Origin of the sequence: Leisingera sp. JC1, from assembly GCF_001679925.1 — a bacterium.
Classification (GTDB): Bacteria; Pseudomonadota; Alphaproteobacteria; order Rhodobacterales; family Rhodobacteraceae; genus Leisingera.
On the sequence record NZ_LYUZ01000001.1, the window covers coordinates 276,948 to 387,392 of the forward strand.

A 110,445-nucleotide genomic window follows, 5' to 3' on the forward strand; every position below is an offset into this window, starting at 1 on the left:
GGCTGACCCCGCCGCCGCTCAGCAATGACTGCTTCGCCCTGCCTGCGGGCGTCGACTGGACCCCGGTCGATGACGCGCTGGCTTTGCTCAGGGACAGGCTGGGTCCGGTTACCGGAGCCGAAACTGTGCAGCTGGCAGAGGCGCTGGGCCGGGTGCTGGCGGAAGACGCTGTGGCCAAACGCTCCAACCCGCCGCTGCCGAATACCGCGGTGGACGGCTACGGATTTGCCGGCGGTCGGGCCGCGGGGCCGCAGGTGCTGCCGCTGGTGCAGGGCCGCGCCGCCGCCGGAGTTCCCTTTGACGGCACCGTGCCCGAAGGCAGCGCCATCCGCGTCCTGACCGGCGCCGCGCTGCCAGATGGCGTGGACACGGTGATCCTGGAGGAAGACGTCAACACCGACGGCACCCGGATCGCCTTCAACGGCCCCCTGAAACAGGGCGCCAACACCCGTAAAGCGGGCGAGGATGTCTGCGCAGGTGGGGTCATCCTGCCCGCAGGACGGGTCATCACCCCAGCCGATCTGGCGCTGGCCTCTGCCACCGGGCTGGCAGAGCTTACAGTTCGACTGCCGCTGCGCGTGGGTGTGCTCTCCACCGGTGATGAGCTGGTTGAGGCCGGGGAACCCGCAGGCAAGGGCCAGATTTTCGATGCCAACCGGCCAATGCTGCTGGCGCTGGTCCGCCAGTTGGGCTTTGTGCCGGTGGATCTGGGCAAGGCGCAGGACGACCGTGCGGCGCTGCGCGCACATCTGGACAGCGCAGCGGCAAAAACGGATGTGATCCTGACCTCCGGCGGGGCCTCTGCCGGGGATGAGGACCACATGTCTGCCCTGCTGCGTGAAGCAGGTGCAATGCAGGAATGGCGCATCGCGCTGAAGCCGGGGCGCCCGCTGGCGCTGGGCATGTGGAACGGCACACCGGTCTTCGGGCTGCCCGGAAACCCGGTGGCGGCGCTGGTTTGCACCCTGATCTTTGCCCGCCCCGCAATGGGGCTGATGGCGGGTACAGGCTGGCAGGCGCCGCAGGCGTTTGAGGTTCCAGCAGGTTTTGAAAAGCGCAAGAAACCCGGACGCCGTGAATACCTGCGCGCGCGGGTGCGGGACGGCAAGGCAGAAGTGTTCAAGTCCGAAGGTTCCGGGCGCATCAGCGGTCTCAGCTGGGCAGAAGGCCTGGTGGAACTCGGCGACGGCGCCGCGGAGATCAAGGCGGGTGATATGGTCCGCTTCATCCCCTACGGCAGTTTTGCTATGTGAAAGGCGCGCTCCCGCCCGCGGTCCGGGGCATCAAAGATGCCTGCCCGCCGTTGGGCCGGGCGCAGCGCTGGCGCGCGGCGCGGCTGCTCTCCATTTTTCACCTTTTGAAAATACTCGCGTCCCGCTGCCCGGCAGGCAGCACCTGAAAGGCGCGTTCTTTCTAGTCAAAGGTCCCGGCAACCCGGCCCACCAGCATGAAGGCGCGGGCAGTGCGGGTGTTGCCAAGGGCCGAAATCTCGCCGTCGGTCGCCTCGGCCTCGAAATCGGCAAACATCTGGTCGAACCGGCGCAGGAAGTGGTGCGCCGCATCCCGGAAGATCGGGTCCTGCTTCATACGTGCTGCGGTCAGCGCCAGGGAGGTCCGGTCGCGCACTCCGCCAAGCGCGGCCACCGCACGCCCGCGCGCGCCTTGTGCAAACTGGCGCCAGATCTCGGGCCGGGCCATGTCCGGGCGCAGGTCGTCCATGTAGATGCCGTCCTGGCTGAGCAGCGTCAGCACATCCTGCGCTGCCTGGATCACCTGCGCCGCCTTGCGGTCCTTGAGTGCCGCGCGCAGGGCGGCAAAGCCTTCGGTGTCCTCGGCGGTTTCCGGGAAATTCAGGGCCCGGATGAACTGCTCGGCAGGCAAGGGCGGCGCGGTGTCTGCGGCCTGGGTGCCAAGCGCCAGCGAGCCCTGCTCGGCGGCGGTCATCTCTGCCGCCTCTGCCGGGATGGCCGGGCGCAGCGGATTGGCGCGGCGGCTGGTCTGGAAGGTCGCCAATGCGGTTTCGGTCTTGCGGGTGGCCTCGGCGATTTCCTCCAGCCGCTTGGCAACTGAGGTTTCCGCCACCGCCGCATGCTGCTGCGCCTGCGCCAGGTAGCTTTGGCGCAGCCCGTCGATGGCGGCCTGCAGCTGCTCGCTCTCTTCCCGCATCACCCGGGCCGAGCGCGCGGCAGAGGCCGCAACCCACAGCATCGCCAGGGGCAGCACCACTGCCAGCACGCTGATGATCAAATCCGCCCACTGCGAAAGCCCGGCATCTTCGGGCGCCAGCACAAACGCTCCGGTCACCACCAGCAGCCACAGTGCGCCCAGCCCGATGGCCGCCAGTTCCGCACCGCCCAGGCCGTTGGCCGCTGTGGGGCCGTCAAGGCGGCGCAGCGGCTGGCTGCCGCCTGGTTTCTGGCCGGAACCCGGACTGCTGCTGGAGCCTGTCATGACCTTGCGGCCTCCCGGATCAGGAATAGACGATCTTGAGAATCTCGTAGGCGCGCTCGCCGCCGGGCGTGCGCACTTCCACACTGTCGCCTTCGTCCTTGCCGATCAAGGCGCGTGCAATCGGGGATTTGATGTTCAAAAGACCCGCTTCGATATTGGCCTCATGCTCGCCCACGATCTGCCAGGTCTTTTCTTCGTCGGTGTCCTCGTCCACCACGGTCACCTTGGCGCCGAACTTGATGGCGCCGGACAGCTTGGCCGGGTTGATCACATCGGCCAGCGACAGGATGCCTTCCAGCTCCTTGATTCGGCCCTCGATGAAGGACTGCTTTTCGCGGGCGGAGTGGTATTCGGCATTCTCCGACAGGTCGCCCAGCTCGCGCGCTTCGGCAATCGCCTGGATGATGGCCGGGCGTTCGACGGATTTCAGGTTCTTCAGTTCGCTTTCCAGCGCGGCGTGACCCGTGGGGGTCATCGGGATCTTTTCCATGTGGTTGGTCCAGGTCGCTCTATTGTTCTTGTCAGTATGAAAACCGCAGCCCCGCAGCATCTGCCGCGGGGCCTCCGGTCCGGTTGACATTTACCTGACCCAATCCTGCGCCCGAATTCAAGTGGCCGCAGGGCTTTGCCGCACGCAATTCCGCCTAACGCGGCAGATTGTGCGGCTTTTCCACAGGTTTGCGCGGAAAAATACCGCGGGCAGGGGGCGCAGACCCCGCCGCCAGCCACAGCAGATCAATCATATTGCACCGCCTCGTATTCGATGCCGTTCTCATCATGGAAGTAGAACCGGCGGCCCGGCTCATAATCGCCATGGTTCATCGGGGTGAAGCCGGCGGCCTTAACCGCGGCCTCAGTGGCGTCCAGATCCTCAACGATCACCGCCAGATGGTTCAGCCCGCCAATGATGCCATAGCTTTCCGGCGCTTTGCCTGCCGCAGTGCGCGGCGTGTAAAGCGCGAGGTAGCTGTTTTCCCCGCCCACATGCACGGTGTAGCCGCCGTTTTTCGCCTCGCCCTCCCAGCGCACATGCCAGCCAAAGATCTTTTCCATCCAGGCGGCGGTGCCATTGGGGTCCGCCACGGTGACATTCGCATGTTCCAAAACTGCGCTCATCGTAAATCTCCTTCTGCTCTGAGCAAACCTGTTGATGCGACTCACCGTAATTCCTAAACCTAACTTTAGCTCAAGGAATTTCTTCAGGGAGTTTGCCATGCCCCGATCCGCAGGTATTTCCATCGGCTATCTGGCCGAACGCACCGGCCTCGCCGTCTCGGCCATCCGCTACTATGAGGCGCAAGGTTTGGTGGAGCCCTGGCGCAACGCTGGCGGCCAGCGCCGCTTCCACCGGGCCGACATCCGGCGGATGAGCTTCATCATGATTGCGCAGCAATTCGGTTTTTCGCTTCCGGAAATCCGCGGGTTCCTGCGCAGCCTGCCAGGTGGCCGCACACCGACCAAGGAAGACTGGGCCTGCATTTCGGACAGCTTCCGCAGCCACCTGGATCAGCGAATCGAAACCCTCGTCAAACTGCGCGACAATCTGGATGGCTGCATAGGCTGCGGCTGTCTTTCGCTTCCGAATTGCAAACTTTACAACCCCGAAGACCGGGCGGCACAGAAGGGGCAGGGACCCCGTTACCTGATGGGAGACCGCCCTGAGACAGAGGCTGCGGCGGAAAATGATCCTTGAGTGACGAAAATGGACGCACTTTTTGTCTCAGTTGCCTGTTTTACAGGTGTTTGACGCGGAGTTTGGATTGACCCAAGGGGGCGCCAAACGCTAAGCAGCCGCGAAAGAAAATTGCGCCCGCATGACCCTGTGGGGCCGGTAGCGAACAGAAAGCCAAGGAGCGCCGCAAATGGCCGAGATTGAACGCGAAGCGATGGAATACGACGTGGTGATCGTCGGGGCCGGCCCTGCCGGTCTGTCTGCGGCCATCCGCCTGAAACAACTGGACGCCGACCTGCAGGTTGTTGTCCTGGAAAAAGGCTCCGAGGTCGGCGCGCATATCCTGTCCGGCGCGGTGCTGGACCCTTGCGGCCTGAACGCGCTGATCCCCGACTGGAAGGAAAAAGGCGCACCGCTGAACGTGGAAGTCAAGGAAGACAACTTCCTGATGCTGGGCGAGGCCGGCCAGGTCCGCATCCCCAACTTCCCGATGCCGCCGCTGATGAACAACCACGGCAACTACATCGTCTCCATGGGCAACGTCTGCCGCTGGATGGCAGAGCAGGCCGAGGAAATGGGTGTCGAGATCTTCCCGGGCATGGCGTGCTCTGAGCTGGTCTACGGCGACAATGGCGAAGTCAAAGGCGTGGTTGCCGGCGAGTTCGGCAAGAACCCTGACGGCACCCCCGGCCCGTCTTACGAGCCCGGCATGGAACTGCACGGCAAATACGTCTTCCTCTCCGAAGGCGTGCGCGGCTCGCTGTCCAAGGAAGTGATTGCCAAATACGGCCTCTCCGACGGCAAAGAGCCGCAGAAATACGGCGTCGGCATGAAGGAGATCTGGGAGATCGACCCAGCCAAGCACAAGGAAGGCACCGTCACCCACACCATGGGCTGGCCGCTGGGCTCCAACGCGGGCGGCGGCTCGTTCATCTACCACCTGGACAACAACCAGGTTTACGTGGGCTTCGTGGTGCACCTGAACTACAAGAACCCGCACCTGTTCCCCTACATGGAATTCCAGCGCTTCAAACACCACCCGGTGGTTGCTGATCTGCTGAAGGGCGGTAAGCGCGTTGCCTACGGCGCCCGCGCCATCACCGAAGGCGGCTGGCAGTCGATGCCGAAACTGGTCGCACCGGGCGTGGCGCTCTTGGGCTGCTCCGCGGGCATGGTCAACGTGCCGCGCATCAAGGGCAACCACAACGCGATGCTGTCGGGCAAGGCCGCGGCCGAAGCCGCCTTTGACGCGATCAAGGCTGAGCGTTCCGGCGACGAGCTGACCGCCTATGAGGCCGACGTGCGCGAAGGCGCTATCGGCAAGGACCTCAAGATGGTCCGCAACGTCAAGCCGATGTGGTCCAAGTGGGGCCTCACCGCGTCGCTGGCACTGGGCGGCCTGGACATGTGGACCAACAACCTCTTTGGCTTCTCCTTCTTCGGCACCCTGGGCCACGGCAAGAACGACGCCCAGTCGACCGAGGAAGCCTCCAAGCACAAGCCCATCGATTACCCCAAGCCCGATGGCGTGCTGTCGTTTGACCGCCTGACCAACGTCAGCTTCTCGATGACCAACCACGAGGAAAGCCAGCCCTGCCACCTGCGCCTGGGCAATGAGGACACTCCGATCTCGGTCAACCTGCCGAAATTTGCGGAACCGGCGCAGCGCTACTGCCCGGCCGGTGTTTACGAGGTGGTCGAAAAGGACGGCAAGCCTGAGTTCGTGGTGAACTTCCAGAACTGCGTCCACTGCAAGACCTGCGACATCAAGGACCCGTCCCAGAACATCACCTGGACCACGCCGCAGGGCGGCGACGGCCCGAACTACCCGAACATGTAACGGGAACGTTAGCATTTCGGCGTGGTTTCGCCGGATTTTATGGGGCGGTCCTTGGACCGCCCCATTGCGTGTTGACGGGCACCGCACTACGCTTTCTTAGAAGAGCAAAGAGCAGTAAACCGTAAGGGGGTCCCCAGTGCCCGTATCCATTCTTCGCACCCTGTCCTGTGCGGCCCTGATGGCCGCAACCGCCGCACCTTCCGTGCAGGCCGAGGGACTGGCAGGATCCTACCTGGCCGGCCGGGCCGCGACCTACGGCAGCGACTTTGCTGCCGCCGCGCTCTATTACACCCAGGCGCTTGCGCGCGACCCGCAGAACCCGCTCTTGATGGAAAACGTCGTGTTTGCGCAGCTGGCGATGGGCAAGGCGGACCTCGCCGTGCCGGTGGCCGAACGGCTGCGCCAGACCGGCGCCCGCAGCCAGGTGGCGAACATCGTTCTGGCGGGCGGTCTTGCAGCCAAAGGCGACTACCAGGCGATCCTGGACCGCGACTTGGAGCGGGAAGCGATCCACCCGCTGGTGGACGGTCTGCTGCAAGGCTGGGCCTATGTCGGCGCGGGGTCTGTCTCCAGCGCGCTGGAAACCTTTGACCGGCTTGCCAAGGACGGCAGCCTGAAACCCTTCGTGCTCTATCACCGCGCCCTGGCGCTGGCCTCGGCCGGCGACTACGGCGGGGCGGAAGCGCTGTTTGCCGCCGAGGATGGCCGCCTCGCCACCCTCAGCCGCCGCGCCGCGGTGGCGCGGGTGCAGATCCTGTCGCAGCTGAACCGCAACGACGACGCCCGCGAGGCGCTGGCCGCCGCTTTCGGCAACAGCCTCGACCCGGGCCTGGAGGCGCTGGACGCGCAGCTCGCTGCCGGTGAAACTCTTGCCTACACCATCGCGCCCAGCCCGCAGGAGGGCATTGCCGAGGTGTTCTTCACTCTCGGTGCGGCGCTGAACGGCGATACCGCCAATGACTATGTGCTGATGTATGCCCGAATGGCAGCCTCGCTGCGCCCGGACCATGTGGATGCCATCCTGCTCAGCGCGGGCCTCTTGGACCAGCTGGGCCGTTATGAGCTGTCGGTTGCCACTTACAAGCAGGTGCCCGCCACCCATCCGGACTACCACGCCGCCGAAATGGGCCGGGCCGAGGCGCTGCGCCGTGCTGCCAAGCCGGACGCCGCGATTGAGGTGCTGGAGAAACTGGCCCGCGACTTCCCCGATCAGCCCAGCGTGAACATCAGCCTCGGCGACCTGCTGCGCCAGCAGGAAGACTATGCCGCCGCTGCCCGTGCCTATGACAAGGCGCTGGACAAGACGCCGGAGGACTCCTCCAGCCGCTGGTTCCTGTTCTATGCCCGCGGCATCTGCCACGAACGTCTGGACCAGTGGCCGCAGGCTGAGGCCGACTTCCGCGCCTCGCTGGAACTGGACCCGAACCGGCCGCAGGTGCTGAACTACCTTGGCTATTCCCTGGTCGAGAAAAGCAGCAAGCTGGATGAGGCGCTGGATATGATCGAACGCGCCGTTGCCGCGCGGCCCGACTCCGGCTTCATCGTCGACTCGTTGGGCTGGGTGCTCTACCGCATGGGCAAGTTCGAAGAGGCCGTCGCGCATATGGAGCGTGCAGTGGAGCTGATGCCGGTCGATCCGGTGGTCAACGACCACCTCGGTGACGTCTACTGGGCCGTGGGCCGCGCGCGCGAGGCGGAGTTCCAGTGGAAGCGGGCGCTCTCCTTCATCGACCCGGAGGACACCGACGGCGAAGCCGACCCCGAGCGCATCCGCCGCAAGCTGGAAGTGGGCCTCGATGCGGTTCTGGCCGAGGAAGGAGCCCAGCCCCTGAAGGTGGCCAATGGCGGCTGAGGTCGCAGCGCCCGCCAAGATCAACCTGACCCTGCATGTGACCGGCCGCCGCGAGGACGGCTACCACCTGCTGGATTCGCTGGTGGTCTTTGCGGATACCGGCGACCGGCTGCAGCTTGAGCCGGGCCCGGAGTTGTCGCTGCAGGTTTCCGGCCTGTTTGCAGAGGGGGTGCCTGCCGATCATCGTAACCTGGTGTGGAAAGCCGCCGAGGGTGCCGGCTGGACCGGACAAATCAGTCTCGACAAGCAGCTGCCGCACGGCGCTGGTATCGGCGGCGGGTCATCGGATGCCGCTGCGGTATTGCGCACGCTGGCGGGGCAGGGCGCCGGCGTCCCCGCAGACCTGCCGCTGACCCTTGGCGCCGACGTCCCGGTCTGCATGGCGGCCCGCGCATCCCGGATGCAGGGCATCGGAGAGCAGATAACGCCGGTGGAACTGCCCGAACTTCACGCTCTATTGGTCAATCCCGGCGCGCATGTTCCGACAGGCCCGGTGTTTTCCGCGCTTGCCTCACGCAGCAACCCGCCAATGCCGCAGGAGATCCCCGGCTTCGCATCCGCCGAAGACTGCGCCGCCTGGCTGGCCGAACAGCGCAACGACCTGGAAGGTCCGGCCATCACTGTCGCTCCGGAGGTGGAGCGGGTTCTTTCAGACCTGCGCGGTTCCCGCCAGGCCTTGCTGGCCCGCATGTCCGGCTCCGGCGCCACCTGCTTTGCGCTCTATCCCACGAAAAAGGCCGCCCTTATGGCGGCTTATGAGATCGGGGCGGAACATCCCGAGTGGTGGTGCAGCGCGGTTACCCTGACCTGAACCGATTAATTGCACACAGGGGGCTCCCGCCCGCGGAGCAGCGCATCAAAGATGCTTGCCCGCCGTTGGGGGGGGGCGCCGCGCTGGCGCGCGGCGCGGCACCGCTTGCCAGCAGATTCATCGTTGCAAAAATATTCTGGGGTGAGCGCCGCAGGCGCGAGGGGCAAAGCCCCTCCCGCGCATCAGTTCAGCCGCGAGACCACGTAGTCGGCCAGGTCGCTCAGCATGGTGCGGATTTCGTGATCGGGCAGCACCTCCAGCGCCGCCCGCGCCTTGGCGGCCCAGCCCAGGGCATCCTGGCGGGTGGCCTCGAGCGTCTGGTATTTCGCCATCAGCGCCAGCGCCTGCTCCAGGTCGCCGTCCTGCTGCTTGCCCTTCTCGATGGTCCGGGTCCAGAACGCACGCTCCTCGTCCGTTGCCTGCGCCACTGCCTTGATCACCGGCAGTGTCAGCTTGCGCTCGCGGAAATCGTCGCCGACGTTCTTGCCGGTCGCCTTGCTGTCGCCCTGATAATCCAGCAGGTCATCGGCAATCTGGAAGGCAATCCCCAGCGCGTCGCCGTAGTCGAACAGCGCCTTCACCTGCGCCTCGGATGCGCCGGCAATCACCCCGCCGACCTCGGTTGCGGCCGAGAACAGCGCCGCGGTCTTGCCGCGCACCACCTGCAGATAGACGTCTTCATCGGTTTTCAGGTTCGAGGCGGCGGTCATCTGCAGAACCTCGCCCTCGGCAATGGTGGCCGATGCGTTCGCCAGAATGTCCAGCACCCGCAGGCTTCCGGTCTCCACCATCAGCTGGAAACTGCGGGCAAACAGGTAGTCGCCCACCAGAACGGAACTCTTGTTGTCCCACAGAAGGTTCGCCGTGGGCCGCCCGCGCCGCTGGCCGCTTTCGTCGACCACATCGTCATGCAGAAGGGTGGCGGTGTGGATGAACTCCACCGTCGCCGCCAGTTTCAGGTGATGGTCGCCCTCGTAGCCGCAGAGCCGGGCTGCTGCCAGCGTCAGCATCGGCCGCAGCCGCTTGCCGCCTGCCTCGACCAGATGCGCGGTCACCTCGGGGATGCGGGGCGCGTGCTTGGAGGCCATCCGGGTGCGGATCAGCGTGTTCACCGCGTCCAGCTCCTGGCTCAGCGTTGCGGCCAGCATCTCATGCGGTTTCCTGGTCATCACTTGGTCCATCACTTTCCCGCTCGCAAGTCTCGACAACGCCTCTGCCTTGCCCTTAGATCCATCCCCATGAAAGAGCTTCTGCGCAGCACCGATCCGACGATCATGGCCTTTGCCTCGGCCCTCCTTGAGGGAGAGGATATAGACTGCTTTCAAATGGACGTAAATATGAGCATCCTGGAAGGCGGGATCGGAATTTTCCCGCGCCGTCTGATGGTTCACGAGGATGACTATGACGCTGCCGTGATTGTGATGCGCGACAATGAAATTCCGCTTGGCCGGTGAGGCCCGTACGATGACAGCCTTTTCCGATGATGAGCTGACCCGCAATGGCTTCCTCGGCGGCAGGGTGCGGCTGTGGCAGCCGGCGCGCGGCTACCGTGCCGGGGTAGACCCGGTTTTGCTGGCAGCCGCCGTTCCCGCGCGGGCCGGAGAAGCGGTGCTGGAGCTTGGCTGCGGCGCAGGTCAGGCGCTCCTGTGCCTGGGCTGCCGGGTGCCGGGGCTGTCGCTGGCGGGGGTGGAGCTGCAGGCGCCTTACGCGGATCTGGCCCGCCGCAACGCCCAGGCCAACGGCCAGGATGCCGAGGTCTTCGAGGCCGACCTTTCCGCCCTCCCGGAGCCGCTGAAACAGCGCCAGTTCCACCAGGTCATTGCCAATCCGCCTTATTACAGGGCGGGTGCCCACAGCCAGGCCCGCGACGACGGCCGCAAGGTGGCGCTAGGAGAGGGCACACCGCTGGCGGACTGGATCGCCGCTGCGGCCCGCCGCCTCGCGCCCAAGGGGTACCTGCACATGATCCAGCGCGCCGACCGGCTGCCTGACATGCTGGCGGGCTGCGCCAGTGTCCTGGGATCGGTTGAGGTGTTGCCGCTGGCACCGCGCGAGGCCCGCGCGGCAGAGCTGGTGATCCTGCGCGCGCGCAAGGGCGGGCGGGCGGATTTCCGTCTGCACGCGCCGCTGATTCTGCATGAAGGCAGCCGTCATGAGCGTGATGGAGAGAGCTACCGCCCCGATATCCGCGCCATCCTGCGCGATGGCGCCGCCTTGCCCTGGCCCGCCTGAGGCGCTTTCAGCAGCCGCGCCAATGTAGGAATGCCGCCTGAGCGTTTCAACCTCAGACGAATCCGTTCATGCGGTTTTCTGCAAAAACGCGCTATGCCCTGCGGCAAAATGCGCGGGGCATAGCCGATATGAAAATTTCATGACAAAAATCGTGCGGCTGCAGCGTGACAGACGCGAAAACATATGCTCCACTCTTTCTGTCAAACACATCTAGCTCAAAGAAGGAGGGTTACCATGAGCCTCAGCTCGCATCTGACCGAACTTAAGAAGAAGCACGAGCATCTGAGCATGGAAGTGGAACAGGCCCAGCGATCGCCCAGTACCGACGATCTGGAAATCGCAGCAATGAAAAAGCAAAAGCTGAAGCTGAAGGAAGAGATCACACGCCTGACAGCTGAAGCCGTCTGAAGAGTTCCCGCCGGGGCATAGCCCGGCACAGTCAACAGGAGGGCCTGCCAGAGCGGCGGCCCTTCTTTCGTTTCAGGCCCTACTTGCTGGCGCTGGCCCGTGCCGCAATCAGCGCGCCGCCGGTAATCAGCGCCGCCGCCAGCGCCAGCCCCCAGGAGGCCGCGGCAATCCCTGCCAGCACCAGGATCAGCGTCGACAGCAGGGGCGCTGCATACGAGCTGGTGCCGAGCATCTGAATGTCGCCCTGTTTGACGCCGATATCCCAGACGTAAAACGCCAGCCCGACGGGGCCGAGACCCAAGAGCAGGGTTGAGACCCAGCCGAGCGTGCCTGCGGGCCACACTGTTTCCTCCAGCGCGAAATGCAGCCCCCAGGAGGCCACCGCGGTTGCCAGGCAGAACACCGCAACGGAACTGGTCGGCGCGCTGCCCACCAGCCGCGACAGCACCGAATAGCCGGACCATGTCAGCGCGCACAGCAGAGCCAGCCCGTAACCCGGCAGATACTGCGCCTGAAATCCTTCACCGCCACCGGAAATGATGGTGGCCGCCCCGGCAAAGCCCAGGCCTGCACCGATCAGATGCCCCGCCTTCAGCTTCTCGCCGGGCAGCAGGCCGGAAAACAGAACGATCAGCAGCGGCCACAGATAGGCGATCAGCCCGGCCTCCGCCGCCGGCGCCAGCCGCAGCGCTGAAAAATACAGCGCGTGATAGCCGAACAGGCCGATCGTGCCGAAGATATAGACCCGCACTGGCACATGGCGCAGCTGTCCCAGTTTCCCGCTGGCGGCGGTCCAGATGATCCCCAGCGTGCCGCCGATGGTGAAACACAGCGCATTCAGCAAGAGCGGCGGCGTGGGCTCCGACCCCACGGTCAACAGCGCCAGCAGCGCCCACAGCAAAACAGCGATGAAGCCAATGGCGGTCGCGCGGGTCTTGGTCATTGGGATTGCAGATCCTGAATCGGGATAATCTTGATATCGCCCCACATATGCGCGGTTTTCTCGATCTCCGCAAAGTACCACTCGCGGAAGGCCGCAATCTGGGGCCTGTCCTTAGCTTCTGGCAGGCACAGGAAACGGAACCGCGCGTCGGATTGAATGGCGATTTTGAAGGGCGCCACCAGCCGCCCCTCGCGCACGTCCTTGATGATCAGCGGCCGCCGCCCCAGTGCCACGCCCAGTCCCGCGCAGGCGGCGTCGATGGCATGATCGGGCGCGGAGAAATGCGTGCCGCTGGTGGGGCTGAAACCCACCCCTGCCGCCTGGAACCAGGTTGGCCAGTCGCAGCCCGGGGCCACCTTGCTGATGGAATCGTCAAAGATCAGCGGCGCGTTCATCAGCGCTTCAGGCGTGGGGAACTGTTCGTGCAGCTCCGGCGTCATCACCGGCGTCAGCCAGTCCGGCCTTGTGCCATAAGACGCAAGGCCCACATCGTCCGAGACGCCAAAGCGGATCGCCACATCCACATCGCCGCGGCGCAGATCCACCACCTTGAGAGAGGCCGACAGGCGCAGCTCGATCTCCGGATGGGTGCGGGCAAACTCGAACAGCCGCGGCGCCAGCCATTTTGCCGTCAGCGCAGGCCCGGCTGTGACCGTCAGCGTGGTTTCATCCAGCAGCCGCCGGGTGCTCTGCCAGGCCTGCCCCAAGGTGCGGAAGCCCTCTGCCGCACCGGGGGCCAGCGTCTCGCCTGCCTCGGTCAGCTCCACCGCCCGGTTCAGGCGGCGGAACAGCGGCTGGCCCAGATGCTCCTCCAGCGATTTGATCTGAAACGACAGCGCGGCAGGCGTCACGTTCAGCTCATCGGCCGCCTTGGCAAAAGACATGTGGCGGGCAGCGGCGTCAAAGGCGCGCAAAGCGGTGAGGGGCGGCAGGCGGTCAGTCATGTTCGCATAAGTATACCTTAACTGAAGACCTGCAAAGTCTCGTTTGTGCGTTTGACGGAACGTCCTCATATTGGATGCAGGTAAAGGATACTGACCTGAGAAGGAGGTCTGACATGCTGGAATATACTGCTGATGCCGCCGTCAAAGCCGCGATGGCCCGTGCCCACGCTGAGCGGGGCCAGGTGCTGAAACAGGCTTGGACCTGGCTGTTCGGCAAGAAGCCGGTGCCAGCCCTCCGCCCCAAGGTTTCCCGCTGGGCCTGAGCGCGCTCTTATTCGAGAAAAGGCACTTACGGGATAGGAAAAGGGCCGGTCCAGATGGACCGGCCCTTGCCGTTTCTGCTGATGAATTGGATCAGACGAAGAACTGCGCGCCGTTGGCGGAAATGGTCGAGCCGTTGATGAAGCCCGACTCGTCAGATGCCAGGAAGGCCACGCAGCGGGCGATCTCTTCCGGCTCACCCAGGCGGCCTGCCGGGATCTGGCCGATGATCGACTCGCGCACCTTCTCCGGAACCGCCATCACCATTTCGGTAGCGATATAACCGGGGCAGACCGCGTTGGCGGTGATACCGGCGCGGGCGCCTTCCTGGGCCAGCGATTTCACGATGCCCAGATCGCCTGCCTTGGTGGCGGCATAGTTCACCTGCGCGAACTGGCCCTTCTGGCCGTTGATCGAGGAGATCACGATGACGCGGCCGAACTTGCGCTCGCGCATGCCGGGCCAGACCGGGTGCACGGTGTTGAACACGCCGGTCAGGTTGGTGTCGATCACCTCCTGCCACTGCTGCGGCGTCATCTTGTGGAACGGCGCGTCGCGGGTGATGCCGGCGTTGGCCACGACGATGTCGATCGGGCCCACTTCCTCTTCGACCTTGGCGATGCCCGCAGCGCTGTCCTCATAGCTGCCGACGTTCCACTTGTAGGTCTTGATGCCGGTTTCCTCGGTGAATTTCGCCGCGGCTTCGTCATTGCCGGCATAGGTTGCGGCCACATTGCAGCCCTGCGCCTTCAGCGCCTGGGAAATTGCTGCGCCGATGCCGCGGGAGCCGCCGGTGACGAGTGCAGTACGTGCCATTAAAGAATCCTCCAGTCATAGTCTCTTGGTAATCTTGCTACAGATTCCATCGGGTGAGCGCAACAATATTGCTCAGCAGAATTCTGCGTTGCCGCGAGAAAATTGTCGCACCTGCAGTATAGACCTGCAGTGTAAAAGAAAAAGGACGCCACGGGGGCGTCCTTCTCATTTTACGGTTTGTTGCCGGTTTTATGGGCGCTCGACACACATGGCGACGCCCATGCCGCCGCCGATGCACAGAGTGGCAAGGCCTTTCTTGGCGCCGCGGCGCTTCATTTCGAACAGCAGTGTGTTCAGCACCCGGCAGCCGGAGGCGCCGATCGGGTGGCCGATGGCAATGGCGCCGCCGTTCACGTTCACGATCGACGGATCCCAGCCCATGTCCTTGTTCACGGCACAGGCCTGTGCGGCAAAGGCTTCGTTGGCTTCGACCAGATCCAGATCATTCACCGACCAGCCGGCCTTTTCCAGCGCCTTGCGGGAGGCATAGACCGGGCCGACGCCCATGATCGACGGGTCCAGACCGGCGGTGGCGTAAGACGCGATGCGGGCCAGCGGCTCGATGCCGCGGCGCTCTGCTTCATCGGCGCTCATCAGCAGGGTGGCGGCAGCGCCGTCATTCAGGCCGGAGGCGTTGGCCGCGGTGACAGAGCCGTCACGGGTGAAGGCCGGGCGCAGCTTCTGCATCGCTTCGATGGTGGCACCGTGGCGGATGTATTCGTCCTGATCCACAACGATGTCGCCCTTGCGGGTCTTCACAGTGAAGGCAGCGATTTCATCAGCGAACTTGCCAGCCTTCTGCGCCGCTTCCGCCTTGTTCTGGGAGGCAACGGCGAACTCGTCCTGCATATCACGGGAGATCTGCCATTGCTCGGCCACGTTCTCGGCGGTCTGGCCCATGTGGTAGCCATTGAAGGCATCCCACAGACCATCGCGGATCATGGTGTCGATATAGCTCATGTCGCCCATCTTCTGGCCGGCACGCAGATGCGCGGCATGGGGCGACAGGGTCATGTTTTCCTGGCCGCCGGCCGCCACGATGGAGGCATCGCCCAGCTGGATGTGCTGCGCCCCCAGTGCCACGGCGCGCAGGCCGGAACCGCAGACCTGGTTGATGCCCCAGGCGGCGCTTTCTTTGGGCAGGCCTGCATTGATGTGCGCCTGGCGGGCCGGGTTCTGGCCCTGCGCCGCGGTCAGCACCTGGCCCAGGATGGTCTCGGACACTTCGGATTTGTCCACGCCTGCGCGTTCCACCACGGCTTCCAGCACCGCGGCGCCCAGGTCGTGGGCGGGGGTGTTGGCGAACGAGCCGCCAAAGGAGCCGACGGCGGTGCGCGCGGCGGATGCGATTACAACATTGGTCATTGATTCTGGTCCTCTGCCATCAATTCAGGTCTTCCGGGAGAGCCTGGCGCCTGCAGTTCAGGCGGGCGCGCAAGAATCTTTCCCGATCACTCCGGGTACCGACATAATCTATTGCTGCACGTGCAGCAATTGACAGCGTGTCTCAGGGGGGGCGGCAAAGTCAACCGCAGGATACGTCCAGAACGGCAGGATTTCCGGCAGCAGGACGCCGTGATGCTGCAGGGCAGCAACGAAGCCCGGAGAGGCCCTGCGCCGGGCGGAATGGCAAAGCATTTGAAAAGACCGGAACAAATCGGGTGTCCCGGGTCAGAATACAATTGCGCCGGCCTGCGCCCGGGCAAAGGCCTGAGGGGGTTCCAGTCAGCCGGCTTCCTGCCGTTTCATGTCCTCTATCCAGGGCGGCGTGACGGACGGGGCGCCGAACAGGTAGCCCTGCAGGCAGTCGACGCCGTTGTCCACCAGGAACTCAGCATCCGCCTGGCTTTCGACTGATTCCGCAACGGTCAGCATGTCGAATTGCTTGGCAATGCCGATCAGGGCGCGGACCACGGCCTGGTTGTCATGGCTGGTGTGAATGCCGCGCACGAACTGGCCGTCGATCTTGACCGCGTCAAAGAAGAACTGGCGGAAGTTTCCGATCGAGGTGGTGCTGGCGCCGAAGTTGTCGAGCGCAAAGGCGATCCCGTGCGGCTGCATCCGGCCCATGAAATCGGTCACCAGTTCCGGCGCGGCCATGGCAGAGGCCTCGGTGATTTCCAGCACCAGCCGTTCGCCAAGCGTGCTGTCGCGTTTCAGGAACCGTTCCAGCACCTGCGTCCAGCGCTGGTATCCGATGGAGCGCGCAGACATGTTCACCGACAGGCGGACCTGGGGGTATTTCTCCAGCGCCTTCAGCCCGTGCTGCAGCGCCAGGCAATCCATTTCGCGGCCGATTTCCTTGTCCTCGACCACATGCATGAATTCGCGCGCCGGGATCACCCGGCCGGTCGGGTCCAGCACCCGGATGTAACCCTCGTAGAAGGCAACGCCATGCGGCGCCATCGCCTGCATGATGGGCTGATAGGCCAGCACAGTCTGATTGTGCCGCACGGCTTCTGCCACCATTTCCAGCGTGGAGCGGTCGCGCCCGGCCACAGCGGCATTCAGCGGGTTTTCAGCACCTTCCGGAATATCTGTGTTGCGTTTGCCCATCTGCTGTGCGGCCCCTGTTCGTGGTGAAGTTGGCGGTAATATCATCCACCGGGCAGCCTGCCGCAAAAGGGTTGAGGCAGGATTAAAGTTCAAATTTGAATGATCTGCCCGGGGCGCGGCAGGCGGTCATCCGCCGAAGCCGGGGGTGCCTGCGTCTTCCGGGTGGCGGGCCAGGTGCGCGGCCTTGATCCCGGCAGAGGTGTCGCGGCTGCCGTCATGGCTGTAGCCGGGCGGCGCAAAGGCATAAAGCAGCCGCTGCTTCAGGGTCAGGCCGGGCTGGGCCATGTCCTTGAAAATACCCGCCCATTCATGAAAGGCGACCCGCAGCGGGTTGAAGGTGGCGATGTTGTGGACCAGCCCGTAATCGGGGCGGTCGTGGTCCTGTTCCGGCACGAAACTTCGGAACATCTTGTCCCAGATGATGAAGACGCCGGCATAGTTGCAGTCCAGGTAGCGCGGATTGCGGCCATGGTGGGCGCGGTGATGGCTGGGGGTGTTCATCACCATCTCGAACCAGCGCGGCAGGCGGCTGACGGCCTCGGTGTGGATCCAGAACTGGTAGATCAGGTTCAGCCCGCCGCAAAACAGCACCAGCGCCGGGTGAAACCCCAGCAGCACCATCGGCGCCTTCACGATCATCATGAAGGTGAAGGTGCCGGTCCAGGTCTGCCGCAGCGCGGTGGTCAGGTTGTAGTGCTGGCTGGAGTGATGATTGACATGCGACGCCCAGACCCAGCGCACCCGGTGGCCGAAACGGTGCACCCAGTAATAGCGCAGATCGTCCAGCACAAAGCACGCCAGCACCGCCCAGACAGAAGTGCCCATATCCAGCGGTGTCAGCTCCCACAGGAACATGAACAGCGCCCAGGCAATGAACCCCAGCAAGAGCCCCTCAGCGACGCTGCCAGCACCCATGATGAGGGAGGTCACTGCATCGCGGGTTTCATACCTCCCGCCGCGGCGCTTGACCGCAATCCACAGGAATTCCGCCAGAATCGCGGCGATGAAGAACGGCACCGCCAGCTGGGTCACGTCGGGATAGGATATCTGTCCGGTCATGCGGCCTCCGCCGGGGTGCTGATCAGCGCCAGCCACTGCCGGCGTTCGCTTTCGGATAGGGGCAGGGAGAGGCCGGGGGCGGCGAAGTCGTTGAACTCAAAGCGCAGCCCGGTTGCGGTTTCGCGGGTATTGCTGCCGGCCAGATGGCGGCCCACGGTATCCGCGCCAAAGGCCCAGAGCAGCCCGGGCCCGCCGCTGGTCAGCACCAGCGCGGCCTGTCCGCTGGCAGCAGGCAGCACTTTGAGAACACTGTCCCCGGGGAAATGGCGCAGCCAGCCGGAGCGGGCGGTTTCAACGCCCAGCACAGCCTGCCGGGAGCGCCCGGTCAGATGCAGCAGAACGGCGATTCCCGATATTCCGCCCAGCACCAGGGCCAAGAGCAATTCCAGCGCCATACGCGACCTCCCGCGGGCAGACTGGCGGGCGGACGGAAGCCTGTCAAAGGTGGCGTGGGGTCAAGCCCGGGTGTCGCTATCCTGCCATTGCGGCACTGCGCGGGCGGGCCAGCACCTGCATCTGCACCACCCGCTCGACAAAGGGCACCAGCCCCTCGGAGCCGGAGGCCCGGTCTTTCAGATGGATGCAGACATCGGGCCGCAGGGCCGCAATGATGCCAATGAGGCCGCCGCGGACCTGATCATCCAGGCCCGCCCCCATGATCACGCATTCGATGCGCGGCTCTGTCTCCAACTGGCGCACCACCTCTGGCTGATCATGCGCGCCCAGCCAGTGGATCGGCAGATGGTCCAGCTCCTCCGCCACATTGCCGATCACATGCGGCAGCTTTCCGATCAGTAACACAACAGGTTTCATTTCACTCTCCACCCAACTCACTGGGGGGCGCCCCTTGCGGGCGTCCCTCTTTTAAAGGGTAGTGCGAAATGAGCGGCAATCACGTGGGGAAGGGCTGCAGAGTTAGAGCGATAGCTGCCGGGGCAGAAGCGTCAAGAAATGGAATGTAGTGGACATTCAATGCCGCTGGATGCTCTTTATCAGGAATGCAAACTTGATTTGAAGGATGGGTTTTTGCGCTTTTCTCAATTCAATTCCTCACAGGCGATCAAAGCTGCCTGTGTAGTGATCTCAGCTGCCTTGACGGCTTGCGCGCCATTACCAGCCCCTGAGCCTCCCGAGCCTGCTCCATTTGTTAGTGCTGAACGCCCCGCACCCAGAGGAACAGCAACGCGCCAAGTGGCCTTCCGGGCAGATGAAAAGATTCCCGGCTCTACTTTACCGGTTATTGCGTCGTGCAGGATCAAGGGCGCGGAGTTTCAGGCCCGTTTTAAGACCCCTGCGACTTTAGCGCTTCCAGTAGATGATGAGGGTCGGGCCGCCATTGAGCTGATCAGCTGTAAATACGGCAACACAGTAGCCGAATGGACTGGTATACCTGGCACTGAAACCCGCTGGGCTTCTGTCTGGTTTCCCGCCATTGCATCAAGTGACGGAAAAATTGAGAAAGGAGAGGCTATGTATTTATTTGGCGAAGATGAATACGTAGACTTTGTGGTGTCATACGGCGGATACTTGGGCGCCATCAACGGCAAAGAACCATAGAGCAGTCGAAGCCGCGAAAACAATTACGGTTTTTGGTCTTCAGATCACGTTGCCCTGCAAAATTAACGGATCCCAAAGATATTTGGGATCCGCGGAGCTCGGCGTCATCACCCCTCAGCCTCACCAATCATCGCACTGATAATCGCCTTGGCACTCTCGGAGTTCCACTCGGCATCGCCCAGGAGCCGCGCCACTTCCTTGCCGTCGCGGTCCAGCAGCACCGTGATCGGCAGCCCGATCACTGCCATTTCGCGGGCCAGCGCCTGTTTCGGGTCCTGGTGGCGGGGCAGGTTGCTGATACCGTTCTCGTCAAAGAACTTCTGGATGCCCGCGGGCGAATTGCGCCCGGTGGCGATGGTCAGCACCTCGAAGTCCTCACCGCCGAACTCCTCCTGCAGCTCCGCCAGCTGCGGCATCTCCTTGCGGCAGGGGGCGCACCAGGTGGCCCAGAAATTGAGCAGAATGATTTTGCCCTGGTAATCGCCCAGAGTCGCGGTGCCGGCGCCGTCGGCCAGATCAAAGGCGGCGGCGGACACATCGCGCGGCTCGGCATGCACGACCAGCTTTTTCATTGAGCCATCGCGCAAGCCCTCAAGCTGCGCGGGGTCCGCTGCAAAGGCGGCATTTGCACCCAAGGTCAGGGCCATATAAAGGGAAAGCTGACGAAACAGACGCATATTATCTCCGGGGTTCCACACCATGACAGATCAATCCTCGAACCAGATGTGGGGCGGCCGCTTTGCCGCTGGCCCGGACGCGATCATGGAGGCGATCAACGCCTCGATCGGGTTCGACAAGCGGATGGCAGCGCAGGACATTGCCGGCTCCAGGGCCCATGCGGCAATGCTCGCCGCCACAGGCGTCATTACCGATAATGATGCCGAGGCCATTCGGGAAGGGCTGCTCACCGTTTTGTCAGAGATCGAGGGCGGAACTTTCCAGTTTTCCACCGCTTTGGAAGACATCCACATGAACGTGGAGGCCCGCCTGAAGGAGATCATCGGCGAGCCTGCGGGCCGACTGCACACCGGCCGCTCGCGCAATGACCAGGTGGCAACCGACTTCAAACTCTGGGTGCGCGACCAGCTGGACGCGGCGGAATCGGGCCTGCTGGCCCTGATCCGCGCGCTTCTGTCGCAGGCCGAGGCCGGCGCCGATTGGGTGATGCCGGGCTTCACCCACCTGCAGACCGCGCAGCCGGTGACCTGGGGCCACCACATGATGGCTTACGTCGAGATGTTCGGCCGCGACCTCAGCCGCGTGCGCGACGCCCGCGCGCGGATGAACGAATCGCCGCTGGGTGCCGCGGCGCTGGCCGGCACCTCCTTCCCGATCGATCGGGAGATGACCGCAAAGGCGCTGGGCTTTGACCGCCCGGCAGCAAACTCGCTGGATGCGGTGTCCGACCGCGACTTCGCGCTGGAGTTCCTCAGCACTGCCTCGATCAGCGCTGTGCACCTGTCGCGCTTTGCCGAAGAACTGGTGATCTGGTCCTCCGCCCAGTTCCGCTTTGTGACGCTCAGCGACCGCTTCTCCACCGGCTCGTCGATCATGCCGCAGAAGAAGAACCCGGACGCCGCAGAGCTGATCCGCGCCAAGGTGGGCCGGATCTTTGGCGCCAACACCGCGCTGATGATGGTGATGAAAGGCCTGCCGCTGGCCTATTCCAAGGACATGCAGGAAGACAAGGAACAGGTCTTCGACGCCGCCGACAACTGGATGCTGGCGCTGGCGGCGATGGAAGGCATGGTCAAGGACATGAGTGCCAACCGCGAGAGCCTGGCCGCGGCTGCGGGCTCCGGCTTCTCCACCGCCACCGATCTGGCCGACTGGCTGGTGCGGGTGCTGAAGGTGCCGTTCCGTGATGCCCACCACGTGACCGGCACGCTTGTGGCGATGGCCGAACAGCGCGGCTGCGATCTGCCGGATCTGTCGCTTGCGGATATGCAGGGCGTTCACGAAGGCATCACCGAAGACATCTTCTCTGTGCTCGGCGTCGAAAACTCGGTAAACTCGCGCATGTCTTACGGCGGCACCGCGCCCGCCCAAGTGCGCGCGCAGGTGGCCCGCTGGACAGAGGTGCTGGCAGGCTGATCCCCGTAAGGGGCGGCTGCGGCAAGGAGGCAGACAATGCGCAACATGATCTTTGCTTTTCTGGGACTGGCCGTGCTGTCGGCCTGCGGTGCCGACGGCGAACCGGTGCAGCCGACCCTGAACGCTGGTGTCGGTGTCGGCAGCGGCGGTGTTCACGTCGGCGGCGCTGTGGGACTGCACAAGGGGCCGCTCAGCGTCTTTCTGGGATTCTAGCCACCTCGCGCCCTTGATGCGGCTCAGCAAAATAGCCATTTCGGAACCGCCCCGCCATACTGCCGGGGCGGTTTTGCGTTGAGGATATTGCAATGAAAGCAGCTCTTGTAGTTCTGGCCTTGCTGGGCCTGGTGGCCTGCGACACCGGCGCTCCGGCGTCCAGCCCGCCGCAAAAGCCCGAACCAGCGGCAACCGGAGTGAAAGTTTCCGGTTATGGCCGGGTTGGGGTCTCCACCACGTTCTGACGGACACGCGGGATGGCCGGTCCGGGGTCTGCGTCCCGTCCGGTTGCTGTCTGCTGTGGTGCGTTCCGTATCTGATATGCTGATCTTCAGCAGTTAAGGATGGCGGCGCCGCCAAGGGGCGGAGGCGGGACGGGAGAGTATCTCCCGCACGCGAAACGTCGTCTGTGCGTGCCCGTGCCAAGGGGCCCTGTTCCTGAACGCCGGGGGTGTCAGGCCCGGCAGTGACCGCGATCAGCAAGCATCATGGCACAGGGGGCTTAAAATGCCGTGACAGGGGCGTACGCCGGGTGCGCAACACCCCGGACCGGTGCCTATGCCGTGGCTGCCGCGCAGTGAGTATTTTTGGAAAGATGAAGAGGCTGGGTGCGCTTCTTCTTTGCCCAAATACTCAAATCCCGCCGTCAGCGCAGAGTGGAATGCGCACTGGTGCGCGTTGCACCCCGCCGCGCGTCAGCGCGGCGCTGGGCCCAACGGGCGCGGGCGCATCTTTGATGCGTCTGCGGCGGGCGGGAGAACGCCTTTGTGTCCGCCGGCGGGGCGAGGGCGGAATCATTTGATCCATCTGCCCCTTTTGCCCTAAACGCGGGGGCATGGACCATTTTCTCTACCGCGACGGCGCGCTCTACGCCGAAGACGTTCCCATCGCCGAGATCGCCGCGGCGGTGGGCACCCCGTTCTATGTCTATTCCACCGCCACCCTCTTGCGCCATTTCCGCCTGTTCGACGAGGCGCTGGAGGGCACCGACCATCTGGTCTGCTTTGCCATGAAGGCCGCCTCCAACCAGGCGATCCTCAAGACCCTGGCACAGGCCGGTGCCGGCATGGATGTGGTCAGCCAGGGCGAATACCTGCGCGCCAAGGCGGCAGGCGTGCCGGGGGACAGGATCGTCTTCTCCGGCGTCGGCAAGACGGCGGAGGAAATCCGTGTGGCCCTCACCGGCGGCATCCGCCAGTTCAACGTGGAATCCGAGCCGGAGATGGAAGTGATCAGCGCGGTGGCTGCGGAGCTGGGCACCAAGGCCCCGGTCACCATCCGCGTCAATCCGGATGTCGACGCCAAGACCCACGCCAAGATCGCCACCGGCAAATCCGAGAACAAGTTCGGCATCCCGATTGCCCGCGCCCGTGAGGTCTATGCCCGCGCCGCCGCGCTGCCGGGGCTGGAGGTGGTGGGGATCGACGTCCACATCGGCTCGCAGCTGACCGACTTGGAACCGTTCCGGCTTGCCTACCAGAAGGTGGCGGAGCTGACCGGAACCCTGCGCAACGATGGCCACGATATCCGCCGTCTGGACCTGGGCGGCGGTCTTGGCATTCCTTACGAGCGCTCCAACACTGCGCCGCCCTTGCCGGTGGAATACGGCCAGATGGTCAAGGAGACCCTGGGCCACCTTGGCTGCGAGATCGAGATCGAGCCGGGCCGGCTGATCGCGGGCAACGCGGGCCAGCTGGTCAGTAAGGTGATCTATGTGAAATCGGGCGAGGGGCGCGATTTCCTGATCCTGGACGCCGCGATGAACGACCTGATCCGCCCGGCGATGTATGAGGCGCATCACGACATTATCCCGGTCGAGGAAGCCGCAGCAGGCGTGGAGCCCCAGCCCTATGACATCGTCGGCCCGGTCTGCGAGACCGGCGATACCTTCGCCAAGCAGCGCGACCTGCCGCCGCTGGCTGCGGGCGATCTGGTCTCTTTCCGCAGTGCGGGCGCCTATGGCGCGGTGATGGCCAGCGAGTACAATTCCCGCCCGCTGATCCCCGAAGTGCTTGTGCACGGGGATCAATTCGCGGTTATTCGCCGGCGGCCGGACTATGAAGAGATGATAAACCGCGATACCATCCCGGAGTGGCTCTGAAGCGATCCGGGCGCGATCCGGCGCGGGCCATCCCAGACGCGAGGCCCGTATGCCCTTTGACAGCAGTGCCGACCCGGTCCTGAAACACCTGCGCTGGCCCCTCGGCCTGACGCGGGCCGGGCTGGTGGCAGAGCGGCTGTTGCGCAGCTTCTGGCCGCTGGCCTCGCTGCTGATGGCGGCGCTGGCGGCATTGATGCTGGGTCTGCACCAGATGCTGCCGGAACGGCTGATCTGGACCGGCGCGATTGCGGTGCTGATTGCCGCTGCTGCTGCCCTGGGCTGGGGGCTCTGGCGCTTCCGTTGGCCCAGCCGCGGGGAAGCGCTCGACCGCCTGGACCAGACCTTGCCGGGCCGCCCGGTTTCGGCTCTTCTGGATACTCAGGCCATTGGCGCAGAGGATGCCGCTTCTGCTGCGCTGTGGCAGGCGCACCAGCGCCGGATGGCCGCAGCGGCGGCCAAGGCCAAGGCGCCAGCGCCTGACCTGAACATTGCTTCCTCCGACGCCTACGGCCTGCGTTACATGGCCGGGCTGATGCTGGCGGTGGCAGTTCTGTTCGGCTCGATCTGGCAAGTGGCCACGGTCAAGGATCTGGGCGCTGGCGGCAGTGCGGCGCTGAACGGTCCGGCCTGGGAGGGCTGGGCGGAACCGCCTGCCTATACCCGCCTGCCGGTGCTCTATCTGAATGATCAGGACGCCGATGTTCTGAAACTGCCGGAAGGCAGCCGCGTGACCCTGCGGTTCTACGGCGAGGTGGGCGCGCTGGAACTGGCAGAAACTGTCTCCGGCCTGGACAGCAGCGAAGCGGAATCCCCCCAGACCGCCATGGAATTCGACGTCACCCGCAGCGGCAGCTTTGCCATCGAGGGCGATGGCGGGCGCAGCTGGCAGGTGGAAGTGATCCCGGACAACCCACCCATGGTGGCTGTCGCGGGTGAGCCCGAGCTGGAAAACGACGGCTACACCACCCTGGGATTTGCGGCGCAGGATGACTACGGGGTGGCGGCAGGCCAGGTGCGCATCGCGCTGGATCTGGCGGCGGTCGAGCGGCAGCACGGGCTGGCCGCGGAGCCTGACCCGCGGGAGGCGATTGTGCTGGATCTGCCGCTGCCCTTGTCCGGCTCGCGTAAGGACTTCACCGAAAAGCTGGTTGAGGATTTTGCCAAGCACCCCTGGGCCAACCTGCCGGTGGTCTTCACCTTCTCGGCAGTGGATGAGGCAGGCCAGTCGTCTGCCGCCGCGGGATATGGTGCTGAACTGCTGACCCGCCGTTTCTTTGATCCGCTGGCCGCGGCTGTGATCGAACAGCGCCGCGACCTGTTGTGGGCGCGCGCCAATGCGGTGCGGGTGGCGCAGGTGATCCGCACCCTGACGCACCGCCCCGAGGGGCTGTTCCGCGACTACGGCGATTACCTGCGGCTGCGCACCATTCTGCGGCGGCTGGAGAGCTATACTGTTGCCGGCACGATCTCTGAGCCGCGGCAGGAGGAGATCGCCACCGCGCTGTGGGATCTGGCGATCCAGCTGGAAGAGGGCGACGTGGGCGACGCGCTGGAGCGGATGCAGCGGGCGCAGGAGCGGCTGAGCCAGGCGATGCGCGACGGTGCCAGCGAGCAGGAGATTGCCCGGCTGATGCAGGAACTGCGCGAGGCCACCCAAGATTACATGCGCCAGCTCAGCCGTCAGGCAGAGGCGAACGGCGAGATGATGGACCCGGGTGATATGCCCGAGGACATGATGACGCTCAGCCAGGATGACCTGCAGGCGATGATGGACCGCATCCAGGAGCTGATGGAGCAGGGCCGCATGGCCGAGGCCGAACAGGCGCTGCGCGAGTTCCAGGAAATGATGGAGAACATGCAGATGACCCGCTCGCAGCAGGGGCAGGGTCAGGGCAACGAGGGCCGCGAGGCGATGGAGGGGCTGGCGGAGACCCTGCGCGAGCAGCAGGGCCTGTCGGATCAGGCCTTCCGCGATCTGCAGGAGCAGTTCAACCCCGGCGCCCGCAGCGGCGAGAACCAGGGCAATGAGGGCCGCGACGGCGGATTGGGCCGCGGTCAGAGCCATCAGGGCGGCCAGGGCGGCGACAGCGGTCAGGATGGCCAGGGCGGTGAAGGCGCAGAGAGCCGCAATCCGGACGGCCAGGGCGGCAACGGGCGTGAACAGCCGGGGCAGGGCGGCTCACTGGCCGACCGCCAGCAGGCGCTGCGCCAGCAGCTGCAGCAGCAGCGCGAAGGATTGCCCTATCTGGGCGGTGAGGCCGGCGACGCCGCACGCGAGGCGCTGGACCGTGCGGGCCGCGCAATGGAAGGCGCCGAGGAGGCGCTGCGCGGCGGCGACAACGCCGAGGCCATAGACCGCCAGTCGGATGCAATGGAGGCGCTGCGTGAAGGCATGCGCAGCCTGGGCGAGGCGCTGGCGCAGCAGCAGCAGCAGCCGGGGCAGCAGAACGGGCAGCAGCCCTCTGCCACCGCGCAGGGGGACCGGCTGGACCCGCTGGGCCGCAACAACGGCAGTATTGATGATGGCGGCAAGGTGGGGGAAGGCACGGCCTACCGCCGCGCCTGGGATCTGCTGGAGGACATCCGCCGCCGGGCCGGAGAGCGCGAGCGCAGCGACCGCGAGCGCAGCTATCTGCAGCGGCTGCTGGACCGGTTCTGACCCCGGCAGCACAGGGTGCTGCCGGTAGAGCCGCTGACCGGGATCTTCAGGGAAACTGTTATTACTGAGTGGCGGTGACGGACTTCACCTGGCTGTCCAGCCACAGCCGCGCCTGATCCACCCAGTCCACATAGCTGCTGAGCGCCGGGTCCGCCAGCGGCAGCTTCTCGGCAATCAGCGGCGCCTTGTCATAGATCATCACCAGGATCAGCGCCGCAATCACCGACACCGCAAAACCGCGGGCAAAGCCGCTCTTGCGCCGCACCGGCAGCTCTTCCGGGTCTGCCAGCGGTGCGGGGGCCGGGCTGCCGGCAGAGCGCAGGGTGGAGTTGATTTCCTCGATGTCCGGCAGCAATTCCTTGCGTGAGCCGCTTTCGGCAGCGGCCAGCTGGCGCGGGTCCTCGCCGCGCATCCGCGCCATTCGGTCGCGCGCCTGGCGGCTGCGGCGGGCGGCTTCGTCATCCTCCGCGGGTGCAGCACCCTCCAGCCCCAGATCGGGCTGGGTTTCCAGGCTCTGGGCCTCTGCCTTGCGCAGTTCGGCCTCGCGCGCAGCTTCCTCGCGCAGGATGTCGGACATTTCCGGGTCCAGCGTGCGTCCGCGTTGCGGCTGCGGTGCTTCTTCGGCGTGAAGGTCTTCGCCTTCGTCCTCGTCATGACTGCCGGACCGGTCATCGGCGTCTTCTTCAGAGGCCTCCTGCGGTGCGGCTGCGGCAGTTTCCGCCTCATCCGCAGGTTCCGGGCTGTCTTCTTGCGCGGTGTCTTCCGGCGTGCTGTCTTCCGCCTCAGGTTCAGGCTCTGGTTCAGCTTCCAGCTGCTGCCCGGCGTTCCGCTCGGCTTGCGCCGCTCTTTCCCGCTCTTCCTTCGCTTTCGCTGCGGCTTCCTGTTCGGCCTTTGCCGCCAGCTCCCGCTCTGCTTTCTCCCGTGCCTCGGCTTCTGCCGCGCGGGCAAAGGCTTCTTCGATGCCGATGTTTTCCAGCGCATCCTCTGCCCCGGCTTCAGCGGTGCCTGCTGCCGCCTGGAACCAGGTCTGGCCGCAGTTGGAGCACTGCACATCGCGCCCCTCAGTCGGGATCACGTCCTCGGGAACCTCATATTGGGCTGCACAATTCGGGCAGGTCAGGCGCATCATGCTCTCCTCGGCACCTTCCCGCCGCACTGGCCGGCGGCAGGTTGTTTTTCAAGGGATTATAGGCATCCGCCACAGGTGGTGAAAGTGGCAATTGCGGCAACGGTAAAGGCCCGTGTTTCCCTGCAACAGAGCCCCCATTGAAACTGCCCGCCCCTTGGGGCAAAACAGCCGGGCGCAAACAGCAGGCGCGTTCAGGGGGCAGCAGTGATCGAGCTGGAAAATGTGGGCTACAATTACGGCGGCGGCGAGCTGCTGAACGGTGTCTCGGTGCAGCTGGCGCCGGGCTCGTTCCATTTCCTGACCGGCCCGTCCGGCGCGGGCAAAACCACGCTGCTGAAACTCTGCTACGGGGCCTTGAACCCGACTGCAGGGCGGGTGCGCGCCTTCAACATGGACGTGCACGGGCTGGACCGCGACCAGATGGCCTATCTGCGCCGCCGGGTGGGCGTGGTGCATCAGGACTGCCGGTTCCTGGACCATTTGCCGGTGATCGAGAACATCGCGCTGCCGCTGCTGGTCTCGGGGCGCGAGCTGAGCCACGAAGAGGCCAACCTGCAGGAATTGCTGAACTGGGTCGGCCTCAGCGAGCGTGCCCATGCGCTGCCGCCGGAGCTGTCGGGCGGCGAACGCCAGCGGGCGGCGCTGGCCCGTTCCGTGATCCTGTCGCCGGATGTGATCATCGCCGATGAGCCGACAGGCAATGTCGATTGGGAAATGTCGCAGCGGCTGCTGCAGCTGCTGGTGGAGCTGAACCGGATGGGCAAGACCATCCTGGTCGCCACCCATGACCTGTCGCTGATCCGCGCTGCTAAGAACCAGGTGCAGGCGCGGGTGCTGCGGATTTCCAACCGGCAGCTGCAACTGGCGGGGGCGGACCTATGACCGAGGGCAGGCTGCGCAAGCTGATCCTGGGGGATGCCCAGGCTGACCGGGTGGTGCCGCCGAGCGGTTTTACCGCCCAGCTGACCCTGTTTGTCTCCGGCGCCATGGCGTTCCTCACGGTGTTTGCGCTGGCGCTGTCGATGGCCTCCGGCCGGCTGGCCGACCAATGGGCCGAGGAGCTGGCCCGCGCCGCCACCCTGCGCATCAACGCACCGGCAGAGCAGCGCGCGGCGCAGACCGAGGCAGCGCTGGAGATCCTGCGCCAGACCCCCGGTGTGGCCACCGCACGGGCGCTGACCGGCGCGGAGCAGGCGGCGCTGCTGGCGCCCTGGTTCGGGGCCGGGGTGCCGGTGGGGGACCTGCCGCTGCCGCAATTGATTGAGGTGACCGGTGACGATGCCGGCTATGACGCCCAGGGTTTGCGGTTGCGGCTGCAGGCCGAGGTGCCGGGCGCGGTGCTGGATGACCACACCCGCTGGCGGGCACCACTGGTGGATGCCGCACAGGCGCTGCGCCGTCTCGCCTGGGTGTCGATCCTGCTGATCGGCGGGGCCACTGCGGCGATGATCACTCTGGCCGCCAATGCCGCCCTGGCCGCAAACGCCCAGGTGATCGAGGTGCTGCGGCTGGTCGGCGCGCTTGACAGCTACATCGCCCAGGCCTTCATCCGCCGCTTCACCCTGCGGGCGCTGACCGGCACGGCCGTTGGCGTGGCAGCAGGCATGATCGGGGTTTTCCTGATGCCGGCAGCCTCCGCTGAGGGCGGTTTCCTGACCGGGCTCGGCTTTCAGGGCTTGGGCTGGCTGGCACCCTTGCTGATCCCGCCGCTGGGCGCGCTGGTGGCCTTTGCCGCCACCACCCGGGCGGCCACCAAACGTCTGGGGGAACTGTCGTGAAAAACCCGATCCAATGGCTGCGCTCGCTGGTCTTCATCACGCAGATGTATCTGGCGATGCTGGTGCTGGGCATCGTGTTTGCACCCTGGGCAATGGTGTCGCCCAAGGGTGCGCGCACGGCCTGCAAGACCTATGCCCGCTGGTCGCTGTGGACCGCCCGCTGGATGGTCGGCATCCGCTCCGAGGTGCGCGGGCAGGTGCCCGAGGGCGAGGTGATCGTCGCCGCCAAGCATCAGAGTTTCCTGGATATCCTGATCATCTTCAACGCGGTGCCCTCAGCCCGGTTCATCATGAAGAAAGAACTGATGTGGACGCCCGTTATAGGCGTCTACGCCAAGCGGCTGGGCTGCGTGCCGGTGAACCGCGGCAAGCGCGGTGCGGCGATTGCCAAGATGGTCAAGGATGTCGCCAAGGAAAGCACCGAGCCGGGCCAGCTGATCATTTATTCGCAGGGCACCCGCGTGGCGCCCGGTGCCAGGAAACCCTACAAGATCGGCACCGCGGTTCTCTATGACGGGCTGAACCAGCCCTGCGTGCCGGCTGCCACCAATGTCGGCGTGTTCTGGCCCCGCACCGGCATCTACCGCAAGCCGGGCCTGGCGGTGGTGGAATTCCTGGAGCCGATGCAGCCGGGCCTTGCCCGCGACGAGTTCATGGCGCAGCTGGAAGAGCGGGTCGAGAGCCGCTCAGACGCGCTGATGCGCGAAGCCGGTTTCAATCCCGACCAGTCAGCCGTTCAGGCCTGATCCGGCGGCCTGGCCGGCTGTTCCGGCTGCGCGCTGCAGGCCACGGCGCCAATTTGCCGGGGTGACGGTTCGCCCGAAACAGTCTAGCCTTGCCGCAAGAATGCGCAGCAGGCCGCTGCCCGGCGGCAGGGTCTGCCATGCGCGCAACAAGTGCCGATGGCAGGCAGTAAATGAGCGGGCAGTAAAAGAATGAGCGAATTCCTGGCTTCCTATCTGGCTTATGCCAGAGATGTTCTCCTGTATTTTCTCGACCCCGGGCAGCGCGTTTTCTACCTCTATATCGCGACCTCCGTTCTGGCGGCCTACGGGGTCTACCTGTTCCAGCGCAGGCAGAGCCGCAACGCCGCTGAGGGTTCCTTTCTGGCGTTTCTGTTTCCCAAGTCGGTGTGGTCGCATCCGTCAGCCTGGCTTGATGTGCGTTATTTCTTCTTCCACAAACTGCTGGCGCATTTCCTGCTGCTGGGGCTTTTTGCCGGTACTGCAGCCACGGTGTTCCGCTGGATCACCGGCCATGCGATCACCTCTCTGCCCGTCACTGCCGAAGGCGCCGCGGGCTGGGGGATCGTGATCGGCTACATGCTGGTCAGCACAATCGTGCTCGACCTGATCGGCTATACCGTGCACTACCTGCAGCACAAGGTGCCGATCCTGTGGGAGTTCCACAAGGTGCACCACAGCGCCGAGGTGATGCATCCGCTGTCCAACTACCGCGAGCACCCGGTGGACAACTTCTTCTATCTGCTGCTGATCGGCGCGGGCTACGGGGCGGTCGCCGGCGGTGTCTACCAGTATGCCGCGGTGGTGCCGAGCGTCCCCAGCATTCTGGGCGTGCCCATCCTGATGTTTGTCTTCAACATCCTGGCCTATAACCTGCGCCATTCCCACGTCTGGCTGCGCTGGCCCGGCATCTGGTCCAAGGTCTTCCCGTCGCCGGCTCATCACCATGTGCACCACAGCTGCCATCCGGACCATTTCGACAAGAACTTTGCCTTTATGTTTCCGGTCTGGGACGTGATTTTCGGCACCTATGAAATGCCGGAGGACAACCGCGATGTGAAATTCGGTGTCGCGGGCATGAAACCGATGGAGATGGACACCTGCTGGAAGCTCTATTCCATCCCCTTCGTCAAGGCCGCGCGCCGTCTGAAGCGGAGCGGCAAAACAGCAGGGCGCAGCAGCCGGACGGACGCCCGATAACCGCCTGCCCGGACCGCGGGGAGGGGCCGGCGCCCCGGTTGCGGGCGGTCAGCGGATCACGTCGCCGATCAGGATTTGCGGCTGCACATCGGTGAAATTCGGAATGTCCTCCAGCGCAGGCCCTGCGGCCTTCATTGCCGCATCCATCGCCGCCTGATCGGCAAAAACCAATGTGGCGATGGCAAAGAACGGCGGCGCGATGTCCGGCCCGCCTGCCAGCCCCTTGGTCACCACAGCCGACTGGATATGCGGCCCCATGTGCTGGTCCACGATCTGCATGTGGGTGTCAGCGTAGTAAGCGTAGTCGAAGGTTTTGCCTTCGGCAGCCGGGTAGATGACTTGCAATGAAACGGGCATGGGGATGTCTCCTGAAAGGGAATAGCTGCCCCAGTCATATGCTGATTTGCTTCCGTGCAAAACCAAAAGGGCAGCCCCGACGGGCTGCCCTGAACTTTCTGCCGGGGGGGCGCCGCTCAGCTGTGGATTGGCCCGTCGCCGCAGGCCAGCGCGGCTTCGCGCACGGCCTCAGAATAAGTCGGGTGGGCGTGGCAGGTCAGGGCCACGTCCTCCGCTGAGGCGCCGAATTCCATTGCCACGCAGAGCTCATGGATCATGTCGCCCGCTGCCGGACCGATGATAGCGGCGCCCAGGATGCGGTCGGTTTCCGCATCGGTGATGATCTTCACAAAACCGCCCTCAGCCTGGTTCACAGCCTTGGCGCGGGCGTTGCCCATGAACATGAACTTGCCCACCTTGACCTTCTTGCCTTCGGCCTTGAGCGCGTCCTCGGTCGCACCGACGGTGGCCACCTCGGGCGTGGTGTAGACGACGCCCGGAATGACGCCGTAGTTCACATGGCCGTGCTTGCCGGCAATCACCTCGGCAACCGCCATGCCTTCATCCTCGGCCTTATGGGCCAGCATCGGGCCTTCGATGACATCACCGATGGCGTAAATGCCGGGCAGGTTGGTGCGCCAGTGGTTGTCGGTGGCGATCTGGCCGCGCTCGGTCATCTTGATCCCCAGCGCATCCAGCCCCAGCCCTTCGGAGTAGGGTTTGCGGCCGGTCGCCACCAGAACCACATCGGCGTCCAGCGTGACCTCGTCGCCGCCCTTCTTGGGCTGGTATTTGACCTTGGCCTTGGTCTTGGAGGTTTCCACCCCCTGCACCGCGGCGCCCAGGATGATGTTGAGGCCCTGTTTCTCCAGGATCCGCTTGAAGGAACGCTGCACATCCTTGTCCATGCCGGGGCAGACTGCGTCCATGTATTCGACCACGGTCACTTCCGACCCGAGGCGGGCATAGACCGAGCCCAGTTCCAGACCGATGACGCCGGCGCCGATCACTGCCAGCTTTTTCGGGATCTTCGGCAGCTCCAGCGCGCCGGTGGAGGAAACCACGATCTTCTCGTCGATCTCGACACCCGGAATGGAGGCGGGCACCGAGCCGGAGGCGATCACGATGTTCTTGGCCTCATGCACCGCGTCGCCGACCTGCACCTTGCCGGCCGCCGGGATGGAGGCCCAGCCCTTGATCCAGTCGATCTTGTTCTTCTTGAACAGAAACTCGATGCCGCCGGTGTTCTGGCCGATCACCTCATCCTTGTAGGCCTTCATCTGGTCCCAGTCGACCGAGGGCGATTTTCCCTTGAGGCCCATATGGGCAAAGTTGTGCTCTGCCTCATGCAGCAGGTGGGTCGAGTGCAGCAGCGCCTTGGAGGGGATGCAGCCCACGTTCAGGCAGGTGCCGCCAAGGGTCTCGCGGCCCTCGACAACAGCTGTTTTCAGTCCCAGCTGGGCGCAGCGGATGGCGCAGACATAGCCGCCGGGGCCGGCGCCGATTACGATGACGTCATATTGGGACATAGGTCGGTTTTCCTCGTTTCTCCCCGGTTCCGTTTCTCGGAACACGCGTTAGGGGATTGTGGTGTTATGATCAGACCGGGGTCAACATCTTGATCGAGATATTGGTGACCCCGTCGCGTTCAAGGTGCATGGCAAGCTCTTCCGAGCCGAAAAAGGCGCGGGCCTTCTCCAGATCGGTGATAGCGAACAGCGCCACGGCGTGGTTCTTGCGGTCCGGATCGCTCCAGACGTTCAAATCGGTGATGCCCGCGGCCTGCCGGTTGCGCTTGTCCTGCCGGAACACGGTGAGCCAGGCGGTGAAATCGGCCACATCGGCCTGCCAGAGAACATGGGTTGCCATCGGGGTTACTCCTTTATCCGTATTGAGGGCAGGATGCCCCGGTAAGGGTAAGGAGCGCTTTGATTCCACTCAAGAAAGGCGTGTGCCGCAGAAGTTTCCGCAGAATAGCGGCGCTGCCCCCGGCTTGGGCGGAGCCAATTTGAGTATTTTCGGAAAGGTGAAAGCTCATGCGAGGAGCACCCCCGCGAGCATCGCGGCAAGGCCGCTGGTGGCAATCAGCCAGATGGCAGTGCGCAGATAAGGCACGCCGCTGAGGTAGGCAGGCAGGTAGAGGGCGCGGCCGGCGAGGTAAGTGTAGATGCCGCCGGTGATCAGTGCGCTGTGCAGGCCTGCCAGTTCTGAAACCAGCGCCAAGGCGATGAAGACCGGTGCAGTTTCCAGGAAATTGGTGAAGGCCCGCCGCGCCCGGCCCGCCAGCGCGCCGCGGCTGACGGATGTGTCGCGCGGGCCTGCGGTCCAGGCATTGCCCACCGAGAGCTTCAGCAGGAAGCTGTCGCAGCTCACGTGGATCAGGGCGAGGATCGAGAGGCAGACAAGGCCCCAGAGCGGGAGGGTCATTTGATTACTGCCTTAGCCGCAGGAGTGGCACGAACAAGGGAGGCAAAACAGGCATTACGAACCACCGGGGGTTTCATTGGTCCCGTTCCTTGCGCTGCTTGATCCATAGGAAAAAGGGATAAACCCAGCCGGTGACGGAAATCGCCAGTAGAGCTTTGTGACTGGGCCTCTGGAAGCCTTCGAAACCGGACATCAGCAATACCGGCAGTACTATTACTGCAGTCAGCAGCCAGGTCCGGAACCAGAATGCGGCCGGTCTCTGATTTTTGAATGAGACAAGCCGACGCTTCAAAGCGAAAAGCTTTGGAAGTTCCTGTTCCGTATCTGGCTCAGGCTGATAGCTCATCTAATTCTCGGACAGGAAATTACTTGTTGTCTTGGCAACCCCGGGCCGGTTTCGGGCCCGGGGCGCTTTGTGATGTGCTTACAGATCCATCAGCAAACGCCGCGGGTCTTCCAGCGCTTCCTTGACGCGGACCAGGAAGGTCACGGCGCCTTTGCCGTCGACAATACGGTGGTCATAGCTCAGCGCCAGATACATCATCGGGCGGATTTCCACCTTGCCATTGATCGCCATCGGGCGGTCCTGGATCTTGTGCATGCCGAGAATGCCGGACTGCGGCGGGTTCAGGATCGGCGAGGACATCAGCGAGCCGTAGACGCCGCCGTTGGAGATGGTGAAGGTGCCGCCCTGCATTTCCGCCATCGACAGTTTGCCGTCGCGGGCGCGGGCGCCTTTTTCGGCAATCGCCTTCTCGATGGAGGCAAAGGACATCGCGCCGGCGTCGCGGATCACCGGCACAACCAGGCCCGTGGGCGTGCCTGCGGCGATGCCCATGTGGACATAGTTCTTGTAGACGATGTCGGTGCCGTCGATCTCGGCGTTGACTTCGGGCACTTCCTTCAGCGCGTGGCAGCAGGCCTTGGTGAAGAAGGACATGAAGCCCAGTTTCACGCCGTGCTTCTTCAGGAACAGATCCTTGTACTCGTTGCGCAGCGCCATCACCTCGGTCATGTCGACCTCGTTGTAGGTGGTCAGCATGGCAGCGGTGTTCTGGCTGTCCTTCAGGCGCTTGGCGATGGTCTGGCGCAGGCGGGTCATCTTCACCCGCTCCTCGCGTGCGGCGTCATCGGCGGTGACGGGGCCGCGGACCTGGGCCGGTGCCGGGGCAGGCGCGGCGGCAGGGGCTGCCTTGGCGGCGGCCACGGCGGCGGCGACGTCTTCCTTCATGATGCGGCCGTCGCGGCCCGAGCCGGTGACCTGATCGGCGCTGATGCCGGCCTCCGCCATGGCTTTCTCCGCGGAGGGTGCGTTGGCGACGTCCTTGGAGCTGCCGGCAGCGGCGGCCGGGGCAGGGGCTGCGGCAGGTGCTGCTGCGGCACCGGCGGCGCCGGAGGCGATCACGCCCAGCTGCGAGGAGGCCTGCACGGTGGCGCCTTCCGCTGCCATGATCTCAGTCAGCACGCCAGCAGCCGGCGCGGGCACCTCGACGGAGACCTTATCGGTTTCCAGCTCGCACAGCATTTCATCCTGCGCGACGGTGTCGCCCACCTTCTTGAACCACGAGGAAACGGTCGCCTCGGAGACCGACTCGCCAAGTGCGGGAACCATGACCGGCACCGGGGCGCTGTCGTCGCCGGAGGGCGCAGCAGCAGGGGCCGGTGCGGCGGCAGCCGGGGCCGCGGCAGCGCCATTGGCCTCGGTCAGGGTGGCCAGCAGCGCATCAACGCCGACGGTGTCGCCTTCTGCGGCGACGATCTCGCCCAAGGTGCCGGCGGCGGGCGAGGGCACCTCAACCGTCACCTTGTCAGTTTCCAGCTCGCAGAGCATTTCATCGGCATTGACGCTGTCGCCGGGCTTCTTGAACCAGGTGGCCACGGTGGCCTCGGTCACGGATTCGCCCAGGGTGGGTACGCGGACTTCGGTTGTCATGTCTCTTTATCCTCAGATGCTCAGCGCTTCGTTCACGAGGGCTGCTTGTTGGGCTTTGTGTTCGCTGGCCAGGCCGGTTGCGGGCGAGGCCGAGGTGGCGCGGCCCGCATAGACCGGCCGGGTGTGCTTGGCGCCGATGCGGGTCAGCACCCATTCGATGTTGGGTTCGATGAAGGTCCAGGCGCCCTGGTTCTTGGGCTCTTCCTGGCACCAGACCATTTCCGCCTGCTTGAAGCGTTCCAGCTCTTTCACCATCGAGATGGCCGGGAACGGGTAGAACTGTTCCACCCGCATCAGGTAGACATCGGTGATGCCGCGGGCGTCGCGTTCTTCCAAGAGGTCGAAGTAGACCTTGCCAGAGCACATCACCACGCGCTTGATTTTGTCGTCCGCCACCAGCTGGGTGTCGGAGTTGCCGTGCTGCGCGTCGTCCCACAGCACCCGGTGGAAGCTGGAGCCGGTGGTGAATTCCTCTGCCTTGCTGACCGCGAGCTTGTGGCGCAGCAGGGATTTCGGGGTCATCATGATCAGCGGCTTGCGGAAGGTGCGGTGCAGCTGGCGGCGCAGGATGTGGAAGTAGTTTGCAGGCGTGGTGCAGTTGGCGACGATCCAGTTGTCCTGCCCGCACATCTGCAGGAAGCGCTCCAGCCGGGCGGAGGAGTGTTCCGGCCCCTGGCCCTCGAACCCGTGCGGCAGCAGGCAGACGAGGCCAGACATCCGCAGCCACTTCGATTCACCTGAGGAGATGAACTGGTCGAACATGATCTGGGCGCCGTTGGCAAAATCGCCGAACTGGGCTTCCCACAGGGTCAGCGCATTGGGTTCCGCCAGCGAGTAGCCGTATTCAAACCCCAGCACCGCGTATTCGGACAGCGCCGAGTCGATCACTTCGTATTGGGACTGGCCCGCGCGGATGTTGTTGAGCGGGTAGTAGCGCTCCTCGGTCTCCTGGTTGACGATGCCGGAATGGCGCTGCGAGAAGGTGCCGCGGGTGGCGTCCTGGCCGGCCAGGCGCACCGGGTAGCCTTCCAGCATCAGGGAGCCGAAGGCCATCGCCTCGCCGGTGGCCCAGTCAAAGCCCTCGCCGGTTTCGAACATCTTGCCGCGGGCGTCCAGGAACCGGCCGACGGTGCGGTGCAGCGGGAAGCCTTCGGGCACCTGGCTCAGCGCGCGGCCGATATCGGCCAGGGTGTCCGGCTCAATCGCGGTGCGGCCGCGCTGGTAGTCGGCGTCTTTCTTGTCCAGATGCGACCAGCGCCCGTCCAGCCAGTCGGCCTTGTTGGGCTTGTAGTTCTTGCCGGTCTCGAACTCTTCGTTCAGATGCGCCTGGAAGGCGGCCTTCATGTCCTCGATCTCGCCCTCGGGGATAAGCCCGTCCTTGACCAGCCGGTCGGTGTAGAGCGTGAGCGTGGTCTTGTGGCCCTTGATCTTCTTGTACATCAAGGGGTTGGTGAACATCGGCTCGTCGCCTTCGTTGTGACCGAAGCGGCGGTAGCAGAAGATGTCGATGACCACGTCCTTGTGGAACTTCTGGCGGAACTCGGTGGCCACTTTGGCCGCGTGCACCACCGCCTCCGGGTCGTCGCCGTTCACGTGGAAGATCGGCGCCTCAACCACCAGCGCGTTGTCAGTGGGGTAGGGGGAGGAGCGCGAGAAATGCGGTGCGGTAGTGAAGCCGATCTGGTTGTTCACCACGATGTGCATGGTGCCGCCGGCCTTGTGGCCGCGCAGGCCCGACAGCGCAAAGCATTCCGCCACCACGCCCTGGCCTGCAAAGGCCGCATCGCCATGCAGCAGGATCGGCAGAACCTGGCTGCGGTCGGTGTCGCCCAGCTGGTCCTGCTTGGCGCGGACCTTGCCCAGAACCACCGGGTTCACCGCCTCCAGGTGGGAGGGGTTGGCGGTCAGGCTGAGGTGCACGTTGTTGCCGTCAAACTCGCGGTCGGAGGACGCGCCGAGGTGGTATTTCACGTCGCCGGAGCCGTCCACGTCCTCGGGCTTGAAGCTGCCGCCCTGGAATTCGTTGAAGATCGCCCGGTAGGGCTTCTGCATCACATTGGCGAGGATATTGAGGCGGCCGCGGTGGGGCATGCCGATCACGATGTCGCGCACACCCAGGGCACCGCCGCGCTTGATGATCTGCTCCATTGCCGGAATGAGGCTTTCACCGCCGTCGAGGCCGAAGCGCTTGGTGCCGGTGTATTTGACGTGCAGGAATTTCTCGAAGCCCTCGGCCTCGACCATCTTGTTGAGGATCGCCTTGCGGCCCTCGCGGGTGAAGGTGATTTCCTTGTCGTAGCCCTCGATCCGCTCCTTCAGCCAGCTGGCCTGCTCCGGGTCGGAAATGTGCATGTATTGCAGGGCAAAGGTGCCGCAGTAGGTGCGTTTCACGATCTCCACGATCTGGCGCATGGTTGCGACCTGCAGGCCCAGAACATTGTCGAGGAAGATTGGCCGGTCCATGTCGGCATCGGTGAAGCCGTAGGATTTCGGATCCAGCTCCGGGTGGCTGGCGTTTGCGCGCATGCCCAGCGGGTCCAGATCAGCCGCCAGATGGCCGCGGATCCGGTAGGCGCGGATCAGCATCAGCGCGCGGATCGAGTCCAGCACCGCGCGCTGGATCTGATCGTCGGTGACCTCAACGCCCTTGGCGGCGGCCTTGTCCTTGATTTTCTTGCCTGCGCCCTTGGCCTCGGCGGGTGCCGGCCATTCGCCGGTCAGCGCGCCGGTCAGATCGTCATTGGGCGCCGGCGGCCAGTCGCCGCGCGCCCAGGAGGGGCCCTTGGCCTCTGCCTTCACGTCCAGTTCGGCGTCGCCCATCTGGCGGAAGAACTCGGCCCAGGCGGCATCCACCGCATTGGGGTCATTGGCGTAACGGGCATAAAGCTGCTCCAGATACTCCGCATTGTGCCCCTGCATGAAGGAGGAGGCGTGGAAAATGTCGTTGGGGCTTTGTTCGGTCATTGGGGGGCCTCGTTCAGCGTGAGCCTGTCCTGGGTTTCCGTTGTGGCGGTTCGCGGGKTCATCAGGTGACGTTTCTCGGTAGTGTTTCTATTGCGTGTCAGAGGCCGATACGGCCGGCGCTAAGAGGGGTCCTGGAACAGAAATTTCCGGCGCAGTTTTCGTTTGAGCCGTTGAAAGGCCGTAGGCCTTGTGTTGACCGGGATGAGGTCGCGCTTGGGAACCAGTATGTTCGCTTGCGGGATGTCCGCTGTGGAGTAGCCGAAGCGTTCGAAGTCTTTGGCATAGAATTCCGCTGCGATCTCTATGAACCGGTCCGGCAAAGGCCGTTTCTCAAATTCTTCAGAGGAAACCGATTGTTTTGCCTGGTTGATGTGGGCAATTTCGCGAGAGCCGCCTTCGCATCCTTCGAGTTGATCGAGGTGAGGAATGACGCTTTCGAGCCCGTCTTCCATCCGGAACACTGTCGCGTCCTCGGGCACCAGATCGTCTGCTGTGCGCAAATGGTTGTCATACTGGAAGTCGTTGCCCGGTTTTCGGGGGTCATTGCGGAGGAACCAGCCGACAATGTCTTCATGAGCAGGGATCTGCCGGTTGATTGTGCTGGCGAAGTTATAGGCGCTTACTATCCGGTCATAGGGGTTACGCACACATGCGAAGCTCGAACTGATCCAGTCCTTGGGCACTACAAGGCCGAGAGCTTGCTTTGTAACATGTTGCGGCGAGCTGCGGTTCCAGCGCTTTTCAGGCGGCAGCGCGTAGTAATGGTTGTCCAAAAAGGCGAGAGACCCGAAACGAGCTTCCAGATAGGATTCAATGGATTGTCCTGCGCATTTCGGGACATGCGCAAAAAAGTGGATTTCGCCATTGGATCTAAAAAGCGGCATTTCAGGTCTCTGTTTTTTCTTAGTTTACTTGCCGATCGCTTTCAGCACCGCTTCACCCAGGCCGGCGGGGCTTTCGGCGACCACGATGCCTGCGGATTTCATCGCTTCGATCTTGTCCTCGGCGCCGCCCTTGCCGCCGGCGACAATCGCGCCCGCGTGGCCCATGCGGCGGCCCGGAGGGGCGGTGCGGCCGGCGATGAAGCCCGCAACCGGCTTCTTGCGGCCCTTCTTGGCCTCATCGGCCAGGAACTGGGCGGCTTCTTCCTCGGCGGAGCCGCCGATTTCGCCGATCATGATGATGCTTTCGGTCTCGTCGTCGGCCAGGAACCATTCCAGCACGTCGATATGCTCGGTGCCCTTGATCGGGTCGCCACCGATGCCGACGCAGGTCGACTGGCCCAGGCCCACGTCGGTTGTCTGCTTCACCGCCTCATAGGTCAGGGTGCCGGAGCGGGACACCACGCCGACGGTGCCGCGCTTGTGGATGTGGCCGGGCATGATGCCGATCTTGCAGGCATCGGGGGTGATCACGCCGGGGCAGTTCGGGCCGATCAGGATGGAGGAGGAGTTCTCCAGCGCACGCTTCACCTTCATCATGTCGAGCACCGGGATGCCCTCGGTGATGGCCACGATCACTTCCATTTCGGCGTCGATGGCTTCGAGGATGGAATCCGCGGCAAACGGCGGCGGCACATAGATCACCGAGGCATTGGCCCCGGTCACATGCTTGGCTTCATGCACGGAGTTGAACACCGGCAGCTCCAGATGGGTCTGGCCGCCTTTGCCGGGGGTCACGCCGCCGACCATCTTGGTGCCATAAGCGATGGCCTGTTCGGAGTGGAATGTTCCTTGAGAGCCGGTAAAGCCCTGACAGATGACCTTGGTGTTTTCGTCGATGAGGACTGCCATGTTTCGGTTCCTTCAAGCGGTATGTGTGTGTTGGGTCTGCGGGGTGGCCAGGGAACGGCCGTCGAAGCGGATTTTTTCGAGGGTGGCCCGCCCCAGGACCACGCTGGGAAGTATTCGGAAACCGCCGCGGAACTCGTAAATCCCGCGCCGGAGTTTCTGGCGGAATAGCGGCCAGCCCTTGGGCCGGTGGCGCGGCGGGCCGACGCCCACCTCGCCCGGTGCCTCGTTGCCCTGTTCGGCCAAGGCGGGCTGAACCTGATAGACGGTGATGCCGCGTGCAGGCAGCGAGGCGTCAAAGTTGAACAGAAGATTGTCGAGCGTGATGGCGAAGGGCCGGCTGTCCAACAGGTGTTGCGCAGCCTTGCGCGAGATCACGTAAGCCGCACCGCCGGCGTGGCGGGACAGCATCCGGCGCACCTCGCGGCCCAGATGGGTAAAGCCATCCTTGCCGAGCGCCACCTGCAGTTTCCTGGCCCGCCAGCGCTCGAACTTGACGATGCCGGCATCTGCGGGCCACCAGGACAGGTCATCCAGCCAGGCGCCGGCGTCGGGGGACAGGAAAACGTCGTCCTCCAGGATCAGCGCGACATCGGCATCTGATTCCAGAAGCGCCTCCCAGGCCTTGGCATGGCTAAGGGTGCAGGCCATGTCCTTGGTCTGGAAATAGCCCCAATTGCCCTCAGACGCGCAGTGCTGCAGCATCTCGTCCCGGCTGACCTTGGTGCTGTCCAACGCATCGATGCGCGTGGCCGCGAGCCCGGCCTGATCCAGCTCCTGCTGCATCAGCGCGGCCCGGCCGGTGGCCTGCTGCAAGCCTATGAGGTAGACGGCGGCTTTCACCGGCTAAGACCTTGCGAGCATGGGGAAACTATCATTGGTACGGCTATTGGCCGTTCAATGAGCTTGCTGTTTCCACCGGATGAGAATTGCATCTAAAAGGCTCCTAAGGTGACTTGATCCAGGTTCTGCGAAATGGCGCTACCGGCCCTCGGTGATGTTCACTGAGATTGTCCAAGCGACTCTGGAGCCGGACAGGAACTGAGAAACCTGTAGTTGCCTGCTGCCATTGCTCCAAACGCCACCGCCGCTTTCTCTAAAGCCGGAGCTTGCTAGTGTTCCGCGCACTGACGAACTCACGTTTTCAGGGCTCTCATTGGTTGTGATCGTTAGGGAGCAATAGTTCTCCGAACGCCGCTGATTTGCGCGAAGCTCCAAAGCTGATGAACGGTAGGAGCCGTTCAGAGCTGCGGCTGTAGAGACAGGAAACTTCCGGTAGAACTTGCGGCGCGACTCTGAAGCACGCTGCACTTTGTAACCACGTTGAGCCAGACCATCAGCTCTCCCAAAGGCACCGGAAACAGACTGGAGACAGGTCTGTACAAGCAGTGGCACCTCTCCTGCAGGGCTGCTGGTAGGAGTGTAGGCAATGTTCTTCACTGGTGATGCCGGTGCCGCCAAGTTAGCTGCGGCCACAGATTCAGTCAGAATCGCTACCGCGGGAGCGGAGTTGGTGGTTGGAGAAGCACCTGCAGCACGATCGGTTGGAACAAAAGTATCGGTCTCAGGATCGTATCTGCCGCTCGCCGCTCGGATCGCGCTCGGATCTGGAGAAGTCTGTTCAAAACTTGCATCGTCCGCCTGTGCAACGGTCAGTTGAGATGTTCCAGTGGAGTAGCCACTGGAACAAGCCGCAACTGCAAAGCAGCAGCAAACTGCTTGAAATGATCTGAACCGCATGCCGCTCAGCCCTTGACCGCCTTCACGATCTTTTCGGCGCCGTCTTTCAGGTTGTCGGCGGCGATCACGTCGAGGCCGGAGGTGTTGATGATCTCCTTGCCCTTCTCGACGTTGGTGCCTTCCAGGCGGACCACCAGCGGCACTTTCAGGCCGACTTCCTTCACTGCGGCGACCACGCCCTCGGCGATCACGTCGCAGCGCATGATGCCGCCGAAGATGTTGACCAGGATGCCTTTGACCTGCGGGTCGGAGGTGATGATCTTGAATGCCTCGGTCACCTTCTCCTTGGTGGCGCCGCCGCCCACGTCGAGGAAGTTGGCAGGCTCGGCGCCGTAGAGCTTGATGATGTCCATGGTGGCCATCGCCAGGCCCGCACCGTTGACCATGCAGCCGATCTCGCCGTCCAGCGCGATGTAGTTCAGGTCGTACTTGGAGGCTTCCAGCTCTTTCGGGTCTTCCTCGGTGGTGTCGCGCAACTCGGCAACATCGGCGTGGCGGTAAACCGCATTGCCGTCAAAGCCGACCTTGGCATCCAGCACTTTCAGCGCGCCATCGTCACCGACGATCAGAGGGTTGATCTCCAGCATCTCCATGTCCTTCTCGACGAAGGCTTTGTAGAGCTGGCCCATCAGTTTCACGCACTGCTTGATCTGCGCGCCCTCAAGGCCGAGCGAAAACGCGATGCGGCGGCCGTGGTAGGCCTGGTAGCCGGTGGCCGGGTCGACGGAGAAGGACAGGATTTTTTCCGGGGTGGCCGCGGCCACTTCCTCGATGTCCATGCCGCCCTCGGTGGAGCAGACGAAGGAGATGCGCGAGGTCTGGCGGTCGACCAGCAGCGCCAGGTACAGCTCGGTCTGGATGCCGGAGCCGGCTTCAATGTAGATGCGGTTCACCTGCTTGCCCGCCGGGCCGGTCTGATGGGTGACCAGGGTGCGGCCCAGCATCTTCTTGGCTTCCTCGGCCGCTTCCTCCACCGATTTGGTCAGGCGCACGCCGCCTTTCTCGCCGGCGTCGGCTTCCTTGAAGGAGCCCTTGCCGCGGCCGCCTGCGTGGATCTGTGCCTTCACCACCCACAGCGGGCCGTCGAGTTCACCGGCGGCGGTTTTGGCTTCTTCGGCCCGCAGCACCACGCGTCCGTCGGACACCGGAGCACCGTAGCTGCGAAGGAGGGCTTTGGCCTGATATTCGTGGATGTTCATCTGAAACTGTCCCGTCTGGCTGCAATTGTCTGCTGTTCAATAGGCCGTCTTAAAGCCAAGTGTTAAAGGCTTTTTTGACAGGGGACGGGGAAATGCGGAAGATTTTCGGTTTTTGTGATCACGGGATTTGGGGGTGTGATCACAAATTAACGAGGGCTTGATGCGGGTGATTCGAGGCGGGACTGAAGCCTGCGCCCGCCGCATAATCGGCCAAAAACGGCAACGGCGGCCACGGGGTGCCGCCCCAAAAGAAAAGGCCCGCCGGAAGCGGGCCTTTCTGATATCCTGTATCGGCGGGCCTTAGGCCAGCGAGGCGTCGATGCCTTTGCAGGCCTCGACCAGGCCCTTCACCGCGTTGACCGAGTTGTCGAACATTGCCTGCTCTTCCTCGTTCAGCTGGATGTTCACAATCTTCTCGATGCCGCCGGCGCCGATCACGGTGGGCACGCCCACGTACATATCCTTGACGCCAAGCTCACCGTCGCAATAGGCGGCGCAGGGCAGCACGCGCTTCTGGTCTTTCAGGAAGGCCTCGGCCATTTCGATGGCGGAGGTGGCGGGCGCATAGAAGGCGGAGCCGGTTTTCAGCAGGCCAACGATTTCTGCGCCGCCGTCACGGGTGCGCTGCAGGATGGCGTCCAAGCGCTCCTGGGTGGTCCAGCCCATCTTGACCAGGTCGGGCAGCGGGATGCCTGCGACGGTGGAGTAGCGCACCGACGGCACCATGGTGTCGCCGTGGCCGCCCAGCACAAACGCGGTGACGTCTTTCATGGAGACGCCGAATTCCTCAGCCAGGAAGTGGCGGAAGCGGGCGGAGTCCAGAACGCCGGCCATGCCGCAGACCTTGTTGTGGGGCAGGCCGGAGAATTCGCGCAGCGCCCAAACCATCGCGTCCAGCGGGTTGGTGATGCAGATCACGAAGGCGTCCGGCGCGTGGTCGCGGATGCCTTCGCCAACGGATTTCATCACCTTGAGGTTGATGCCCAAGAGGTCGTCGCGGCTCATGCCCGGCTTGCGCGGCACACCGGCGGTGACGATGCAGACGTCAGCGCCTGCGATGTCCTCGTAGGACTGGGTGCCCTTCAGCGAGGCGTCGAAGCCCTCGGAGGGACCGGATTCTGCGATGTCCAGCGCTTTGCCTTCGGGGATGCCTTCGGCGATGTCGAAGAGAACAACGTCGCCCAGTTCCTTGAGGGCTGCGAGATGTGCGAGGGTGCCGCCGATCTGACCTGCGCCGATGAGGGCGATTTTGGGTCGTGCCATTGGAAAATGTCTCCGGTCCGGTTGAAATTTCCTGATGCCTACGGCGTAAAACCGTGCCGTGCAAGGGCTCTGCGCTGCGGCATTCGGTGCTGTATGCTTGTGTATACCGTGGTGATACCGCTAAACCGTCTGTAATCTGGGCATTTCGGAGGGCGGGTGATGGCGGCGTTTGATGCGATGTTTTTCGTTTTTGCCATCCCGGCGGTCGTTTTTGCGGGCGTGTCCAAGGGCGGTTTCGGGTCCGGCGCGGCATTTGCCTCGGCGTCGATTCTGGCGCTGGTGCTGGAGCCGGGCATGGCGCTGGCGCTGATGCTGCCGCTCTTGATGCTGATCGACGTTGCCAATCTGAAACCCTATTGGGGGCGCTGGAACCTGCGGGCATCGCTGCTGCTGATTGGCGGCGGCTTGCCCGGTGTGGCGCTGGGGGCCTGGCTTTATGCGGCGGTGGATGCGGATGCGATGCGGGTGCTGATCGGGCTGGTGTCTGTCGGCTTTGTGCTGTGGCAGCTGCGCGGGCGGCTGGGGCTGCGGCTGGCGGCCGATGCGCCGCTGCCGACGGGCGCCGGGGCGCTGGCCGGGCTGGCAGTAGGGTTCACCAGTTTTGTCAGCCACGCGGGCGGGCCGCCGGCCGCGGTCTATCTTCTCAGCCTCAAGTTGCGGAAGACCGAATACCAGGCCAGCACGGTGCTGATTTTCTGGGCCATCAACATCGCCAAGGCGGTGCCTTATGCCGGGCTGGGGATGTTCACACGTGAAACCCTGATGCTGGACCTGATGCTGGCGCCCTTTGCCCTCCTTGGGGCCTGGCTGGGGGTGAAGCTGCATCATTCGGTTCCGGAGCGCTGGTTCTTTGCGCTCACCTATGTTCTGCTCACGGTGACTGGCACCAAGCTGATCTGGGACGGGCTGGCATGATCGAAAATGCAAAGTGCCGCCTGCGGGTGGCAAATGAGCGGGATTACAGCGACGTTCTCTGCTTATACCGGGAACTGATGGGAGAGATTCCGGTCTTGTGCGGCTCAGAGGGGGCCGCGGAGTTCAACAGAATTCTTGCCTTGCCCGGCACATCTATTGCTGTGGCCGAGGCTGGCGGGCAAGTTGTTTCAGCAGCGACTTTGCACGTTCTGCCCAATCTTACGCACGGCGGGCGGCCGTATGCGCTGATTGAAAATGTTGTAACGCTGCGAGCGTTCCAAAGCCGCGGGTTCGGCCGGGCCGTCATGAACTTTGCACGGGACCGGGCCTGGGCAATGGACGCCTACAAGATCATGCTGCTGACTGGCAAAGCTGCCGGTGTGCGTGGCTTTTACGAGCGGCTGGGCTATACAGGTGATGACAAACACGCCATGACTCTGCGCCGCAGCCCGGCCCGGCAGCCGCAGCCTGGAAACCTGCCTCAATAACTGCTCAGGCGTCGCTGTCGGTGTTCGGCAGTGCTTCTGCGAGCACTTCATAGGACTGTCCGGACGCCACCAGGCAGGTCAGGCCGTTGGGGGTGGTTACCGTGATGGTCCAGCTGCCGGTTTCGTCCGAGGCAAAGGTTTCCATCACCATGCCCTGCTGGCCCATGCCGATGCTCTGGCGGCTTTCGCCGTATTTTTCGGCCAGCCTTTTCACCACCGCATCACGCGGGGCGCAGTTGCGGCTTTGGGCGGCGGCTGGTGCGGCGGCCATGGTCACCGCGGCCAGCGCCAGCGGCAGTGCGAAGATTGAGTTTTTCATCTCGTTTTACCCTTTCCGGAACGGCCGGACAGAGCAGGGTGCCTGACGGCAGCCCCCGGTGTCCCTGTTCGGGCCGGTGTGTGACGCAATTCGAAATGCAGGCCCCATGCCTGCCGGCATCAGGTGCGGCCTGGTGCGGCGGCGGTGTCCTGTGCCTTGGTACCTTTCAGTGTGCCGGTCAGGTGCTGATAAGTGGTTAACTATGCGCGCGCTGAAAATTCACACTTGTTATCAGATGTTTGCTGCAAATGCGCGAAGGGTTACGCTGCGCTGCGGCGGAATTGTACTTGAAAGTATACAATCGAATCTGTACCGCTTTACGCAACAAAATAACTTTTGGAGAGGCATCATGGACCCGCGCACGCGCCCCTACCGCTCGGTTTTGTACATTCCCGGATCCAACGCGCGTGCGCTGGAGAAGGCCAAAACCCTGCCGGTGGACGCGGTGATCTTTGATTTGGAGGACGCGGTCTCTGCCGATGAAAAAACCAATGCCCGCGAGACCTTGGCCCAGGCGCTGAAGGGCGGCGGCTATGGCACGCGGATGAAGATCGTGCGGATCAACGGGCTGGATACCCCTTGGGGCCGTGGCGACGCGGTGGCGGCGGCGCGGATGAACCCCGACGCGATTCTGCTGCCCAAGGTGAATGCGCCGGAAGATCTGGACGCGCTGGCAGAAATCACCGGGGATATCCCGCTGTGGGCGATGATGGAAACCCCGCGCGGCATGCTGAATGCCACTGCGATTGCGGCGCACCCCAGGCTGCAGGGCATGGTGATGGGCACCAACGACCTGGCCAAGGAACTGCAGACCCGCTACCGCCCCGACCGGATGCCCATGATGGCAGGGCTGGGCCTGTGCCTGCTGGCGGCCAAGGCCGAGGGGCTGGTGATCGTCGATGGTGTCTACAATGCATTCAAGGACGTGGAGGGCCTGGCGGCGGAATGCGCGCAAGGCCGTGACATGGGCTTTGACGGCAAGACCCTGATCCACCCGGCGCAGGTGGAGACCGCCAATGCCGCCTTTGCCCCGACAGAGCGCGAGATCGACACCTCCCGCCGCCAGATTGCCGCATTTGAAGAGGCGCAGGCCGCAGGGCAGGGTGTTGCCGTGGTCGATGGCAAGATAGTCGAGAACCTGCATGTCGCAACGGCGCGTGAAATTCTGGCAAAAGCGGATGCAATCGCTGCGGTTTCCGCGTAGGTGTTAATCAGCTTAACATCTAAGAGGGGCTGAAATGGCACTGTTGATCCTGGGACTTCTGCTGTGGTGGGGCGGCCACCTGTTCAAACGGCTGGCACCGGAGATGCGTGCCTCCATGGGCAGTGGCGGACGCGGTGTGGTGGCGCTGGTGCTGGTCGCGGGCGTTGCACTGATGGTGATCGGCTACCGCTCCGCGGAGAGTTTCGATCTGGCGCTGGTGCCGCCGTTCCTGAAGCATATCAACAATCTGCTGGTGCTGGTTGCGATCTATTTCATGAGCCCCGGCCCGCACAAGGGTGCGCTGTTTCACAAGATGCGCCATCCGATGCTGACGGGCTTCAAGCTGTGGGCCGCGGCACACCTGCTGGTAAATTGGGACCCGGCGTCCTTTGTGCTGTTCGGCGGGCTGCTGGCCTGGGCGGTGGCAGAGGTGATCGTTATCAACCGGGCTGAGCCTGACTGGCAGCCGGGACCCAAGGGCGCGATTGCCAAGGACGGGATGTTCCTCGCCGCCTCGATTGTCCTGATGGGGGTGATCGGCTACGTCCACGGCATCGTCGGCCCGTCGCCGTTTGGCGGCTAGGCCCAAAGCCAGGATAGGAAACCATGAAACTTTACCGATTTTTGTCCGAAGACGACACCTCTGCCTTTTGCCACAAGGTGACCGATGCGCTGAACAAGGGCTGGGAGCTGCACGGCAGCCCGACCCAGGCCTTTGATCCCGTCAAGGGGATCATGCGCTGCGGCCAGGCGGTGGTGAAAGAGGTGGACGGAACCTACACGCCTGAGACCAAACTGGGAGAACACTGATGGCCAAGACCAATCCGGGCCGCTTTTTCGAAGACTACACCGTTGGCGAAGTCATCCGCCATGCGGTGCCCCGCACGGTGTCGGGCGGCGAACGGGCGCTGTATCATGCGCTCTACCCGGCGCGCCATGCGCTGTATTCTTCGGACGAATTTGCCCGGGCTTCTGGTCTGCCCTCGGCGCCGCTGGATGATCTGGCGGCCTTCCATGTGGTGTTCGGCAAGACGGTGCCGGACATCTCCCTCAATGCGCTGGCGAACCTCGGCTATGCCGAGGGGCGCTGGCTGCTGCCGGTCTATCCCGGCGACACGCTGCGCTCGGAGTCCGAAGTGATCGGGCTCAAGCAGAACTCTAACGGCAAGTCCGGCGTGGTCTATGTGCGCACCCGCGGGCTGAACCAGCGCGATGAATGCGTGATGGAATATGTGCGCTGGGTGATGGTGCGCAAACGCGACCTGGATGCACCGGCGCCGGAGACAGTGATCCCCGAGCTGAACAAGGTGATCTCGGCGGAGCAGCTGGCGGTCCCGGCGGGGCTGGATTTCTCCAGCTACGATTTCACCCTGGCGGGCGAGCCGCACCGCTGGGGCGACTATGAGGTGGGCGAGACCATCGACCATGTGGATGGCGTCACCATCGAGGAAGCCGAGCACATGATGGCGACCAGGCTGTGGCAGAACACCGCCAAGGTGCATTTCGACAATACCGCGCGGCCGGATGGCACAAGGCTGATCTATGGCGGCCATGTGATCTCGATGGCGCGGACCCTGTCGTTCAACGGTCTGGCGAATGCGCAGATGATTGTCGGCCTGAATGGCGGCGCGCACGCCAACCCCTGCCTGTCGGGGCTGACCGTGCGGGCGTGGTCCGAGGTGCTGGACAAGGCCGACACCGCAGCGCCCGGCGTCGGCGCGATCCGGCTGAGGCTGGTGGCGACCAAAGGCGGCGAGCCGTTCCAGTTGAAGGGCGAGGACGGCAAGTACCTGCCGGATGTGCTGCTGGATCTGGATTACTGGGCGCTGATGCCGAAGTGACCGGGCGGGGCCGCGGGCTTTTTGGGAACCGTTACCTGCTGTCCACGCACTCTGTGCGAGATAGGCGAGACGGATAATTTCCTGTCTTGCAATCCTGAGGCGCGCCGGTAAACCTGCCTGCGCTACTCAGGGTGGAAAAATTATGATTGACGAAGAAAAGTCATCGGCCAGTTACGGGACAGCAGTCATTCTGTGCGGTCTGTTCGGTGTGATTGGCGTGCACCATTTCTACTTGCGGAACTACGTGCATGGAATGATTGACCTGGGGTTGTTCATTCTGTTTGTTGTTCTTTTGGCGGGTAACCAGCCCCTGCTGGGTTACCTGGTGCTGCTCGTTGATATCGTGCACTCAATAATCGTTTTTTATCTGTTGATTGCGGAAAAGGCCCGGGACGGATCGGGCCGTTTGGTCAAACTGAAATAAGGTTAAGAACAACATGGCAAATATGGATCATGCAGCTGCCGGCGACGTAAGCGAAAAAGGGTTCGTTCCCGCTGTGCTGCTGTGCTTCTTTCTGGGGTCGCTGGGCGCGCACCGCTTCTATCTTGGCAAGATCGGCACTGGCATCCTCATGCTGCTCACGCTGGGCGGCTTGGGAATCTGGACAATCATTGACTTTGTCCGGCTGATTATCGGCTCCATGGGTGACCGGGACGGTCTGCCGCTGCGCCGCTGAAAATGTGCCTGCTGCGGCTCTCAGGCCGCAGCAGATTTTTTCGGCCTGAGCGCCGGGACACTCCCCGCGCAAAAGTGATAGCTCTGAAAGCTGCAATCAGCTTAAGCTGGCTTCATGCGGGTTTTGCAGCTTCTGGTTTTTTCCATGCTTTCCCTCTGGCCGCTGCGATCGGCGGCCTGCGATCTGGCTTTGGTGCTGGCGGTGGATGTCTCCGGCTCTGTTGATGCAGAGGAATACCGCATTCAGATGGACGGGCTGGCGGCGGGCCTGCGCGACGGGGTGGTGTCCGAGGCGCTGGTCAAGGCGCGCGCCCAGGTGCTGCTGCTGCAATGGTCAGGCGAGTCGCGTCAGGAGGTGACGCTGCCCTGGGCGGAGATCCGGACCTTCGGCGATGTCGAGGCGCTGGCGCAGGAGATCGAGCAGGCACCAAGGCCCTGGCGCAATTACTCCACTGCGGTGGGGGAGGCGCTGTTCCTGGCGCTGGAGCAGTTTCCGGCCGTGGAGCATTGCAAGCGCCGGGTGATTGATGTTTCCGGCGACGGGTTCTCCAACGAGGGGATCGAGCCGCGCGAGGTGCATGGCGCGCTGGCGGCAGCAGGTGTGACCGTGAATGCCATCGCCATCGAGCAAAGCGAGCCGGATCTGACCGCCTATTTCTTTGAAAACGTGATCCGCGGCGAGGGGGCCTTTGTGGTCTCTGCTGCGAGCTTTGCCGACTACCCGTCGCGCATCCGCAAGAAGCTGGTCAGGGAGGTCGCACGGCAGACCGCGGCGCTGCCGGAAGGTGCAGGGAGGGCAGTTGCGTCTTTGCAGTGATTTGCAGAGGAGGGCCTGATTCTGCAAAAAATTTCCAATCGGCGAATTTGTGATCACTAATTATTTGCTGTGATCACAAGCCGTGGCGTTTTAGCGCCAACAGACCAGAAACCTGCCGTTTTTAACTGTTCACTCGGGTGACACGCCGTAAAAATCGGCTAAAACGTCGTCAGCCAACCTGAAAAGGAGCCAACATGGCCGATGTCAATCGGGGCAACCGCCCGCTTTCGCCGCATTTGCAGGTCTACCGGCCGCAGCTGACCTCCGTGACTTCGATCCTGACACGGATCACCGGCAACGCGCTGATCGTATCTGCGCTGCTGATCGCCTGGTGGTTCCTGGCTGCCGCAACCTCGCCCGAATATTTCGCCATTGCCAATGGGCTGCTGACCAGCTGGTTCGGCGACCTGGTGATGACGCTGTCGGCGCTGGGCCTGTGGTATCACACGCTGGCGGGCATCCGGCACCTGATCTGGGACAACGGCATGATGCTGGACCTGGAACAGGCCGAGAAGCTGGGCTGGTTCGTGGTGATCGGCTCTGCCGTTCTGACTGTCCTGACAATTATCATCGTCTAAGCCCGGGAGGCACACGCAATGCGATATCTGACTGACCGCAAGCGCGCCGTTGGGATGGGCGCTGCAAAATCCGGAACAGAACATCACTGGTCGATGCAGGTGAGCTCAATCGCTCTCTTGATCCTGGTGCCGCTGTTTGTCTTCACCTTCGGTTCTGCGCTGGGCGGCACCTATGAAGAGATCACCGCCTATTACTCCCGCCCGTTCCCGGCACTCGTGGCGGCGCTGACCATCTGGGTCGGCATGATGCACTTCAAATCCGGCGCCCAGATCATGATCGAGGATTATGTCCACGGCTTCAAAGGCCGCCTGACGATCATCCTGGTCAACTGCCTGTCCTATGCCGTCGCCGCGACCAGCGCCTATGCGCTGATCCGCCTGGCCCTGTAACTCCCCGAGGTCTTTTTCAATGGCTGCTTACGAATACGAAACACATGAATATGACGTGGTCGTGGTTGGCGCCGGCGGGGCCGGCCTCCGCGCGACGCTGGGCATGGCGGAACAGGGCCTGCGCACGGCCTGCGTGACCAAGGTGTTCCCGACCCGCTCCCACACTGTGGCAGCGCAGGGCGGCATTGCCGCGTCCCTGGGCAACATGGGGCCGGACAGCTGGCAGTGGCACATGTATGACACCGTCAAGGGCTCCGACTGGCTGGGCGACACCGACGCGATGGAATATCTGGCGCGCGAGGCGCCCAAGGCCGTTTATGAGCTGGAGCATTACGGCGTGCCGTTCTCGCGCACCGAGGAAGGCAAGATCTACCAGCGCCCGTTCGGCGGCCACACCACCGAATACGGCGAAGGCCCCGCGGTGCAGCGCACCTGTGCAGCGGCTGACCGGACCGGCCACGCGATCCTGCATACGCTCTATGGCCAGTCGCTGAAGAACAACGCGGAATTCTACATCGAGTATTTCGCCATCGACCTGATCATGTCCGAGGACGGGCAGTGCCAGGGTGTTGTCTGCTGGAAGCTGGATGACGGCACCATGCATGTGTTCAACGCCAAGATGGTGGTGCTGGCGACCGGCGGTTACGGGCGCGCCTATTTCTCCGCCACCTCGGCGCATACCTGCACCGGCGATGGCGGCGGCATGGTGGCGCGGGCAGGCCTGGCGCTGCAGGACATGGAGTTTGTGCAGTTCCACCCGACCGGCATCTACGGCTCCGGTTGCCTGATCACCGAAGGCGCGCGGGGCGAGGGCGGCTACCTCACCAACTCCGAAGGTGAACGGTTCATGGAGCGCTATGCGCCCCAGTATAAGGACCTGGCGCCGCGCGACTATGTCAGCCGCTCCATGACCATGGAAATCCGCGAAGGCCGCGGTGTGGGCGCCGAGGGCGACCATATCCACTTGAACCTGTCCCACCTGCCGGCCGAGGCGCTGGCGGAGCGGCTGCCGGGTATTTCTGAGAGCGCCAAGATTTTTGCCGGCGTCGACGTGACTAAGGAGCCAATCCCGGTTCTGCCCACCGTGCATTACAACATGGGCGGCATCCCCACCAACTACTGGGGCGAGGTGCTGAACCCGACCGCTGAGGATCCGACCGCCGTGGTGCCGGGACTGATGGCCGTGGGCGAGGCGGGCTGCGCCTCGGTGCATGGCGCCAACCGGCTTGGCTCCAACTCCCTCATCGACCTCGTGGTCTTTGGCCGTGCCTCCGCCATCCGCGCGGGCAAGGTTGTGGACGCCGACGCGGCGAACCCGGTGCTGAACCAGGCCTCCGTCGACAAGGCGTTCGACCGGTTTGACACCCTGCGCAACGCCAAGGGCGGCATCCCCACCGCCGATCTGCGGCTGGAGATGCAGCGCACCATGCAGGCGGACGCGGCCGTGTTCCGCACCGACAAGACCCTGAAGGAAGGCGTCGAGAAGATGACCGCGATTGCGGCCAAGCTGGATGACTTGAAGGTGACCGACCGCTCACTGGTTTGGAACTCCGACCTGATGGAGACGCTGGAGCTGACCAACCTGATGCCCAACGCGCTGGCCACCATTGTTGGCGCCGAGGCGCGCAAGGAAAGCCGCGGCGCGCACGCGCATGAGGATTACGCCACCCGCGACGACGAGAACTGGCGGGTCCATACCGTGTCGCGCGTGGAGGGCAACAAGGTTGACCTCAGCTACCGTCCGGTGATCGTGGATCCGCTGACCACCGAGGATGAAGGCGGCATCAGCCTCAAGAAAATCGCGCCCAAGGCGCGGACGTTCTAAGGAGACAGACCATGGTTCAATTCAGCCTCCCGAAGAACTCCAAGATCACCACCGGCAAGACCTGGCCCAAGCCGGAGGGCGCCAGCAATGTGCGCAAGTTCAAGATCTACCGCTGGAACCCGGATGACGGAAAAAATCCGCAGGTCGACACCTATTTCGTCGACATGGACAGCTGCGGCCCGATGGTTCTGGACGCGCTGATCAAGATCAAGAACGAGATTGACCCGACGCTGACCTTCCGCCGTTCCTGCCGCGAGGGGATCTGCGGGTCGTGCGCGATGAACATCGACGGCATCAACACGCTGGCCTGTATCTACGGCATGGATGAGATCAAGGGCGATGTGGCGATCTATCCGCTGCCGCATATGCCGGTGGTCAAGGACCTTATCCCCGACCTGACCCATTTCTATGCCCAGCACGCCTCGATCATGCCGTGGCTGGAGACCAAGACCAACCGCCCGGCGAAAGAGTGGAAGCAGTCCATCGAGGACCGCAAGAAGCTGGATGGGCTTTATGAGTGCGTGATGTGCGCGTCCTGCTCGACTTCCTGCCCGAGCTACTGGTGGAACGGCGACCGCTACCTTGGGCCGGCCGCGCTGCTGCATGCCTACCGCTGGATCATCGACAGCCGGGACGAGGCCACGCCGGAGCGTCTGGACCAGCTGGAGGATCCGTTCAAGCTCTACCGCTGCCACACCATCATGAACTGCGCCAAGACCTGCCCCAAGGGCCTGAACCCGGCCAAGGCAATTGCGCATATCAAGAAGATGATGGTTGAGCGCACTGTCTGACCCGAACACCGGATGAACTGAGCACACCCCGTAGCCGAGAGGCTTGCGGGGTGCGTTGTTTTAAATGGAAAAAATTGAATAGGAGAAGAATTAAGACGTTTAAGGTTTTTGCCATGGGGTTGGTCACAAGCGCCCTGACGGCCTGTGTGTCCTCCGGCGAGAGCAGCAGTGTTAATTCTGAATGGAAAGCGCTGAACAGCAAGCGGCCACAATGTGCAAAGGCTGCGGGTATCACCGGACCTTATTCGGTTGCCACTGAGTACTACGGGGGATCGGTCGTGCAGGTGTTTGAGCCGGGTCCGGGCGTAAGCGAAGCGCAGGCGGCGAAAGCGAATGCTTGCATGAAAGCCTGATAGCCGTTTGGGCTACACCCCAAGGCTAAGCGCTGTAATGTCGGCGAAGCTATGCCATCTCCGCGGCAGCAGAATTGAAAACCCCCGGTATTCCTGCGAAACCGGGGGAAGTTTTGTCAGGTGACGGATTTCGGGTATGAGACTTCTTGGATGTGCCGCGGGCACGCTTATCCTTCTGGCAGGCTGCATGACGGCAACGGACAATGACCGGATCGGCGGCCAGCTTGCGGCAACAGATGCCAGGGTGCCGGGCTGCATCGCGGCTGCTGGAATCACCGGAGAAGTGCGGATCAGCACCGAGTTCCTGGGCCATGGCGCCGGCGCCACTGTGCTGCGAAACGTGCAGCCGGGGCCGAATGTGACAGAGGCGCAGGCAGCGCAGGCGACCTCCTGTATCAATTCCTGAACCTAATTTGTTGAGCAGCGGCAGAACCCGCCCTAAGGTGCTGCAATGCAACCGCATTTCTATGCCATTTTGCTTGCCGGCATCGCCGGGCTTTCGATGCCGCTGGGCGGGCTGCTGGCCTGGTGCGAGCACATCAGCAACCCGGTGTTGCGTGACCGGGTGCTGCATACCATTGCGGCCTTTGGCGGCGGGGCGCTGGCCTCAGCCGTTGCGCTGGTTCTGGTGCCGGAAGCGGCTGAGGCGCTGCCAGCCGTCTGGGCGGTTGGCCTGTTCGCTGCGGGGGGCCTGGTTTTTTACCTGACTGATATCGTTCTGCAGCGCCATGGCGGCAGCGGTGCCCTGCTGCTGGCAATGCTGCTTGATTACCTGCCGGAGGCGATGGCGCTGGGGGCGATGCTGGTGGCCGATGCCGCCACCGCCAAGCTGCTGGCGCTGATGATCTTCCTGCAGAACATGCCCGAGGGTTTTGCTGCTTTCCGCGAGGTCTGGAGCGGCGACAGCCCGGCCTGGCATGTGCTGCTGCTGTTCCTTGGGCTGGCCGCATTGGGGCCGGCCTGCGCGCTGGCGGGGCTGGTCTGGCTTGCAGATGCCCATGCGGTGCTCGGCGGGATCATGATCTTTGCCGCGGGCGGCATCCTCTATCTGCTGTTCCAGGACATCGCCCCCAAGGCGCACAGCAGCCGCAGCAGCGCCCCTGCGCTGGGGGCGGTTGCCGGTTTTGCCTTGGGGCTGGCGGGGGACCTTCTGACCGGCTGAGCGGCAAAGCGAATTGGATTGCAGCAACTGCATGGCAAACCTGCAAAAACATCCGGTGCGCCGGGCGGTGGCAGCGGATACCCTGCAACCCGAGGGAGGATGGTGCCGCAATTAAGGAGACCGCCCGATGAAACCCGTTGAAACCCTGGAAGAACAGCAAGCCAAAGCCGCACCCGCTGCATTGGATGCGCTGGAACAGGCTTATGCCTATTTCACCCCGGAAACGCCGGTGGCGGCAACGCAGGACCTGCATCAGGATCAGCTGTTCGATTATTATCAGGCGGCTTGATCCAAGCCGCCCCCCAGGTTCCGGTTTTGCGTTTGAAAGGCTGGCAGGCCAGGGCTAGACAGGCTGCATGGTACTCATCGTTGTTCTGGCAATTGGCGTCTTTTGTTATTTCCTTTGGCGCCATCGCGCGATGGATCTGACCCGCAACTGCCGCTGGCGGCAGGTCAAGTCCGAGGGGCATTGGCGCTGCATTGCCTGCGGTGCAGTGGAACCCGGGCAAATCGCGCCCCGCATGTGCCGCAATCCGCAGCGTGCCAGATCCTGACAAGGCGCTTCCGCGCCCGCCGCGGTGCCACACCCAACCGCAACTGTGCCTATGCCCGAAAGCACGGGGTGCAGGCGGGAGAACTGCGGCTTCGGCTAAGGCGGCTTGCTGGGATGGCCCGTGACCGGACCGCCGGTGCTAAGGGCTTGCGCCACGTCAGCGAAGCGGTCTTGATGGGGCAAACGAACAGGAAGGTTTGCCCCCATGTCCAGCACACCCGCGGCCCCCGCCGACGCAGACGCCCGCCGCGCCGTCAAACCGGTGATCTGCTACCCGAATGAAACCCTGCCGGTGCCGGACCTGGCGCTCTACCACCGGGCGCGGGAAGGCGCGGTGAAGACCGGCGAGGTGCGGGTGCCGCCCCGCGATGCGGCCTGCTTTGAAGTGCCTGCCGGGCATTTCTTCCGCATCACCTCAATCGAGGGGCCTCAGGTGGGCGACCTGAACCTCTGGAACAAGAATGATCTGTCGGAGCGCTTCTATTCCGGCAAGACCCGCGCGCTGCATGGTACCCATATCACCGCCGGTGAGCGGATGTGGACCAGCTTTCCGCATTTGCGCCCTATGGCGACCGTGGTCGCCGACACGCTGGGCTGGTACGGCATCGATGACTTCGGCGGTTCGGTGCATGACCTGATCGGCACTCGCTGCGACCCCTATACCGGCAACCTGCTGGCGGGCAGCCAATACCACCATTGCTGTCATTCCAACCTGACCCGGGCGCTCGCGGATCACCTGGGTGTGTCCACGGCGGAGGCGGAGCCGCATGTGCATGATGTGCTGAACGTCTTCATGTGCACCGGCTTCACCCGTGATACCGGCCAGTATTTCATGAAGGCCAGCCCGGTGCGGCCCGGCGATTACCTGGAGTTTTTTGCTGAGATCGACCTTTTGGGCAGCCTCAGCGCTTGTCCGGGCGGGGATTGCTCCGCGGAACATTCCAGCGATACCGCCGCCTGTTACCCGATGCTGGTCGAAGTTTTTGCCCCGTTAGAGGGTGCGCTTGGCGATTGGAAAAGCCCGCCGCCAAATGGGTATGACCGCAGCCACGGGTGCAAGTAAAACCGGTCAAATGTTATTTGGCCAGAGGTCTTGCTGAAATTCAGGCCCGCGTGAACAATCGCAACTTGTGATTTTCCCGAGCTCCCAAAAAGAAAAGGACAGCGGAATAACCGCTGTCCTTGGGCAAGCCGTAAATCGAAATTACGTAGAGTCAGCTGAACGCTGCCTCCAAGGCAATTTCCACCATGTCGCCAAAGCTGCGCTCCCGCTGATCGGAAGGCAGGGCTTCGCCGGTGCCCAGATGGTCGGAGACCGTCAGCACTGCCAGCGCCCGGCAGCCGTGACGGGCCGCAAGCGTGTACAGCTCCGCGGCCTCCATCTCTACGCCGAGGATGCCGTGGCGCACCATCTGCTCGTTCAGGTCCGGGCGTTCGTCATAAAACACGTCCGAAGAGTAAATGCCGCCGATATGAGTGGCCGAGCCGCGTTTGGCTGCCGCTGTTGCTGCCGCCTGCAGCAGGCCCCAATCCGCGCAGGGGGCAAAGTTCAGCTCGCGGAAAATGCCGCTGGAGGGGCTGTTCACGGTGCTGGCGGTCATCGCCAGGATCACGTCGCGCACCTTGACCTTGTCCTGCATGCCGCCGCAGGAGCCGATGCGGATCAGGGTTTTTGCGCCAAAGTCCCGGATCAGCTCATTGGCGTAGATTGACAGCGAGGGCATGCCCATGCCGCTGCCCTGAATGGTGACGCGTTGGCCGTTCCAGGTGCCGGTATAGCCCAGCATCCCGCGCACCTCGTTGACCAGTTTGGCATCCTGTAAAAAGGTCTCAGCCGCCCATTTGGCGCGGTAAGGGTCGCCGGGCATCAGAACGGTTTCTGCAATGTCGCCCGGTGCGGCGCCGATATGAATGGTCATGGCTACACTCCGCTGGGGCTTCAGATTTCCAAGTCGGAAATATCCATGCCTGCGGTGAGCGCTGCATGCACCCAATGCGGCTTGCGGCCACGGCCGGTCCAGGTTTCCTCGGGGTTGCTGGGGTTGCGGTATTTCGGGGCCGCCTTGGTCTTCTTGGCACCCTGCCGAGACGCATTGGCGATTTCATCGAGTGAAAATCCGTATTTGGCGGCAGCTTCCTCGGCGGCTTTCAGGGCCTCCTGACGCTCGCGCAGTTCTGCTTCCTGCAATGCTTTTTCAACGTCGCTTTGCAGCTGGAGAAGCTCTTTTCTGCTCATAGCCGAAAGATCGAAGGTCATTTTGAACTCCATATAAAAATGGCATACCGGAAAATCCGGTATGCCATTCCTTATGGCCCAATTACCAGACGCGTTTCAGCATCTTTTTCAGCTGTTTGCAGGAAATTGCCTATTAAAGGTCAATTCGCTGCAATTTGTGGTGGCTTAGCCAGGTCGACAATATCGCTCATGATTGAATTAAGCTCGAAATCCTTTGGGGTATAGACGCGGGCCACGCCCATGGATTTCAGCCTTTGCGCGTCTTCATCTGGAATAATGCCGCCGACAACAACCGGGATATGCTCCAGCCCGGCGTCGCGCATGCGCTGCATCATTTCCTCGACCAGCGGCAAGTGGCTGCCCGACAGGATCGACAGGCCGACCACATGGGCATCGTCCTTCTGCGCCGCTTCCACCAGCTCAGCCGGGGTCATGCGGATGCCGTCATAGGTGATGTCCATACCGCAGTCGCGGGCGCGGAAGGCAATTTGTTCGGCACCGTTGGAATGGCCGTCCAGCCCCGGCTTGCCGACCACAAACTTGATCCGGCGGCCCAGCACGTCGCTGACCGCATTGACCGCATCGCGCAGATCGTCCAGCCCCTCGGTCTTGTTCGAAACGGAGGCTGAAACGCCGGTCGGGCCGCGGTAGGTGCCGTGGACCTTGCGCATTTCTTCCGCCCATTCGCCGGTGGTGACGCCCGCCTTGGCGGCGGCAATCGAGGGCTCCATGATATTGGCGCCGTTTTGCGCTGCCGCGCGCAGGGCAGCCAGTGCTGACTGCACCGCGTTATTGTCGCGTTCGCCGCGCCAGGCATTCAGCCGGCTGATCTGCTCCTGCTCCACAGCCGGGTCGACCACCATGATGCCGCCGTCCTCTGTCTGCAGCGGTGAGGGCTCGCCCTCGGTCCATTTGTTGACACCGACAACGACGGTCTCGTTCTTCTCGATCCGGTTCAGCCGCTCGGCGTTGGAATCGACCAGGCGGCCCTTCATGTATTCGATGGAGGCCACCGCGCCGCCCATGGATTCCAGGTTCGCCAGCTCGGCGCGGGCGCCTTCTTTCAGCTCTTCCACCTTGGCGTCCACCGCCGGGTTGCCGTCAAACAGGTCGCCGTATTCCAGAAGGTCGGTTTCATAGGCCAGGATCTGCTGCATTCGCATCGACCACTGCTGGTCCCAGGGGCGGGGCAGGCCAAGCGCCTCGTTCCAGGCGGGCAGCTGCACCGCGCGGGCGCGGGCTTTCTTGGACAATGTCACCGCCAGCATCTCGATCAGGATGCGGTAGACGTTGTTTTCCGGCTGCTGTTCGGTCAGCCCCAGCGAGTTCACCTGCACGCCATAGCGGAAGCGGCGGAACTTGGGGTCGGCGACGCCATAGCGTTTCTCGCAGATCTCATCCCACAGATCGACAAAGGCGCGCATCTTGCACATTTCGGTGACGAACCGGATGCCCGCATTCACGAAGAAGGAGATGCGGCCCACCATGGCCGGGAAGTCTTCCGGCGCGATGCGCGGCTTCAGCTCGTCCAGCACCGCCTGCGCGGTCGCCAGGGCAAAGGCCAGCTCCTGCTCAGGCGTCGCGCCGGCCTCCTGCAGGTGGTAGGAGCAGACGTTCATCGGGTTCCACTTGGGCACGTTGGTGTAGCAGTACTCCGCAACATCCGCGATCATCTTGAGGCTGGGTTTGGGCGGGCAGACATAGGTGCCGCGGCTTAGGTATTCCTTGATCAGGTCGTTCTGCACCGTGCCTTGCAGCTTGGAGACATCCGCGCCCTGTTCCTCGGCCACCGCGATATAGAGCGCCAGCAGCCAGGGGGCGGTGGCGTTGATGGTCATCGAGGTGTTCATCTGTTCCAGCGGGATTTCATTGAACAGGGTCCGCATGTCGCCCAGGTGGCAGACGGGCACGCCGACCTTGCCCACTTCGCCGCGGGCCAGCACATGGTCGCTGTCATAGCCGGTCTGGGTCGGCAGGTCGAAGGCGACCGAGAGGCCGGTCTGCCCCTTGGCCAGGTTGGCACGGTACAGCGCGTTGGACGCCTTTGCAGTGGAGTGGCCGGCATAGGTGCGGATCAGCCAGGGGCGGTCTTTTTGCATCTGCGGCATGTCGGGCCTCGCGAGTCAGTGTGGCGGTAATTTTWTTTCGTCACGCAGATGTAAACTGCAATTTTCGACCTATGTCAATTCGCTGCGTTGCGGCAATTCCGCTTCTGCTTCGGGAAGCCCGTATGGCTAGGTGCTTGTCAAGGCGGTTGCCATGCGCAACTGTTCTCTCATGACGCAAACCGTGGAACTGCCGCTGTGGCTCTTTGTGCTGATCGTGGGTTTTGCCGCGGTGACTTTCGCGTCGCATTTCCTGTTTCCTTCGGTGCGCTGGTTCTTCCGGAGGCGCCTGGAACGGGCGGTGGCGCGGCTGAACCAGCGGCTGGAACGCCCGATTGAGCCGTTCAAACTGGCGCGGCGCCATGACATGATCCAGCGACTGATACATGATCCGCAGGTGGCCCAGGCGGCGGCGGATCATGCCGCGGCGGAAGGCATCCCGGAAAACGTGGCGTTTGAGCAGGTGCGCCGCTATGCGCGTGAAATCGTGCCGGGGTTTTCCGCCTTTGCCTATTTCGGCCTGGCGATCCGGGCGGCGCGGTTTCTGTCCAACGCGGTCTACCGCGTTCGGCTGGGCCACCAGGATGAGGAGGCGCTGCGCGCCATAGACCCCAATGCGACCGTGGTCTTTGTGATGAACCACCGCTCCAACATGGATTATGTGCTGGTCACCTACCTGGCGGCGGAACGCTCAGCCCTGTCTTACGCGGTGGGGGAGTGGGCGCGGGTCTGGCCGCTCAGCCGGCTGATCCGGGCGATGGGTGCCTATTTTATCCGGCGGCGTTCGCGCAATGACCTCTACCGCAAGGTGCTGGCAGCCTATGTGCGGCTGGCCACCCGCGGCGGCTCCACCCAGGCGATGTTTCCTGAGGGCGGCCTCAGTCTCGACGGCGCCTTGGCGCAGCCCAGGCTGGGGCTGCTGAAGTATATTGTCGAGGGCTATGACCCGGACCGGCGTGACGTGGTGTTTGTGCCGGTGGCGCTGAATTACGACAGGGTGCTGGAGGACAAGATCCTGACCTCCGCGGCCAAAGCAGGCGACCGGCGGTTCAAGGCCCGGATCGGGCTGGTGGCGCTGCGGCTCCTGCGGCAGCTGTGGCTGTGGATGACCGGCCGCTACCGCCGGGCAGGCTATGCGGCGGTGAATTTCGGCCGTCCTCTCAGCCTTGCCGGCTTCGGTGCCGGGCGCGAGGGCGACATTACCAAACCGCTGGCGCGGGAACTGATGCAGCGGATCAGCGGCATTGTCCCTGTTCTGCCGGTGCCGCTGATCTCCGCCATCCTGCTCAGGCAGGGGCCGCTCAGCCGGGCGGCGATTGAGCACAGGCTTGAGGATCTGGTTGCGGCAATGCCGTTGGCTCATGTCCACATTCCCCGGGACGATCTGTCTTATGCGGCTGAGGCGGGCCTGAGCCAGCTGCTGCGGCGCGGGCTGGTGATGGAAGCGGGCGGACGGATCACACCCATGGCGGATCGTCAGGATCTGCTGGAGTTTTATGCCAACTCGATCCGTCATCTGCTGCCCGAGGACAGCGGTTTGCCCGGCGGCCGGAGTGATTTCTCTGCACCTGCTAAGAGCAATGCTGCATCCGCTGGGTCATAAAATTACCCAAACACCGCAAAAGTGGTTGCAATATTACCTTCTCAATCCTATCCATCAGGTAACCGCTGCGATTCTGCACCGCGGCAAAGAACAGGATGCAAAGGAGGCCATCATGGCATTGGATACCCAGACTGACGTCATGTCGTACGAGGCGCCCGAGAAAGATCTATATGAGCTTGGGGAAATCCCCCCGATGGGCTATGTGCCCAAGAAAATGTACGCATGGGCCATCCGCAAGGAGCGCCACGGCGAGCCGAACACCGCGATGCAGCAGGAAGTGGTCGATGTGCCCGAGCTGGACAGCAACGAGGTGCTGGTGCTGGTGATGGCGGCAGGCGTCAACTACAACGGCGTCTGGGCGTCTCTGGGCAAGCCGATCTCGCCGTTTGACGGCCACAAGGCTCCTTATCACATTGCCGGCTCCGATGCCTCGGGCATCGTCTGGGCTGTGGGCTCCAAGGTGACCCGCTGGAAGGTCGGCGACGAGGTGGTCATCCACTGCAATCAGGACGATGGCGACGACGAGGAATGCAACGGCGGCGACCCGATGTACTCCCCCAGCCAGCGGATCTGGGGCTATGAGACCCCGGACGGCTCCTTTGCCCAGTTCACCAACGTGCAGGCCCAGCAGCTGATGCCGCGCCCCAAGCACCTGACCTGGGAAGAAAGCGCCTGCTACACGCTGACACTGGCGACCGCCTACCGGATGCTGTTCGGCCATGAGCCGCACGACCTGAAGCCGGGCCAGAACGTGCTGGTCTGGGGTGCCTCGGGCGGCCTCGGTTCCTATGCGATCCAGCTGATCAACACTGCCGGCGCCAACGCCATCGGCGTGATCTCGGACGAGAGCAAGCGCGACTTTGTCATGGGGCTGGGTGCCAAGGGCGTTCTGAACCGCAAGGACTTCAACTGCTGGGGCCAGCTTCCCACCGTGAACACACCGGAATATGCCGAGTGGTTCAAGGAAGCCCGCAAGTTCGGAAAGGCGATCTGGGACATCACCGGCAAGGGCGTGAACGTCGACATGGTGTTCGAGCACCCCGGCGAGGCAACTTTCCCGGTCTCCACCTTCGTGGTGAAGAAGGGCGGCATGGTTGTGATTTGCGCCGGTACCACCGGGTACAACCTGACCTTCGACGTGCGTTACATGTGGATGCACCAGAAGCGCCTTCAGGGCTCGCACTTTGCACACCTCAAGCAGGCCGCGGCAGCCAACAAGCTGATGGTGGAGCGCCGTCTGGACCCCTGCATGTCCGAAGTATTCACTTGGGCGGATCTGCCGGAAGCGCATATGAAGATGCTGCGCAACGAGCATTTGCCGGGCAACATGTCGGTGCTGGTGCAAGCGCCAAAGACCGGCCTGCGCACCCTGCAGGATGTGCTCGACGCCTGAAGGCGGACCGGCCTTCAAAAGTGAAGAAGAATGGTTTTCCCGCGAATCGCAGATGCGATCCGCGGGAAATTTTATTTATAATTTTATCTTTTCAGATGCTTGGCTGCTGCAGCATCGCCGGAATTCCAGTGGCTGGGCAAAAAGAAGCATGTAGGATAAACCATGAGTGGTGTGACGCTGTTTCAGGACACCTATGAACGGCGCGAGGCCGCCAAATTTGACCCTTTGGTCAGAAGTTCCATTGACTTCAGTAACTTGGCCGCTGCACTAAAGCCGAAGCTATATGCCTTGCCTGATGCGAAGGGGGGGTGCGGCATTCAAACCTAACGTTGTTGGATTCGGGCGATAACAGATGGCAGGCAAAGCAGAACTGGACCGCATTCTGGAGGCGCTGGACGCCACGGATACCCTGGATGGTCTCCAGCAGATCATCGAGCAGGTCTGCGCTGTGTTTGGTGTCGACCATGCCATGTATCACTGGGTCGACAGCGCCGGCGACCACTACTACTTCGGCACCTATCCGCAGACTTGGGTCGAGCGGTATCAGGAAAAGGCTTATGTCCGCGTCGATCCGGTTGTGGCCGGCTGCTATCAGCGGTTTCACCCCGTAGACTGGAAGCGGCTGGACTGGTCGCCGAAACCGGCACGGGAGTTTCTGAAGGACGCGCTGGAGCACGGCGTTGGCAACCAGGGGTATTCCATCCCGGTCCGCGGTCCCAACGGTCAGTTTGCGGTATTCACGGTCAGCCACAACTGCGATGATGAAGCCTGGGAAAAGCTGACCGACCGCTACAGCCGCGACATGATCCTGATGGCGCATTATTTCAACCGCAAGGCGCTGGAATTCGAACCCGACCGCAGCCCGGATCAGGCGCAGCCGCTGTCGCCGCGGGAGGTGGATGCACTGACCCTGCTGGCAATCGGTTACAGCCGGGCGCAGGTGGCAAAGACCTTGTCCATTTCCGAGCATACGCTGCGCGTTTACATTGAAAGCGCGCGTTTCAAGCTGGGAGCAATCAATACAACCCATGCAATTGCCCGCGCAATATCGCTTGGTTTTATTGTGATTTAACGACCGGTTGTGAAAGCTACCGCAAATACACTCTGAGATTGCCGGTTCTGGCCGTACCCTGTCCCCACTGTTCAACCAGAAGGGGACTACATCATGCTTCGCTTTATCTATGGCCGCGATCTTCAAAACCATGCTTTCCTGGCGCACTCGATGTTCCGGGACCGGGCGGACCAGTTCAAAATCCGGCTGGGCTGGGACGTGCAGGTCGATCTGAACGGTGAGGAGCGGGATCAGTATGACGCGCTGGACCCGCTGTATGTGATTTGGGAGATGCCCGATGGAAGCCATGGCGGCTCCATGCGGTTCCTGCCGACCACCGGACCGGTGATGGTCAATGATGTGTTCCTGGAACTCGCGGGCGGGGTGCCAATCTGCAGCCCGCTGATCTGGGAATGCACCCGGTTCTGCCTGTCGCGCGATGCGGAGACCAGTGTGGCAGGCGCGCTGACGCTTGGCGGGGTGGAAATAATGCGCAACTTTTCTGTCGCGCATTTCGCCGGTGTCTTTGACCGTCGCATGGTCCGGATTTACCGCAGCCTGGGGTTCAGCCCGGAGGTGATCGGAACCCAGGGAGAGGGGCGGGAGCGCATCTGCCTGGGCTTGTGGGAATACACGCCTGAGGTCTACCTGAACGTCGCCGCCAAGGCGGGCATTGCGCCGGAGCTTTCGCAGCTTTGGTTTGACCGCTCCTTTGGCGGCGCAGGGTCTGCGGTACCGCTGGCGCTTACCGCCTGACTGATACGAAATCCGGGGCCGGTGCCTCTGGCGGACCCGGCCCCGCGGCTGTAGGGTCGCGGCATGACAGCTCTGCCCGTACAGTTTTCCGATGACCAGGCCACCGCTTATGACAGCGTGACCGATCTCCTGCGCCAGGCGGGGGTGGACCTTGATGACGGGCTGTTGCATCCGCCCCGCGGCGACGCCGGGGTAATGGCGGTGATCGGCAAGGCCGGCTCGGGCAAGACGCTGCTGCTGGCGGAGCTCTACAAGGCGCTGGAACAGTCGGGGGTCGAGGTTGTCTCCGGCGATTACGAGAGCCGCAAGAAGGGCGATGACCGCCGCACCCTGGCGATACTGGCGCCGACCAACAAGGCCGCCAGCGTGCTGCGCCTGCGCGGGGTGCCGGCCACAACCATTCACCGCATTCTCTATACGCCGGTCTATGACCCGGAGTTCGAGAAAATCGCCGAATGGCTGGCGGGGCAGGGCGACCAGCCAGAAATCGAAGGGCTGACAGAGGAAGCGCTGGCGCGCGCCGCGGCCTTCTATGAGAAGAACAAGTCAATCCCCGGCGCGCTGGCCGCAGCTGGGCTGAGCGGTTCCGACTTCATCACCGGCTGGAAGCGGCGCGAAGAGCCCTTGGACATCGGCTTTGTCGATGAGGCCTCGATGCTGGACGACCGCCAGTTCGAGGATCTCAAGGAGATCTTTCCGAACCTGATCCTGTTCGGCGATCCGGCGCAGCTGGCCCCTGTGAACCAGTCGGGGTCGATGGTGTTCGACGCGCTGCCAGAGCCGCGCCGCCTGATCCTGAACCGCATCCACCGGCAGGAGGCAGGCAACCCGATCCTGGATCTGGCCCACGCGCTGGCCGACCCGCAGCTGGGGTTTGAAGATTTCGAGCGGATGATCGAAGACACCGCGCGCCGCGATGAGCGTGTGGTCTGGGGCCAGCGCGTGGAGGTCGACCTGATGGCGCGCTCGCCAGTGCTGGTCTGGCGTAACAACACCCGTATCCGCCTGATCAACGCCTTCCGCAGCGTGCATGGCGCGCCGGAAGATCAGCTGATTGAGGGGGAGCCGCTGATCTGCGATGGTATCGAACTGCCTGCGAAGCACCGCAAGAAGCGCCTCGATCTGGAGGCCCGCGGGCTGATCAAGGGCGCCCAGGTGATCTACCTCGGCCCGGGCCGCAAGCCCGGGTTTTCACGCCTGCATGTGATGGGGGCCGAGGATCCGCAGGTCTCTGCCGCTTCGATCGTGAAAATTGAGAAACCGGATGAGGAAGAGCCCTTCATCCCCTTTGCCGCCCGCATGGGGGCGACGTTTCTGCACGGTGCGGCGGTGACCATCCACAAGGCGCAAGGCTCGCAATGGGATACCACCCAGGTTTTTGCCCCAGACATCTATGCTGCCGCCCGCATGGGCCGGGTGGAGGCGGGCCAGCCCTTGTGGAAGCGGCTGGCCTATGTGGCAATTACCCGGGCGCAGGAGCGGCTGATCTGGGTGGTCCGCAACCGGCTGGCCAAGCCCACCGGCCCGCTGCCGGTGGATGACCTGAAGGCGGTGCCTGCCGCGGCGCTGACGCTGGAAGCACAGGAGGAAACCCCGGCATGAATAAATCGATTCTGATCACCGGCGCCAGCTCCGGCATCGGCCGCGCCGTGGCGGAGCTGCTCCTGGCCGAAGGCTGGCAGGTTGGCCTGGCGGCCCGCCGGGCAGAGAAGCTTGAGGAGGTGGCACAGGGGTTTGCAAACGCCCATGTGCTGCCCGCCGACGTGACCGACCCGGCAGCGGTGGACCACGCGGTGAACAGCTTTGCCATGGCTGCGGGGCGGCTTGATGTGCTGTTCAACAACGCAGGCATCTTCACCCCGCCTGGTACCATTGACGAGATCCCGCTGGAGGACTGGTTCGCCTCGGTGAATGTGAACCTCACCGGCATGTACCTGACCGCCCGCGCCGCTTTCCGGCAGATGCGGCACCAGGCGCCGCAGGGCGGGCGGATCATCAACAACGGCTCCATTGCAGCATATGTGCCAAGGCCCCACTCAGCGCCTTATGCGGCGACCAAGGCGGCCATCACCGGCCTCACCAAAAGCCTGTCGCTGGACGGCCGCCCCTTTGATATCGCCTGCGGCCAGATCGACATCGGCAACACCCGCACCCCGATGGTCGAGGATCTGAGCCAGCGCCACGCCGAGGCCAATCCGGATGCTGAGCCGATGCATACATTTGCGGTGGAGGACGCGGCAAAATCGGTGCTGCACATGGCCAATCTTCCGCTGGAGGCCAATGTGCAGTTTATGACCGTGATGGCCTCCAAGATGCCCTACATCGGACGCGGCTAAGCTCTCCCGCCCGTCGCTGGTGCATCAGAGATGCCCCGCTCCCGTTGGGCGTGGCGCTGCGCAGTTGCGCAGCGCGCCTCCTTACCGGTTCCTGAGCAGGCTGAAGGCTGCAGAGGCACCCCAGCCGGCGGCAATCGCAATGGCCAGGGACATCAGGCCATAAAGGAACGGCTGTTCTCGCGAGAGAGAGAACAGGAACCGTTCCAGCCCCACCTTGCGCACGTCGATGGTGGTCTCGTAACTCGACACCACTTCGCCGCCCCGGGTCAGGAAGATGCGGGTCTGGTAGTCGCCTTCAGTCAAGTCGGCAGGCATCTCGATCGCGGTGCGGAACAAGGTTTGCTGATCCACCGCAACGGTGTTCTCGCGCAGTGAATAAAGCCCGTTCCTTTCGCGGATCCGCATCACCGCGTCGGCAAAAGCCTGGGCGCCGCGGATGTGCATGGCAGCACCCACCGAGCGGATCGCGCGCCGGATCGACACCCGGTAGCGCAGGTCTTCGGTGTCGCTCAGCACTTGGGCAAAGGGGGCGCTGGTGGCCACCGCGTAGAACGCAGGCGCCGAGTCGACCAGAACGCTGTCGACGTTGACCCAGATGCCCAGCTTCTTCTCCTTGCGCCGCACCATCACGGACGGCGCCGGGCCGGACACCGCGACAATGACTTCCAGCGGTTCGTCCGCGGGGATCGGAGTTTCGCGTTTGACCGCGCCGAAGATGAGGATTTCCGAGCCGTCGAAGGTGGCGGTGATGGCCACCCTGTCCTGACTGAGACCCAAGACGACTTCTTCCTTGGCGGCCTGAGCTGCGGACTGCGGCAGCAGTGCCAGGGCGGCGGCGGTCAAAGCGGACAGCAGCAGCTTGCGCATATCAATGGCCTCCGGGGGCACCGAGCGAGAACAGCTCGGAGGGTTGCAGCAACAGGTCGAGGCCCAGTTTCACACAAACAACAATCACCATCAGCGCCAGCAGGATGCGCAGTTGTTCCGCCTTCAGGTAGACGCCGATGCGGGTGCCGATCTGGGCGCCGACAACGCCGCCGATCAGCAGGAGAACCGCCAGCACGATGTCCACGGTATAGTTGGTGGTGGCGTGCAGCATGGTGGTGAAGCCAGTGACCAGAATGATCTGGAACAATGAAGTGCCGACGACCACCTTGGTCGGCATTCCGAGGATGTAGATCATCGCAGGCACCATGATGAAACCGCCGCCGACACCCATGATCGCGGCCAGGATACCAACGCAGACGCCGACCAGAATGGGCGGGATCACCGAGATATAGAGGCCGGAGGTGCGGAACCGCATCTTGAACGGCAGCGCATGCACCCAGCCGCGCTGGCGGCGCGGGGCAGGGGCGGTTCCGCCTGCCTTCTTGGATTTGCGGATCGCGTTCAGGCTTTCGATGAACATCAGACCGCCGACCACGCCCAGGAAGACGACGTAGCAGAGCTTGACCAGCAGATCGACCTGACCCAGCGCCTTGAGGTAGTTGAATACCACAACCCCCAGCGCCGCGCCCATCAGGCCGCCGGCCTGCAGCACCAGGCCCATCTTGATATCGACCGTCCGCCTTCGGAAATGCGCCAGCACGCCGGAGAAGGAGGAGGCGACAATCTGGTTCGCCTCTGTCGCCACCGCCACCGCAGGCGGGATGCCGATGAAAAACAAAAGCGGCGTCATCAGGAAGCCGCCGCCAACTCCGAACATGCCCGAGAGAACCCCGACCATTCCCCCAAGGCCCAGGAGAAGGAAGGCATTCACTGAGACCTCAGCTATGGGAAGGTATATCTGCATGTTCTTTGTTAGACCGCAGTCATATCAAAAATCAATGATCTATGCCGCTCTGCAGCGTGCAGGACTGATTTGCCGTTGCAAACTGGACTTATTGCTGCCTGAGGTCCTGCCGCATTTGCCTGCATCAGGGCAGGTTCAGAACGGTCAGGGAAAACAGGTCGGCCGGTTCCAGCAGCAGTTCAAACCCGATCTTGACGGAGACCGACAGCACCAGAAGGGCCAGCAGCACCCGCAGTTGCTCCGCCTTCAGCTTGGCGCCGATCACGGTGCCGAGCTGAGCGCCGGCAACGCCGCCGATCAGCAGGAACAGCGCCAGCACCACGTCGACGGTGTAGTTGGTGGTGGCGTGCATCACTGTGGTGAAGCCGGCGACAAAGATTATCTGGAACAGCGAAGTGCCGATCACCACCTTGGTCGGCATGCCGAGGATGTAGATCATTGCAGGCACCATGATGAAGCCGCCGCCGACACCCATGATCGCCGACAGGATGCCAACGCCAAAGCCGACCAGTGCTGGCGGGATCACGGAGATATAGAGCCCGGACGCCTTGAACCGCATCTTGTAGGGCAGGGCATGCACCCAGGACCGCTGGCGCCGCTTATAGGCAGGGGCACCGCCGGCCTGGCGTGCCCTGCGGATGGCGTTGACGCTTTCGACGAACATCAATGCGCCGATCACACCGAGGAACAGCACATAGCAGAGCTGCACCGCCAGATCGACCTGGCCCAGCTGCTTGAGCCAGTTGAAAACCGCCATCCCCAGAGCAGCCCCCATGAGGCCTCCGCCCAGCAGCACATAGCCCATCTTCAGATCCACGGTGCGGCGCCGGAAATGCGCCATCAGGCCTGACACCGACGAGGCGACAACCTGGTTGGCTGATGTGGCCACTGCAACCCCCGGAGGGATGCCGATCAGGAACAGGAGCGGTGTGATCAGGAAGCCGCCGCCTACTCCGAACATACCGGACAAAACCCCTACGGCGCCACCGATGCCAAGGAGCAGCAAAAAGTTGACCGAAACCTCGGCGATGGGGAGGAAGATGTGCATGACGTCTTACAGCAACTGCGATGCGCGCGGTCAACCGGCTGGGCGGCACTGCAGGGGACAGGACCGACAGGGTGCAGGGAACTGGACCTAAGGGCGGATGCTCCTGCGCCAGCAGAAGAAGGGCATGGCCCTTCGCCTTGGCAGCCTTGGGCCAGGCGCTGCACTTCGTGCAGCGCTGAGGCTTTCCGCCGCAAAGCTTCTGAGGACCAGGGTGCCGGTTAGAGGGCCACTCCGATTGTTCGCTCGCCTTTGCCGTATCAAGGGTGAATGGCGCCTGTGCGCCGCTGCTGGCGGCCCCTGACCCGGAAAAAAACGGGGGGCTGGAAAGAGAAACGCCCGGCACAGGGCCGGGCGTTCTGCTGCTTCTGGCGCTGTGCTTAACGCTCTTTCACATATGGCTCGCCGCCGGCCCGCGGCGGGATCGCCTTGCCGACGAAACCGGCGAGGATCACCACCGTCAGCACATAAGGCAGCGCGTCCATTGCCTGCACTGGGATAGTGATGCCGCCGAGCTCGATGTTCTGGAACCGCAGTGCGATGGCTTGCAGCAGTCCGAACAGCAGGCAGGCACCCATTGCGTGCCAGGGCCGCCACTTGGCAAAGATCAGTGCCGCCAGGGCGATGAAGCCGCGGCCTGCGGTCATGTCCTTGACAAAACCCGCCTGCAGCGCGGTCGCCAGATAGGCGCCGGCAATGCCGCACAGCAGGCCGCAGATCATCACGGCCGCATAGCGCAGGCCGACAACCGAGACGCCCGCGGTGTCCACGGCGGCAGGGTTTTCGCCGACCGCTCGCAGGCGCAGGCCAAATCGCGTGCGGAACAGCACCCACCAGGTCGCGGGCACGGCCAGGAATGCTATGTAGACCAGGATCGAATGGCCCGAGAGCAGCTCAGAATAGACCGGACCCAGAACCGGCACGCCGGAAAGGCTGTCGGCAAAAGGCAGATCAAACGGTGTGAAGCGCCCGCCGCCGATGAGCGATGGCGTGCGGCCGCCCTGCTGGAACCAGTCCTGGGCGATCAGCACCGTCATGCCAGCAGCCAGGAAGTTGATCGCCACACCGGAGATCAGCTGGTTGCCGCGGAAAGTGATCGAGGCCACCCCGTGCAGCCCCGCCAGCAGCAGCGAGGAGCCTATGCCCGCAAGCAGCCCCAGCCAGACATTGCCGGTGGCCGCAGCCACGGCGGCAGAGAAGAAGGCGGCCATCAGCATCTTGCCTTCAAGGCCGATGTCGAAAATGCCCGCACGCTCCGAGAACAGACCGGCCAGACAAGCCAGCAGCAAGGGAGTGGCCAGGCGGACGGTGGAGTCGAGCAGTTGGATAATCGTCAGGAAATCCATCAGTTCTGCCCCTTCCGCATCGCCAGGAAGATCCGCTCCAGCGGCATCCGCACCATGTTGTCGAGCGCGCCGGTGAACAGGATCACCAGCGCCTGGATCACCACGATCAGCTCCCGCGGGATCGAGGTCCAGAGCGCCAGCTCGGCGCCGCCCTGGTAGAGGAAGCCGAACAGGATCGCGGCCAGGAACACGCCGAACGGGTGATTGCGGCCCATCAGCGCCACCGCGATGCCGATGAAACCGGCGCCTTCGGTGGCGTTCAGCACCAGCCGCTCCGCCTCGCCCATTACGTTGTTCACGGCCATCATCCCGGCCAGCGCGCCGGAGATCAGCATCGCGATCATGATGGTGCGCACAGAGGAGATGCCGGCATAACGCGCGCCCGGCTCCGATTTGCCCAAGCTGCGGATTTCATACCCCAGCGGCGTGCGCCAGATCAGCAGCCAGACAAACAGGCAGGCGCCGACGGCCACCAGCAGGCTGACGTTTGCCGGTGCCGATTTCGAAAACTCGATCCCGATCGGCGCCAGCAGCTCATGCAAAGACGGCAGGTGCACCGCCTCAGGGAAGCGTTCGGTGGCCGGGTCCATCGAGCCTTCGGGACGCAGCAGGTTGACCAGCACGTAGTTCAGCACCGCCGCGGCGATGAAGTTGAACATGATGGTGGTGATCACAATGTGGCTGCCGCGCTTAGCCTGCAGATAGGCTGGGACCGCGGCCCAGGCGGCACCAAACAGGCCTGCGCCGAGGGCGGCAAAGAGCAGCGCCAGCGTCCAATGCGGCCAAGGGATCAGCAGGCAGACCAGCGCGACGCCAAGCCCGCCCAGCATCGCCTGGCCCTCGCCGCCGATGTTGAACAGACCCGCATGGGCGGCAATGGCCACTGCCAGGCCGGTGAACATGAAATTGGTGGCGTAATAGAGCGTGTAGCCCCAGCCATAGGTGGAGCCCAAAGCGCCATCGACCATCAGCTTGACCGCAGCTACCGGGTCTTCGCCAATCCCGAGGATCACCAGGGCAGACAGGATCGCGGCCAGGAAAAGGCTGATCAGAGGGATCAGGACCACATCGGCCCATTTCGGCATCTTGTCCATTTACGCGGCCTCCCCCGCGACACCGGCCATCATCAGGCCCAGTTCTTTTTCATCGGTCTGATCCGCCGGGCGCTCGCCCATGATCATGCCGTCAAACATCACCGCAACCCGGTCCGCGAGCGACAGGATTTCCTCCAGCTCGACCGAGACCAGCAGGATCGCCTTGCCCTGGTCGCGCAGCTCGACGATCTGCTTGTGAATGAATTCGATGGCGCCGATGTCCACACCGCGGGTCGGCTGGCCCACCAGCAAGAGGTCGGGGTTGCGCTCTATCTCGCGGGCCACGACGATTTTCTGCTGGTTGCCGCCGGAGAAATTCTTGGCCGCCAGCCAGGGATCGGGCGGGCGGACGTCGAATTTCTCCATCTTGGCCTCGGTATCGGCGCGCAAAGCGGTGTTGTTCATCAGCACGCCGTTCTTATAGGCCGGATCCCGGTGGTAGCCAAAGGCGACGTTCTCCCAGGCGTGGAAGTCCATGATCAGGCCTTCGCGCTGGCGGTCCTCCGGCACATGGCCGACATGGGCCTCACGCCGCGCGGCGGCGTCCGAACCCAGTCCCTGCAGGGGCAGGGGATTGCCGTGCAGTTTGATACTGCCGGTTCCGGGGCGCATGCCGCCCAGTACCTCCAAAAGCTCCGACTGGCCGTTACCTGCAACGCCGGCGATGCCAACGATCTCGCCTGCACGGACGGTGAGGTCGATGCCCTTGACGCGCTCGACCCCGGCGCTGTCCACTACCCGCAGGTTCTCGATCTCCAGGATCGGGGCGCCGGGCTGGGCGGGCACTTTGTCAACGCGCAGCAAGACCTTGCGGCCCACCATCAGCTCGGCCAGATGCTCGGGGCTGGTCTCAGCCGTTTTGACAGTCGCGGTCATCTGGCCGCGGCGCATGACGGATACTGTGTCGGTATATTCCATGATCTCCCGCAGCTTGTGGGTGATCAGGATGATGGTCTTGCCTTCGGCGCGCAGCCGGTCGAGGATGCGGAAAAGCTGGTCAGCCTCGGAGGGCGTCAGCACGCCGGTCGGCTCATCCAGGATCAGGATCTCGGCCTTGCGGTAGAGCGCCTTGAGGATTTCCACACGCTGCTGCATGCCAACGCCGATCTCGTCGATGCGGGCGTCGGGGTCCACGAACAGCTCGTATTCCTCTTCCAGCGCCTTCAGCTCCTTGCGGGCGCGGCGCAGCGACGGCATCAGCATGCCGCTGTCCTCAGCCCCCAGGACGATGTTTTCCAGCACGGTGAAGTTTTCCACCAGTTTGAAGTGCTGGAACACCATGCCGATGCCTGCGGCAATTGCTGCCTGGCTGTCCGGGATCGCGGTGCGCTTGCCCTTGATCCAGACTTCGCCTTTGTCGGCCTTGTAGAAACCATAGAGGATCGACATCAGCGTCGACTTGCCCGCGCCGTTTTCACCGATGATGCCGTGAATGGTGCCGGGGGCGACGCTGATGGAAATGTCCTTGTTTGCCTGGACCGGGCCAAAGGCTTTGGAAATGCCTTTGAGTTCGATGGCGGGGGCGGTCAATCGGGCTCTCCCATGCCTGTAAATCCGATCAGCCGCACCACCTTGCCGTCCTTCAGATCGGCAAAATACTGTCCGCGCACCATGCGTTTTCCGTCTTTTTCGAAATCCACCGTGGCGCGTGCGTGGCCGTGGTGCTCGGAAACGGCAACCACTTTGGCCGCGGCGCCCGGCATCATCGCGCTGAACTGCGCAATGTATTCCAGGTAGGCATCGCGGGTGGTTATGGGGGCAGGGGTGTTGGGATCGGAGTAATAAAAACCGGACCCGATGGCCGCGTCCGTTTGTGCGGCGCGCGTTTCGGGCGATGGGTCGCCCCAGGCCGCAAACAGAATATGAAGTGAATCCGTCATGGCCTGGGGCTTTCTTCTTAGAAGCTCAGAGCAGGGCAGCTGTCATCGGACATGTAGTCATGCACCTTGATCTCGCCCGAGGCGATCTTGGCAGCTGCCTCGTCCACCGCGGCCTGCATCTCGGCGGAGACCAGCGATGCGTTGTGCTCATCCATGGCATAGCCGACGCCGCCGTTGGCCAGACCCATGACCGAGAAGCCGGTCTCCATGTCCGGACCGTCCTGGAACGCCTCAAACACGGCGTTGCCGACCTTCTTGGTCATCGAGGTCAGAACCTGGCCCGGATGCAGGTGGTTCTGGTTGCTGTCGACGCCGATCGACAGGATGCCTTCGTCGGCCGCAGTCTGCAGCACGCCGACGCCGGTGCCGCCAGCCGCGGCATAGACCACGTCAGCACCCTGGCTGATTTGCGCTTTGGTCAGCTCCGAGCCTTTGACCGGGTCGTTCCAAGCCGCCGGGGTGGTGCCGGTCATGTTGGCGATCACTGTGGCATCCGGGTTGGCTGCCTTGACGCCCTCGGCGTAGCCGCAGGCAAACTTGCGGATCAGCGGGATGTCCATGCCGCCGATAAAGCCCACGGTGTTCGATTTGGACGCCATCGCGGCCATCATGCCAACCAAATAGGAGCCTTCATGTTCGTTAAAGACAACCGAGCGCACGTTGTCACCTTCGACAACCATGTCGATGATGGTGAATTTGGTGTCCGGATAGTCGGCAGCGACCTGGCCCAGGGCATCGGCAAAGGCAAAGCCGACCATCACGATCGGGTTGGCGCCGGCTTCGGCAAAGCGGCGCAGCGCCTGCTCGCGCTGGGCTTCCGACTGCAGTTCGATCTCGCGGTAGGTTTCGCCGGTCTCTTCGGCCCAGCGCTGGGCACCGCCGTGCGCGGCTTCGTTGAAGCTCTTGTCGAACTTGCCGCCCAGATCGAAGATCAGAGCCGGTTCCGCCAGCGCGGCACCTGCGGTCAGGGCCAGCGACGCGGCTGCGCCCATCAGCGGTTTCATCAGGGTCATCAGGTTAACTCCCACTGTCATTATTTGTTGGATGCAGCGGTGATTTTCCGCTGCCCGGCCCCGTTCAGGCCTTAGAGGGTGCGGCAATTTAGCCTGCAGGGCAGGGAGGGGGTCAACCGCTTTTTGACCAAATGGTGCGAAATCCGCGCAACTGGCCTAGCGTAAAGACTTTCTCATCAGGATTGCGTCCGCCGGATTAGCGTCTTTGCGGCGGTAATACCCCGCCCGGCGCCCGCATTCCGCGAATCCGCAAGCACGGTACAGTGCCTGCGCGGGCACGTTGTCTTCGGCGACTTCCAGAAACGCCTCCGCCGCGCCGCGCGCGTGGGCGGCTGATTCCCAATCCGCCATGCAGGCTCGGGCCAGTCCCTGCCGCTGATGGGCGGGGTCGGTGGCGATGGTCAGCAGTTCAGCTTCATCTGCGATTACCCGCACCAGTGCAAAACAGCGGTCATCCCCGGCGGCAAAGACCAGCGGGCTGTCCAGCAGCGCGGCAAACTCCAGTGCCGACCACGGCCGCGACTGGGTGAAAGCGGCAGCATGGGCGGCAGCCATCGCTTCCGGTGTCAGCGGATCACTCATCAATCAGCGTCGGCGGCACGTCGCTGGAGGGGGCCGCATCAGCGGCGCGCAGATACAGCGGCGCGGGCGGTCCACCCGCTGTTTCAAACCGTGCGGCGGCAATGCGCGCAATGGCCTCGGCGATCCCGGCCGGACTTGCCTCGGGCGCAAACGCCAGCCCAGCACCGCGGGCGGCGTCCTCCGCCTCCTGACGCAGCATCAGACGCGGTGCCTCCCCTGGCAGGGCTGCATAGACCTGATCGCGCGGCGCAAGCACCGCGGGCAGGGTGCCCTCGGCGGCGCGGGCCTCAAACCCGTCGACGCCCACTGCCGGCACTTCCAGTCCCAGCGCCAGTCCGCGGGCGGCGGAGACCGCGATGCGGATGCCGGTGAAGTTTCCGGGGCCGATGCCCACGCCGATGGCCTCTAGGTCGGCCCAAACGGCACCGCCTTCGGCCAGCACCTCCTCCAGGAGCGGCATCAGCCGTTCGGCCTGGCCGCGGGACATTTCCTCCAGCCGGGAGGCCAGCAGGGTGTTGCCGCGCAGCAAAGCGGCCGCGCAATGCGCGGCCGATGTGTCAAATCCCAGAACCAGCGGTTCGGATGCCATCAGATGTCCTTTCGCAGGTGGTCAGACGGCAACCGGGCGCACCTCGGTGACTTCCGGGATGTAGTGGCGCAGCAGGTTCTCGATGCCCATCTTCAGGGTAAGGGTCGAGGACGGGCAGCCGGCGCAGGCGCCCTGCATATGCAGGTACACGACGCCGCGGTCAAAGCCGTGGAAGGTGATGTCGCCGCCGTCCTGCGCCACCGCCGGGCGCACCCGGCTGTCCAGCAGTTCCTTGATCTGGTTGACGATCTCCGCGTCCTCGCCGGAATGTTCTGCATGTCCCGAGGCCGGGCTTTCAGAACCGTCTGCCATCACCGGCTGGCCGGACTGGTAATGTTCCATCACCGCGCCCAGGATAGCGGGTTTGATGTGGTCCCATTCGACGCTGTCTGCCTTGGTCACCGTGACAAAGTCATTGCCGAAGAACACGCCGGTCACGCCTTCAACCGCAAAGATGCGGGAGGCCAGCGGTGATTTGCCTGCGGCGTCCGCACTGGGGAAGTCAGCAGTGCCCGCCTCCAGAACGGTCTGGCCCGGCAGGAATTTCAGCGTCGCCGGGTTGGGCGTGGATTCAGTCTGAATGAACATGTCGGGTCTCCGTTAAGCGTGCCCCCGATATGCGCCCTGCGGACCGCCAAGTCAAGATTTGGAACGATTCTAAAATGTGCCGCGCGCGGCGTGCTCCAGCGCCTGCTCCAGCCGGTCATCGCCCCAGAACAATTCAGCTCCGCTGGTAAAGCTGGGCGCCCCGAAAATGTCCGCGGCAATGGCCTCATCGGTCTGCGCCCGCAGTGCCGACTTGATGTCCGGCGCCCGCGTCCTCTGCATCAGGCTTTGGTCAAGGCCTGCCTTGCTCAGGCAGCTCTGCAAGACAGTTTCATCTGCGATATCCATGCCCGCGCCAAACTGCGCTTGGAACACGGCCTTGGTAAAAGGCGCAATACGGTCCTGTTCCGCCGCAGCCAAAGCCAGCCGCGCCGCTTTCAGCCCGTTCTGAGGGAATACAGCGGGACGGCTGAAGGGCAACCCGCGGGCTGCACAGATCCGCTCCATGTCGCGCCACATGTAGCGGCCCTTGGCGGGATAAATGTTGAAGGGGGAGGTGTCCCAGCCCTGAGCGGCAAAAATCGGGCCCAGCAGAAACGGCTTCCAGGTAACTGAAACGCCGCGGGCGGTAGCCAGTCCGCCGATCCGCATCACGCTCAGATAAGAATAGGTGGAGGCGAATTCGAACCAGAAAGTGATCCTGCGGGTCATCGCCTCTGCCATCCCCTCTGGTCAGGTGATCGCTTCCAGCTTTTCCTTGCTGAGGTCGCCCGGCACGATTGTGATCGGGATAGGCAGCGCGCCGGAGTTCTTGGTGAGCTGGGTGACCAGCGGGCCCGGTCCCTTGCGGCCGGTGCCGGCACCCAGCACCAGAACGCCGATTTCCGGGTCTCCCTCGACATAATCGAGGATCTCCGGCACCGGTTCGCCCTCGCGGATCACCAGCTCGGGGTCGACGTTCTGGCGGTCGCGCATCCATTTGGCGAATACCTCGAAATGGGCGTGGATGCGTTCGCGCGCTTCCTCCCGCATCACTTCGCCGACGCCGATCCAGTGGTTGAACTCATCCGGGGGGATAACCGACAGGATGGTGACGCCCGCGCCGGTATGCGCGGCCCGCATCGCGGCAAAGCGCATGGCGTTCAGGCATTCGCGGCTGTCGTCCAGGACCACAAGGAATTTGCGCATCTTCGCTCTCTCGTTGTTGCACCGCGGATCATGGCGCAAGCGGGGCGATCAGGCAATAGAGCCAAAGCAGCGTCAACGTGGCGTTTTCTGGCCCTAGACTTGTGCGCCTTCGGGCGTGCCAGGCCAAGGCAGCGCTCCCGCACCCGCAGGATCCTCCGGCTCTGCCGGAACATCCTTGGCGGCTTTGGGCCGGGCGCCGCGCAGATGCGCGGCGCGGCTCCGTGCAGCGGGTTTAGAAAGAAACTCCGGAACGGGCGGGAGCCCTTGCATGCAATACCGGGCGGAAGGGCTTACCCTTGGCTGGCAGCCCAATCCCAGTAGAGGTCCCGAACCCGTTTGGCGACCGGGCCGGCCTGATAGCGGCAGTCATCGAACGCCGTGACAGGTGTCACTTTGCTCATGTTGCCGGAGAGGAAAATCTCGTCGGCCTCCTCGAAATCCTGATACCCCAGCACGCATTCATGCACGGTGATGCCGTCGGCCCGCATGTTGCTGATGTGCCGGGCACGGGTGATCCCGGCCAGGAAGGTGCCGTTGGGGATCGGGGTGAAAACCTCGCCGTCGCGCACCATGAAGACATTGGTGGTGGCGGTTTCCGCCACATTGCCCATGGCATCCAGCACCAGCGCATTGCTGAACCCCTTGCTGCGCGCCTCCCGCAGCATCCGGGCGTTGTTGGGGTAAAGGCAGCCCGCCTTGGCGTTCACCACCGCGCATTCCAGCACCGGTCGGCGGAAGCGTGTGCGGGTCAGCGTGGCGGACGCCTCAGGTGCCGCCATCGGGATTTCCTCCAGGCTGACGGCGAATTGGGTGCTGTCTGGCTTGGGGGCGATCAGCGTCTCGTCGCCGTCAGCGGCCCAATACATCGGCCGGATATAGACCGCAGCGCCGGGGGTAAACCCTTCCAGCCCGTCGCGGATGATCTCCATCATCTGCGGCACAGAATGGGTGGGCTCCATCATCAGCGCCTCGGCCGAGGCATTGGTGCGGGCGCAGTGCAGGTCCAGGTCCGGAGTTCTTCCGTCAAAGAAACGCGCGCCGTCAAAAACGGAAGAGCCTAGCCACATCGCATGGTCCGCAGCCCTCATCACAGCGGTGTTGCCGTTCTGCCAGCTGCCGTTGAAGTAAGTGCGGATTGTGCGGCCCACAGCCATGGTTCTGCCTCCTTCTGCTTGCCGCAAGGGTAGGCAGGGAAAGGTCAGAGGTCCAGACCTGACAGAGAGCGCCCAAGCCGGCAGAATGAATTCGGCAAAGCGCTACTTCCTTTTATTTTCAATACATTGAAAGTTCGTAGCGCGGAGGCTGACGTCACGTCCATTAAGTCAGCATTTCTGACTAATTGTTTCGCGCGCGAAACATTCGGACAGAATGGCTGACCTACTCAACCTCCGCGAGTATCGCCTGCAGGTCCAGCGCTTCGGTTCCCATGTCCAGGCTGCCATCCGCCGCCCGCGGCCACTCCATTTCCGGCCGGTCGCGGTAGAGTTCCACACCGTTGCCGTCCGGGTCGCGCAGGTAGATGGCCTCCGAGACGCCGTGATCGGCGGCGCCATCCAAATTTATGCCGGCGTCCAGCACCCGGCGCAGAACCGCAGCCAGGCTCTTGCGGTCGGGCAGCAGGATGGCTGTGTGGTAGAGGCCGGTCGTATTGGGCGCCGGGGCGGGGCCGCCGCGCGACTGCCAGGTGTTGAGGCCGATGTGGTGGTGATACCCGCCCGCCGACAGGAAAGCGGCGGAGTTTCCCAGCCGCTGGGTCACCTCAAAGCCCAGCACGCCGCTGTAGAAGGCGATCGACCGCTCCAGGTCTGAAACCTTGAGGTGGACGTGGCCGATGCGGGTGCTTGCGGGCAGGGGGGCTGTGCCGGTGCTCATTGCTGTCTCCATCTGTCTGTTGCAGTGAAGATGGAGGCCGGATGGCCCGGATACCATTCCGCAGCGCTGCACCATTCCCCTGTGGAATTGCACAGGACAGCATATTGCGGCGTCCTTGCGCGCCGCAAGGCGCGCCGGGCCCAACCGGGCAAGCGCATCTGCGATGCGTGCAGACCCGGGCGGGAGCATTCGCTTCGAAGTCAGGTGGCGGGTTTCAGACCGGCCTTGGTCAGAACGGCAGAAGCGGCCTGCTCCCAGCGCGCTTTCAATTCTGCATTCGGGGTGCGGCGCAAGCCAATCGCCTTCAATCCCTCGAATTTCTGAGAGGTTTCGGAGCCGAAGCTGGCCGCCACCCGCGGCCACCAGTAATCCGCCAGCTCCTGCAGGGCCTCGGCGCCTTGCGCCTCTACCAGCACCATCAGGCCTTCCTCGGCCAATTCGGCGTGATGCGCCTCGATGGGCTGGATAGCGCGGAAGGTTTCGGCCAGCGGCTGGTAGGAGACATGGCTCAGCTCTTCCAGCTGCACGGCAACGGCGCTGCCCATCAGAAGGTTCATCATCACTGCGTCGGCCCAGCCTTCCAGCGGGTAGTTGAATACTGCCAGCCGCATGTCGTGCTTGCTGCGGGTCTGGCCGATGTCGGCGTCCCGCTCCAGCCGCGCGGTCCAGGGGTGGTGGTCGGCGTAACGCTCTGTATCGGCGCCGAAATCGCCCATGATGCGCAGCACTTTTTCGGCGCTGTCAGATTTTTCCAGAACGATCTTGGCGGCGGCAATGCGCGCCTTGATACCGGGCCCCTCGTTGATGATGTCGGCAAAGCCGGCAGCACCCGCCAGTTCGCTGTCTACGAAGGTTGCCATCATCTTCATCAGCTCGGCGCGGTAGCGCGGCGGCACGTTGGACGGGTTGGACAGCACGCCGCCCTGGGCCAGATAGCTGGATATGCTCATCTCGTCGGTCATGGTCTCATCTCCCTCGGGCAGGCGTTACTGGTCGTAATCGACCACGACGTTATCGGTCACCGGATAGGCTTGGCAGGAGAGCACATAGCCTTTTTCGACCTCGTAGTCCTCCAGCGCGTGGTTGGCGACCATTTCGACCTCGCCTTCCAGCACCTTGCAGCGGCAGGTGGAGCAGACGCCGGCCTTGCAGGCATAGGGCGCGTCCATCGCGTTTTCCAGCGCCGCATCCAGCAGCGTCATGTCCTTGCCCATCTCGATGGTCTGGGTGGCACCATCCAGGGTGATGGCGGCCTTGGTCTGGTTGGCGCTGCTGGATGCGTCGCTTGCCGCAGCCTTGCGCTTGGCACGGCCCGGCTGGGCGGAGGCGAACAGCTCAAACTTGATCTGGCTGTCGCTGAGGCCCGCGTTGCGCAGTGCGGCAGCGATGCCCAGCATCATCGGCTCCGGACCGCAGATGAAGGCCGTGTCGACCGATTTGATGTCGATCCAGTGCTCGAACAACTGGGCACATTTCTCCTCAGTCACCAGGCCGGTGAACAGGTCGATTTCCTGGGCGTCGGATTCCAGCACGTGGATCACGTTGAAGCGGCCCATGTAGAGGTTCTTGAGATCCTCCAGCTCCTCGCGGAACATGATCGTGTTCACGCCCTTGTTGGCATAGACCAGCGTGAAGGAGGAACTGGGCTCCGCTGCCAGCGTGGTCTTGAGGATCGACAGCACGGGCGTGATACCGGAGCCGCCGGCAAAGCCAAGGTAGTGTTTCTCGGCAGTGCCTTCGAGCGGGGTAAAGAAAGTCCCCATCGGCGGCATCGCCTGCAGGGTGTCGCCGGCCTTGAGTTCGGTATTGGCCCAGGTCGAGAACGCGCCGCCGTCGACGCGCTTGATGCCGACCTGCAGGATGCCCTCATCCTTGCCGGCGCAAATCGAGTAGCTGCGGCGCAGTTCCTCTCCGTCAAAGTCGCGGCGGAAGGTCAGGTACTGGCCCTGGGTGAAATCAAACTCGTCAGCCGCGCCGTTCACGGGCTTCAGGGTGACAACCACCGCATCGCGGATGGTCTTGCGGACGTCGGTGACTTCAAGGTCGTGAAAGCGCGCCATCAGGGTCTCCTCAGATGCACTTGAAATAATCAAAGGGTTCGAGGCAGTCCTGGCAGCGCCAGTGGGCCTTGCAGGGGGTCGAGCCGAATTGGCTGACCTTGGTGACATGCGGGCTGCCGCAGTGCGGGCATTTTTCCGGGCCGCCGGCGGGCTGGGGAGGGGCGATGCCGTAATCCTCCAGCTTGGTGCGGCCCTTCTCCGTCAGCCAGTCGGTGGTCCAGGCGGGGGAGATCTGGGTTTTGAGCTTCAGGGCCTGGATACCGCGGTCGCGCAGGGCTGTTTCGATATCCATGGCGATCACCGATGTGGCCGGGCAGCCGGAGTAGGTCGGGGTGACGGTGACCACCAGGGTCTCACCCTCCCAGGCCACATCGCGGATGATGCCCAGGTCCACCAGCGAGATCACCGGGATTTCCGGATCCGGCACGGCGTCAAGCCAGTCCCAGACTTGGGTGATGCTTGGCTGAGTTGTCACTTGGCTCATGCGGTTACCCTCATTGGCTGTTCCGTCCGGCCTCCCTCGCGGAAGCGGGCTTCACCCCCGTCTGACGCCGGGGATGCCCTCAGTTCACTGGCCGTGGCCTTACCACTTGGCGCCTGGATAGGCGCGCTGCAGCCATTGCATCTGGGTCAGCAGGTGGCCCAGGTGCTCTGTATGCATTGCACCGGTGCGGCCGCCCTTGTGGGCAAAGCGGCTCTCCGGAATGGTCAGCGTCGCGTCGCCTAGGATGCGGGAGACCAGCACGTCGTATTCTTCGCGCAGGGATGCGGGATCAGGTGCAATGCCCGCCTTGACCATTTCGGCGTCCACATCGTCGGACTGGAACATCTCGCCCACGTAGGGCCAGAGGTAATCCAGCGCTTCCTGCATCCGGCGGTGGCTCTCCTCAGTGCCGTCGCCCAGGCCCACCACGGTGTCGGCGGAGCGTTCCAGGTGATAGGCGACCTCTTTCGAGGCCTTCTCGGCAATTGCGGCGACCCGCTCGTCCGAGGATTTCATCAGCCGGCCCAGCTGGATCGAGTGCCAGGCGTCGAACAGGAACTGGCGCATCAGCGTGCGGCCGAAGTCGCCGTTCGGCACCTCGCACAAGAGCACGTTACGGAAGTCCCAGGCGTCGCGCAGGAAGGCGAGATCGTCGGCGGATTTGCCGTCGCCCTGCACCTCAGCGGCGAGGCCGAGCCACATCTGGGTCTGGCCGATCAGGTCCAGCGCGGTGTTGGCCAGCGCGATGTCCTCTTCCAGCACTGGTGCGTGGCCGCACCATTCGCTGACCCGGTGGCCGAGGATCAGGGTGTTGTCCCCCATCCGCAGCAGAAATTGAAAAAAGGCGTCGTCGCGGGTCATTACATGGCCCCCACTTCTTCGGGAATGTCGAAGAAAGTCGGGTGGCGGTAGACCTTGCTTTCCGACGGCTCATACAGCGGGCCTTTGTCGCTGGGCGAGGAGGCGGCGATGTGGTTGGCTTCCACCACCCAGATCGACACGCCTTCGTTGCGGCGGGTATAGACGTCGCGGGCGTTCTTGATCGCCATTTCGGCGTCCGGCGCATGCAGGGACCCGACGTGGCGGTGGCTCATGCCGTGCTGGCCGCGGATGAAGATTTCCCAGAGGGGCCATTCGTTTTTCATGTCTCAAATCCTCCTGGCTGAGGGGGCGCCGCCGCTGACGAGGGGCGCCGGAATGCTTGGGGTTATTCGGCGGCGTGCTGGCGCGCGGCTTTCTTCTTGGCGTGGGCCAAGAGGCCGTCACGCACCCAAGCGCCGTCGTCCCAGGCCTTGTTGCGGGCGGCGAGGCGGTCTACGTTGCAGGGGCCGTTGCCCTTGATCACGTCAAAGAACTCGCTCCAGTCCGGGTCGGTGTAGTCATAATGGCCGCGCTCATCGTTCCATTTCAGGTCCGGGTCGGGAATGGTCAGGCCAAGGTATTCGGCCTGCGGCACGGTCTGGTCGACGAACTTCTGGCGCAGCTCATCGTTGGTGTTCATCTTGATCTTCCAGGCCATCGATTGGGCGGAATGGACCGAGTCCTTGTCGGACGGGCCGAACATCATCAGCGATGGGTACCAGAGGCGGTTCAGCGCGTCTTGGGCCATCTTTTTCTGCTCGGGCGTGCCTTCGGCCATCTGGCGGATGGCGTCGTAGCCCTGGCGCTGGTGGAAGCTTTCTTCCTTGCAGATGCGGATCATCGCGCGGGAGTAAGGGCCGAAGGAGGTCCGCTGCAGCGGTACCTGGTTCATGATTGCCGCACCATCGACCAGCCAGCCCACCGCGCCGATGTCGGCCCAGTTCAGCGTCGGGTAGTTGAAGATCGACGAGTATTTCATCCGCCCGTCGAGCAGCATCTCCGTGATCTCGTCGCGCGAAACACCCAGAGTTTCGGCGGCACAGTAGAGGTAGAGGCCGTGGCCCGCCTCATCCTGCACCTTGGCCAAGAGGATCGCCTTGCGCTCCAGCGTGGGCGCGCGGGTGATCCAGTTGCCCTCGGGCAGCTGGCCGACGATTTCGGAGTGGGCGTGCTGGCCGATCTGGCGGATCAGGGTTTTGCGGTAGCCCTCGGGCATCCAGTCCTTGGGCTCGATCTTCTCGCCCGCGTCGATGCGCGCCTGGAAGGCCGCCAGCTTTTCCGGATCGTCCTGGGTCGCTTCGGATTTGATCATCTGAGCATACATGTCTGGGACCTCCTAATCTTCGTTACACGCGTTCGAGGATCAGGGCGGTGCCCTGTCCGACGCCGACGCACATGGTGCAGAGGGCGTACCGCCCGCCAGTGCGCTGCAATTGGTAGGCGGCAGTCAGCACCAGCCGCGCGCCGGACATGCCGAGCGGGTGGCCCAGTGCAATTGCACCGCCGTTGGGATTAACATGGGGCGCATCGTCCGGAAGGCCAAGCTCGCGCAGGGTGGCGAGGCCCTGCGAGGCAAACGCTTCGTTCAGTTCGATCACGTCCATCTGTTCGATGGTCAGGCCGGTACGGGCCAGCACCTTGCGGGTGGCAGGCACCGGGCCGATGCCCATGATGCGCGGCTCGACCCCTGCGGCGGCCATGCCAACGATGCGGGCTATCGGTTTCAGCCCGTTCTTTGCGGCTGCGGCCTCATTCGCCATCAGGATCGCCGCGGCACCGTCGTTGACGCCAGAGGCATTGCCTGCGGTGACAGTCTTGTCCGGGCCGTTGACGCCCTTGAGGCCTGCCAGCTTCTCAGCCGAGGTGCCGGGGCGGGGGTGTTCGTCGGTGTCGACCACGATGTCATCGCCCTTGCGCTGGGGGATGGTGACAGGGGTGATCTCGTCCTGGAAGATGCCGGCCTCATGCGCGGCGGCCCAGCGGGCCTGGCTGCGGGCGGCAAAGGCGTCCTGATCCTCGCGGGAGACACCGTAATCCTCGGCCACGTTGTCAGCGGTTTGCGGCATCGAGTCGGTGCCGTACATCTTGTCCATCCTCGGGTTCACGAAGCGCCAGCCGATGGTGGTGTCGAAAACTGCATTGGCACGGGTGAAGGCGGAGGTCGCCTTGGGCATCACAAAAGGCGCGCGGCTCATGCTTTCGACGCCGCCTGCGATGGCCATGTCATAGTCGCCGGCCTTGATGCCGCGGGACGCCATGCCGACCGCATCCATGCCGGAGGCGCAGAGGCGGTTGATGGTGGTGCCGGGCACAGAAGTGGGCAGGCCTGCCAGCAGCGCCGCCATACGGGCCACGTTGCGGTTGCTTTCACCCGCTTGGTTGGCATCGCCCAGGATCACGTCATCCAAGGAGCCCCAGTCCACATCCGGGTTGCGCGCCGCCAGCGCGGCAATCGGCAGGGCGGCAAGGTCATCGGTACGCACCTGGCTCAACGCGCCGCCGTAGCGGCCGATCGGGGTGCGGGTGGCATCGCAGATGAAAGCATCCATGGGTGTTCGCGTCTCCTGTGGCGGCGGCAGGAAAAGCCGACCGTTGGGTCGGTGATACGCCGGAAGATGATTCGCAGCAAGAGAAATGTAACGCAGATTTGCGTAGGGAGAAAAAGTTGTAACAGATCAGCGCGAAACTTCCCGGGCAGGGGCTGCTCCCGTCCTGCGGGGCTCCCGGCAGCATAGGTGGAAAAGTGAAAGAGCCGGGCGGCTACTGCGGTACTTGTCCGCGGTATTTCGCCGTCAATTCAGGCGCCGCGTCATCAGCCTCATAGACCCCCAGCAGGATACCCTTGCGCCCTGACTTGCCGCGGCGTGCCTTGATCTGCGTATCCGACAGGGTGATCCGCTGCGACATTCTGAGGCCCCATTCCAGCAACCGGTCGTACATCAGATCTATGACCGCCTGATGTGTGGTGTCCTTAGCGAGGTCCACCAGCTCATCCGGGTCATTTTTCATGTCGAACAGCATCGGCCTGAGCCCGCCCTCGGCGTGCATGAATTTCCAGCGTTTGTCTGTCACCATGAACAGCCGCGCATCCTTCGGCTCCAGCCCCAGCTTTTCGCAGAGCGGCATGGTGGAATAATCGAACTCGGCAATGGCATATTCCCGCCACTCCGGTTTTTCACCGCGCAGGAACGGCATCAAGGAGCGCCCTTCCAGGATATGCGGCGCAGGTTCACCGCCCGCCGCCTCCAGAAACGTAGGCAACAGGTCGATCGCCTCCACCAGCTCATCGCAGGTGGTGCCGCGTGTCGCATCGGCCTCTGCGCGCGGGTCATGGATGATCAGCGGCACCTTGATAGAGGGTTCGTGGAACAGGTTCTTTTCGCCCAGCCAGTGATCGCCAAGGTAGTCGCCATGGTCCGATGTCACCACAATCATGGTGTCCTGCATCCGGCCGGTTTCCTCAAGCCAGGCGAACAGCCGTCCCATCTGGTCATCGGCCTGCTTGATCAGCCCCATATAGGCGGGGATCACCTTTGCCCGCACTTCGTCACGGCTGAAGGTCTTGCCGATCTGGTTGTTCATCATGCCGTCGAAAACGGGATGTGCGTCTTCCCGCTCCGCCTCGGAGCGCACCACCGGCAGCACATGCTCCGGCCCGTACATGTCGTGATAGGGCGCAGGCACGATGTAGGGCCAATGCGGCTTGATATAGCTGAGGTGCGCGCACCACGGCCCCTCGGCCTGCTCGATGAACGCCATGGCCTGAGTGGTCAGCCAGGGTGTTTCGCTGTCTTCCTCGGCGACATTGGCAGGCTTGTCCGCATTGACCATGAACCAGCCGGACGCGATGTCATTGCCCTCGACCCCGGCATTGGCAAAGTCGTTCCAGGGGTTCTCACCGGGATACCCCTTGTTCTTAAGATATTCATTATAGGGGCTGCGCTTGCTGTCATAGAAGCCGTCCGGCCCTTCCGCCCACAGCCCGTCGTCGCGCACGTAAGGGTCAAAGCCGCATTCCGACTGGCGCACGCCGATCACGCTGTCCGGTGCCAGCCCCAGCCGCTGCATGCCGTCGGCATCCGCAACCATATGGGTCTTGCCGATCAGGTGACAGCCCATTCCTGCCTTGCGCAGGTGGTCGCCCATCGTCCACTCGCCCACCCGCAGCGGGTAGCTGTTGAACTGCACCCCATGGCTGGAGGGGTAGCGCCCGGTATAGCTCGACATCCGCGACGACCCGCAGGTCGGTGACTGCACATAGGCGCGGGTGAAGCGCACGCCCCTGGCGGCCAGCCCGTCGATATGCGGTGTCTGCAAGTGCGGATGGCCCGCGCAGCTCAGGTAGTCGAACCGCAACTGGTCGAACATGATATAGAGGATGTTCATTAGCGCCTCCCGCTCAGTGCTGCAGTGTTAATAAACAAGTGAAGCAATTTTGGCGAGCGGGTCTTCTTGACGGAACCCGCTTCAGCCTGAACTATGGCGCCTGTTTTTTCTATTCCCATCGGCATTCATGACCCCTTCATCAATCCCCGCCGCAATCCGTCCTGCCGGAATGGATGACTGCTCCAGTCTGGCTGCCCTGTCGATCGAGGTCTGGACCGGCACCTATCTGCGCAATGGCATCAACGGGCACTTTGCAGACTATGTGCTGGACCACTACACCCCTGCGCATTTTGCCGAAGCCTTGCAAAATCCGGCCGAGCAACTGCTGGTCTCGCAGAACCGGGACGGCATCGACGGCTATATCCGTGTCTCACACGGGCGGCCAAGCCCGGCTGGCGGGGCTTCGCACACCGAAATCTCCACGTTCTATGTCCAGCCGCGGCACCAAGGGCACGGCATCGGGATCCGCCTGTTGCAAGCCGGGCTGCAGCTCTGCCGGTCGAACGGCTGGGACGCCCCTTGGCTGACCAGCAATTCGGAGAACTCCCGCGCGATCTCTTTCTATTTGCGCAACGGGTTTGAACATGCGGGCCTGACCGGTTTCAGGATCAATGACGCCGAATACGTCAACGACGTGCTGCAGTATCGCTCCCTTTGAAGCCCTGAATCCAAATCAGCAACTGCATCTCCAATATGCGAGCGCTGCGGAGACGAGCGGGGCTGAAGCATGTGCTTCGGGCCCGTCATGGCATCTGGTGGCACCCGGGTCTGACGGCCCGGGCGCAGAACCGTTTGGTCCTAAGGTCAGCTCACTGCTGCAAAGCCTGCATCAAGGGCGGAGAGGATGGTGTCCGCCTCCGCCTCGCTCAGCACCAGCGGCGGCGACAGGATGATGTTGGGGCCGGAGACCCGGACCATAGCGCCTGCCTCATAAGCGGCTTCCTGCAGTTTGCCGATGGTCTTCTTGTCTACGGCTGTCTTGGCAGCGCGGGCGGAAACCAGCTCCAGCGCGCACATCAGGCCGTGGCCGCCGCGGACATCGCCGATCAGCTCGTATTTCTGCTGAAGCGCCAGCAGGCCCTGGTGGATCTGGGTGCCGCGTGCAGCGGCGTTTTCTGTCACGTTCAAGCGAAGTGTTTCTTCGAGGCAGGCAAGGGCTGCGGCAGCGCCAACAGGATGGCCGGAGTAGGTGTAGCCGTGTCCGATGGCCGCCTTGCCCGTGTTGTCCTTCTCGAAGGTCTCGGTCATATGATCCGCGATCATCACCGCGCCAAAGGGGAAGTATCCGTTGGTGATCGCCTTGGCCGTTGCCATCATGTCCGGCTGCACGCCCCAGTGGCGTGATCCGCTCCATGATCCGGTGCGTCCGAAGGCGGTAATCACCTCATCCGCGATCAGCAGGATGCCGTGTTTGGAGCAGATGTCGCGCACGCCGGGCATGAAGCTGGAATGCGGCGGGATCACGCCGCCGGCCCCCAGGATGGGTTCCATGATGAAGGCGGCGATGGTGCCTGCGCCCTGGAAGGCGATCTCATCCTCCAGCGCTTGCAGGCAGAGCTGGGCCAGGCGTTCCGGATCGGTCTCGTTGAAGGGATTGCGGTAGGTGTAGGGCGCCGGGATGTGAAAGCAGCCGGGCAGCAGCGGTTCGTACTGGGTGCGGAAGTTTGCGTTGCCATTCACCGAAGCCCCACCCATGTGGGTGCCATGGTAGCCCTTCTTGAGGCTCAGGAACTTGGTGCGGCCTTCCTCGCCGCGGATCTTGTGGTACTGGCGCGCGAGGCGCAGGGCGGTTTCCACCGAATCCGAGCCGCCAGAGGTAAAAAAGGCGCGGGTGAGCCCGTCGGGTGCAAAGAACTTGCGCAGTTCTTCTGCCAGCTGGATTACCTGGTCATTGGTGGTGCCGCGGAAGGTGGAGTAATAAGGAAGCACGTCCAGTTGCGCGGCAATCGCGTCCTTCACCGGCTGGCAGGAAAAGCCGAGGTTCACGTTCCACAGGCCGCCAACCGCATCGACCACCTCATGCCCGTCGATGTCGGTGATCTTCACCCCCTGTGCAGAGGTAATGATGGCAGGCGGGTTGGCCAGGCTGTCGCCAGGGTGCGTCATGGGGTGCCACAGGGATCTGGCGTTGTGTTCTTTCAGAAAGTTGGAGTCTTTCATGGAGGCAGCTCCTGGTTTCGGCCCGGCTTGGGCCGGTGAGGGGGTCAGGCGGTTTCGTCCTGCGGGTAGTCCGCAGGGGCGGACCCGCCGATGCGGTGGGTAAGGGTGGCGCCTGCACGGCGCAGGGCCGCCGGGATCAGCTGTTTCTGCTCTGCGGTCATGCGGGAGGCGGGGGCGGCCACCGCCAGGGCGCCGATTACCTTGCGGTCCGGGTCAAAGACCGGAACTGCATGGGAATGAACGTCTTCTTCAAACCCGCCGACAGACACGGCAATGCCGCTTTTGCGGATGCCGGCAAGCTGAGCGCGGATTTTCTGCGGATCTGTGATGGTTTCCGGAGTGCGGGCCCCCAGCGGCTGGGACAGTATGGTCTCGGCAAAGTCCGGTTCGGCATAGGCCAGAACTGCCATGCCGGAGCTGGTGCCATGGAACGTCAGCACCTTGGCGTCCTCCATCATCACCCTGGTGGCGTTGCGCGGTGAATAGGCGTGTGACAGCGAATTGAGCTGGCTGCCTTGCAGCAGAGACAGGTGGCTGGTTTCGCCGGTTTCATCGCTTAAATCACGCAGCACCTGGCGGGAAACGGAGAGGATTGGCACCGCGGCCTCACGCAGGGCTGCAAGACGCAGAACCTGGGGCCCCAGCCGGTAAGAGCGGTCGCTGCCCGTCTGTTCTACAAAGCCCGATTCCTGAAGTTCGTTCATAAGCCGGTAGACGGTTGCCTTGTTCATCCCGGACAGGCGCGTGAGGTCGCTGAGCCCGATCCCGGTCCGGCCGTGATTGAAAAATGTCAGCAGTGACAAGGCTTTGGATACAGTTCCCATGCGCTTGTTGAAGCTCCCTGTTTGAACTGTCCGGGCGATCTCTCCTGCGCCGGCGGTCCCGTGATGCGGTTTAAATGACAGATGCGAGGTTTGTTTGTCAATAAAATAAACCAATGGTTCATTTAATGAACCGACGAGTTGGGCTGGGCCGTGACGAGCGAGGGGGCCGCAAGGCAACAGTTTGGCGGCGGCAGTGATTAGGGCTGCAAGGCGCGAGGCGGATAGCCAAGCCAGGAATCCGGGTGCGCCGCGGCAGAAGCCTGGACTGCTGGATAATATGTTTCAAAAAGTTTTCATTTCTTTCAGATTCTGTTACGCAACTGCCAGCGTAACAGGCCGCTGGGCAACTGAGCGCCGCGACGCGGGGTTTGCTGGCCTTCGGCCGCCATTGGGGCTTGGCGCCGGTCCAGGTGCTGTGCCTAATCTGTTGGGAGCCGGGCGCAGGCACTGCCGCCGCGGAAGAGAGAGGAAAACCGGATGAGTGAAGCCATTGCATATGAGCGCGTGGGCGATATTGCCGTTTTGAAGGCGCAGAACCCGCCTGTGAATGCGCTGGGCATTGATGTGCGCAAAGGGCTGCTAACCGGAGTCGAGCGCGCCGAAGAAGAGGGCGCAAAGGCGGTGCTGATTTACGGTGATGATAAAACCTATTTCGCCGGTGCCGATATCCACGAATTCGGCAGACCGCCGCAGGAACCCTATCTGCCGGGCCTGTGCAGCCGGATAGAGGCCTCGCCGCTGATCGTCGTGTCTGCCATGCACGGCACGGCGCTGGGCGGCGGGCTGGAGGTGGCCTTGTCCTCGCATTACCGGATTGCAGTGCCTTCAGCGAAGATGGGGTTGCCTGAGGTCAACCTGGGCATCCTGCCCGGGGCGGGCGGCACCCAGCGGCTGCCGCGGCTGGCGGGGACCGAGGCGGCGCTGGAGATGATCACCTCGGGCCGCCACTTCGGCGCGGCTGAGGCGCTGGACAAGGGCATCATCGACCGCATCGAAGAGGGCGAGCCGCGCGAGATCGGCCTCGTCTATACGCAGGAGCTGCTGGATGCGGGCGCGCAGCGCCGGGCGGTCGGGGAAATGCCTGCTCCGGAAGCCGTGGATTTTGACGCGGTCTATGAAGCGACGTTGAAGAAAGGCCGCGGCCAGTTGTCTCCGGCAACAGCCGTGCGCGCGGTACAGGCCGCGGCTGAGGCGGAGAGCTTTGAAGCCGGCCTTAAGCGCGAGCGCGCGCTGTTCACAGAACTGATGGAATCGGATCAGCGGCAGGGGCTGATCCACGCCTTCTTCTCGGAACGTGCGGTCAGCAAGCTGCCGGAGCTGGAAGGTATCGAACCCCGCGAGGTTGCCGCAATGGGGGTGATCGGCGGCGGCACTATGGGTGCGGGCATCGCCACCGCGGCGCTGCTGGCCGGGTTGCCGGTGGTTCTGATCGAGATGACTGATGAGGGTGTTGCCGCCGCGCGCGGCCGGATCGAGGGCAACCTGCAAGGTGCCCTGAAACGGGGCAAAATTACCCAGGCGCAATTTGATCGGCTGACCGGTGAGGCGCTGACAGTGTCCACGGATTACGCGGCACTGGAACAGGTGGATCTGGTGGTCGAGGCCGTGTTTGAGGACATGGGCGTCAAGCGCGAGGTCTTTGGCAAGCTCGACGCCCACTGCAAGCAGGGGGCGGTGCTGGCGACCAATACGTCTTATCTGGATGTGGATGAGATCGCCGCAGCAACCTCCCGCCCGCAGGATGTGATCGGACTGCATTTCTTCTCGCCCGCGCATGTGATGAAGCTGCTGGAGGTTGTGGTCGCGGAAAAGACCGCGCCGGAGGTTCTGGCCACCGGCTTTGCCCTCGGCAAGCGGCTGAAGAAGGTGGCGGTGCGGTCCGGCATCTGCGACGGGTTCATCGGCAACCGGATCATGAACGCCTACCGCAAGGCGGCGGAATATGTGGTGCTGGATGGCGCTTCGCCCTATCAGGTGGACAAGGCGGTGACCGGGTTCGGTTTCCCGATGGGGCCGTTTGCCATGGGCGATCTGGCGGGGCTGGACATCAACTGGGCCGCCCGCAAGCGCCGTGCGCCGACGCGGGATCCGCGCGAACGGGTGCCGCGGTTCTACGAGATGCTCTGTGAGGGCGGCGATTTCGGCCAGAAGACCGGCAAGGGCTTTTATGTCTACGAGGAAGGCAAGCGGGGCGGTGTACCGAACCCGGAGGTGGCGGAGCTGATTGCCAAAGACCAGGAGCAGCAGGGCGTGGCCCCGCGGGATTTCTCAGACGCGGAGGTCCTGCGCCGCTACATGTGCGCCATGGTCAACGAGGCCGCCAAGGTAGTGGGCGAGGGCATCGCCCGGCGCCCGCTGGATGTGGATATGGTGATGCTGTTCGGCTACGGATTCCCGCGCTTCTGGGGCGGGCCGCTGAAATGGGCCGATCTGCAGGGGCTGGACGGCATCCTGACCGATATCAAGGCCTATGCGGAAGAGGACAGTTTCTTCTGGCAGCCGGCGCCGCTGCTGGAGCAGCTGGTGGCTGAGCGCAAAACCTTCGACGACCTGAACAAAGGCGTCTAGGCAAGCCTGCCGCGCCCCTCCGGCCCGTCGAGGGCCATCGGGGCGGGGCCCGGCGGTACCGGGCCGGGCGCGGAAACGCTGGCCGTATTACGAAAATAGCGCCGCGCGGAACGCGCGGCGCTTGGCCCAACAAGAGCGGCGCATTCAGGATGCGCCTGGCGATTGACGGGAGTTCCCCGTGCCTTAGGCCGAGTTGCCTCAGGCCCAGGTGCCTTCAGTGGCGGAACGGATCTTGCGGATGTTCTCGCCGTATACTTCCGGATTGTTCACAGATCCGCCCTTGAATACCGCGGAGCCTGCGACCAGCACATCGGCGCCGGCTTCGGCCACCAGCGGCGCGGTGGTTGGGTCGACACCGCCGTCGATCTCGATATGAACCGGGCGGTCGCCGATCATTGACCGCAGGCGGCGGATCTTGGCGGTCATGTCGATGAACTTCTGGCCGCCGAAGCCGGGGTTCACGGTCATGACGCAAACGAGGTCAGTGAGGTCCAGCAGGTGCTCAACCGCCTCGGCCGGGGTGCCGGGATTCAGCGCCACGCCTGCCTTCATGCCCGCGCCGCGGATCGCCTGCAGGGTGCGGTGGATGTGCGGGCCTGCCTCGAAATGCGCGGTCAGCACGTCGGCACCGGCATCGGCATAGGCATCGATGTAGGGATCGACCGGCGCGATCATCAGGTGCACGTCCATCACTGTCTTCACATGCGGGCGGAACGCCTTCACCGCCTGCGGGCCGAAGGTGAGGTTCGGCACGAAATGCCCGTCCATAACATCCACATGCACCCAGTCGGCGCCTTGGGTTTCGATCGCCTGGATCTCCTGGCCGAAATTGGCGAAATCGGCAGACAGGATGGAGGGCGCGATCTTGATGTTGCGGTCAAAGGACATCTGGCAGCTTCCTTTTGCAAAGGGAATTGAGGAGTCGAAGGCCGTATAGACCGTCCGGCCCGCTGTGCACAGGGGCAGATTAAGCATCGGGTCCGTTTCCTTGGGCACTGCGCCTCCGGGTTGCGCCGGGCCGCGTCACAAAACTTTCACGGCAGTGACACATGAGCTTTGAGCAGGGCCGATAGGCAATCCCGGAACGAGAAGGGAGCGCCCCGGTGCTGCGCATTGACAAACTGACTAAACGCTTCGGCGATAAGATTGCGGTGGATACCGCCACGCTGGACATCGACAAGCCCTGCATGATCGGCATCATCGGCCGTTCCGGCGCAGGCAAATCCACCCTGCTGCGGATGCTGAACCGGCTGGAGGACGCCAGCGGCGGCCGTATCCTGTTTGAGGGGCGCGAAGTCACCGGGCTGAAAGGCAAAGACAAGCGGGCCTGGCAGTCCGAATGCGCGATGATCTTCCAGCAATTCAACCTAGTGCCGCGGATGGACGTGGTGTCCAATGTTCTGCACGGCACATTGAACCGCCGCAATGCGGTGGCAACGCTGTTCAACCTCTATCCGATGGCGGATATTCACACGGCGATCGACATTCTGGACCGGCTCGGCATTGCCGAACACGCGGCCAAGCGGGCCGAGGCGCTGTCGGGCGGCCAGCAGCAGCGGGTGGCGATTGCAAGGGCGCTGATGCAGGATCCGAAAATCATCCTGGCGGATGAGCCGATTGCCTCGCTCGACCCGATGAACGCCCAGACCGTGATGGAGGCGCTGCGCCGCATTCATGAGGAAGACGGCCGCACAGTCATTGCCAACCTGCACACGCTGGACACAGCGCGCCGCTACTGCGACCGGGTCGTCGGCATGCGCGACGGGCGCATCGTCTTTGACGGGCTGCCGGAACAGCTGACCACCGGCGTCGCCCGCGAGATCTACGGCGCTGGAGAGGAATTCTCCGAAGCGGCCACCTCGACCGAGATCGAAACGCTGGAAAAGACGGACGCGATGCGCGCCGCCATTCCCGCTGAATAACCCGTGACCCTGAATTCATCGACCCGGCGGGCTGCTCTGCCGGGACCCAACCGGAGAGACATGAGATGAAGAAACTGATTGCTGCCGTTCTGGCAACCACCGCGCTGACCGCCCCTGTTGCGGCAGAAGAGATCAAGGAATTCCGCATTGGCATCCTGGGTGGAGAGAACGCTCAGGACCGCCTGAACAACAACGAGTGCCTGCGCGAATACACCGAGAAAGAACTGGGTGTTGAAACCAAGCTGTTTGCGCCTGCTGACTACAACGGCGTGATCCAGGGCCTGCTGGGCGGCACCATCGACATGGCATGGCTGGGCGCGTCCGGCTATGCCAAGACCTATCTGTCCGACCCCGAAGCGGTTGAGCCGGTTCTGGTCAAGGTGAACACCGACGGCGGCTACGGCTATTACTCGGTTGGCTTTGCCCGCAAGGACAGCGGCATCACCTCGCTGGAAGATCTGAAAGGCAAGACCTTCGGATTCGGCGATCCGAACTCCACCTCGGGCTACCTGATCCCGTCGATCGAGATCCCGAACAAGATCAATGCCTCCATGGACTCTGGCGACTACTTCGGTGAAGTGAAGTTCACCGGCGGCCACGAGCAGACCATTGTCGCGGTTGCCAACGGCGACGTGGACGGCGGCGTGACCTGGGCCGACGGTCTGGGCGAATGGGAAGACGGCTACCAGTCCGGCGCGCTGCGCCGTGCCGTGGATGCAGGTCTGGTCGACATGAACGACATGGTGGAAATCTGGAAATCCGCCCCGATCCCGGAAGGCCCGGTGGTTCTGCGCAAGGCTCTGCCGGCAGACGTTAAAGCCAAGATGACCGCACTGATGGACAACCTCAGCGAAATTGACCGCGATTGCTTTTATGGTGTTGCGGCAGGTGAGGCCAAGAGTTTCGATCCGATCACCCATGAAGCCTATGAGGTGATCATCGAAGCCCGCAAGCTGAAGTCCCAGTAATTTCAGCCCAGCACGTATTTTACTGTGCTCTGCGGGGTTCCGGGCCGGTCTTGGAGCCCCGCAATTTCCTGGATGGACCCAGTATCCCCCATCCCTAGAAGATCAGGATCCCCAAATGGCAGATTTGACAGCCGCCCGGCCGGGCATCGAGGACATCCGGCAGCACTACACCGCCCATACCCAGCGCAAGCGGCTCTATGGCGGTATCCTTCTGGCGGTTTTTGTGGCGCTGATGGCCGCGGGGTTCCGCACTGCGGACGCGCGCAATGCAGGCTCCTTTGCCGACGGGTTCACCCGCATCTTTGATTACCCGTCCGAGGTTCTTGCGGAAGCCGTCGAAAAGGCTGCCCAGCTTCCGGGGCATCTGGTGCATTTCTTTCCCGCGCTGGTGGAGACATTGAACATCGCCGCCGCCTCGACTTTGGTGGGGGCTGTGTTCGGCACGCTGCTGTCGCTGTTGGCCACCCGGGGCATGGCGCCTTGGCCTATGCTGATCCCGGTGTTCCGCCGCATCAGCGACATCTGCCGGGCCATACCGGAAATTGTTATCGCGCTGGTGCTGATCTTTGTGCTGGGCGGCGGGCCGGTGCCAGCCATGATTGCCATTGCCATCCACACAGCCGGCGCGCTGGGCAAGCTGTTTTCCGAGGTGAACGAAAACGCCTCGCTGAAACCGGTCGAGGGGCTGACCTCCGTAGGCGCCACTTGGGCGCAGCGTATGACGCTGGGAGTGATCCCGCAGGTCGGTCCGAACTATGTGAGCTATGCGCTGCTGCGTTTTGAAATCAACATCCGCGCTTCTGCCATCCTCGGCTTCGTTGGTGCGGGCGGCATTGGCTACGAGCTGAAGAACGCCATGTCCTGGGGGCAGGGGCGCTATGACGAAGCCGCCGCGATTTTCCTGCTTCTCTTTGTCACTATCGTGGCCGTTGACCAGCTGTCCGGCCTATTGCGTGACCGCCTGACCCATGGAGCGAAGGCATGACCACTTTTGACACCACCCTTACGCCGGCAGATCTGAAGTCGGACATCTCGCGGCTGTTTCTGAAAAAGCGGCTGATGAATTTTGCCCTGCCCGCCGCGGTGCTGGCCTATCTCGCCTATGTTTTTGTGGTCTTCGACATGCCGGGACTGTGGGAGCGTGCCAGCCTGGACAACGCCAAAACACTGGTGAGCGACAGCTACAGCTACAAGACCCATGTCACCCGCGACAACCGCAGCGGTGAGGTGTCGGTGGCCATCGAGGGCGAGCGCAAGGGGGCCTATCCCGACGGCATGTCGCCGGACTGGGTGGCCTTGGGCGAGACCACGGTGATTGATCTGGAAGACGGGCACACAGTCACATTTGGTCCAGAGATCATCGCATACGAGATCCCAGGCTATGGCACCGTACGGGCCACCCCGAGCCGCAGCGCGGGCGTGCAAGCGGAATTGCCTGCCGGTGATGTGCCGGAGTGGATCAGTGTTTCGAAGAACCGCCTGGCCGTTACAACAGAGGCCGGCCGCCTGACCGTGACCCGCAACCGGGCGGAAGTTTTCCGCTATTTCGCAGGCTGGGAGCTGTTCTTCTTCACCCTCGACAGCCCGTATTACGGCATGGGGGCAGGGGAGCTGATGCAGCGCGCTGCCACTGGAGAGGGCGGTGCGATCTTCCAGGAGTTCTGGACCAACAAGATGTGGCGCCATCAGGTCGTGGCCTGGGCCATAGCTGAGACCCTGCTGATGGCCTTCCTCGGCACCATCGGCGCCGGCATCATCGCGCTGCCGCTGGCCTTTCTGGCGACCCGCAATTTCATGCCCCTGCGCAGCATCCGCTTTGCCATGCGCCGCTTCTTCGACTTTGTGCGCGGGGTCGACTCGCTGATCTGGACAGTGGTGCTGGCGCGGGCCTTTGGCCCCGGTCCGCTGACCGGCGCGCTGGCGATCCTGGTGACGGATACCGGCACTTTCGGTAAGATCTTCTCCGAGGCACTGGAGAACGTCGACCAGAAGCAGATCGAGGGCGTGGCCTCAACCGGAGCCAAGCCTGTGCAGCGCTACCGCTTCGGGGTGATCCCGCAGATCACGCCGGTGCTGCTGAGCCAGCTGCTGTATTTCCTGGAATCGAACACCCGTTCTGCCACCATCATCGGCGCGATCACCGGCGGCGGCATCGGCCTGTTGCTGACACAGGCGATCATCACCCAGAAGGATTGGGAGGAAGTGGCTTATTACATCACTTTGATCATCCTGATGGTGATGCTGATGGACTGGTTCTCCGGCTGGCTGCGCCGCCGCCTGATCAAGGGCGAGGGCGGTAAGGCCAAGCGCAAGCGGCGGAGGCCGGAAGAGGGCGGGGCGTTCCTGCTGCCTTGACCTTGCCCCGGCTTCCTGTCGAGGACTGACAATGGCACGATTGCTGGCTGAAGAGCCGTTCATCCACCCGGATTGCACGATCACTGGCAGCCGTTTCGGTGCCTATGTCGAAATCGGCGCCGGCAGCCGGGTGGCGAACGCAGTGGTTGGCGACTACAGCTATTGCGACCGGAGTTGTGACATTGCCAATGCGGAGGTCGGCAAGTTTGCCAATATTGCCAGCTTCGTGCGGATCGGCGCCTCCGACCACCCGATGGAGAAAGCGTCTCTGCACCACTTCCTCTACCGTTCGGCAAGCTACTGGGATGACGCGGAGGATGACGCGGAGTGGTTTGCCCGGCGCGCCGGGCGAACTGCCAGCATCGGCCATGACACCTGGATCGGCCATGGGGCGATGATCAAGCCGGAGGTGAACATCGGGCATGGCGCTGTCGTGGCCTCAGGCACGATTGTGACAAAGGATGTGGCGCCCTACACCATTGTTGGCGGCAATACCGCCAGGGTGATCCGCCGCCGCTATCCTGAGGCAGTAGCCGAGCAGATGATGGAACTAGCGTGGTGGGACTGGGACCACGAGACCTTGCGGACTGCGCTGCCAGACTTCCGCAGCCTGAGGGCCGAAGAGTTCGTGGAGAAGTATTCCTGATCCGGCGGGCGGGCAGCTCCCGCCTGTTCTAGCACATTCACAAAATGTGTGTCACCGTTGGGCGTGGCGCCGCTGCGCGGCGCAGTAGGGCTCCGCCCGTTCGAACCTCAAATGATCGTCCGGACCATTTCTTCTCCGGTTCTCATTTCTGGAACGCGCTTGAGGGGCAATTCAGCCCGTCAAGCGCGTTCCAGCTTCTGCGGTCTGTCATCCCCGCCTCAAAGGTAAACGGCGCAACGTGCCACCGCCTTGCGGCGCTTGACCCGGGGCTGTCAGGGGTCAGGCGGCGCCTGCGTCGACCAGTTGGGTGGCGATGTCGAGGAACACCTTGGCCTGGGCACTGCCAGGCTTGGCAGCCACGATGGGCGTGCCGTTGTCGCCAGCCAGCCGCACGTCCAGGTGCAGCGGCACCTCGCCCAGCAGCGGCACGTCGAGTTTCCTGGCTTCCTGGGCCACGCCGCCATGGCCGAAGACATGCTCCTCATGGCCGCAGTTGGAGCAAATGTGGGTGGACATGTTCTCGATCATGCCCAGCACCGGAACGTTCATCTTGCGGAACATGTCGATGCCTTTGCGCGCATCGATCAGCGCCACGTCCTGCGGGGTGGAGACCACAATGGCACCGTCCACATGGGTCTTCTGGGCCAGGGTCATCTGCACATCGCCGGTGCCGGGCGGCAGGTCGACGATCAGCACGTCCAGGTCGCCCCATTGCACCTGCAACAGCATCTGCTGCAGCGCGCCCATCAGCATCGGGCCGCGCCAGATCACCGCCTGGTCTTCGCCGGTCATCAGCCCCATCGACATCATGGTGACGCCGTGGTTGCGCAGGGGCAGGATTGTCTTGCCGTCAGGGCTGGCGGGGCGGCCGCTGACGCCCAGCATCTTGGGCTGTGAAGGGCCATAGACGTCGGCATCCAGCAGGCCGACCTTGCGCCCCTGCATCGCCAGCGCGCAGGCGATATTGGCGGACACCGTGGATTTCCCGACCCCGCCCTTGCCCGAGGCCACGGCCAGGATCCGCGCAACGCCGGGAACTTTCTGCGGCGCCTGCTGCTGTGGCTGAGCGGCTTTCTTGGGCTTAAGATCCGGTGGCGCTTTCTCCGAATGGGCGGTCAGCATAGCTGACACTTTTTCCACCCCCGTCAGCGCCGCCACGGCCGCGTCCGCCTGGTCGCGCACCGGGCCGTAGGCCTCGGACTTGCCGGGGTCGATTTCCAGTACAAAGCGGACGGCGCTGCCCTCGACGGTAACGGCACGGGCAATGCCTGCGCTGACGATGTCGCTGCCGCTGACGGGGTCGGTGATGTTCTTGAGCGCCTCAAGGACGGTTTCACGGGTGACGGTCACGCCGGTCTCCTGTAGCTGGTCATACCTTGCGCCTGTTCTGGCCCAAATCAGCGGCTCATACCAGCCGTACAGAGCGAGGAGTTTGATTTAGAACATCCTGGAGTCAGCTTTTCTGCAGGCTGGCCTTGTTCAAGACCGGACACTTGTCGGCAAACGCAGCAGCGCCGCGCATCAGCGCGGCGCCGGGCCCAACGGGAGGAGGCCCATCGGGCCGAGGACGGGCGGGAGGATCCCGTCAGCTGGCCAAGGCCACCTCGGCGGCGTTCATCACCGCGCCGATGCGGCGGCCGGTGTCCACCATGCGGTTGGAGAAACCCCATTCGTTGTCATACCAGCTGACCACCCGAACCAGCCCCTCGGCGGTGACAGCGGTTTGCGCTGCGGCGAAGCAGCTGGAATGCGGGTCATGGTTGAAATCGACAGAGACCAGCGGGTCCTCCTCGTAAGACAGGATACCCTCCAGCCCGTTCCCTGCCGCCGCCTTGACCGCAGCATTGACCGCTTCAACCGTGGCAGGGCGTTCCGGCACAAAGCTCAGGTCCACCATGGAGACATTGGCGGTGGGCACCCGGATCGCTGAGCCTTCCAGCCGGCCCTTCAGATGCGGCAGCACCTCGGAGATTGCCCGCGCCGCACCGGTGGATGTGGGGATCATCGACAGCGAAGCCGCGCGGGCACGGTAGAGGTCCTTGTGGCTGGTGTCATGGGTTGGCTGGTCGCCGGTGTAGGCGTGGATCGTGGTCATGTAGCCGGTCTTGATGCCAAAGGCCTCATCCAGCACCTTGGCCAGCGGCGCCAGGCAATTGGTGGTGCAGGAGGCGTTGGAGACAATCACGTCCTCCGGCGTCAGGTCCATGTGGTTGACGCCAAAGACCACGGTGCGGTCGGCATCCTTGCCAGGGGCGGAGATCAGAACCCGCTTGGAGCCATTCTTCAGATGCCGCGCGGCCTCCTCGCGGGCGGTGAACAGGCCGGTGCATTCATAGGCGATGTCCACATCCTGCCAGGGCAAATCTTCCGGGTTGCGGACGGCGCTCAGACGGATGCTGTGATGACCGACGCGGATCAGGTCATCTGCCAGAAAAACGGGCGTCTTAAGGCGTCCGTGCACGCTGTCATATTTCAGCAGGTGAACCAGCGTTTCCGGCGGCGACAGGTCGTTGATGGCCACCACCTCGATATCCTTGGCTTCGCTTTCCAGCAGCGCCCGCAGCACCCCGCGGCCAATCCGCCCGAATCCGTTGATTGCAATCTTCAGTGTCATCCCTGATCTCCGGCTGGTGTACCGGAATTTGATCCGGTAGCGATAACGGTTGCGATACCGATAACGATAACGAGTACAAAAATCAAGCCCCTTGCCGGCAGAGCTGCCCTTGCGGCGGCCCGCGATCTGCAGGAGCATGGTGGTATGACCAAGAAACTGCTTCTGAAAGACGTGGCCAAACTGGCCGGTGTCAGTGAAATGACCGCGTCCCGTGCCTTGCGCGGGGCGCCGGATGTTTCTGCCAAGACCAAGGCAAAGATTGAGGAAATCGCCAGGACCCACGGCTATGTGCCAAACCGGATTGCCGGTTCCCTGTCCTCGCAATCGGTCAATCTGGTGGCAGTGGTGGTGCCGTCGCTCAACAGCTTTGTCTTCCCGGAGGTTCTCTCCGGGATTTCCGCCGTCTTGAAAGAAAGCCCCTTGAAGCCGGTGGTCGGGGTGTCGGGCTATGATCTGGAGGAAGAGGAGAGCGTCATCCGCGAAATGCTCAGTTGGCGGCCCTCTGGCCTGATTGTCGCCGGGCTGGAGCATACCGAGGTTACCCGGCGGATGCTGCAGCAGGCCGATTGCCCTGTGGTTGAGGTGATGGATGTCGATGGCGACCCCGTACGCCATTGCGTCGGCATCTCGCATCTGCAGGCCGGCCGCGGCATGGCAGAGCAGATCCTTGCCCGCGGCTACCGGAATATCGGTTTCATCGGCACCAAGATGCCGCAGGATTTCCGCGCGCGGAAGCGCTTTGACGGTTTCACGGACGGGCTGGCGGCGCAGAGCGTGACACTTGCCGATTTGGAGCATTACTCCGGCGAAAGTTCGATCCAGACCGGCCGTCAGCTGACGTCACAGATGCTTGCGCGCAACCCTCATCTTGATTGCATCTATTATTCAAGCGACGTGATGAGCGTGGGCGGGCTGATGCATTGCTTGGCCGCGGGACTGTCGGTGCCCGGCGATATCGCTTTGGCGGGATTCAACAACCTGCAAATCCTGCAGGGCTTGCCGCTGCAACTGGCGACCACGGATGCCTGCCGCCATGAAATCGGAGAGCGTGCGGCGCGGATCATCCTGAAATCACGGGAAACCGGCGGAGCAGAGGGGCTGGTTTTCGACCGTTTGACACCCGCGATCAGCCTTGGAGAAACGCTCTAGCCCGGCGTAACGGCTTACTGCTGCGACAGTCAGGCAACCGCCCCAGCAGCAAACATAGGCGATTTTTCTGGCTTTGACCGGCTGGCCGGGGCAACCTGCGGGTATGGTTCCAGTTCAGCGCGGGTTGGCCCGGTAAAGGAGTGCAGATGCCCAAGTACAATGACATGTTCGAGCTTTCGGTTGAGGATATGGACCTGATCGAAACCTCATTGCGCCACACAAGGGACACTCTGTCGGAAACCCACCCAGCGGCAGGCAGCGCTGATGCGGAAACCTTGCGCCGGGTCCACGCACTGCTGGGGCAGCTCCACAATCAGAAGATTTTCTACTACCCCAAAGACAAGGTTTACGTCAGCGGCTGACATCTTGCTAAACGAAGAAAGCGCTCCCCGCTGGACGGAGAGCGCTGTAATGTGTGAACCGAGAATTCTTACATTGCGGCCTGGAACAGCTGGGCAAGGTTCTCCTCGGTCAGCTCAATGGGGTTGCCGCCGCAGGAAGGGTCAATTATGGCGCCCTTGACCAGCTCAGGGATCGCATCGGCGGTGACACCCAGTTCGCCCAGCCCGCGCGGGATGCCAAGGCTGTCGTTCAAATCTTGCACATAGCTGCGGAAGCCGTCGAAGCCGCCTTCAATGCCCAAGTAAGCCGCTGCCATGTTGAAACGGTCCGCAATCACCGGGGCATTGAACTCAAGCACGCTGGGCATGCAGACTGCGTTGGTGGTGCCGTGGTGGGTATTGAAATGCGCGCCGATCGGATGGCTCATGGCGTGCATGGCGCCGAGGCCCTTCTGGAAGGCAGTGGCGCCCATCGCGGCCGCCGACATCATCTGGGCGCGGGCCTCGATGTCGGTGCCGTCAGCGTAGGCGCGCGGCAGATAATCCTTCACCAGCCGCATGCCCTCCAGCGCGATGCCCTGGGACATCGGGTGGTAATGCGGGCTCGAAAACGCTTCGACGCAGTGGGCAAAGGCATCGAGCCCGGTGCCAGCGGTGATGAACTTGGGCATGCCGACCGTCAGCTCGGGATCGCAGATAACCACTGCGGGCAGCACCTTGGGGTGCAAGATGATCTTCTTCTGGTGGGTGACGCTGTCGGTGATCACAGAGGCGCGACCCACTTCGGAACCCGTGCCAGCGGTGGTCGGCACTGCGATAATCGGTGCAATGGCGTCGGCATCGGCGCGTGTCCACCAGTCGCCGATGTCCTCAAAGTCCCAAACGGGCCGGGCCTGGCCCGCCATGAAGGCCACCATCTTGCCCAGATCCAGGCCGGAGCCGCCGCCGAAGGCGATCACCCCGTCATGGCCGCCAGCCCTGTAGGCGGCGACGCCGGCGTCCAGGTTCTTCTCATTCGGGTTCGGATCGACCTCGGAGAACATGCCGCGGCCGAGGCCAGCGGCCTCCATGATGTCGAGGGTGCTTTGCGTGACCGGCAGATCGGCCAGTCCCTTGTCGGTGACCAGCAGCGGCTTCTTGATGCCAGCGGCGGCACAGGCATCCGCCAGTTCCTTGATCCGGCCTGCGCCGAACTTGATTGCGGTCGGGTAGGACCAGTTTCCAACGAGAGACATGATGTGTTCCTTTGATGCAAGTGGCCCGCCCCGGGAGGAGAAACGGGGCGGGCGGGGCCGTCCGTCAGCCGGTGACCTTTTTCAGGTGATAGGATTTCGGACGGGTCAGATTGTGATAGCCGATGACCGAGAGGCCGCCGCCGCGGCCGGTGTCCTTGCAGCCGGTCCAGCAGAGGCCGGGGTCCAGGTAATCGGCGCGGTTCAAGAAGACGGTGCCGGTCTCGATCTGATCGCCCACGGCTTGCGCCCGCTCCACATCGCGGGTCCAGAGCGAAGCGGTAAGGCCAAAGTCGCTGTCATTCATGAGCCGGATGGCTTCCTCATCGGAGGAGACCTTCATGATGCCGACAACCGGGCCAAAGCTTTCCTCGCGCATCACCCGCATATCGTGGGTGACATTTGTCAGGATCTGCGGCGTCAGGTAGGCGCCGCCGTCATCTTCGGCAAAGGTTTCGATATGGGCCACGGCGCCGGCCTCGACCGCCTCGGCAATCTGGCCGCGCACCTCGCTGGCAAAGCGCACGTTGGCCATAGGGCCGATGGTGGTTTCAGCCTCCAGCGGGTTGCCGAGCTTGTAGCCCTTCACGATGGCAATGGCCTTCTCCAGGAAGGCATCAAACAGGCTCTCATGCACGTAGATCCGCTCGATGCCGCAGCAGCACTGACCGGAGTTGAACATGGCGCCGTCGATCAGCGTGTCCACCGCCGCGTCCAGATCGGCGTCTTCCATGACATAGCCGGGGTCTTTGCCGCCCAGCTCGGTGCCGACGCCGGTGAAGGTGCCGGCTGCCGCGCGTTCCATCGCCTGGCCGCCGCCCACCGAGCCTGTGAAGTTCACGAAGTTGAACGCCTTGGCAGCGATCAGTTCCGAGGTGGTATCGTGATCCAGAAAGACATTCTGGAACACATCTGCGGGAATGCCCGCCGAATGGAATGCCTGCGCCATCCGCTCACCCACCAGCAGCGTCTGGGTCGCGTGCTTCAGCACCACGGTATTGCCGGCAATCAGGGCAGGTGCCACGGTGTTGATCGCGGTCATATAGGGGTAGTTCCACGGGGCGGCCACAAAGACCACGCCATGGGGGATACGCTTGATGTAGCGTTTGAAGGTTGCGTCCTCGCCGACCTCAATGTCCGCAAGCGACTCTGCAGCGATCTTCGCCATGTGGCCTGCACGTTCATTGAAGCCGCCGAATTCGCCGCCATAGCGCACCGGGCGGCCCATCATATGCGCGAGTTCCGGCACAATCTCATCATTCATCGCACCGACAGCGGCCACGCCCGCCTTCACCAGATCAATGCGCTCCTGAAGCGGCCGGGCCGCCCAGGCTGCTTGCGCTGACCGCGCCCGTTCTGCCGCCGTGAAGGCGTCCTCGCGCGACAGCACCGCGCGTTCCGCAAAGACCGATCCGTCGATCGGCGAGATGCATTTCAATACCTGGCCCATTGCCATTCACTCCATTCAGAAAGGGCCAAAGCCCTCTTCATCTTTCCGAAAATACTCCAGGGGTCCGGGGGCTGGCCCCGGTGTTCTCCGGATCAGGCCCGCTCGAACCCTCGGGCGATCTCGTAGTCGGTGACCACCCGGTCGAAATCCTCGATCTCCACTTCCGCCGCGCGGACGTAGTGATCCACCACATCATCGCCAAGGGCCTTGCGCAGCATCGCCGAGCCGTTCAGTGTAGCTGCCGCATCGCGCAGGGTGCCCGGGATCATGCCGGTGTCGCCCTGATAAACATCGCCCCGGGTGGGGGCTTGCAATTCCAGCCCTTCTTCGATGCCCGCAATGCCTGCGGCCAGCATGCCTGCCATTGCCAGATAGGGGTTCATGTCGGAGCCCGGAATGCGGCATTCTACGCGGATCGCCTTGGTGCCGTCGCCGCAGAGCCGGTAGCCCGCAGTGCGGTTGTCCACCGACCAGATGATCCGGGTCGGCGCAAAGGTGCCCTTCATAAACCGTTTGTAGCTGTTGATATAGGGCGCCATGAACGCGGTGTAGTCGGGCGCGTATTTCAGCAGGCCCGCCATATAGTTCTTCATCAGCGCGGACATGCCCAGCTCGTCGCTCTCGTCAAAGAACGCGGGCTTGCCGTCCTGCCACAGTGACTGATGCACATGGGAGGAGGAGCCGACCTTGTCGTGGCTCCACTTCGGCAGGAAGGTCACCGCATGGCCCTGTTGCTCGGCGATTTCCTTGATCGCGTGCTTGGCAATGGTGTGGAACTCTGCCGTGTCCATCGCCGCTGCATATTTGATGTTCAGCTCCTCCTGGCCGGTCTCCGCCTCACCCTTGGAGTTCTCGATCGGCAGGCCCGCATCCCACAGGTGGTTGCGGATCGGGCGCATCACATGCTCCTCGCGGGTGGTCTGCAGGATGTTGTAATCCTCGTTGTAGCCGGAGATCGGCTCCAGGTCGCGGAAACCCGAGCGGCGGATCTCGTCAAAGCTCCTGGCGAAGAGGAAAAACTCCAGCTCGGTGGCGCACATGGCGTCGTAGCCCATCGCCTTCAGCCGGTTCACCTGCTTCTTCAGGATCGCGCGGGGGGAGTGGGAGACTTCTTCATGGGTGTGGTGATCCAGCACGTCGCACAGCACCATCACGGTGCCCTCCAGCCACGGCACCGGGCGCAGGGTGGAGAGGTCGGGCTTCATCACGTAGTCGCCGTAACCCCGCTCCCAGCTGGTCGAGGCATAGCCGTCCGGCGTCGCCATCGCCAAGTCAGTGGCCAGCAGGTAGTTGCAGCAATGGGTTTCCTCCCAGGCGCCGTTCACGAAATGCTTGGCATGGAAGCGCTTGCCCATCAGGCGGCCCTGCATGTCCACAAGGCAGACCAGAACGGTGTCAACGGCGCCATCGGCAACCTGGTCCTTAAGAGTGTCGAAGGAGAGCATGAGCGGCCCTTTGTCTGTTGCGCGCAAAACTTTTCCTCAAAAGTTTTGGCAAATTCCTTGAGTAAGGAATTTGGCCCGCTGCGGCGCAGGCCAAATCCCGTGTTTCAGCGCAAGCCTCAGCCGTAGCGGTAAGGGCGGCCGGCCTTCTGCATGTCAGCGTTATACTTCTTGAAGATCTCCACAACCTTCGCCTTGGTCTCAGACTCGGCTGCGATTTCATCCCAGAATTTCACCGCCGCGTCTTCGACCTGCTGCCATTCGTTGTCCGGAATGGTTGTCAGCTTCATCTTGTCGCCGTTCACACGCAGGGACGCTTCGCCGCCCCAGTACCACCACTGGCGGTAGTAATGCGACTGGTCGCAGCAGACGCGGAACAGGGTCTGCAGGTCTTCAGGCAGTTCGTTCCAGCGGCCCTGGTTGGCAAAGAACGACCCCGCCCAGGCACCGGAGATGTTATTGGTCAGGAAGTAGTCGGTCACGTCAGCCCAGCCGACGGTGTAGTCTTCTGTGATGCCGGACCAGGCGATGCCGTCCAGCTCGCCGGTCTGCACCGCGACCTCGATGTCTTCCCAGGGCAGGGTGACAGGCACCACGCCGAACTGAGCCAGGAAGCGCCCCGCGGTCGGGAAGGTGAAGACGCGCTTGCCTTTGAGGTCCTCCAGCGAATTAATCGGGTCCTTGGTGGCAAAGTGGCAGGGGTCCCAGGCGCCGGCCGAGATGTGCTTGACGCCGACCTTGGAATACTCTTCGTCCCAGATCTCGTTCAGGCCGTACTGGTTGAACAGCACCGGGACGTCCAGCGAGTAGCGCGAGGCAAAGGGGAAGTAGCCGCCGAACACGGTGACCTCGGTGGGCGAAGCCATCGAGTCATCATCCGACTGCACCGCGTCGATGGTGCCGCGCTGCATAGCGCGGAACAGTTCACCGGTGGGGACCAGCTGATCGGCGTAGTAAAGCTCGATTTGCATCCGGTCGCCAGCGATCTTGTTGAACATGTCGATGGCAGGTTTCACCACATGTTCGGCCAGCGCCGCACCGGCATAAGTCTGCATCCGCCACTTGATGGTGGACTGGGCCAGTGCCGGGGTGGCCAGCGGTGCCGCCATGGCGCCAACGCCTGCGGACTGCAAAAACTTACGTCTTGTTGTCATGTCTTCCTCTCCTCTGTTGAATTTAAATCAATGCCCGTGCCCGCAGGGCGCCAGGTTTCTGAACCCTTCACGGAGCCGTTGCGGTGCATTCTCGCGAAGGATATCGCCATGCGCGAGCACGACGGTTTCCGGTTTCCATTCCAGCATCCGGGTCAGGGCTTTGCGAAGCTTGTCCCGGTTGCCGGAGAAGGAGAACCAAATGTCGATTGGCATCTTGCCGTTAGGCGCCAGGATGCCTGCGGCCCAAGCCAGCGGCCTGATCCAAAGCGGCAGCGTCTTGCTGGGCATGTTTTCGATCAGGTCGGTCAGCACCAGCACACTCGAGCGCTTGTGGAAGAATACCACCTCTGTGTGCACTTTGCTGCCGTGGACGATCAGCTGTTCAAGGTCGTCTTCCCATTCCGGTTCTGCATTGTCCTGCAGATCACGGTCAAAGCGGACGTCAACGGCCTGTTTCCGGGCCCGTTCGCGCACGTTGGGCGAGGCCCAGGCGATGGCCTCCGGATAGGCGTCAGCCCA

General features: G+C 63.3%; 116 protein-coding genes (2 of these 116 running past the window's edge). 53 read left to right on the forward strand and 63 right to left on the reverse strand.

The window, feature by feature from the left end; all coding sequences use genetic code 11:
- On the forward strand, window positions 1–1,253 hold the 3' portion of the coding sequence (locus A9D60_RS01370) for a molybdopterin-binding protein (protein ID WP_065265936.1). The gene continues 880 nt to the left of window position 1, outside the view; 1,253 of the gene's 2,133 nt are visible here — the last part of the coding sequence; the start codon falls outside the window, past its left edge; the stop codon is at window positions 1,251–1,253.
- 160 nt (window positions 1,254–1,413) lie between these two features.
- Here the strand turns inward: A9D60_RS01370 and A9D60_RS01375 are convergent, their stop codons facing one another.
- From A9D60_RS01375 to A9D60_RS01385, 3 genes are all read right to left on the reverse strand, one after another.
- Window positions 1,414–2,451, reverse strand: a complete 1,038-nt coding sequence (locus tag A9D60_RS01375; protein ID WP_083194059.1) for a hypothetical protein — start codon at window positions 2,449–2,451, stop codon at window positions 1,414–1,416.
- 19 nt (window positions 2,452–2,470) lie between these two features.
- Entirely contained in the window at window positions 2,471–2,941 is a 471-nt protein-coding gene (gene greA, locus A9D60_RS01380) for a transcription elongation factor GreA (protein WP_039173961.1), read from the reverse strand.
- Window positions 2,942–3,186: 245 nt separating this feature from the next.
- Window positions 3,187–3,567: a VOC family protein gene (locus A9D60_RS01385; protein WP_065265937.1), complete on the reverse strand. Its 381-nt coding sequence runs from the start codon at window positions 3,565–3,567 to the stop codon at window positions 3,187–3,189.
- A gap of 97 nt (window positions 3,568–3,664) precedes the next feature.
- Between A9D60_RS01385 and soxR the strand changes: the two genes are divergently transcribed.
- From soxR to A9D60_RS01405, 4 genes are all read left to right on the forward strand, one after another.
- On the forward strand, window positions 3,665–4,144 hold the full coding sequence (gene soxR, locus A9D60_RS01390; protein WP_065265938.1) for a redox-sensitive transcriptional activator SoxR: 480 nt from the start codon (window positions 3,665–3,667) through the stop codon (window positions 4,142–4,144).
- 169 nt (window positions 4,145–4,313) lie between these two features.
- Window positions 4,314–5,963, forward strand: coding sequence for an electron transfer flavoprotein-ubiquinone oxidoreductase (locus tag A9D60_RS01395; protein ID WP_065265939.1), 1,650 nt, complete (start codon window positions 4,314–4,316; stop codon window positions 5,961–5,963).
- 136 nt (window positions 5,964–6,099) lie between these two features.
- Window positions 6,100–7,815, forward strand: coding sequence for a tetratricopeptide repeat protein (locus A9D60_RS01400; RefSeq protein WP_065265940.1), 1,716 nt, complete (start codon window positions 6,100–6,102; stop codon window positions 7,813–7,815).
- The gene (locus A9D60_RS01405; RefSeq protein WP_065265941.1) at window positions 7,805–8,626 is read left to right on the forward strand and encodes a 4-(cytidine 5'-diphospho)-2-C-methyl-D-erythritol kinase; all 822 of its coding nucleotides are present in this window, start codon (window positions 7,805–7,807) and stop codon (window positions 8,624–8,626) included. Before A9D60_RS01400 ends, A9D60_RS01405 begins: the two co-directional genes overlap by 11 nt.
- Before the next feature lie 182 nt (window positions 8,627–8,808).
- Here A9D60_RS01405 and A9D60_RS01410 read toward each other — a convergent pair whose 3' ends face one another.
- Window positions 8,809–9,807 (reverse strand): polyprenyl synthetase family protein, encoded by a 999-nt coding sequence (locus A9D60_RS01410; RefSeq protein WP_065265942.1) that lies wholly within the window; start codon window positions 9,805–9,807, stop codon window positions 8,809–8,811.
- A gap of 57 nt (window positions 9,808–9,864) precedes the next feature.
- Between A9D60_RS01410 and A9D60_RS01415 the strand changes: the two genes are divergently transcribed.
- The 3 genes from A9D60_RS01415 (at window position 9,865) to A9D60_RS01425 (ending at window position 11,266) form a co-directional block, all read left to right on the forward strand.
- Window positions 9,865–10,080 carry a putative signal transducing protein gene (locus A9D60_RS01415; protein WP_039181733.1) on the forward strand — a complete coding sequence of 72 codons (216 nt, stop codon included), beginning with the start codon at window positions 9,865–9,867 and terminating at the stop codon, window positions 10,078–10,080.
- Window positions 10,081–10,090: 10 nt separating this feature from the next.
- The gene (locus A9D60_RS01420; RefSeq protein WP_065265943.1) at window positions 10,091–10,858 is read left to right on the forward strand and encodes a tRNA1(Val) (adenine(37)-N6)-methyltransferase; all 768 of its coding nucleotides are present in this window, start codon (window positions 10,091–10,093) and stop codon (window positions 10,856–10,858) included.
- Window positions 10,859–11,092: 234 nt separating this feature from the next.
- Window positions 11,093–11,266, forward strand: a complete 174-nt coding sequence (locus tag A9D60_RS01425; RefSeq protein WP_019297104.1) for a YdcH family protein — start codon at window positions 11,093–11,095, stop codon at window positions 11,264–11,266.
- A gap of 79 nt (window positions 11,267–11,345) precedes the next feature.
- On the opposite strand, the gene yddG is transcribed toward A9D60_RS01425, so the two are convergent.
- Window positions 11,346–12,209, reverse strand: a complete 864-nt coding sequence (yddG, locus tag A9D60_RS01430; protein WP_065265944.1) for an aromatic amino acid exporter YddG — start codon at window positions 12,207–12,209, stop codon at window positions 11,346–11,348.
- Window positions 12,206–13,153, reverse strand: coding sequence for a transcriptional regulator GcvA (locus tag A9D60_RS01435; protein WP_065265945.1), 948 nt, complete (start codon window positions 13,151–13,153; stop codon window positions 12,206–12,208). Before A9D60_RS01435 ends, yddG begins: the two co-directional genes overlap by 4 nt.
- A gap of 113 nt (window positions 13,154–13,266) precedes the next feature.
- On the opposite strand from A9D60_RS01435, the gene A9D60_RS26440 reads away from it, so the two are divergent.
- Window positions 13,267–13,416 carry a hypothetical protein gene (locus A9D60_RS26440; RefSeq protein ID WP_175392862.1) on the forward strand — a complete coding sequence of 50 codons (150 nt, stop codon included), beginning with the start codon at window positions 13,267–13,269 and terminating at the stop codon, window positions 13,414–13,416.
- Window positions 13,417–13,507: 91 nt separating this feature from the next.
- Here A9D60_RS26440 and phbB read toward each other — a convergent pair whose 3' ends face one another.
- From phbB to A9D60_RS01465, 6 genes are all read right to left on the reverse strand, one after another.
- Window positions 13,508–14,230: an acetoacetyl-CoA reductase gene (gene phbB, locus A9D60_RS01440; protein WP_019297100.1), complete on the reverse strand. Its 723-nt coding sequence runs from the start codon at window positions 14,228–14,230 to the stop codon at window positions 13,508–13,510.
- A 189-nt stretch (window positions 14,231–14,419) separates the two neighbouring features.
- Window positions 14,420–15,595, reverse strand: a complete 1,176-nt coding sequence (locus A9D60_RS01445) for an acetyl-CoA C-acetyltransferase (RefSeq protein WP_065265946.1) — start codon at window positions 15,593–15,595, stop codon at window positions 14,420–14,422.
- A gap of 360 nt (window positions 15,596–15,955) precedes the next feature.
- Window positions 15,956–16,786: an EAL domain-containing protein gene (locus A9D60_RS01450; protein WP_065265947.1), complete on the reverse strand. Its 831-nt coding sequence runs from the start codon at window positions 16,784–16,786 to the stop codon at window positions 15,956–15,958.
- A 126-nt stretch (window positions 16,787–16,912) separates the two neighbouring features.
- On the reverse strand, window positions 16,913–17,845 hold the full coding sequence (locus A9D60_RS01455) for a sterol desaturase family protein (protein WP_065265948.1): 933 nt from the start codon (window positions 17,843–17,845) through the stop codon (window positions 16,913–16,915).
- Window positions 17,842–18,240 (reverse strand): hypothetical protein, encoded by a 399-nt coding sequence (locus A9D60_RS01460; protein WP_065265949.1) that lies wholly within the window; start codon window positions 18,238–18,240, stop codon window positions 17,842–17,844. Before A9D60_RS01460 ends, A9D60_RS01455 begins: the two co-directional genes overlap by 4 nt.
- A gap of 76 nt (window positions 18,241–18,316) precedes the next feature.
- The gene (locus tag A9D60_RS01465) at window positions 18,317–18,658 is read right to left on the reverse strand and encodes a hypothetical protein (protein ID WP_065265950.1); all 342 of its coding nucleotides are present in this window, start codon (window positions 18,656–18,658) and stop codon (window positions 18,317–18,319) included.
- A 159-nt stretch (window positions 18,659–18,817) separates the two neighbouring features.
- Between A9D60_RS01465 and A9D60_RS25910 the strand changes: the two genes are divergently transcribed.
- Window positions 18,818–19,402: a hypothetical protein gene (locus tag A9D60_RS25910; protein ID WP_141117769.1), complete on the forward strand. Its 585-nt coding sequence runs from the start codon at window positions 18,818–18,820 to the stop codon at window positions 19,400–19,402.
- Window positions 19,403–19,509: 107 nt separating this feature from the next.
- Here the strand turns inward: A9D60_RS25910 and A9D60_RS01470 are convergent, their stop codons facing one another.
- Window positions 19,510–20,079 (reverse strand): TlpA family protein disulfide reductase, encoded by a 570-nt coding sequence (locus tag A9D60_RS01470; RefSeq protein WP_254656602.1) that lies wholly within the window; start codon window positions 20,077–20,079, stop codon window positions 19,510–19,512.
- Window positions 20,080–20,101: 22 nt separating this feature from the next.
- On the opposite strand from A9D60_RS01470, the gene argH reads away from it, so the two are divergent.
- From argH to A9D60_RS01485, 5 genes are all read left to right on the forward strand, one after another.
- The gene (gene argH, locus A9D60_RS01475; RefSeq protein ID WP_175392863.1) at window positions 20,102–21,496 is read left to right on the forward strand and encodes an argininosuccinate lyase; all 1,395 of its coding nucleotides are present in this window, start codon (window positions 20,102–20,104) and stop codon (window positions 21,494–21,496) included.
- Between the two features lie 36 nt (window positions 21,497–21,532).
- Window positions 21,533–21,709, forward strand: a complete 177-nt coding sequence (locus A9D60_RS26445) for a hypothetical protein (protein WP_175392864.1) — start codon at window positions 21,533–21,535, stop codon at window positions 21,707–21,709.
- Between the two features lie 92 nt (window positions 21,710–21,801).
- Complete coding sequence (locus A9D60_RS25335) at window positions 21,802–21,954, forward strand: hypothetical protein (RefSeq protein ID WP_175392865.1); 153 nt, start codon at window positions 21,802–21,804, stop codon at window positions 21,952–21,954.
- A 590-nt stretch (window positions 21,955–22,544) separates the two neighbouring features.
- Window positions 22,545–23,810 (forward strand): diaminopimelate decarboxylase, encoded by a 1,266-nt coding sequence (lysA, locus tag A9D60_RS01480; protein ID WP_065265952.1) that lies wholly within the window; start codon window positions 22,545–22,547, stop codon window positions 23,808–23,810.
- Window positions 23,811–23,859: 49 nt separating this feature from the next.
- Window positions 23,860–26,469: a TIGR02302 family protein gene (locus A9D60_RS01485; RefSeq protein ID WP_065265953.1), complete on the forward strand. Its 2,610-nt coding sequence runs from the start codon at window positions 23,860–23,862 to the stop codon at window positions 26,467–26,469.
- A 61-nt stretch (window positions 26,470–26,530) separates the two neighbouring features.
- Here the strand turns inward: A9D60_RS01485 and A9D60_RS01490 are convergent, their stop codons facing one another.
- Window positions 26,531–27,595 (reverse strand): zinc-ribbon domain-containing protein, encoded by a 1,065-nt coding sequence (locus A9D60_RS01490; RefSeq protein ID WP_065266063.1) that lies wholly within the window; start codon window positions 27,593–27,595, stop codon window positions 26,531–26,533.
- 207 nt (window positions 27,596–27,802) lie between these two features.
- Here A9D60_RS01490 and A9D60_RS01495 point away from each other — a divergent pair, with 207 nt between their 5' ends.
- From A9D60_RS01495 to A9D60_RS01510, 4 genes are all read left to right on the forward strand, one after another.
- Complete coding sequence (locus A9D60_RS01495; protein ID WP_065265954.1) at window positions 27,803–28,480, forward strand: cell division ATP-binding protein FtsE; 678 nt, start codon at window positions 27,803–27,805, stop codon at window positions 28,478–28,480.
- Window positions 28,477–29,376, forward strand: a complete 900-nt coding sequence (locus tag A9D60_RS01500; RefSeq protein WP_065265955.1) for a cell division protein FtsX — start codon at window positions 28,477–28,479, stop codon at window positions 29,374–29,376. Before A9D60_RS01495 ends, A9D60_RS01500 begins: the two co-directional genes overlap by 4 nt.
- The gene (locus tag A9D60_RS01505; protein ID WP_065265956.1) at window positions 29,373–30,122 is read left to right on the forward strand and encodes a lysophospholipid acyltransferase family protein; all 750 of its coding nucleotides are present in this window, start codon (window positions 29,373–29,375) and stop codon (window positions 30,120–30,122) included. Before A9D60_RS01500 ends, A9D60_RS01505 begins: the two co-directional genes overlap by 4 nt.
- Before the next feature lie 189 nt (window positions 30,123–30,311).
- Window positions 30,312–31,319, forward strand: a complete 1,008-nt coding sequence (locus A9D60_RS01510) for a sterol desaturase family protein (RefSeq protein ID WP_065265957.1) — start codon at window positions 30,312–30,314, stop codon at window positions 31,317–31,319.
- Between the two features lie 48 nt (window positions 31,320–31,367).
- Here A9D60_RS01510 and A9D60_RS01515 read toward each other — a convergent pair whose 3' ends face one another.
- From A9D60_RS01515 to mdh, 12 genes are all read right to left on the reverse strand, one after another.
- Entirely contained in the window at window positions 31,368–31,676 is a 309-nt protein-coding gene (locus A9D60_RS01515) for an EthD family reductase (protein WP_065265958.1), read from the reverse strand.
- 116 nt (window positions 31,677–31,792) lie between these two features.
- Window positions 31,793–33,184 (reverse strand): dihydrolipoyl dehydrogenase, encoded by a 1,392-nt coding sequence (gene lpdA / locus A9D60_RS01520; protein WP_065265959.1) that lies wholly within the window; start codon window positions 33,182–33,184, stop codon window positions 31,793–31,795.
- Window positions 33,185–33,254: 70 nt separating this feature from the next.
- Window positions 33,255–33,524, reverse strand: a complete 270-nt coding sequence (locus A9D60_RS01525) for a hypothetical protein (protein ID WP_065265960.1) — start codon at window positions 33,522–33,524, stop codon at window positions 33,255–33,257.
- Window positions 33,525–33,689: 165 nt separating this feature from the next.
- Window positions 33,690–34,082: an MAPEG family protein gene (locus A9D60_RS01530; RefSeq protein ID WP_065265961.1), complete on the reverse strand. Its 393-nt coding sequence runs from the start codon at window positions 34,080–34,082 to the stop codon at window positions 33,690–33,692.
- 73 nt (window positions 34,083–34,155) lie between these two features.
- A complete protein-coding gene (locus tag A9D60_RS01535; protein WP_065265962.1) occupies window positions 34,156–34,428 on the reverse strand; it encodes a hypothetical protein in 273 nt (90 codons plus the stop codon).
- A 78-nt stretch (window positions 34,429–34,506) separates the two neighbouring features.
- Window positions 34,507–36,015, reverse strand: coding sequence for a 2-oxoglutarate dehydrogenase complex dihydrolipoyllysine-residue succinyltransferase (odhB, locus tag A9D60_RS01540; protein ID WP_065265963.1), 1,509 nt, complete (start codon window positions 36,013–36,015; stop codon window positions 34,507–34,509).
- A gap of 12 nt (window positions 36,016–36,027) precedes the next feature.
- Window positions 36,028–38,979: a 2-oxoglutarate dehydrogenase E1 component gene (locus A9D60_RS01545; RefSeq protein WP_065265964.1), complete on the reverse strand. Its 2,952-nt coding sequence runs from the start codon at window positions 38,977–38,979 to the stop codon at window positions 36,028–36,030.
- Window positions 38,980–39,098: 119 nt separating this feature from the next.
- On the reverse strand, window positions 39,099–39,863 hold the full coding sequence (locus tag A9D60_RS01550; RefSeq protein ID WP_065265965.1) for a sulfotransferase family 2 domain-containing protein: 765 nt from the start codon (window positions 39,861–39,863) through the stop codon (window positions 39,099–39,101).
- Between the two features lie 24 nt (window positions 39,864–39,887).
- Complete coding sequence (gene sucD / locus A9D60_RS01555) at window positions 39,888–40,772, reverse strand: succinate--CoA ligase subunit alpha (protein WP_065265966.1); 885 nt, start codon at window positions 40,770–40,772, stop codon at window positions 39,888–39,890.
- Between the two features lie 12 nt (window positions 40,773–40,784).
- Window positions 40,785–41,612 carry a glycosyltransferase family 25 protein gene (locus A9D60_RS01560; RefSeq protein ID WP_065265967.1) on the reverse strand — a complete coding sequence of 276 codons (828 nt, stop codon included), beginning with the start codon at window positions 41,610–41,612 and terminating at the stop codon, window positions 40,785–40,787.
- Between the two features lie 902 nt (window positions 41,613–42,514).
- On the reverse strand, window positions 42,515–43,708 hold the full coding sequence (gene sucC, locus A9D60_RS01565) for an ADP-forming succinate--CoA ligase subunit beta (protein ID WP_065265968.1): 1,194 nt from the start codon (window positions 43,706–43,708) through the stop codon (window positions 42,515–42,517).
- 300 nt (window positions 43,709–44,008) lie between these two features.
- On the reverse strand, window positions 44,009–44,971 hold the full coding sequence (mdh, locus tag A9D60_RS01570; protein WP_065265969.1) for a malate dehydrogenase: 963 nt from the start codon (window positions 44,969–44,971) through the stop codon (window positions 44,009–44,011).
- A gap of 159 nt (window positions 44,972–45,130) precedes the next feature.
- On the opposite strand from mdh, the gene A9D60_RS01575 reads away from it, so the two are divergent.
- Entirely contained in the window at window positions 45,131–45,886 is a 756-nt protein-coding gene (locus tag A9D60_RS01575) for a sulfite exporter TauE/SafE family protein (RefSeq protein WP_065265970.1), read from the forward strand.
- Window positions 45,887–45,963: 77 nt separating this feature from the next.
- Window positions 45,964–46,374, forward strand: coding sequence for a GNAT family N-acetyltransferase (locus A9D60_RS01580; RefSeq protein ID WP_254656605.1), 411 nt, complete (start codon window positions 45,964–45,966; stop codon window positions 46,372–46,374).
- A gap of 4 nt (window positions 46,375–46,378) precedes the next feature.
- Here the strand turns inward: A9D60_RS01580 and A9D60_RS01585 are convergent, their stop codons facing one another.
- Complete coding sequence (locus tag A9D60_RS01585; protein WP_065265972.1) at window positions 46,379–46,693, reverse strand: hypothetical protein; 315 nt, start codon at window positions 46,691–46,693, stop codon at window positions 46,379–46,381.
- Between the two features lie 349 nt (window positions 46,694–47,042).
- On the opposite strand from A9D60_RS01585, the gene A9D60_RS01590 reads away from it, so the two are divergent.
- From A9D60_RS01590 to A9D60_RS01665, 16 genes are all read left to right on the forward strand, one after another.
- Window positions 47,043–47,897 (forward strand): HpcH/HpaI aldolase/citrate lyase family protein, encoded by an 855-nt coding sequence (locus A9D60_RS01590; protein ID WP_065265973.1) that lies wholly within the window; start codon window positions 47,043–47,045, stop codon window positions 47,895–47,897.
- A gap of 34 nt (window positions 47,898–47,931) precedes the next feature.
- Entirely contained in the window at window positions 47,932–48,480 is a 549-nt protein-coding gene (locus A9D60_RS01595) for an NnrU family protein (RefSeq protein WP_065265974.1), read from the forward strand.
- Between the two features lie 23 nt (window positions 48,481–48,503).
- Window positions 48,504–48,707: a DUF1737 domain-containing protein gene (locus A9D60_RS01600; RefSeq protein ID WP_019297062.1), complete on the forward strand. Its 204-nt coding sequence runs from the start codon at window positions 48,504–48,506 to the stop codon at window positions 48,705–48,707.
- Window positions 48,707–49,738, forward strand: a complete 1,032-nt coding sequence (locus A9D60_RS01605) for a MaoC family dehydratase (protein ID WP_065265975.1) — start codon at window positions 48,707–48,709, stop codon at window positions 49,736–49,738. The genes A9D60_RS01600 and A9D60_RS01605 overlap by 1 nt, the downstream gene beginning before the upstream one ends.
- A gap of 142 nt (window positions 49,739–49,880) precedes the next feature.
- Entirely contained in the window at window positions 49,881–50,162 is a 282-nt protein-coding gene (locus A9D60_RS01610) for an NINE protein (RefSeq protein ID WP_039174846.1), read from the forward strand.
- Window positions 50,163–50,184: 22 nt separating this feature from the next.
- Window positions 50,185–50,415: an NINE protein gene (locus A9D60_RS01615; protein WP_065265976.1), complete on the forward strand. Its 231-nt coding sequence runs from the start codon at window positions 50,185–50,187 to the stop codon at window positions 50,413–50,415.
- A gap of 114 nt (window positions 50,416–50,529) precedes the next feature.
- On the forward strand, window positions 50,530–51,231 hold the full coding sequence (locus tag A9D60_RS01620; RefSeq protein ID WP_065265977.1) for a DUF1194 domain-containing protein: 702 nt from the start codon (window positions 50,530–50,532) through the stop codon (window positions 51,229–51,231).
- Between the two features lie 194 nt (window positions 51,232–51,425).
- On the forward strand, window positions 51,426–51,809 hold the full coding sequence (gene sdhC / locus A9D60_RS01625; protein ID WP_019297059.1) for a succinate dehydrogenase, cytochrome b556 subunit: 384 nt from the start codon (window positions 51,426–51,428) through the stop codon (window positions 51,807–51,809).
- Window positions 51,810–51,827: 18 nt separating this feature from the next.
- Window positions 51,828–52,199 (forward strand): succinate dehydrogenase, hydrophobic membrane anchor protein, encoded by a 372-nt coding sequence (sdhD, locus tag A9D60_RS01630; RefSeq protein WP_065265978.1) that lies wholly within the window; start codon window positions 51,828–51,830, stop codon window positions 52,197–52,199.
- A 19-nt stretch (window positions 52,200–52,218) separates the two neighbouring features.
- Window positions 52,219–54,024 (forward strand): succinate dehydrogenase flavoprotein subunit, encoded by a 1,806-nt coding sequence (sdhA, locus tag A9D60_RS01635; protein ID WP_065265979.1) that lies wholly within the window; start codon window positions 52,219–52,221, stop codon window positions 54,022–54,024.
- 11 nt (window positions 54,025–54,035) lie between these two features.
- The gene (locus A9D60_RS01640) at window positions 54,036–54,815 is read left to right on the forward strand and encodes a succinate dehydrogenase iron-sulfur subunit (RefSeq protein ID WP_039174849.1); all 780 of its coding nucleotides are present in this window, start codon (window positions 54,036–54,038) and stop codon (window positions 54,813–54,815) included.
- 489 nt (window positions 54,816–55,304) lie between these two features.
- The gene (locus tag A9D60_RS01650) at window positions 55,305–55,574 is read left to right on the forward strand and encodes a hypothetical protein (RefSeq protein WP_065265980.1); all 270 of its coding nucleotides are present in this window, start codon (window positions 55,305–55,307) and stop codon (window positions 55,572–55,574) included.
- A gap of 45 nt (window positions 55,575–55,619) precedes the next feature.
- Entirely contained in the window at window positions 55,620–56,330 is a 711-nt protein-coding gene (locus A9D60_RS01655) for a ZIP family metal transporter (protein ID WP_065265981.1), read from the forward strand.
- A 127-nt stretch (window positions 56,331–56,457) separates the two neighbouring features.
- Window positions 56,458–56,619, forward strand: a complete 162-nt coding sequence (locus tag A9D60_RS26450; RefSeq protein WP_175392866.1) for a hypothetical protein — start codon at window positions 56,458–56,460, stop codon at window positions 56,617–56,619.
- 67 nt (window positions 56,620–56,686) lie between these two features.
- Window positions 56,687–56,884 (forward strand): hypothetical protein, encoded by a 198-nt coding sequence (locus tag A9D60_RS01660; protein ID WP_065265982.1) that lies wholly within the window; start codon window positions 56,687–56,689, stop codon window positions 56,882–56,884.
- A 204-nt stretch (window positions 56,885–57,088) separates the two neighbouring features.
- Window positions 57,089–57,946, forward strand: a complete 858-nt coding sequence (locus A9D60_RS01665) for an urea carboxylase-associated family protein (protein ID WP_065265983.1) — start codon at window positions 57,089–57,091, stop codon at window positions 57,944–57,946.
- Between the two features lie 151 nt (window positions 57,947–58,097).
- On the opposite strand, the gene deoD is transcribed toward A9D60_RS01665, so the two are convergent.
- The 3 genes from deoD to A9D60_RS01680 all read right to left on the reverse strand — a co-directional run bounded on the left by deoD (window position 58,098) and on the right by A9D60_RS01680 (window position 61,227).
- Complete coding sequence (gene deoD / locus A9D60_RS01670; RefSeq protein ID WP_065265984.1) at window positions 58,098–58,802, reverse strand: purine-nucleoside phosphorylase; 705 nt, start codon at window positions 58,800–58,802, stop codon at window positions 58,098–58,100.
- A gap of 20 nt (window positions 58,803–58,822) precedes the next feature.
- On the reverse strand, window positions 58,823–59,140 hold the full coding sequence (locus A9D60_RS01675; RefSeq protein WP_065266064.1) for an H-NS histone family protein: 318 nt from the start codon (window positions 59,138–59,140) through the stop codon (window positions 58,823–58,825).
- Between the two features lie 119 nt (window positions 59,141–59,259).
- Window positions 59,260–61,227, reverse strand: a complete 1,968-nt coding sequence (locus A9D60_RS01680; protein WP_065265985.1) for a protein meaA — start codon at window positions 61,225–61,227, stop codon at window positions 59,260–59,262.
- A gap of 169 nt (window positions 61,228–61,396) precedes the next feature.
- Between A9D60_RS01680 and A9D60_RS01685 the strand changes: the two genes are divergently transcribed.
- The 7 genes from A9D60_RS01685 to A9D60_RS01710 all read left to right on the forward strand — a co-directional run bounded on the left by A9D60_RS01685 (window position 61,397) and on the right by A9D60_RS01710 (window position 68,363).
- Complete coding sequence (locus A9D60_RS01685) at window positions 61,397–62,827, forward strand: 1-acyl-sn-glycerol-3-phosphate acyltransferase (protein ID WP_065266066.1); 1,431 nt, start codon at window positions 61,397–61,399, stop codon at window positions 62,825–62,827.
- A 112-nt stretch (window positions 62,828–62,939) separates the two neighbouring features.
- Window positions 62,940–64,220, forward strand: a complete 1,281-nt coding sequence (ccrA, locus tag A9D60_RS01690) for a crotonyl-CoA carboxylase/reductase (RefSeq protein WP_065266065.1) — start codon at window positions 62,940–62,942, stop codon at window positions 64,218–64,220.
- Between the two features lie 162 nt (window positions 64,221–64,382).
- Window positions 64,383–64,547, forward strand: coding sequence for a hypothetical protein (locus A9D60_RS26455; protein ID WP_175392867.1), 165 nt, complete (start codon window positions 64,383–64,385; stop codon window positions 64,545–64,547).
- Window positions 64,548–64,572: 25 nt separating this feature from the next.
- A complete protein-coding gene (locus A9D60_RS01695; RefSeq protein WP_065265986.1) occupies window positions 64,573–65,292 on the forward strand; it encodes a helix-turn-helix transcriptional regulator in 720 nt (239 codons plus the stop codon).
- A 93-nt stretch (window positions 65,293–65,385) separates the two neighbouring features.
- The gene (locus A9D60_RS01700) at window positions 65,386–66,027 is read left to right on the forward strand and encodes an acyl-homoserine-lactone synthase (RefSeq protein ID WP_065265987.1); all 642 of its coding nucleotides are present in this window, start codon (window positions 65,386–65,388) and stop codon (window positions 66,025–66,027) included.
- Between the two features lie 63 nt (window positions 66,028–66,090).
- Entirely contained in the window at window positions 66,091–67,629 is a 1,539-nt protein-coding gene (locus A9D60_RS01705; protein WP_065265988.1) for an ATP-dependent DNA helicase, read from the forward strand.
- A complete protein-coding gene (locus A9D60_RS01710; protein ID WP_065265989.1) occupies window positions 67,626–68,363 on the forward strand; it encodes an SDR family oxidoreductase in 738 nt (245 codons plus the stop codon). Before A9D60_RS01705 ends, A9D60_RS01710 begins: the two co-directional genes overlap by 4 nt.
- Before the next feature lie 81 nt (window positions 68,364–68,444).
- Here the strand turns inward: A9D60_RS01710 and A9D60_RS01715 are convergent, their stop codons facing one another.
- The 23 genes from A9D60_RS01715 to A9D60_RS01825 all read right to left on the reverse strand — a co-directional run bounded on the left by A9D60_RS01715 (window position 68,445) and on the right by A9D60_RS01825 (window position 89,101).
- Window positions 68,445–69,230, reverse strand: coding sequence for a TIGR02186 family protein (locus A9D60_RS01715; protein WP_065265990.1), 786 nt, complete (start codon window positions 69,228–69,230; stop codon window positions 68,445–68,447).
- Between the two features lies 1 nt (window position 69,231).
- The gene (locus A9D60_RS01720) at window positions 69,232–70,155 is read right to left on the reverse strand and encodes a sulfite exporter TauE/SafE family protein (protein WP_065265991.1); all 924 of its coding nucleotides are present in this window, start codon (window positions 70,153–70,155) and stop codon (window positions 69,232–69,234) included.
- A 124-nt stretch (window positions 70,156–70,279) separates the two neighbouring features.
- A complete protein-coding gene (locus tag A9D60_RS01725; protein ID WP_065265992.1) occupies window positions 70,280–71,203 on the reverse strand; it encodes a sulfite exporter TauE/SafE family protein in 924 nt (307 codons plus the stop codon).
- A gap of 377 nt (window positions 71,204–71,580) precedes the next feature.
- Window positions 71,581–72,546, reverse strand: coding sequence for an ABC transporter permease (locus A9D60_RS01730; protein ID WP_065265993.1), 966 nt, complete (start codon window positions 72,544–72,546; stop codon window positions 71,581–71,583).
- A complete protein-coding gene (locus tag A9D60_RS01735; RefSeq protein ID WP_065265994.1) occupies window positions 72,546–73,640 on the reverse strand; it encodes an ABC transporter permease in 1,095 nt (364 codons plus the stop codon). The genes A9D60_RS01730 and A9D60_RS01735 overlap by 1 nt, the downstream gene beginning before the upstream one ends.
- Window positions 73,641–75,170, reverse strand: coding sequence for an ABC transporter ATP-binding protein (locus A9D60_RS01740; protein WP_065265995.1), 1,530 nt, complete (start codon window positions 75,168–75,170; stop codon window positions 73,641–73,643). It lies immediately after the preceding gene.
- Window positions 75,167–75,520 (reverse strand): nuclear transport factor 2 family protein, encoded by a 354-nt coding sequence (locus tag A9D60_RS01745; RefSeq protein ID WP_065265996.1) that lies wholly within the window; start codon window positions 75,518–75,520, stop codon window positions 75,167–75,169. The genes A9D60_RS01740 and A9D60_RS01745 overlap by 4 nt, the downstream gene beginning before the upstream one ends.
- A gap of 17 nt (window positions 75,521–75,537) precedes the next feature.
- Window positions 75,538–76,533 carry a BMP family lipoprotein gene (locus A9D60_RS01750; protein ID WP_065266067.1) on the reverse strand — a complete coding sequence of 332 codons (996 nt, stop codon included), beginning with the start codon at window positions 76,531–76,533 and terminating at the stop codon, window positions 75,538–75,540.
- A 156-nt stretch (window positions 76,534–76,689) separates the two neighbouring features.
- A complete protein-coding gene (locus A9D60_RS01755; protein ID WP_065265997.1) occupies window positions 76,690–77,115 on the reverse strand; it encodes a GNAT family N-acetyltransferase in 426 nt (141 codons plus the stop codon).
- Window positions 77,108–77,704 (reverse strand): tRNA (adenosine(37)-N6)-threonylcarbamoyltransferase complex dimerization subunit type 1 TsaB, encoded by a 597-nt coding sequence (gene tsaB, locus A9D60_RS01760; RefSeq protein ID WP_065265998.1) that lies wholly within the window; start codon window positions 77,702–77,704, stop codon window positions 77,108–77,110. Before tsaB ends, A9D60_RS01755 begins: the two co-directional genes overlap by 8 nt.
- A gap of 21 nt (window positions 77,705–77,725) precedes the next feature.
- Window positions 77,726–78,292 carry a NifU family protein gene (locus A9D60_RS01765; RefSeq protein ID WP_065265999.1) on the reverse strand — a complete coding sequence of 189 codons (567 nt, stop codon included), beginning with the start codon at window positions 78,290–78,292 and terminating at the stop codon, window positions 77,726–77,728.
- 69 nt (window positions 78,293–78,361) lie between these two features.
- Window positions 78,362–78,961, reverse strand: coding sequence for a 2-hydroxychromene-2-carboxylate isomerase (locus tag A9D60_RS01770; RefSeq protein WP_065266068.1), 600 nt, complete (start codon window positions 78,959–78,961; stop codon window positions 78,362–78,364).
- A gap of 21 nt (window positions 78,962–78,982) precedes the next feature.
- Window positions 78,983–79,438, reverse strand: coding sequence for a universal stress protein (locus tag A9D60_RS01775; RefSeq protein WP_065266000.1), 456 nt, complete (start codon window positions 79,436–79,438; stop codon window positions 78,983–78,985).
- Between the two features lie 290 nt (window positions 79,439–79,728).
- The gene (locus A9D60_RS01780; RefSeq protein WP_065266001.1) at window positions 79,729–80,592 is read right to left on the reverse strand and encodes a branched-chain amino acid aminotransferase; all 864 of its coding nucleotides are present in this window, start codon (window positions 80,590–80,592) and stop codon (window positions 79,729–79,731) included.
- Window positions 80,593–80,815: 223 nt separating this feature from the next.
- Window positions 80,816–81,310 (reverse strand): VOC family protein, encoded by a 495-nt coding sequence (locus tag A9D60_RS01785; protein WP_141117770.1) that lies wholly within the window; start codon window positions 81,308–81,310, stop codon window positions 80,816–80,818.
- Between the two features lie 200 nt (window positions 81,311–81,510).
- Complete coding sequence (locus A9D60_RS01790) at window positions 81,511–82,272, reverse strand: Phenylacetic acid catabolic protein (protein WP_065266003.1); 762 nt, start codon at window positions 82,270–82,272, stop codon at window positions 81,511–81,513.
- A gap of 24 nt (window positions 82,273–82,296) precedes the next feature.
- Complete coding sequence (gene paaE / locus A9D60_RS01795) at window positions 82,297–83,370, reverse strand: 1,2-phenylacetyl-CoA epoxidase subunit PaaE (protein ID WP_065266004.1); 1,074 nt, start codon at window positions 83,368–83,370, stop codon at window positions 82,297–82,299.
- Window positions 83,371–83,380: 10 nt separating this feature from the next.
- Window positions 83,381–83,854 carry a 1,2-phenylacetyl-CoA epoxidase subunit PaaD gene (gene paaD, locus A9D60_RS01800; RefSeq protein WP_065266005.1) on the reverse strand — a complete coding sequence of 158 codons (474 nt, stop codon included), beginning with the start codon at window positions 83,852–83,854 and terminating at the stop codon, window positions 83,381–83,383.
- 99 nt (window positions 83,855–83,953) lie between these two features.
- Window positions 83,954–84,715, reverse strand: coding sequence for a 1,2-phenylacetyl-CoA epoxidase subunit PaaC (gene paaC / locus A9D60_RS01805; RefSeq protein WP_065266006.1), 762 nt, complete (start codon window positions 84,713–84,715; stop codon window positions 83,954–83,956).
- Entirely contained in the window at window positions 84,715–84,999 is a 285-nt protein-coding gene (paaB, locus tag A9D60_RS01810) for a 1,2-phenylacetyl-CoA epoxidase subunit PaaB (protein ID WP_008557866.1), read from the reverse strand. Before paaB ends, paaC begins: the two co-directional genes overlap by 1 nt.
- A gap of 62 nt (window positions 85,000–85,061) precedes the next feature.
- Complete coding sequence (gene paaA / locus A9D60_RS01815; RefSeq protein ID WP_065266007.1) at window positions 85,062–86,039, reverse strand: 1,2-phenylacetyl-CoA epoxidase subunit PaaA; 978 nt, start codon at window positions 86,037–86,039, stop codon at window positions 85,062–85,064.
- Window positions 86,040–86,061: 22 nt separating this feature from the next.
- Window positions 86,062–87,264, reverse strand: coding sequence for a 3-oxoadipyl-CoA thiolase (pcaF, locus tag A9D60_RS01820; RefSeq protein ID WP_065266008.1), 1,203 nt, complete (start codon window positions 87,262–87,264; stop codon window positions 86,062–86,064).
- A gap of 211 nt (window positions 87,265–87,475) precedes the next feature.
- Window positions 87,476–89,101 (reverse strand): alkaline phosphatase family protein, encoded by a 1,626-nt coding sequence (locus A9D60_RS01825; protein WP_065266009.1) that lies wholly within the window; start codon window positions 89,099–89,101, stop codon window positions 87,476–87,478.
- 127 nt (window positions 89,102–89,228) lie between these two features.
- On the opposite strand from A9D60_RS01825, the gene A9D60_RS01830 reads away from it, so the two are divergent.
- Window positions 89,229–89,759, forward strand: coding sequence for a GNAT family N-acetyltransferase (locus A9D60_RS01830; protein ID WP_065266010.1), 531 nt, complete (start codon window positions 89,229–89,231; stop codon window positions 89,757–89,759).
- 146 nt (window positions 89,760–89,905) lie between these two features.
- Here A9D60_RS01830 and A9D60_RS01835 read toward each other — a convergent pair whose 3' ends face one another.
- Both A9D60_RS01835 and A9D60_RS01840 read right to left on the reverse strand, forming a co-directional pair.
- Window positions 89,906–91,261: an aspartate aminotransferase family protein gene (locus A9D60_RS01835; protein ID WP_065266011.1), complete on the reverse strand. Its 1,356-nt coding sequence runs from the start codon at window positions 91,259–91,261 to the stop codon at window positions 89,906–89,908.
- A gap of 44 nt (window positions 91,262–91,305) precedes the next feature.
- Window positions 91,306–92,085: an IclR family transcriptional regulator gene (locus A9D60_RS01840; protein WP_065266012.1), complete on the reverse strand. Its 780-nt coding sequence runs from the start codon at window positions 92,083–92,085 to the stop codon at window positions 91,306–91,308.
- A gap of 477 nt (window positions 92,086–92,562) precedes the next feature.
- Here A9D60_RS01840 and A9D60_RS01845 point away from each other — a divergent pair, with 477 nt between their 5' ends.
- Complete coding sequence (locus tag A9D60_RS01845) at window positions 92,563–94,653, forward strand: 3-hydroxyacyl-CoA dehydrogenase NAD-binding domain-containing protein (RefSeq protein ID WP_065266013.1); 2,091 nt, start codon at window positions 92,563–92,565, stop codon at window positions 94,651–94,653.
- Between the two features lie 198 nt (window positions 94,654–94,851).
- Here the strand turns inward: A9D60_RS01845 and rpe are convergent, their stop codons facing one another.
- The gene (gene rpe / locus A9D60_RS01850; RefSeq protein WP_065266069.1) at window positions 94,852–95,541 is read right to left on the reverse strand and encodes a ribulose-phosphate 3-epimerase; all 690 of its coding nucleotides are present in this window, start codon (window positions 95,539–95,541) and stop codon (window positions 94,852–94,854) included.
- Between the two features lie 215 nt (window positions 95,542–95,756).
- Here rpe and phnC point away from each other — a divergent pair, with 215 nt between their 5' ends.
- The 5 genes from phnC (at window position 95,757) to A9D60_RS01875 (ending at window position 100,544) form a co-directional block, all read left to right on the forward strand.
- Window positions 95,757–96,575, forward strand: a complete 819-nt coding sequence (gene phnC / locus A9D60_RS01855) for a phosphonate ABC transporter ATP-binding protein (protein ID WP_065266014.1) — start codon at window positions 95,757–95,759, stop codon at window positions 96,573–96,575.
- 65 nt (window positions 96,576–96,640) lie between these two features.
- Complete coding sequence (phnD, locus tag A9D60_RS01860; RefSeq protein ID WP_065266015.1) at window positions 96,641–97,543, forward strand: phosphonate ABC transporter substrate-binding protein; 903 nt, start codon at window positions 96,641–96,643, stop codon at window positions 97,541–97,543.
- 115 nt (window positions 97,544–97,658) lie between these two features.
- Complete coding sequence (phnE, locus tag A9D60_RS01865; protein WP_065266016.1) at window positions 97,659–98,528, forward strand: phosphonate ABC transporter, permease protein PhnE; 870 nt, start codon at window positions 97,659–97,661, stop codon at window positions 98,526–98,528.
- The gene (gene phnE, locus A9D60_RS01870) at window positions 98,525–99,898 is read left to right on the forward strand and encodes a phosphonate ABC transporter, permease protein PhnE (RefSeq protein WP_065266017.1); all 1,374 of its coding nucleotides are present in this window, start codon (window positions 98,525–98,527) and stop codon (window positions 99,896–99,898) included. Before phnE (A9D60_RS01865) ends, phnE (A9D60_RS01870) begins: the two co-directional genes overlap by 4 nt.
- Before the next feature lie 31 nt (window positions 99,899–99,929).
- Entirely contained in the window at window positions 99,930–100,544 is a 615-nt protein-coding gene (locus A9D60_RS01875; protein ID WP_065266018.1) for a chloramphenicol acetyltransferase, read from the forward strand.
- Window positions 100,545–100,823: 279 nt separating this feature from the next.
- On the opposite strand, the gene A9D60_RS01880 is transcribed toward A9D60_RS01875, so the two are convergent.
- Together A9D60_RS01880 and gap are read right to left on the reverse strand one after the other, a co-directional pair.
- Window positions 100,824–101,894, reverse strand: a complete 1,071-nt coding sequence (locus A9D60_RS01880) for an Mrp/NBP35 family ATP-binding protein (protein ID WP_065266019.1) — start codon at window positions 101,892–101,894, stop codon at window positions 100,824–100,826.
- Window positions 101,895–102,129: 235 nt separating this feature from the next.
- Entirely contained in the window at window positions 102,130–103,158 is a 1,029-nt protein-coding gene (gap, locus tag A9D60_RS01885) for a type I glyceraldehyde-3-phosphate dehydrogenase (protein ID WP_065266020.1), read from the reverse strand.
- 144 nt (window positions 103,159–103,302) lie between these two features.
- Here gap and A9D60_RS01890 point away from each other — a divergent pair, with 144 nt between their 5' ends.
- Together A9D60_RS01890 and A9D60_RS01895 are read left to right on the forward strand one after the other, a co-directional pair.
- A complete protein-coding gene (locus tag A9D60_RS01890; RefSeq protein ID WP_065266021.1) occupies window positions 103,303–104,307 on the forward strand; it encodes a LacI family DNA-binding transcriptional regulator in 1,005 nt (334 codons plus the stop codon).
- Window positions 104,308–104,453: 146 nt separating this feature from the next.
- On the forward strand, window positions 104,454–104,669 hold the full coding sequence (locus A9D60_RS01895) for a hypothetical protein (protein ID WP_065266022.1): 216 nt from the start codon (window positions 104,454–104,456) through the stop codon (window positions 104,667–104,669).
- Window positions 104,670–104,737: 68 nt separating this feature from the next.
- On the opposite strand, the gene A9D60_RS01900 is transcribed toward A9D60_RS01895, so the two are convergent.
- The 5 genes from A9D60_RS01900 to A9D60_RS01920 all read right to left on the reverse strand — a co-directional run.
- Entirely contained in the window at window positions 104,738–105,883 is a 1,146-nt protein-coding gene (locus tag A9D60_RS01900) for an iron-containing alcohol dehydrogenase (protein WP_065266023.1), read from the reverse strand.
- Window positions 105,884–105,947: 64 nt separating this feature from the next.
- Entirely contained in the window at window positions 105,948–107,330 is a 1,383-nt protein-coding gene (locus A9D60_RS01905; protein ID WP_065266070.1) for an aldehyde dehydrogenase family protein, read from the reverse strand.
- A gap of 92 nt (window positions 107,331–107,422) precedes the next feature.
- Window positions 107,423–108,775 (reverse strand): glutamine synthetase family protein, encoded by a 1,353-nt coding sequence (locus tag A9D60_RS01910; RefSeq protein WP_065266024.1) that lies wholly within the window; start codon window positions 108,773–108,775, stop codon window positions 107,423–107,425.
- Window positions 108,776–108,891: 116 nt separating this feature from the next.
- Window positions 108,892–109,926 carry a TRAP transporter substrate-binding protein gene (locus A9D60_RS01915; protein WP_065266025.1) on the reverse strand — a complete coding sequence of 345 codons (1,035 nt, stop codon included), beginning with the start codon at window positions 109,924–109,926 and terminating at the stop codon, window positions 108,892–108,894.
- Window positions 109,927–109,953: 27 nt separating this feature from the next.
- Window positions 109,954–110,445: the 3' portion of a DUF4336 domain-containing protein gene (locus A9D60_RS01920; protein WP_254656603.1), read on the reverse strand. Its footprint extends 243 nt past the window's final position; the window shows 492 of its 735 coding nt (coding positions 244–735); the start codon falls outside the window, past its right edge — the gene reads right to left on this strand; it ends in the stop codon at window positions 109,954–109,956.

Coding starts and splice junctions, on each gene's coding strand:
- A9D60_RS01375 (WP_083194059.1), bottom strand. CDS start 2,451: ATGACAGGCTCCAGCAGCAGTCCGGGTTCCGGCCAGAAACCAGGCGGC.
- greA (WP_039173961.1), bottom strand. CDS start 2,941: ATGGAAAAGATCCCGATGACCCCCACGGGTCACGCCGCGCTGGAAAGC.
- A9D60_RS01385 (WP_065265937.1), bottom strand. CDS start 3,567: ATGAGCGCAGTTTTGGAACATGCGAATGTCACCGTGGCGGACCCCAAT.
- soxR (WP_065265938.1), top strand. CDS start 3,665: ATGCCCCGATCCGCAGGTATTTCCATCGGCTATCTGGCCGAACGCACC.
- A9D60_RS01395 (WP_065265939.1), top strand. CDS start 4,314: ATGGCCGAGATTGAACGCGAAGCGATGGAATACGACGTGGTGATCGTC.
- A9D60_RS01405 (WP_065265941.1), top strand. CDS start 7,805: ATGGCGGCTGAGGTCGCAGCGCCCGCCAAGATCAACCTGACCCTGCAT.
- A9D60_RS01410 (WP_065265942.1), bottom strand. CDS start 9,807: ATGGACCAAGTGATGACCAGGAAACCGCATGAGATGCTGGCCGCAACG.
- A9D60_RS01415 (WP_039181733.1), top strand. CDS start 9,865: ATGAAAGAGCTTCTGCGCAGCACCGATCCGACGATCATGGCCTTTGCC.
- A9D60_RS01420 (WP_065265943.1), top strand. CDS start 10,091: ATGACAGCCTTTTCCGATGATGAGCTGACCCGCAATGGCTTCCTCGGC.
- A9D60_RS01425 (WP_019297104.1), top strand. CDS start 11,093: ATGAGCCTCAGCTCGCATCTGACCGAACTTAAGAAGAAGCACGAGCAT.
- yddG (WP_065265944.1), bottom strand. CDS start 12,209: ATGACCAAGACCCGCGCGACCGCCATTGGCTTCATCGCTGTTTTGCTG.
- A9D60_RS01435 (WP_065265945.1), bottom strand. CDS start 13,153: ATGACTGACCGCCTGCCGCCCCTCACCGCTTTGCGCGCCTTTGACGCC.
- A9D60_RS26440 (WP_175392862.1), top strand. CDS start 13,267: ATGCTGGAATATACTGCTGATGCCGCCGTCAAAGCCGCGATGGCCCGT.
- phbB (WP_019297100.1), bottom strand. CDS start 14,230: ATGGCACGTACTGCACTCGTCACCGGCGGCTCCCGCGGCATCGGCGCA.
- A9D60_RS01445 (WP_065265946.1), bottom strand. CDS start 15,595: ATGACCAATGTTGTAATCGCATCCGCCGCGCGCACCGCCGTCGGCTCC.
- A9D60_RS01450 (WP_065265947.1), bottom strand. CDS start 16,786: ATGGGCAAACGCAACACAGATATTCCGGAAGGTGCTGAAAACCCGCTG.
- A9D60_RS01455 (WP_065265948.1), bottom strand. CDS start 17,845: ATGACCGGACAGATATCCTATCCCGACGTGACCCAGCTGGCGGTGCCG.
- A9D60_RS01460 (WP_065265949.1), bottom strand. CDS start 18,240: ATGGCGCTGGAATTGCTCTTGGCCCTGGTGCTGGGCGGAATATCGGGA.
- A9D60_RS01465 (WP_065265950.1), bottom strand. CDS start 18,658: ATGAAACCTGTTGTGTTACTGATCGGAAAGCTGCCGCATGTGATCGGC.
- A9D60_RS25910 (WP_141117769.1), top strand. CDS start 18,818: ATGCCGCTGGATGCTCTTTATCAGGAATGCAAACTTGATTTGAAGGAT.
- A9D60_RS01470 (WP_254656602.1), bottom strand. CDS start 20,079: ATGCGTCTGTTTCGTCAGCTTTCCCTTTATATGGCCCTGACCTTGGGT.
- argH (WP_175392863.1), top strand. CDS start 20,102: ATGACAGATCAATCCTCGAACCAGATGTGGGGCGGCCGCTTTGCCGCT.
- A9D60_RS26445 (WP_175392864.1), top strand. CDS start 21,533: ATGCGCAACATGATCTTTGCTTTTCTGGGACTGGCCGTGCTGTCGGCC.
- A9D60_RS25335 (WP_175392865.1), top strand. CDS start 21,802: ATGAAAGCAGCTCTTGTAGTTCTGGCCTTGCTGGGCCTGGTGGCCTGC.
- lysA (WP_065265952.1), top strand. CDS start 22,545: ATGGACCATTTTCTCTACCGCGACGGCGCGCTCTACGCCGAAGACGTT.
- A9D60_RS01485 (WP_065265953.1), top strand. CDS start 23,860: ATGCCCTTTGACAGCAGTGCCGACCCGGTCCTGAAACACCTGCGCTGG.
- A9D60_RS01490 (WP_065266063.1), bottom strand. CDS start 27,595: ATGCGCCTGACCTGCCCGAATTGTGCAGCCCAATATGAGGTTCCCGAG.
- A9D60_RS01500 (WP_065265955.1), top strand. CDS start 28,477: ATGACCGAGGGCAGGCTGCGCAAGCTGATCCTGGGGGATGCCCAGGCT.
- A9D60_RS01510 (WP_065265957.1), top strand. CDS start 30,312: ATGAGCGAATTCCTGGCTTCCTATCTGGCTTATGCCAGAGATGTTCTC.
- A9D60_RS01515 (WP_065265958.1), bottom strand. CDS start 31,676: ATGCCCGTTTCATTGCAAGTCATCTACCCGGCTGCCGAAGGCAAAACC.
- lpdA (WP_065265959.1), bottom strand. CDS start 33,184: ATGTCCCAATATGACGTCATCGTAATCGGCGCCGGCCCCGGCGGCTAT.
- A9D60_RS01525 (WP_065265960.1), bottom strand. CDS start 33,524: ATGGCAACCCATGTTCTCTGGCAGGCCGATGTGGCCGATTTCACCGCC.
- A9D60_RS01530 (WP_065265961.1), bottom strand. CDS start 34,082: ATGACCCTCCCGCTCTGGGGCCTTGTCTGCCTCTCGATCCTCGCCCTG.
- A9D60_RS01535 (WP_065265962.1), bottom strand. CDS start 34,428: ATGAGCTATCAGCCTGAGCCAGATACGGAACAGGAACTTCCAAAGCTT.
- odhB (WP_065265963.1), bottom strand. CDS start 36,015: ATGACAACCGAAGTCCGCGTACCCACCCTGGGCGAATCCGTGACCGAG.
- A9D60_RS01545 (WP_065265964.1), bottom strand. CDS start 38,979: ATGACCGAACAAAGCCCCAACGACATTTTCCACGCCTCCTCCTTCATG.
- A9D60_RS01550 (WP_065265965.1), bottom strand. CDS start 39,863: ATGCCGCTTTTTAGATCCAATGGCGAAATCCACTTTTTTGCGCATGTC.
- sucD (WP_065265966.1), bottom strand. CDS start 40,772: ATGGCAGTCCTCATCGACGAAAACACCAAGGTCATCTGTCAGGGCTTT.
- sucC (WP_065265968.1), bottom strand. CDS start 43,708: ATGAACATCCACGAATATCAGGCCAAAGCCCTCCTTCGCAGCTACGGT.
- mdh (WP_065265969.1), bottom strand. CDS start 44,971: ATGGCACGACCCAAAATCGCCCTCATCGGCGCAGGTCAGATCGGCGGC.
- A9D60_RS01575 (WP_065265970.1), top strand. CDS start 45,131: ATGGCGGCGTTTGATGCGATGTTTTTCGTTTTTGCCATCCCGGCGGTC.
- A9D60_RS01580 (WP_254656605.1), top strand. CDS start 45,964: ATGGGAGAGATTCCGGTCTTGTGCGGCTCAGAGGGGGCCGCGGAGTTC.
- A9D60_RS01585 (WP_065265972.1), bottom strand. CDS start 46,693: ATGAAAAACTCAATCTTCGCACTGCCGCTGGCGCTGGCCGCGGTGACC.
- A9D60_RS01590 (WP_065265973.1), top strand. CDS start 47,043: ATGGACCCGCGCACGCGCCCCTACCGCTCGGTTTTGTACATTCCCGGA.
- A9D60_RS01595 (WP_065265974.1), top strand. CDS start 47,932: ATGGCACTGTTGATCCTGGGACTTCTGCTGTGGTGGGGCGGCCACCTG.
- A9D60_RS01600 (WP_019297062.1), top strand. CDS start 48,504: ATGAAACTTTACCGATTTTTGTCCGAAGACGACACCTCTGCCTTTTGC.
- A9D60_RS01605 (WP_065265975.1), top strand. CDS start 48,707: ATGGCCAAGACCAATCCGGGCCGCTTTTTCGAAGACTACACCGTTGGC.
- A9D60_RS01610 (WP_039174846.1), top strand. CDS start 49,881: ATGATTGACGAAGAAAAGTCATCGGCCAGTTACGGGACAGCAGTCATT.
- A9D60_RS01615 (WP_065265976.1), top strand. CDS start 50,185: ATGGATCATGCAGCTGCCGGCGACGTAAGCGAAAAAGGGTTCGTTCCC.
- A9D60_RS01620 (WP_065265977.1), top strand. CDS start 50,530: ATGCGGGTTTTGCAGCTTCTGGTTTTTTCCATGCTTTCCCTCTGGCCG.
- sdhC (WP_019297059.1), top strand. CDS start 51,426: ATGGCCGATGTCAATCGGGGCAACCGCCCGCTTTCGCCGCATTTGCAG.
- sdhD (WP_065265978.1), top strand. CDS start 51,828: ATGCGATATCTGACTGACCGCAAGCGCGCCGTTGGGATGGGCGCTGCA.
- sdhA (WP_065265979.1), top strand. CDS start 52,219: ATGGCTGCTTACGAATACGAAACACATGAATATGACGTGGTCGTGGTT.
- A9D60_RS01640 (WP_039174849.1), top strand. CDS start 54,036: ATGGTTCAATTCAGCCTCCCGAAGAACTCCAAGATCACCACCGGCAAG.
- A9D60_RS01650 (WP_065265980.1), top strand. CDS start 55,305: ATGAGACTTCTTGGATGTGCCGCGGGCACGCTTATCCTTCTGGCAGGC.
- A9D60_RS01655 (WP_065265981.1), top strand. CDS start 55,620: ATGCAACCGCATTTCTATGCCATTTTGCTTGCCGGCATCGCCGGGCTT.
- A9D60_RS26450 (WP_175392866.1), top strand. CDS start 56,458: ATGAAACCCGTTGAAACCCTGGAAGAACAGCAAGCCAAAGCCGCACCC.
- A9D60_RS01660 (WP_065265982.1), top strand. CDS start 56,687: ATGGTACTCATCGTTGTTCTGGCAATTGGCGTCTTTTGTTATTTCCTT.
- A9D60_RS01665 (WP_065265983.1), top strand. CDS start 57,089: ATGTCCAGCACACCCGCGGCCCCCGCCGACGCAGACGCCCGCCGCGCC.
- deoD (WP_065265984.1), bottom strand. CDS start 58,802: ATGACCATTCATATCGGCGCCGCACCGGGCGACATTGCAGAAACCGTT.
- A9D60_RS01675 (WP_065266064.1), bottom strand. CDS start 59,140: ATGACCTTCGATCTTTCGGCTATGAGCAGAAAAGAGCTTCTCCAGCTG.
- A9D60_RS01680 (WP_065265985.1), bottom strand. CDS start 61,227: ATGCCGCAGATGCAAAAAGACCGCCCCTGGCTGATCCGCACCTATGCC.
- A9D60_RS01685 (WP_065266066.1), top strand. CDS start 61,397: ATGACGCAAACCGTGGAACTGCCGCTGTGGCTCTTTGTGCTGATCGTG.
- ccrA (WP_065266065.1), top strand. CDS start 62,940: ATGGCATTGGATACCCAGACTGACGTCATGTCGTACGAGGCGCCCGAG.
- A9D60_RS26455 (WP_175392867.1), top strand. CDS start 64,383: ATGAGTGGTGTGACGCTGTTTCAGGACACCTATGAACGGCGCGAGGCC.
- A9D60_RS01695 (WP_065265986.1), top strand. CDS start 64,573: ATGGCAGGCAAAGCAGAACTGGACCGCATTCTGGAGGCGCTGGACGCC.
- A9D60_RS01700 (WP_065265987.1), top strand. CDS start 65,386: ATGCTTCGCTTTATCTATGGCCGCGATCTTCAAAACCATGCTTTCCTG.
- A9D60_RS01705 (WP_065265988.1), top strand. CDS start 66,091: ATGACAGCTCTGCCCGTACAGTTTTCCGATGACCAGGCCACCGCTTAT.
- A9D60_RS01710 (WP_065265989.1), top strand. CDS start 67,626: ATGAATAAATCGATTCTGATCACCGGCGCCAGCTCCGGCATCGGCCGC.
- A9D60_RS01715 (WP_065265990.1), bottom strand. CDS start 69,230: ATGCGCAAGCTGCTGCTGTCCGCTTTGACCGCCGCCGCCCTGGCACTG.
- A9D60_RS01720 (WP_065265991.1), bottom strand. CDS start 70,155: ATGCAGATATACCTTCCCATAGCTGAGGTCTCAGTGAATGCCTTCCTT.
- A9D60_RS01725 (WP_065265992.1), bottom strand. CDS start 71,203: ATGCACATCTTCCTCCCCATCGCCGAGGTTTCGGTCAACTTTTTGCTG.
- A9D60_RS01730 (WP_065265993.1), bottom strand. CDS start 72,546: ATGGATTTCCTGACGATTATCCAACTGCTCGACTCCACCGTCCGCCTG.
- A9D60_RS01735 (WP_065265994.1), bottom strand. CDS start 73,640: ATGGACAAGATGCCGAAATGGGCCGATGTGGTCCTGATCCCTCTGATC.
- A9D60_RS01745 (WP_065265996.1), bottom strand. CDS start 75,520: ATGACGGATTCACTTCATATTCTGTTTGCGGCCTGGGGCGACCCATCG.
- A9D60_RS01750 (WP_065266067.1), bottom strand. CDS start 76,533: ATGACCCTGATGAAACCGCTGATGGGCGCAGCCGCGTCGCTGGCCCTG.
- A9D60_RS01755 (WP_065265997.1), bottom strand. CDS start 77,115: ATGAGTGATCCGCTGACACCGGAAGCGATGGCTGCCGCCCATGCTGCC.
- tsaB (WP_065265998.1), bottom strand. CDS start 77,704: ATGGCATCCGAACCGCTGGTTCTGGGATTTGACACATCGGCCGCGCAT.
- A9D60_RS01765 (WP_065265999.1), bottom strand. CDS start 78,292: ATGTTCATTCAGACTGAATCCACGCCCAACCCGGCGACGCTGAAATTC.
- A9D60_RS01770 (WP_065266068.1), bottom strand. CDS start 78,961: ATGACCCGCAGGATCACTTTCTGGTTCGAATTCGCCTCCACCTATTCT.
- A9D60_RS01775 (WP_065266000.1), bottom strand. CDS start 79,438: ATGCGCAAATTCCTTGTGGTCCTGGACGACAGCCGCGAATGCCTGAAC.
- A9D60_RS01780 (WP_065266001.1), bottom strand. CDS start 80,592: ATGGCTGTGGGCCGCACAATCCGCACTTACTTCAACGGCAGCTGGCAG.
- A9D60_RS01785 (WP_141117770.1), bottom strand. CDS start 81,310: ATGAGCACCGGCACAGCCCCCCTGCCCGCAAGCACCCGCATCGGCCAC.
- A9D60_RS01790 (WP_065266003.1), bottom strand. CDS start 82,272: ATGACCGACGAGATGAGCATATCCAGCTATCTGGCCCAGGGCGGCGTG.
- paaE (WP_065266004.1), bottom strand. CDS start 83,370: ATGGCGCGCTTTCACGACCTTGAAGTCACCGACGTCCGCAAGACCATC.
- paaD (WP_065266005.1), bottom strand. CDS start 83,854: ATGAGCCAAGTGACAACTCAGCCAAGCATCACCCAAGTCTGGGACTGG.
- paaC (WP_065266006.1), bottom strand. CDS start 84,715: ATGACCCGCGACGACGCCTTTTTTCAATTTCTGCTGCGGATGGGGGAC.
- paaB (WP_008557866.1), bottom strand. CDS start 84,999: ATGAAAAACGAATGGCCCCTCTGGGAAATCTTCATCCGCGGCCAGCAC.
- paaA (WP_065266007.1), bottom strand. CDS start 86,039: ATGTATGCTCAGATGATCAAATCCGAAGCGACCCAGGACGATCCGGAA.
- pcaF (WP_065266008.1), bottom strand. CDS start 87,264: ATGGATGCTTTCATCTGCGATGCCACCCGCACCCCGATCGGCCGCTAC.
- A9D60_RS01825 (WP_065266009.1), bottom strand. CDS start 89,101: ATGAACATCCTCTATATCATGTTCGACCAGTTGCGGTTCGACTACCTG.
- A9D60_RS01830 (WP_065266010.1), top strand. CDS start 89,229: ATGACCCCTTCATCAATCCCCGCCGCAATCCGTCCTGCCGGAATGGAT.
- A9D60_RS01835 (WP_065266011.1), bottom strand. CDS start 91,261: ATGAAAGACTCCAACTTTCTGAAAGAACACAACGCCAGATCCCTGTGG.
- A9D60_RS01840 (WP_065266012.1), bottom strand. CDS start 92,085: ATGGGAACTGTATCCAAAGCCTTGTCACTGCTGACATTTTTCAATCAC.
- A9D60_RS01845 (WP_065266013.1), top strand. CDS start 92,563: ATGAGTGAAGCCATTGCATATGAGCGCGTGGGCGATATTGCCGTTTTG.
- rpe (WP_065266069.1), bottom strand. CDS start 95,541: ATGTCCTTTGACCGCAACATCAAGATCGCGCCCTCCATCCTGTCTGCC.
- phnD (WP_065266015.1), top strand. CDS start 96,641: ATGAAGAAACTGATTGCTGCCGTTCTGGCAACCACCGCGCTGACCGCC.
- phnE (WP_065266016.1), top strand. CDS start 97,659: ATGGCAGATTTGACAGCCGCCCGGCCGGGCATCGAGGACATCCGGCAG.
- phnE (WP_065266017.1), top strand. CDS start 98,525: ATGACCACTTTTGACACCACCCTTACGCCGGCAGATCTGAAGTCGGAC.
- A9D60_RS01875 (WP_065266018.1), top strand. CDS start 99,930: ATGGCACGATTGCTGGCTGAAGAGCCGTTCATCCACCCGGATTGCACG.
- gap (WP_065266020.1), bottom strand. CDS start 103,158: ATGACACTGAAGATTGCAATCAACGGATTCGGGCGGATTGGCCGCGGG.
- A9D60_RS01890 (WP_065266021.1), top strand. CDS start 103,303: ATGACCAAGAAACTGCTTCTGAAAGACGTGGCCAAACTGGCCGGTGTC.
- A9D60_RS01895 (WP_065266022.1), top strand. CDS start 104,454: ATGCCCAAGTACAATGACATGTTCGAGCTTTCGGTTGAGGATATGGAC.
- A9D60_RS01900 (WP_065266023.1), bottom strand. CDS start 105,883: ATGTCTCTCGTTGGAAACTGGTCCTACCCGACCGCAATCAAGTTCGGC.
- A9D60_RS01905 (WP_065266070.1), bottom strand. CDS start 107,330: ATGGGCCAGGTATTGAAATGCATCTCGCCGATCGACGGATCGGTCTTT.
- A9D60_RS01910 (WP_065266024.1), bottom strand. CDS start 108,775: ATGCTCTCCTTCGACACTCTTAAGGACCAGGTTGCCGATGGCGCCGTT.
- A9D60_RS01915 (WP_065266025.1), bottom strand. CDS start 109,926: ATGACAACAAGACGTAAGTTTTTGCAGTCCGCAGGCGTTGGCGCCATG.